At 59.2% G+C, this 110,247-nt stretch carries 118 protein-coding genes, 1 tRNA gene and 4 pseudogenes (2 of these 123 cut by a window edge); 63 read left to right on the plus strand and 60 right to left on the minus strand.

The window, feature by feature from the left end; all coding sequences use genetic code 11:
* Positions 1–669: the 5' portion of a tRNA1(Val) (adenine(37)-N6)-methyltransferase gene (locus tag ACJ5NV_RS10670; protein WP_411643842.1), read on the minus strand. It extends 99 nt beyond the left edge of the window; the window shows 669 of its 768 coding nt (coding positions 1–669); its start codon is at positions 667–669; its stop codon lies off the left edge, out of view.
* A complete protein-coding gene (locus ACJ5NV_RS10675) occupies positions 650–868 on the minus strand; it encodes a putative signal transducing protein (RefSeq protein WP_411643668.1) in 219 nt (72 codons plus the stop codon). Before ACJ5NV_RS10675 ends, ACJ5NV_RS10670 begins: the two co-directional genes overlap by 20 nt.
* Positions 869–923: 55 nt before the next feature.
* On the opposite strand from ACJ5NV_RS10675, the gene ACJ5NV_RS10680 reads away from it, so the two are divergent.
* Positions 924–1,922, plus strand: a complete 999-nt coding sequence (locus ACJ5NV_RS10680) for a polyprenyl synthetase family protein (RefSeq protein ID WP_411643669.1) — start codon at positions 924–926, stop codon at positions 1,920–1,922.
* A gap of 95 nt (positions 1,923–2,017) precedes the next feature.
* On the opposite strand, the gene ACJ5NV_RS10685 is transcribed toward ACJ5NV_RS10680, so the two are convergent.
* Positions 2,018–3,052 (minus strand): TRAP transporter substrate-binding protein, encoded by a 1,035-nt coding sequence (locus ACJ5NV_RS10685; RefSeq protein WP_411643670.1) that lies wholly within the window; start codon positions 3,050–3,052, stop codon positions 2,018–2,020.
* Positions 3,053–3,205: 153 nt separating this feature from the next.
* Positions 3,206–4,021, minus strand: a complete 816-nt coding sequence (map, locus tag ACJ5NV_RS10690) for a type I methionyl aminopeptidase (protein WP_411643671.1) — start codon at positions 4,019–4,021, stop codon at positions 3,206–3,208.
* Positions 4,022–4,238: 217 nt separating this feature from the next.
* Between map and ACJ5NV_RS10695 the strand changes: the two genes are divergently transcribed.
* The gene (locus ACJ5NV_RS10695; RefSeq protein ID WP_411643672.1) at positions 4,239–4,583 is read left to right on the plus strand and encodes a hypothetical protein; all 345 of its coding nucleotides are present in this window, start codon (positions 4,239–4,241) and stop codon (positions 4,581–4,583) included.
* Here ACJ5NV_RS10695 and sfsA read toward each other — a convergent pair.
* A complete protein-coding gene (sfsA, locus tag ACJ5NV_RS10700) occupies positions 4,580–5,284 on the minus strand; it encodes a DNA/RNA nuclease SfsA (RefSeq protein ID WP_411643673.1) in 705 nt (234 codons plus the stop codon). The genes ACJ5NV_RS10695 and sfsA overlap by 4 nt on opposite strands.
* 42 nt (positions 5,285–5,326) lie before the next feature.
* On the opposite strand from sfsA, the gene ACJ5NV_RS10705 reads away from it, so the two are divergent.
* The 4 genes from ACJ5NV_RS10705 to ACJ5NV_RS10720 are packed head-to-tail and all read left to right on the plus strand — an operon-like array spanning position 5,327 to position 8,274.
* Positions 5,327–6,049, plus strand: a complete 723-nt coding sequence (locus ACJ5NV_RS10705; RefSeq protein ID WP_411643674.1) for a competence/damage-inducible protein A — start codon at positions 5,327–5,329, stop codon at positions 6,047–6,049.
* The gene (locus tag ACJ5NV_RS10710) at positions 6,046–6,771 is read left to right on the plus strand and encodes a GNAT family N-acetyltransferase (protein ID WP_411643675.1); all 726 of its coding nucleotides are present in this window, start codon (positions 6,046–6,048) and stop codon (positions 6,769–6,771) included. Before ACJ5NV_RS10705 ends, ACJ5NV_RS10710 begins: the two co-directional genes overlap by 4 nt.
* Positions 6,772–6,775: 4 nt before the next feature.
* Positions 6,776–7,342, plus strand: coding sequence for a peroxidase-related enzyme (locus tag ACJ5NV_RS10715; protein WP_411643676.1), 567 nt, complete (start codon positions 6,776–6,778; stop codon positions 7,340–7,342).
* Positions 7,339–8,274, plus strand: coding sequence for an OmpA family protein (locus ACJ5NV_RS10720; protein WP_411643677.1), 936 nt, complete (start codon positions 7,339–7,341; stop codon positions 8,272–8,274). The genes ACJ5NV_RS10715 and ACJ5NV_RS10720 overlap by 4 nt, the downstream gene beginning before the upstream one ends.
* 3 nt (positions 8,275–8,277) lie before the next feature.
* On the opposite strand, the gene ACJ5NV_RS10725 is transcribed toward ACJ5NV_RS10720, so the two are convergent.
* The 8 genes from ACJ5NV_RS10725 to ilvD form a co-directional block, all read right to left on the minus strand.
* Positions 8,278–9,042 carry a GGDEF domain-containing protein gene (locus tag ACJ5NV_RS10725; protein WP_411643678.1) on the minus strand — a complete coding sequence of 255 codons (765 nt, stop codon included), beginning with the start codon at positions 9,040–9,042 and terminating at the stop codon, positions 8,278–8,280.
* 140 nt (positions 9,043–9,182) lie between these two features.
* Positions 9,183–10,088 (minus strand): LysR family transcriptional regulator, encoded by a 906-nt coding sequence (locus tag ACJ5NV_RS10730; RefSeq protein WP_411643679.1) that lies wholly within the window; start codon positions 10,086–10,088, stop codon positions 9,183–9,185.
* Positions 10,089–10,244: 156 nt separating this feature from the next.
* Entirely contained in the window at positions 10,245–12,269 is a 2,025-nt protein-coding gene (locus ACJ5NV_RS10735) for an FAD-dependent oxidoreductase (RefSeq protein ID WP_411643680.1), read from the minus strand.
* 310 nt (positions 12,270–12,579) lie between these two features.
* Complete coding sequence (locus ACJ5NV_RS10740; RefSeq protein ID WP_411643681.1) at positions 12,580–12,945, minus strand: hypothetical protein; 366 nt, start codon at positions 12,943–12,945, stop codon at positions 12,580–12,582.
* Between the two features lie 20 nt (positions 12,946–12,965).
* Positions 12,966–13,739 (minus strand): DUF6478 family protein, encoded by a 774-nt coding sequence (locus ACJ5NV_RS10745; RefSeq protein WP_411643682.1) that lies wholly within the window; start codon positions 13,737–13,739, stop codon positions 12,966–12,968.
* A gap of 86 nt (positions 13,740–13,825) precedes the next feature.
* Positions 13,826–14,923: a hypothetical protein gene (locus tag ACJ5NV_RS10750; RefSeq protein ID WP_411643683.1), complete on the minus strand. Its 1,098-nt coding sequence runs from the start codon at positions 14,921–14,923 to the stop codon at positions 13,826–13,828.
* A gap of 112 nt (positions 14,924–15,035) precedes the next feature.
* On the minus strand, positions 15,036–15,632 hold the full coding sequence (locus ACJ5NV_RS10755; RefSeq protein ID WP_411643684.1) for a dihydroxy-acid dehydratase: 597 nt from the start codon (positions 15,630–15,632) through the stop codon (positions 15,036–15,038).
* 4 nt (positions 15,633–15,636) lie between these two features.
* Positions 15,637–17,400, minus strand: coding sequence for a dihydroxy-acid dehydratase (gene ilvD / locus ACJ5NV_RS10760; protein WP_411643685.1), 1,764 nt, complete (start codon positions 17,398–17,400; stop codon positions 15,637–15,639).
* A gap of 106 nt (positions 17,401–17,506) precedes the next feature.
* Here ilvD and ACJ5NV_RS10765 point away from each other — a divergent pair, with 106 nt between their 5' ends.
* Genes ACJ5NV_RS10765 through ACJ5NV_RS10780 form a run of 4 tightly spaced genes read left to right on the plus strand, consistent with a single transcriptional unit; the run spans position 17,507 to position 21,201 of the window.
* Complete coding sequence (locus ACJ5NV_RS10765; protein WP_411643686.1) at positions 17,507–18,421, plus strand: CPBP family intramembrane glutamic endopeptidase; 915 nt, start codon at positions 17,507–17,509, stop codon at positions 18,419–18,421.
* 55 nt (positions 18,422–18,476) lie between these two features.
* Positions 18,477–19,427 (plus strand): acetyl-CoA carboxylase, carboxyltransferase subunit beta, encoded by a 951-nt coding sequence (gene accD / locus ACJ5NV_RS10770; protein WP_411643687.1) that lies wholly within the window; start codon positions 18,477–18,479, stop codon positions 19,425–19,427.
* A gap of 29 nt (positions 19,428–19,456) precedes the next feature.
* Positions 19,457–20,698 carry a bifunctional folylpolyglutamate synthase/dihydrofolate synthase gene (locus ACJ5NV_RS10775; RefSeq protein WP_411643844.1) on the plus strand — a complete coding sequence of 414 codons (1,242 nt, stop codon included), beginning with the start codon at positions 19,457–19,459 and terminating at the stop codon, positions 20,696–20,698.
* On the plus strand, positions 20,695–21,201 hold the full coding sequence (locus tag ACJ5NV_RS10780) for a hypothetical protein (protein ID WP_411643688.1): 507 nt from the start codon (positions 20,695–20,697) through the stop codon (positions 21,199–21,201). Before ACJ5NV_RS10775 ends, ACJ5NV_RS10780 begins: the two co-directional genes overlap by 4 nt.
* Before the next feature lie 230 nt (positions 21,202–21,431).
* Here the strand turns inward: ACJ5NV_RS10780 and ACJ5NV_RS10785 are convergent, their stop codons facing one another.
* Entirely contained in the window at positions 21,432–21,962 is a 531-nt protein-coding gene (locus tag ACJ5NV_RS10785; protein WP_411643689.1) for a hypothetical protein, read from the minus strand.
* Positions 21,963–22,418: 456 nt separating this feature from the next.
* On the opposite strand from ACJ5NV_RS10785, the gene ACJ5NV_RS10790 reads away from it, so the two are divergent.
* Together ACJ5NV_RS10790 and ACJ5NV_RS10795 are read left to right on the plus strand one after the other, a co-directional pair.
* The gene (locus ACJ5NV_RS10790; protein ID WP_411643690.1) at positions 22,419–24,053 is read left to right on the plus strand and encodes a tetratricopeptide repeat protein; all 1,635 of its coding nucleotides are present in this window, start codon (positions 22,419–22,421) and stop codon (positions 24,051–24,053) included.
* Positions 24,040–24,897 carry a 4-(cytidine 5'-diphospho)-2-C-methyl-D-erythritol kinase gene (locus ACJ5NV_RS10795; protein WP_411643691.1) on the plus strand — a complete coding sequence of 286 codons (858 nt, stop codon included), beginning with the start codon at positions 24,040–24,042 and terminating at the stop codon, positions 24,895–24,897. Before ACJ5NV_RS10790 ends, ACJ5NV_RS10795 begins: the two co-directional genes overlap by 14 nt.
* On the opposite strand, the gene ACJ5NV_RS10800 is transcribed toward ACJ5NV_RS10795, so the two are convergent.
* The 3 genes from ACJ5NV_RS10800 to ACJ5NV_RS10810 are packed head-to-tail and all read right to left on the minus strand — an operon-like array spanning position 24,892 to position 27,298.
* Positions 24,892–25,533, minus strand: coding sequence for an HAD family hydrolase (locus tag ACJ5NV_RS10800; protein ID WP_411643692.1), 642 nt, complete (start codon positions 25,531–25,533; stop codon positions 24,892–24,894). The two genes, ACJ5NV_RS10795 and ACJ5NV_RS10800, sit on opposite strands and share 6 nt — an antisense overlap.
* Positions 25,530–26,087 carry a 16S rRNA (guanine(966)-N(2))-methyltransferase RsmD gene (gene rsmD / locus ACJ5NV_RS10805; protein ID WP_411643693.1) on the minus strand — a complete coding sequence of 186 codons (558 nt, stop codon included), beginning with the start codon at positions 26,085–26,087 and terminating at the stop codon, positions 25,530–25,532. The genes ACJ5NV_RS10800 and rsmD overlap by 4 nt, the downstream gene beginning before the upstream one ends.
* Entirely contained in the window at positions 26,084–27,298 is a 1,215-nt protein-coding gene (locus tag ACJ5NV_RS10810; protein ID WP_411643694.1) for an NAD(P)/FAD-dependent oxidoreductase, read from the minus strand. Before ACJ5NV_RS10810 ends, rsmD begins: the two co-directional genes overlap by 4 nt.
* Before the next feature lie 89 nt (positions 27,299–27,387).
* Here ACJ5NV_RS10810 and ACJ5NV_RS10815 point away from each other — a divergent pair, with 89 nt between their 5' ends.
* Complete coding sequence (locus ACJ5NV_RS10815; protein WP_411643695.1) at positions 27,388–27,879, plus strand: peroxiredoxin; 492 nt, start codon at positions 27,388–27,390, stop codon at positions 27,877–27,879.
* A gap of 225 nt (positions 27,880–28,104) precedes the next feature.
* Here the strand turns inward: ACJ5NV_RS10815 and ACJ5NV_RS10820 are convergent, their stop codons facing one another.
* The 8 genes from ACJ5NV_RS10820 to ACJ5NV_RS10855 form a co-directional block, all read right to left on the minus strand.
* On the minus strand, positions 28,105–28,245 hold the full coding sequence (locus ACJ5NV_RS10820; protein ID WP_411643696.1) for a hypothetical protein: 141 nt from the start codon (positions 28,243–28,245) through the stop codon (positions 28,105–28,107).
* Between the two features lie 211 nt (positions 28,246–28,456).
* Positions 28,457–29,302 carry a mechanosensitive ion channel family protein gene (locus tag ACJ5NV_RS10825; protein WP_411643697.1) on the minus strand — a complete coding sequence of 282 codons (846 nt, stop codon included), beginning with the start codon at positions 29,300–29,302 and terminating at the stop codon, positions 28,457–28,459.
* A gap of 4 nt (positions 29,303–29,306) precedes the next feature.
* On the minus strand, positions 29,307–29,606 hold the full coding sequence (locus ACJ5NV_RS10830; RefSeq protein WP_411643698.1) for a 4a-hydroxytetrahydrobiopterin dehydratase: 300 nt from the start codon (positions 29,604–29,606) through the stop codon (positions 29,307–29,309).
* Positions 29,603–30,787 (minus strand): GNAT family N-acetyltransferase, encoded by a 1,185-nt coding sequence (locus ACJ5NV_RS10835; RefSeq protein WP_411643699.1) that lies wholly within the window; start codon positions 30,785–30,787, stop codon positions 29,603–29,605. The genes ACJ5NV_RS10830 and ACJ5NV_RS10835 overlap by 4 nt, the downstream gene beginning before the upstream one ends.
* Positions 30,788–30,818: 31 nt before the next feature.
* On the minus strand, positions 30,819–31,571 hold the full coding sequence (locus tag ACJ5NV_RS10840; protein ID WP_411643700.1) for a glycerophosphodiester phosphodiesterase family protein: 753 nt from the start codon (positions 31,569–31,571) through the stop codon (positions 30,819–30,821).
* Complete coding sequence (locus ACJ5NV_RS10845) at positions 31,568–32,038, minus strand: RidA family protein (protein WP_411643701.1); 471 nt, start codon at positions 32,036–32,038, stop codon at positions 31,568–31,570. Before ACJ5NV_RS10845 ends, ACJ5NV_RS10840 begins: the two co-directional genes overlap by 4 nt.
* Positions 32,039–32,089: 51 nt before the next feature.
* Positions 32,090–33,385 (minus strand): HlyD family type I secretion periplasmic adaptor subunit, encoded by a 1,296-nt coding sequence (locus tag ACJ5NV_RS10850; RefSeq protein WP_411643702.1) that lies wholly within the window; start codon positions 33,383–33,385, stop codon positions 32,090–32,092.
* Complete coding sequence (locus ACJ5NV_RS10855) at positions 33,382–35,121, minus strand: type I secretion system permease/ATPase (RefSeq protein WP_411643703.1); 1,740 nt, start codon at positions 35,119–35,121, stop codon at positions 33,382–33,384. The genes ACJ5NV_RS10850 and ACJ5NV_RS10855 overlap by 4 nt, the downstream gene beginning before the upstream one ends.
* A gap of 155 nt (positions 35,122–35,276) precedes the next feature.
* Here ACJ5NV_RS10855 and ACJ5NV_RS10860 point away from each other — a divergent pair, with 155 nt between their 5' ends.
* Positions 35,277–35,642 carry a hypothetical protein gene (locus ACJ5NV_RS10860; RefSeq protein ID WP_411643704.1) on the plus strand — a complete coding sequence of 122 codons (366 nt, stop codon included), beginning with the start codon at positions 35,277–35,279 and terminating at the stop codon, positions 35,640–35,642.
* Between the two features lie 20 nt (positions 35,643–35,662).
* Here ACJ5NV_RS10860 and ACJ5NV_RS10865 read toward each other — a convergent pair whose 3' ends face one another.
* Positions 35,663–37,822: a transglycosylase domain-containing protein gene (locus ACJ5NV_RS10865; RefSeq protein WP_411643705.1), complete on the minus strand. Its 2,160-nt coding sequence runs from the start codon at positions 37,820–37,822 to the stop codon at positions 35,663–35,665.
* A 145-nt stretch (positions 37,823–37,967) separates the two neighbouring features.
* Between ACJ5NV_RS10865 and ACJ5NV_RS10870 the strand changes: the two genes are divergently transcribed.
* The 6 genes from ACJ5NV_RS10870 (at position 37,968) to ACJ5NV_RS10895 (ending at position 43,453) form a co-directional block, all read left to right on the plus strand.
* Complete coding sequence (locus ACJ5NV_RS10870) at positions 37,968–38,489, plus strand: DUF4347 domain-containing protein (protein ID WP_411643706.1); 522 nt, start codon at positions 37,968–37,970, stop codon at positions 38,487–38,489.
* A 198-nt stretch (positions 38,490–38,687) separates the two neighbouring features.
* Positions 38,688–39,026, plus strand: a complete 339-nt coding sequence (locus tag ACJ5NV_RS10875; protein WP_411643707.1) for a P-II family nitrogen regulator — start codon at positions 38,688–38,690, stop codon at positions 39,024–39,026.
* A gap of 22 nt (positions 39,027–39,048) precedes the next feature.
* Entirely contained in the window at positions 39,049–40,365 is a 1,317-nt protein-coding gene (locus ACJ5NV_RS10880; RefSeq protein ID WP_411643708.1) for an ammonium transporter, read from the plus strand.
* 231 nt (positions 40,366–40,596) lie between these two features.
* Positions 40,597–41,598: an N-acetyltransferase DgcN gene (dgcN, locus tag ACJ5NV_RS10885; protein ID WP_411643709.1), complete on the plus strand. Its 1,002-nt coding sequence runs from the start codon at positions 40,597–40,599 to the stop codon at positions 41,596–41,598.
* 29 nt (positions 41,599–41,627) lie between these two features.
* Positions 41,628–42,590: an N-acetyl-D-Glu racemase DgcA gene (gene dgcA / locus ACJ5NV_RS10890; RefSeq protein ID WP_411643711.1), complete on the plus strand. Its 963-nt coding sequence runs from the start codon at positions 41,628–41,630 to the stop codon at positions 42,588–42,590.
* The gene (locus ACJ5NV_RS10895; RefSeq protein WP_411643712.1) at positions 42,587–43,453 is read left to right on the plus strand and encodes a D-amino-acid transaminase; all 867 of its coding nucleotides are present in this window, start codon (positions 42,587–42,589) and stop codon (positions 43,451–43,453) included. The genes dgcA and ACJ5NV_RS10895 overlap by 4 nt, the downstream gene beginning before the upstream one ends.
* 19 nt (positions 43,454–43,472) lie before the next feature.
* Here the strand turns inward: ACJ5NV_RS10895 and ACJ5NV_RS10900 are convergent, their stop codons facing one another.
* The 3 genes from ACJ5NV_RS10900 to ACJ5NV_RS10910 form a co-directional block, all read right to left on the minus strand.
* On the minus strand, positions 43,473–43,679 hold the full coding sequence (locus ACJ5NV_RS10900; protein WP_411643713.1) for a hypothetical protein: 207 nt from the start codon (positions 43,677–43,679) through the stop codon (positions 43,473–43,475).
* A gap of 199 nt (positions 43,680–43,878) precedes the next feature.
* Entirely contained in the window at positions 43,879–44,172 is a 294-nt protein-coding gene (locus tag ACJ5NV_RS10905) for a DUF1244 domain-containing protein (RefSeq protein WP_411643714.1), read from the minus strand.
* 10 nt (positions 44,173–44,182) lie between these two features.
* Positions 44,183–44,920: an N-formylglutamate amidohydrolase gene (locus tag ACJ5NV_RS10910; protein ID WP_411643715.1), complete on the minus strand. Its 738-nt coding sequence runs from the start codon at positions 44,918–44,920 to the stop codon at positions 44,183–44,185.
* A gap of 119 nt (positions 44,921–45,039) precedes the next feature.
* Here ACJ5NV_RS10910 and pyk point away from each other — a divergent pair, with 119 nt between their 5' ends.
* The 6 genes from pyk (at position 45,040) to ACJ5NV_RS10940 (ending at position 49,041) form a co-directional block, all read left to right on the plus strand.
* A complete protein-coding gene (gene pyk / locus ACJ5NV_RS10915; protein ID WP_411643716.1) occupies positions 45,040–46,485 on the plus strand; it encodes a pyruvate kinase in 1,446 nt (481 codons plus the stop codon).
* A 9-nt stretch (positions 46,486–46,494) separates the two neighbouring features.
* Positions 46,495–46,725, plus strand: a complete 231-nt coding sequence (locus ACJ5NV_RS10920) for a hypothetical protein (RefSeq protein WP_411643718.1) — start codon at positions 46,495–46,497, stop codon at positions 46,723–46,725.
* Positions 46,726–46,864: 139 nt separating this feature from the next.
* On the plus strand, positions 46,865–47,065 hold the full coding sequence (gene rpmI / locus ACJ5NV_RS10925; RefSeq protein ID WP_411643719.1) for a 50S ribosomal protein L35: 201 nt from the start codon (positions 46,865–46,867) through the stop codon (positions 47,063–47,065).
* 15 nt (positions 47,066–47,080) lie between these two features.
* Entirely contained in the window at positions 47,081–47,443 is a 363-nt protein-coding gene (gene rplT / locus ACJ5NV_RS10930; RefSeq protein ID WP_411643720.1) for a 50S ribosomal protein L20, read from the plus strand.
* Positions 47,444–47,578: 135 nt separating this feature from the next.
* Positions 47,579–48,652 (plus strand): phenylalanine--tRNA ligase subunit alpha, encoded by a 1,074-nt coding sequence (pheS, locus tag ACJ5NV_RS10935; protein WP_411643721.1) that lies wholly within the window; start codon positions 47,579–47,581, stop codon positions 48,650–48,652.
* Positions 48,653–48,675: 23 nt separating this feature from the next.
* Positions 48,676–49,041: a hypothetical protein gene (locus ACJ5NV_RS10940; RefSeq protein WP_411643722.1), complete on the plus strand. Its 366-nt coding sequence runs from the start codon at positions 48,676–48,678 to the stop codon at positions 49,039–49,041.
* Positions 49,042–49,330: 289 nt separating this feature from the next.
* Here the strand turns inward: ACJ5NV_RS10940 and ACJ5NV_RS10945 are convergent, their stop codons facing one another.
* The 5 genes from ACJ5NV_RS10945 to ACJ5NV_RS10965 all read right to left on the minus strand — a co-directional run bounded on the left by ACJ5NV_RS10945 (position 49,331) and on the right by ACJ5NV_RS10965 (position 53,457).
* Positions 49,331–50,311: a zinc-binding dehydrogenase gene (locus tag ACJ5NV_RS10945; RefSeq protein WP_411643723.1), complete on the minus strand. Its 981-nt coding sequence runs from the start codon at positions 50,309–50,311 to the stop codon at positions 49,331–49,333.
* Positions 50,312–50,315: 4 nt separating this feature from the next.
* Positions 50,316–50,933, minus strand: coding sequence for a TetR/AcrR family transcriptional regulator (locus ACJ5NV_RS10950; RefSeq protein ID WP_411643724.1), 618 nt, complete (start codon positions 50,931–50,933; stop codon positions 50,316–50,318).
* 845 nt (positions 50,934–51,778) lie between these two features.
* Entirely contained in the window at positions 51,779–52,969 is a 1,191-nt protein-coding gene (locus tag ACJ5NV_RS10955) for a PPC domain-containing protein (RefSeq protein WP_411643725.1), read from the minus strand.
* A 213-nt stretch (positions 52,970–53,182) separates the two neighbouring features.
* Positions 53,183–53,308, minus strand: a complete 126-nt coding sequence (gene ykgO / locus ACJ5NV_RS10960; RefSeq protein ID WP_008231708.1) for a type B 50S ribosomal protein L36 — start codon at positions 53,306–53,308, stop codon at positions 53,183–53,185.
* Between the two features lie 74 nt (positions 53,309–53,382).
* Positions 53,383–53,457, minus strand: a tRNA-Val gene (locus ACJ5NV_RS10965).
* A 153-nt stretch (positions 53,458–53,610) separates the two neighbouring features.
* Here ACJ5NV_RS10965 and ACJ5NV_RS10970 point away from each other — a divergent pair.
* From ACJ5NV_RS10970 to ACJ5NV_RS10995, 6 genes are all read left to right on the plus strand, one after another.
* The gene (locus ACJ5NV_RS10970) at positions 53,611–54,474 is read left to right on the plus strand and encodes an N-formylglutamate amidohydrolase (protein ID WP_411643726.1); all 864 of its coding nucleotides are present in this window, start codon (positions 53,611–53,613) and stop codon (positions 54,472–54,474) included.
* 118 nt (positions 54,475–54,592) lie between these two features.
* Positions 54,593–55,087: an RHS repeat-associated core domain-containing protein gene (locus ACJ5NV_RS10975; protein ID WP_411643846.1), complete on the plus strand. Its 495-nt coding sequence runs from the start codon at positions 54,593–54,595 to the stop codon at positions 55,085–55,087.
* A 178-nt stretch (positions 55,088–55,265) separates the two neighbouring features.
* The gene (locus ACJ5NV_RS10980) at positions 55,266–55,802 is read left to right on the plus strand and encodes a hypothetical protein (RefSeq protein WP_411643727.1); all 537 of its coding nucleotides are present in this window, start codon (positions 55,266–55,268) and stop codon (positions 55,800–55,802) included.
* A 620-nt stretch (positions 55,803–56,422) separates the two neighbouring features.
* Entirely contained in the window at positions 56,423–56,557 is a 135-nt protein-coding gene (locus tag ACJ5NV_RS10985) for a hypothetical protein (RefSeq protein ID WP_411643728.1), read from the plus strand.
* 334 nt (positions 56,558–56,891) lie between these two features.
* Positions 56,892–58,034, plus strand: a complete 1,143-nt coding sequence (nagA, locus tag ACJ5NV_RS10990) for an N-acetylglucosamine-6-phosphate deacetylase (RefSeq protein ID WP_411643729.1) — start codon at positions 56,892–56,894, stop codon at positions 58,032–58,034.
* Positions 58,031–58,954 carry an ROK family protein gene (locus tag ACJ5NV_RS10995; protein ID WP_411643730.1) on the plus strand — a complete coding sequence of 308 codons (924 nt, stop codon included), beginning with the start codon at positions 58,031–58,033 and terminating at the stop codon, positions 58,952–58,954. Before nagA ends, ACJ5NV_RS10995 begins: the two co-directional genes overlap by 4 nt.
* Positions 58,955–59,077: 123 nt before the next feature.
* Here ACJ5NV_RS10995 and ACJ5NV_RS11000 read toward each other — a convergent pair whose 3' ends face one another.
* The 4 genes from ACJ5NV_RS11000 to ACJ5NV_RS11015 all read right to left on the minus strand — a co-directional run bounded on the left by ACJ5NV_RS11000 (position 59,078) and on the right by ACJ5NV_RS11015 (position 63,979).
* Entirely contained in the window at positions 59,078–59,284 is a 207-nt protein-coding gene (locus tag ACJ5NV_RS11000; RefSeq protein ID WP_411643731.1) for a cold-shock protein, read from the minus strand.
* A gap of 167 nt (positions 59,285–59,451) precedes the next feature.
* Positions 59,452–60,693, minus strand: coding sequence for a YbfB/YjiJ family MFS transporter (locus ACJ5NV_RS11005; protein ID WP_411643732.1), 1,242 nt, complete (start codon positions 60,691–60,693; stop codon positions 59,452–59,454).
* Positions 60,694–60,948: 255 nt separating this feature from the next.
* On the minus strand, positions 60,949–62,463 hold the full coding sequence (locus ACJ5NV_RS11010) for an ABC-F family ATP-binding cassette domain-containing protein (RefSeq protein WP_411643733.1): 1,515 nt from the start codon (positions 62,461–62,463) through the stop codon (positions 60,949–60,951).
* A gap of 262 nt (positions 62,464–62,725) precedes the next feature.
* Complete coding sequence (locus ACJ5NV_RS11015) at positions 62,726–63,979, minus strand: DNA polymerase IV (protein WP_411643734.1); 1,254 nt, start codon at positions 63,977–63,979, stop codon at positions 62,726–62,728.
* A gap of 23 nt (positions 63,980–64,002) precedes the next feature.
* On the opposite strand from ACJ5NV_RS11015, the gene ACJ5NV_RS11020 reads away from it, so the two are divergent.
* From ACJ5NV_RS11020 to ACJ5NV_RS11045, 6 genes and pseudogenes are all read left to right on the plus strand, one after another.
* Positions 64,003–64,440: an NUDIX hydrolase gene (locus ACJ5NV_RS11020; RefSeq protein ID WP_411643735.1), complete on the plus strand. Its 438-nt coding sequence runs from the start codon at positions 64,003–64,005 to the stop codon at positions 64,438–64,440.
* A 127-nt stretch (positions 64,441–64,567) separates the two neighbouring features.
* The gene (locus ACJ5NV_RS11025; protein ID WP_411643848.1) at positions 64,568–65,746 is read left to right on the plus strand and encodes an aminotransferase class I/II-fold pyridoxal phosphate-dependent enzyme; all 1,179 of its coding nucleotides are present in this window, start codon (positions 64,568–64,570) and stop codon (positions 65,744–65,746) included.
* 11 nt (positions 65,747–65,757) lie between these two features.
* Positions 65,758–68,634 (plus strand): DNA translocase FtsK, encoded by a 2,877-nt coding sequence (locus ACJ5NV_RS11030; RefSeq protein ID WP_411643736.1) that lies wholly within the window; start codon positions 65,758–65,760, stop codon positions 68,632–68,634.
* Positions 68,635–68,846: 212 nt separating this feature from the next.
* Positions 68,847–69,471: pseudogene (locus tag ACJ5NV_RS11035) on the plus strand (transposase family protein).
* Between the two features lie 163 nt (positions 69,472–69,634).
* On the plus strand, positions 69,635–70,051 hold the full coding sequence (locus tag ACJ5NV_RS11040; protein ID WP_411643737.1) for a GlcG/HbpS family heme-binding protein: 417 nt from the start codon (positions 69,635–69,637) through the stop codon (positions 70,049–70,051).
* Positions 70,048–70,905 (plus strand): NAD(P)-dependent oxidoreductase, encoded by an 858-nt coding sequence (locus ACJ5NV_RS11045; protein ID WP_411643738.1) that lies wholly within the window; start codon positions 70,048–70,050, stop codon positions 70,903–70,905. Before ACJ5NV_RS11040 ends, ACJ5NV_RS11045 begins: the two co-directional genes overlap by 4 nt.
* On the opposite strand, the gene ACJ5NV_RS11050 is transcribed toward ACJ5NV_RS11045, so the two are convergent.
* Together ACJ5NV_RS11050 and ACJ5NV_RS11055 are read right to left on the minus strand one after the other, a co-directional pair.
* Positions 70,892–71,923 carry an L-idonate 5-dehydrogenase gene (locus ACJ5NV_RS11050; RefSeq protein WP_411643739.1) on the minus strand — a complete coding sequence of 344 codons (1,032 nt, stop codon included), beginning with the start codon at positions 71,921–71,923 and terminating at the stop codon, positions 70,892–70,894. The genes ACJ5NV_RS11045 and ACJ5NV_RS11050 overlap by 14 nt on opposite strands.
* A 1-nt stretch (position 71,924) precedes the next feature.
* A complete protein-coding gene (locus ACJ5NV_RS11055) occupies positions 71,925–72,872 on the minus strand; it encodes a 2-hydroxyacid dehydrogenase (RefSeq protein WP_411643740.1) in 948 nt (315 codons plus the stop codon).
* 165 nt (positions 72,873–73,037) lie between these two features.
* On the opposite strand from ACJ5NV_RS11055, the gene ACJ5NV_RS11060 reads away from it, so the two are divergent.
* From ACJ5NV_RS11060 to ACJ5NV_RS11090, 7 genes are all read left to right on the plus strand, one after another.
* Complete coding sequence (locus ACJ5NV_RS11060; protein ID WP_411643741.1) at positions 73,038–73,805, plus strand: SDR family oxidoreductase; 768 nt, start codon at positions 73,038–73,040, stop codon at positions 73,803–73,805.
* Positions 73,802–74,305: a gluconokinase gene (locus ACJ5NV_RS11065; protein WP_411643742.1), complete on the plus strand. Its 504-nt coding sequence runs from the start codon at positions 73,802–73,804 to the stop codon at positions 74,303–74,305. The genes ACJ5NV_RS11060 and ACJ5NV_RS11065 overlap by 4 nt, the downstream gene beginning before the upstream one ends.
* Entirely contained in the window at positions 74,302–75,186 is an 885-nt protein-coding gene (locus ACJ5NV_RS11070) for an NAD(P)-dependent oxidoreductase (protein WP_411643743.1), read from the plus strand. Before ACJ5NV_RS11065 ends, ACJ5NV_RS11070 begins: the two co-directional genes overlap by 4 nt.
* Positions 75,187–75,294: 108 nt before the next feature.
* Complete coding sequence (locus ACJ5NV_RS11075) at positions 75,295–76,302, plus strand: LacI family DNA-binding transcriptional regulator (RefSeq protein WP_411643744.1); 1,008 nt, start codon at positions 75,295–75,297, stop codon at positions 76,300–76,302.
* Between the two features lie 283 nt (positions 76,303–76,585).
* The gene (locus ACJ5NV_RS11080) at positions 76,586–77,068 is read left to right on the plus strand and encodes a TRAP transporter small permease (RefSeq protein ID WP_411643745.1); all 483 of its coding nucleotides are present in this window, start codon (positions 76,586–76,588) and stop codon (positions 77,066–77,068) included.
* The gene (locus ACJ5NV_RS11085; protein ID WP_411643746.1) at positions 77,068–78,348 is read left to right on the plus strand and encodes a TRAP transporter large permease subunit; all 1,281 of its coding nucleotides are present in this window, start codon (positions 77,068–77,070) and stop codon (positions 78,346–78,348) included. Before ACJ5NV_RS11080 ends, ACJ5NV_RS11085 begins: the two co-directional genes overlap by 1 nt.
* Before the next feature lie 24 nt (positions 78,349–78,372).
* A complete protein-coding gene (locus ACJ5NV_RS11090; RefSeq protein WP_411643747.1) occupies positions 78,373–79,350 on the plus strand; it encodes a TRAP transporter substrate-binding protein in 978 nt (325 codons plus the stop codon).
* Between the two features lie 204 nt (positions 79,351–79,554).
* On the opposite strand, the gene ACJ5NV_RS11095 is transcribed toward ACJ5NV_RS11090, so the two are convergent.
* Positions 79,555–80,457, minus strand: coding sequence for a LysR substrate-binding domain-containing protein (locus ACJ5NV_RS11095; RefSeq protein ID WP_411643748.1), 903 nt, complete (start codon positions 80,455–80,457; stop codon positions 79,555–79,557).
* Positions 80,458–80,687: 230 nt separating this feature from the next.
* Between ACJ5NV_RS11095 and ACJ5NV_RS11100 the strand changes: the two genes are divergently transcribed.
* Genes ACJ5NV_RS11100 through ACJ5NV_RS11110 form a run of 3 tightly spaced genes read left to right on the plus strand, consistent with a single transcriptional unit; the run spans position 80,688 to position 83,617 of the window.
* Entirely contained in the window at positions 80,688–81,677 is a 990-nt protein-coding gene (locus ACJ5NV_RS11100; protein WP_411643749.1) for a TRAP transporter substrate-binding protein, read from the plus strand.
* Positions 81,670–82,275: a TRAP transporter small permease subunit gene (locus ACJ5NV_RS11105; RefSeq protein WP_411643750.1), complete on the plus strand. Its 606-nt coding sequence runs from the start codon at positions 81,670–81,672 to the stop codon at positions 82,273–82,275. Before ACJ5NV_RS11100 ends, ACJ5NV_RS11105 begins: the two co-directional genes overlap by 8 nt.
* Positions 82,276–82,312: 37 nt before the next feature.
* Positions 82,313–83,617 (plus strand): TRAP transporter large permease, encoded by a 1,305-nt coding sequence (locus tag ACJ5NV_RS11110; protein ID WP_411643751.1) that lies wholly within the window; start codon positions 82,313–82,315, stop codon positions 83,615–83,617.
* Positions 83,618–83,732: 115 nt separating this feature from the next.
* Here ACJ5NV_RS11110 and ACJ5NV_RS11115 read toward each other — a convergent pair whose 3' ends face one another.
* Positions 83,733–84,407, minus strand: coding sequence for a 4-carboxy-4-hydroxy-2-oxoadipate aldolase/oxaloacetate decarboxylase (locus ACJ5NV_RS11115; RefSeq protein WP_411643752.1), 675 nt, complete (start codon positions 84,405–84,407; stop codon positions 83,733–83,735).
* Positions 84,408–84,629: 222 nt separating this feature from the next.
* Here ACJ5NV_RS11115 and ACJ5NV_RS11120 point away from each other — a divergent pair, with 222 nt between their 5' ends.
* The 8 genes from ACJ5NV_RS11120 to ACJ5NV_RS11155 all read left to right on the plus strand — a co-directional run bounded on the left by ACJ5NV_RS11120 (position 84,630) and on the right by ACJ5NV_RS11155 (position 91,339).
* The gene (locus ACJ5NV_RS11120; protein ID WP_411643753.1) at positions 84,630–85,064 is read left to right on the plus strand and encodes an acetyl-CoA carboxylase biotin carboxyl carrier protein; all 435 of its coding nucleotides are present in this window, start codon (positions 84,630–84,632) and stop codon (positions 85,062–85,064) included.
* Complete coding sequence (gene accC / locus ACJ5NV_RS11125) at positions 85,061–86,434, plus strand: acetyl-CoA carboxylase biotin carboxylase subunit (protein WP_411643754.1); 1,374 nt, start codon at positions 85,061–85,063, stop codon at positions 86,432–86,434. The genes ACJ5NV_RS11120 and accC overlap by 4 nt, the downstream gene beginning before the upstream one ends.
* Positions 86,427–87,080, plus strand: coding sequence for a 5-oxoprolinase subunit PxpB (gene pxpB / locus ACJ5NV_RS11130; RefSeq protein ID WP_411643755.1), 654 nt, complete (start codon positions 86,427–86,429; stop codon positions 87,078–87,080). The genes accC and pxpB overlap by 8 nt, the downstream gene beginning before the upstream one ends.
* Positions 87,077–88,045, plus strand: coding sequence for a 5-oxoprolinase subunit C family protein (locus ACJ5NV_RS11135; RefSeq protein WP_411643756.1), 969 nt, complete (start codon positions 87,077–87,079; stop codon positions 88,043–88,045). The genes pxpB and ACJ5NV_RS11135 overlap by 4 nt, the downstream gene beginning before the upstream one ends.
* A gap of 1 nt (position 88,046) precedes the next feature.
* The gene (locus tag ACJ5NV_RS11140) at positions 88,047–88,442 is read left to right on the plus strand and encodes an acetyl-CoA carboxylase biotin carboxyl carrier protein (protein WP_411643757.1); all 396 of its coding nucleotides are present in this window, start codon (positions 88,047–88,049) and stop codon (positions 88,440–88,442) included.
* Entirely contained in the window at positions 88,439–89,209 is a 771-nt protein-coding gene (locus ACJ5NV_RS11145) for a LamB/YcsF family protein (RefSeq protein WP_411643758.1), read from the plus strand. The genes ACJ5NV_RS11140 and ACJ5NV_RS11145 overlap by 4 nt, the downstream gene beginning before the upstream one ends.
* A gap of 61 nt (positions 89,210–89,270) precedes the next feature.
* A complete protein-coding gene (locus ACJ5NV_RS11150) occupies positions 89,271–90,047 on the plus strand; it encodes an SDR family oxidoreductase (RefSeq protein WP_411643759.1) in 777 nt (258 codons plus the stop codon).
* A gap of 83 nt (positions 90,048–90,130) precedes the next feature.
* Entirely contained in the window at positions 90,131–91,339 is a 1,209-nt protein-coding gene (locus tag ACJ5NV_RS11155) for an aspartate transaminase (protein WP_411643760.1), read from the plus strand.
* 155 nt (positions 91,340–91,494) lie between these two features.
* Here the strand turns inward: ACJ5NV_RS11155 and ACJ5NV_RS11160 are convergent, their stop codons facing one another.
* The 9 genes and pseudogenes from ACJ5NV_RS11160 to ACJ5NV_RS11200 all read right to left on the minus strand — a co-directional run bounded on the left by ACJ5NV_RS11160 (position 91,495) and on the right by ACJ5NV_RS11200 (position 99,659).
* Positions 91,495–92,469, minus strand: a complete 975-nt coding sequence (locus ACJ5NV_RS11160; protein ID WP_411643761.1) for an ABC transporter ATP-binding protein — start codon at positions 92,467–92,469, stop codon at positions 91,495–91,497.
* A complete protein-coding gene (locus ACJ5NV_RS11165; RefSeq protein WP_411643762.1) occupies positions 92,466–93,458 on the minus strand; it encodes an ABC transporter ATP-binding protein in 993 nt (330 codons plus the stop codon). The genes ACJ5NV_RS11160 and ACJ5NV_RS11165 overlap by 4 nt, the downstream gene beginning before the upstream one ends.
* Position 93,459: 1 nt before the next feature.
* On the minus strand, positions 93,460–94,335 hold the full coding sequence (locus ACJ5NV_RS11170; RefSeq protein ID WP_411643763.1) for an ABC transporter permease: 876 nt from the start codon (positions 94,333–94,335) through the stop codon (positions 93,460–93,462).
* Positions 94,328–95,248, minus strand: coding sequence for an ABC transporter permease (locus ACJ5NV_RS11175; protein WP_411643764.1), 921 nt, complete (start codon positions 95,246–95,248; stop codon positions 94,328–94,330). Before ACJ5NV_RS11175 ends, ACJ5NV_RS11170 begins: the two co-directional genes overlap by 8 nt.
* Before the next feature lie 84 nt (positions 95,249–95,332).
* A complete protein-coding gene (locus ACJ5NV_RS11180; protein WP_411643765.1) occupies positions 95,333–96,961 on the minus strand; it encodes an ABC transporter substrate-binding protein in 1,629 nt (542 codons plus the stop codon).
* Between the two features lie 425 nt (positions 96,962–97,386).
* Positions 97,387–98,193, minus strand: coding sequence for a sugar phosphate isomerase/epimerase family protein (locus ACJ5NV_RS11185; protein WP_411643766.1), 807 nt, complete (start codon positions 98,191–98,193; stop codon positions 97,387–97,389).
* A gap of 51 nt (positions 98,194–98,244) precedes the next feature.
* Complete coding sequence (locus ACJ5NV_RS11190) at positions 98,245–98,400, minus strand: hypothetical protein (protein ID WP_411643767.1); 156 nt, start codon at positions 98,398–98,400, stop codon at positions 98,245–98,247.
* 356 nt (positions 98,401–98,756) lie between these two features.
* Positions 98,757–99,221 (minus strand): annotated as a pseudogene (locus tag ACJ5NV_RS11195) (LysR substrate-binding domain-containing protein); the annotation flags it as partial.
* Positions 99,222–99,236: 15 nt separating this feature from the next.
* Positions 99,237–99,659: a LysR family transcriptional regulator gene (locus tag ACJ5NV_RS11200; protein ID WP_411643768.1), complete on the minus strand. Its 423-nt coding sequence runs from the start codon at positions 99,657–99,659 to the stop codon at positions 99,237–99,239.
* Positions 99,660–99,777: 118 nt separating this feature from the next.
* On the opposite strand from ACJ5NV_RS11200, the gene ACJ5NV_RS11205 reads away from it, so the two are divergent.
* The 5 genes and pseudogenes from ACJ5NV_RS11205 to ACJ5NV_RS11225 all read left to right on the plus strand — a co-directional run bounded on the left by ACJ5NV_RS11205 (position 99,778) and on the right by ACJ5NV_RS11225 (position 102,164).
* Entirely contained in the window at positions 99,778–99,921 is a 144-nt protein-coding gene (locus tag ACJ5NV_RS11205) for a hypothetical protein (RefSeq protein ID WP_411643769.1), read from the plus strand.
* An 8-nt stretch (positions 99,922–99,929) separates the two neighbouring features.
* A complete protein-coding gene (locus ACJ5NV_RS11210; RefSeq protein WP_411643770.1) occupies positions 99,930–100,271 on the plus strand; it encodes a DoxX family protein in 342 nt (113 codons plus the stop codon).
* A complete protein-coding gene (locus tag ACJ5NV_RS11215; RefSeq protein WP_411643771.1) occupies positions 100,258–100,446 on the plus strand; it encodes a glutathione S-transferase family protein in 189 nt (62 codons plus the stop codon). Before ACJ5NV_RS11210 ends, ACJ5NV_RS11215 begins: the two co-directional genes overlap by 14 nt.
* 318 nt (positions 100,447–100,764) lie before the next feature.
* Positions 100,765–101,496, plus strand: a complete 732-nt coding sequence (locus tag ACJ5NV_RS11220) for a DODA-type extradiol aromatic ring-opening family dioxygenase (protein ID WP_411643772.1) — start codon at positions 100,765–100,767, stop codon at positions 101,494–101,496.
* Between the two features lie 26 nt (positions 101,497–101,522).
* Positions 101,523–102,164, plus strand: a pseudogene (locus tag ACJ5NV_RS11225) (NAD(P)-dependent oxidoreductase).
* Positions 102,165–102,435: 271 nt separating this feature from the next.
* Here ACJ5NV_RS11225 and ACJ5NV_RS11230 read toward each other — a convergent pair.
* A pseudogene (locus ACJ5NV_RS11230) lies at positions 102,436–103,845 on the minus strand (transposase).
* 255 nt (positions 103,846–104,100) lie between these two features.
* Positions 104,101–104,307, minus strand: a complete 207-nt coding sequence (gene rpsU, locus ACJ5NV_RS11235) for a 30S ribosomal protein S21 (RefSeq protein ID WP_008231221.1) — start codon at positions 104,305–104,307, stop codon at positions 104,101–104,103.
* Positions 104,308–104,415: 108 nt separating this feature from the next.
* Between rpsU and ACJ5NV_RS11240 the strand changes: the two genes are divergently transcribed.
* Both ACJ5NV_RS11240 and ACJ5NV_RS11245 read left to right on the plus strand, forming a co-directional pair.
* Entirely contained in the window at positions 104,416–105,114 is a 699-nt protein-coding gene (locus ACJ5NV_RS11240) for a COQ9 family protein (protein ID WP_411643773.1), read from the plus strand.
* A 70-nt stretch (positions 105,115–105,184) separates the two neighbouring features.
* Positions 105,185–106,156, plus strand: a complete 972-nt coding sequence (locus ACJ5NV_RS11245; RefSeq protein ID WP_411643774.1) for an NAD(P)H-quinone oxidoreductase — start codon at positions 105,185–105,187, stop codon at positions 106,154–106,156.
* Positions 106,157–106,160: 4 nt separating this feature from the next.
* Here the strand turns inward: ACJ5NV_RS11245 and ACJ5NV_RS11250 are convergent, their stop codons facing one another.
* The 7 genes from ACJ5NV_RS11250 to ispH form a co-directional block, all read right to left on the minus strand.
* Positions 106,161–106,784, minus strand: coding sequence for a trimeric intracellular cation channel family protein (locus ACJ5NV_RS11250; protein ID WP_411643775.1), 624 nt, complete (start codon positions 106,782–106,784; stop codon positions 106,161–106,163).
* Positions 106,781–107,230 carry a ribonuclease HI gene (rnhA, locus tag ACJ5NV_RS11255; protein ID WP_411643776.1) on the minus strand — a complete coding sequence of 150 codons (450 nt, stop codon included), beginning with the start codon at positions 107,228–107,230 and terminating at the stop codon, positions 106,781–106,783. Before rnhA ends, ACJ5NV_RS11250 begins: the two co-directional genes overlap by 4 nt.
* 88 nt (positions 107,231–107,318) lie before the next feature.
* On the minus strand, positions 107,319–107,915 hold the full coding sequence (locus tag ACJ5NV_RS11260) for a class I SAM-dependent DNA methyltransferase (protein WP_411643777.1): 597 nt from the start codon (positions 107,913–107,915) through the stop codon (positions 107,319–107,321).
* Positions 107,915–108,364: a DUF3429 domain-containing protein gene (locus ACJ5NV_RS11265; protein WP_411643778.1), complete on the minus strand. Its 450-nt coding sequence runs from the start codon at positions 108,362–108,364 to the stop codon at positions 107,915–107,917. The genes ACJ5NV_RS11260 and ACJ5NV_RS11265 overlap by 1 nt, the downstream gene beginning before the upstream one ends.
* Positions 108,361–108,975 (minus strand): LysE family translocator, encoded by a 615-nt coding sequence (locus ACJ5NV_RS11270; RefSeq protein WP_411643779.1) that lies wholly within the window; start codon positions 108,973–108,975, stop codon positions 108,361–108,363. Before ACJ5NV_RS11270 ends, ACJ5NV_RS11265 begins: the two co-directional genes overlap by 4 nt.
* A 223-nt stretch (positions 108,976–109,198) precedes the next feature.
* Positions 109,199–109,588, minus strand: coding sequence for a Rid family hydrolase (locus ACJ5NV_RS11275; protein WP_411643780.1), 390 nt, complete (start codon positions 109,586–109,588; stop codon positions 109,199–109,201).
* On the minus strand, positions 109,585–110,247 hold the 3' portion of the coding sequence (gene ispH / locus ACJ5NV_RS11280; protein WP_411643781.1) for a 4-hydroxy-3-methylbut-2-enyl diphosphate reductase. The gene runs 288 nt beyond the window's last position; 663 of the gene's 951 nt are visible here — the last part of the coding sequence; its start codon lies beyond the right edge, outside the window; its stop codon occupies positions 109,585–109,587. Before ispH ends, ACJ5NV_RS11275 begins: the two co-directional genes overlap by 4 nt.

The following is a 110,247-nucleotide window of genomic DNA, read 5'->3' on the forward strand; positions in this document are numbered from 1 at the left end:
GATCAGCGTCGGGGCTATTTGGAACGCCGCGCGGCCCTCTTGCCGTGCGCATAGCAAGAATCGCTCGGGGCTGCGCCCGTCACGCCCGGCAATCGGGCGCACAACCACCGACCCAAGTCGCCCGTCGAGCAGCGCAAGGGTTTCCGGCAACCGTTCCATACGCTGGATCACCCAGATATATCCTTTGGGCGCAAGTCGGCGCGCACCGGTATCGACCCAATCAGCAAGCGGGGTGTCACCCCCCAGCGCCGTATCGCGCCCTATATCTTCGGATGCTGTTCCGGCTTGCCGGTTGAAATAGGGCGGATTCATCATCACATGACTGAAACGCTTTTGTCGCAAATCATGCGGCAGCTGGCGCAAATCGGATGCGACTACGGTCAGCGGCAGGTCATTTTCCAGCGCATTGCGCCGGGCCAGTTCAGCATAGTCGGCCTGCATCTCGACGCCCGTCAGGGTCAGCCCCGGCACCCGCGCTGCAAGACAAAGTGACGCCACGCCGACCCCGCAGCCCAGCTCCAGTACCGATTGGCCTGCGCTGGCTGTTACCGATGCAGCCAGTAGTACCGGATCGACCCCGGCCCGATACCCGCGCCTTGGTTGCCAGACGCGCAGACGCCCGCCCAAAAATTCGTCTTGGGTGAGTGGTTCAATATCTGCCAAGGTCAATCTCACCGTCGCGCATAACGGCCTCTGCCATGAACAAATCCCGGTCCAACACCATAAGACGGCGCGGCATTATGCCTATGCTGCCTTCGAGGACACTCATATTTACGTCGAAGGTGAACCAGTCTATACCCTCGGCGTCCAATAGGGCGGTTGCAAAGGCGATGACAGTCGGGTCGTTGGTGCGCAAAAGCTCTTTCATAATTCAGACGTAAGACGGCCCTTCGTCTTTGTCCATTCAGTTGACGGAACCGCTGATGAGCCTCGATATCGCTGCCACAAAACCCCACGAACAACTGGCCGAGGCATTGTCCGGCGATCTAGAGGCGGTGAACGCGATGATCCGCGCGCGCATGGCCTCAGAGCACGCGCCGCGCATCCCCGAAGTGACGGCGCATCTGGTCGAAGCAGGCGGCAAGCGCTTGCGTCCGATGTTGACCCTCGCTGCGGCGCGGATGTGTGGCTACGATGGCCCCTACCACATCCATTTGGCATCGACGGTCGAGTTTATTCACACCGCCACCCTGTTGCATGACGATGTGGTCGATGAAAGCAGCCAGCGCCGGGGGCGGCCCACAGCCAACCTGCTGTGGGACAATACATCCAGCGTGCTGGTCGGTGATTACCTCTTTGCCCGGTCGTTCCAACTGATGGTCGAAACCGGGTCCATGCGGGTGCTGGATATCCTTGCCAATGCATCGGCCACCATCGCCGAAGGCGAGGTGCTGCAACTGACCGCCGCCGCCGATTTAGCCACGACAGAAGAGATCTACCTCAAAGTCGTGCGCGGCAAAACGGCGGCGCTGTTTTCTGCAGCGATGAAAGTCGGCGGCGTGATCGCGGGGCAAGATGATGCGACAGTGCAAGCATTGTTCGATTATGGTGATGCGCTGGGCATCGCATTCCAGATCGTTGACGACTTGCTGGATTACGGCGGCACCGATGCCATCGGCAAGAACACCGGTGACGATTTCCGCGAACGCAAGCTGACGCTGCCAGTGATCCGGGCGGTCGCTGCGGCGGATGCCGAGGAACGGGAATTCTGGGTGCGCACGATCCAGAAAGGTCGTCAGGAAGAGGGCGACCTTGCCCATGCCATCGGCCTGCTGGCCAAGCATAGCGCGATGGAGCAGACCCGTGACGACGCGATTGCCTGGGCGGAGAAAGCCAAGGCGTCATTGTCCGCAATCCCGGATCACCCTCTGAAAACCATGCTGACCGATCTGGCGGATTATGTCGTCGCGCGGATCACATAGCTTCGGGCAGGCTTGACTTTGAAAAAGCGTAAAACGCTTTTCCGGTGAACAAGCTCGGCCTGTCGGCCGAGCTATTCTTTCCAAGATGGTAGGTCTTAGTCAGCCACGCCGGTATTTGCGGCAACCGCATCCTGCGCAGCCGCGACCAAGGCAGCGCCATCATAGCCTTTTGCGTCCATCTCAGCGATCCAATCCTGCCTGACCTCTTCACCCAGCGCCCGGATTCGGTCGGTTTCAGCCTCGGAGAATTGCGTGATCAGGTTCCCTTCTGCGGCGATCATATCGCGGCCAACGATATCGCCTGTGTCATGGCCACGCCCGGCCCACATGCTGGCCATCAGGCCTGAATTGGCATCAATCACGGCGCGCAGATCATCTGGCAGGCCTTCATAGACATTCTTGTTCATCGCCCAGATAAAATAGAGATTATACAGCGAATAATCCCCCGCGACGTCCGTGTGGCTATCGGTCAGCTCGCCCAGTTTCAGCGATGGGGCGATTTCCCAAGGGATGACGCCGCCGTCAACCACGCCTTTGGAAAGGGCTTCGGGGAATTGCGGGACGGGCATCCCGATGGGGGTCGCGCCAAGCCGTTCCAGCAGCATTGTTGTGGTGCGGGACGGACCGCGCAATTTCAGCCCTGAAAAATCGTCAAGCGTTGCGACCGGCGCGCCGATTTTATGTACGACCCCGCGCCCATGCATATGCGCGGCGATGACGTGCACATCGGCGAAATCATCCATCAGATAACGCTGGGTATAGTCCCATGCAGCGGCGGATGCCTCCTCCGCTGATTTGGTCGTCATGAATGGCAGCTCCAGCGCTTCGGCCTCGGGGAAGCGGTTGGGCTGATAACCGGGAATAACCCAGCCGCCGTCAATTGCGCCATCTCGGATCAGGTCATACTGGCTGGGGGCCGCACCGCCGAGCTGCATGAAGGGGTAGATCTCGACCTTGATCCGCCCGTTCGATTGTTCTTCAATCGCTTCGGCCCAAGGCTGCATGAAATAGGTGGGGTTGGCGCTGGCGGGTGACACGAAATGCTGAAAGCGCAGGGTCACCTCCTGTGCGAAGGCAGAAGTCGCGGTGAGGGTGAAAGCGGCCGCTGCCGCAAAATGCTTCAGACGCATGTTATGCATCCTTTCATCTGTGATTGCAGGGGGGTGTCACCGCTAGCGACGGGAGTGAGATAAGGTTTTCTGCCAGATGCTGCAAGGCAAACTCTGCAGGGGAATTTATTGCAACATTTCCCCGTCGTGCCGCTTTGCCGCTGAATATCGGGGTCAGCTTGCGGCCCAAGTGGGATGATAGAGATTGCCCGGTGACAGGGTGAAAATCTCGCACCCGTCTGCGGTGATCCCGATGGAATGTTCGAACTGGGCCGATAGGGATTTGTCCCGCGTGACGGCGGTCCAGTCATCGGCCAGCACCTTGGTTTCCGGGCGGCCCAGATTGATCATCGGTTCGATGGTAAAGAACATGCCTTCTTCCAGCACGGATCCGGTGCCGGGCCGACCGTAATGCAACACATTGGGCGGGGCGTGAAAAACCCGGCCCAGACCGTGGCCACAGAAATCGCGGACCACCGACATTCGGTTGCTTTCCGCATAAAGCTGGATTGCATGACCAATATCGCCAAAGGTGTTACCGGGTTTCGCGGCCTCGATCCCTTTCATCAGGGAATCATGGGTGACCTGGATCAGCCGTTCCGCCTTGCGCGACAGGTTGCCAGCCACATACATCCGGCTGGTGTCGCCAAACCAGCCTTCGACAATGACCGTCACGTCGATATTCAAAATATCGCCATCTTTCAGCTTTTTATCGCCGGGAATGCCGTGGCAAACTACGTGATTGACCGAAATGCAGCTGGCATGCTGATAGCCCTTGTAGCCGATCGTGGCCGAGGTCGCGCCAGCGTCATCAACCATTTGTGTGATCAGCCGGTCAAGCTCTGCCGTGGATTGGCCGGGGACAACATGTGCCGCAATATCATCCAGGATACGGGCGGCCAAAGCGCCAGCCGTTTTCATACCGTCAAAATCGACAGCTTCGTAGATGCGAATGCCGTCTTTGGTCACGCGGCCCTTGTTGGTTTTCAACAGTCATATCCTTCATAGCGCTAAGGCGGACATATGGGATTTTCGGTCAAAGTTCCAGACCTGCGCCGCCGTTGTTGGCCGGGCAAGTTCACAAAAGTGAAATGATCATGTGGCGCGGGGAGAGCGTGCATGATTTGTGTCGTTGACAGAACCAGCCATTGCACAGCCGTTTTGCCGCAGGGTAGCGTGGTGATGTCGCGCCTCAAAGGATGAGTAGATGCAGTTTAAACCTTGGCTGATCGCCGCTTCGTTTTGCCTTGTCAGTCAGGCGGCAGTGGCGGGGTGCTATGACTATACCGAAGGCGGGTCAGTCGCTGCCCCTGTGGTCGAGATTTGCTACAAGGATGTCTGCGATATCACCACGCTTGATGCGGTTTGCAGCAGCGCCGCCTACCATATTGAAACCTATGCCATCGGTTGGGTCAAGCATTGCGATTTCACAACAGGGCAGGGTGAAGCGACCTGCAATATCACGTGGGAGGGGCGGCCAGTGGCCGCAGATCGGGCGCAATTCCTAAGCTGCCGCACCATCAGCGGCGACATGGAATGCGGTCTGCCTTAATGCAATTCAAACGGCATCAGCGCGCCTAAATTGATGTGCTCCGGCGTAATCAAACAGCTTTGCGCCAAGACGGTGACCCCGGCGCTGCGCGCTGACATGAACGCCTGCGCATAGGTCGGATCAATGTCATCAGCCAGCGTCACTGCGGTGCAATCGGTGCGTTGCACCAGATAGAACATCACCGCGCGGTGCCCTTGTGCAACCATGTCAGACAGCTCTGCAAGATGTTTGGCCCCGCGGGCTGTGACGCTGTCGGGGAATTCGGCCAGCCCTTTTCGCCGGGACAGGGTGACGCTTTTGACCTCAACATAGGTGTCCGGCCCGTCACCGCTTAGTAAAAAATCAATCCGGCTGTTTTGGCCGTATTTCACCTCGGGCCGGACCAATGTGTAATCTGGCAGACCGGGAACCTCATGCGCCATCAAGGCGGCTTTCAGTGCTTTGTTCGGCACGCTTGTATCCACGCCGGTGAAATGCCCGTTTTCGTGATCGACCAACCGCCAGCCATAGTTCAGCTTTTTCTTGGGATCGTCATTCGGCTCCAGCCAGATTTTCATGCCGGGTTCGGCCAGTCCCATCATTGATCCGGGGTTGGCGCAATGGGCGGTGACCTCGCGCCCATCGTCCAATCTGACATCCGCCAAAAAGCGTTTATAGCGGCGGATCAGGCGGGCGGGGACAAGGGGTGTGGCAAACTTCATGGCGCAACCTATAACCTGTCAGGTAAGACAGGAGAACCGCCCATGCCAAACCCCACCGCCGCCATGCTTGTGATTGGTGATGAAATCCTGTCCGGCCGGACGCGGGATGCGAATATGCATTATCTGGCAGGACAGCTGACAGAGGCGGCGATTGATCTGAAAGAGGTACGGGTGATCAGCGATGACCGCGCTGCGATCATTGCCGCAGTGCAGGCGCTGTCCGGGGCTTATACCCATGTCTTTACCAGCGGTGGGATCGGGCCGACCCATGATGATATCACGGCAGAATGCATCGCCGCTGCCTTTGATACCCCGATTGACGTCCGCGACGACGCACGCGCGCTGTTGCAGGCGCATTATGACCGGTCCGGGCAGGAACTGAACGCGGCGCGGCTGCGCATGGCGCGCATTCCGGAGGGTGCCACCTTGATCGATAATCCCGTCAGCACCGCCCCCGGTTTCACCCTGCGCAACGTGCATGTGATGGCGGGGGTGCCGTCGATCTTTCAGGCGATGGTGGCCAGCATTCTGCCAAATCTGACCGGTGGTGCACCGCTTTTGTCCCGCACCCTGCGCGTTACCCGCGGTGAGGGCGATATTGCCGGTCCACTTGGCCAGTTCGCGGCCGATCACAGCGGGCTATCCGTCGGGTCGTATCCGTTTATCAAAGACGGGCTGCACGGGTCAAATGTAGTGTTGCGTGGCACGGATGCGGCAGAATTGGACTCTGCAATGGCAAAACTCTCGGCTATTCTGACCGCGTGACGTTACCGAATGTGCATAAGCTTTACGCCGTGATCGAAGGGACTTGGCCTGCTGCCGTCAAGCAGGCGCTGGGACCGTGGAGCATCCGTCTGGACGACAGCGGCAGCAGCCGGGTGGGGGCCGCGACGGCAGAGGCACCGGTGACCGAAGACGATCTGCCCATCGCAGAAGAGGCCATGCGCGATGGCGGGCAGGCCCCGCTCTTTATGATCCGCGCGGGCGAGGCTGATCTGGATGCGATGCTGGCCGCGCGCGGTTACGTCATCAAGGACCCGGTCAATCTTTATGCGGTGCCGGTAGCTGCACTGACGCAGGAGCGTCCGCCGCCCGTGACCACATTCGAGGTCTGGCCGCCGTTGGCCGTGCAGCGCGAAATCTGGCAAGATGGCGGGGTCGGGCCCGGTCGTATTGCGATCATGGATCGGGCGCGGCAACCCAAGACCACAATTCTAGGGCGGCTGAACGATCAACCAGCTGGGACGCTTTTCGTTGGCATCGCCGGGGATTGCGCGATGATTCATGCACTGGAGATCGCGGTGGCGCACCGTCGGCAAGGTTTGGCGCGACACATGAGCGTTGCGGCAGCGTTCTGGGCGCAGGCGCAAGGGGCGGACTATCTGACGCTGGTGACAACGCAGTCAAATGGGGCGGCAAACCCGCTCTACACTTCCCTCGGCATGACACTTGTGGGACAGTATCACTATCGCATTCTGAGGGAGTGAAAAATTGACCGACCAGCCGACCGCACTTGACCTGCCCATGGTTGATCCGCTGCCCGAGGCGACGCAGAAATATTTTGATATCTGTCAGGAAAAACTGGGAATGGTCCCGAATGTGTTGCGGTCCTATGCTTTTGATATCGACAAGCTGAACGCCTTTACTGCGCTTTATAATGACGTGATGTTGGCCGATAGCGGGCTGTCCAAACTGGAACGGGAAATGATCGCGGTCACAGTTTCTGCGATCAATAAATGCTACTATTGCCTGACCGCCCACGGCGCGGCGGTGCGGCAGCTTTCCGGTGATGCGCAATTGGGTGAAATGCTGGTGATGAACTGGCGGGTTGCCCCGCTGGACGCACGGCAAAAGGCGATGCTGGAATTCGCGGAACAGGTGACGGTCGCCAGTGCCAAAATTGGCGAAGAGGATCGCGAAGCGCTGCGCCAGGTCGGGTTTTCTGACCGGGATATCTGGGACATCGCCGCTGTGACCGGGTTCTACAATATGAGCAACCGCATGGCATCCGCCACCGATATGCGGCCCAACGAAGATTACCACACGCAAGCACGATGATCCGTCTGGCGATCTGTCTTTCTGTCCTGGCGGGGGGGCTCGCGGCGCAGACGCTGGAATTCCCCAGTAACGCAACGCTTCAGGCTGAGGTGACCAGCCCGCTTGACAGTTATGTCATGCCGATGGGGATCTGGGACCGGGGCGAAATGCCGACCGAGGTTGTCGAAGGCGCATTGACCCAACAAGCATGGCGCATTCGGGCCCAGCAGCTGACCACGCTGCAATTACTGCGGCCCCTGCGCGAGCAACTGCGCAATGATCGCTACCGCATCATCTTTGAATGCCAGACCGAAGCCTGCGGCGGTTTTGATTTCCGTTTTGGGACACAGACGCTGTCCCCGCCGGAAATGCAGATCAATCTGGGTGATTTTCGCTTTCTTGCCGCGCGGCGGATCGGGGCGGATGGCCCGGAATATATCAGCCTTTTCGTCAGCCGCACGGCGCAGGCGGGCTTTGTGCAGGTGACCCATGTGGGCCCCGTGCAGGCGGAAGCGCCACCGCTGGTCACGACAACCGCCCCGCCGCTGCGCGCGGCTGAGGCTGAAACGCCAGAGGATTTGGCTCAACAGATGAACGCGTTTGGCCATGCTGTTCTGCCAGACCTGACCTTTGAAACTGGATCCGCGCAGCTGGGCGATCAACCCTTTCCCTCACTTCAGGCGCTGGCGGATTATCTGCTGGAATTTCCGGAACGGACTGTCGCCCTTGTGGGGCATACCGATTCCGCCGGTGATTTGGAAACGAATGTTGCCTTGTCCCGACGGCGCGCAGGGTCCGTTTTGGAGCGGTTGGTGAGCGACTACGGCGCCAGCCGCCGCCAGTTAGAGGCCGAAGGCATGGGGTACCTGTCACCCGTCGCCAGCAATCTGACCGCAGAAGGGCGCGAGGCGAACCGCAGGGTGGAGGTCGTCATCACCTCCACCGCAGAGTGACGCTCAGCCCGCCCGTATCGCCGGTGTCTCATCTTCCGTGTTAGCTGGCATGATATCTTCCCACCGGACCATGCGGGCGCGCCCTGTCGCCTTGGCGTGATAAAGCGCCTGATCGGCATAATGCAGCCATCTGTCTAACGGTTCTGACCCGTCTGCCACGACGGCCCCGACAGATAGGGTGACGGTCAGATGGGGGTGCTGGGCGCTGGCGCGATAGGGAATTGGCGCTGTCAGGCGCTGCCCGATCACCCGCGCCTCGGCCAGGTTGGCGCCGCTGAGGAATATGGCAAATTCTTCACCCCCGACACGTGCGACGACATCCTGCGCCCGCATGTTGCGTTTCAGCATATAGGCGATTGATTTCAGACATGCATCGCCCGCTTTGTGCCCATAAGTGTCATTGACCTGTTTGAACCGATCCGCGTCGACCAGTAGCAGTACCCCGCCCGTCTGTTGGAGTCTGCGTTCTGCGATTTCGAAGAACGTGCGGCGGTTATAAAGCTTGGTCAGCCCGTCCGTGCGCGACAGGCGTGACAGCGTTCGTAGCAGCTTTAACTGCGACATAGTGATGAAATGAATAAACGCGACGAAGGGTCCGCCCACGAAAAAGGCATGCACAACATAATACTGCAAGCTGCGCGTCAGCGCCCCGTCGTAAGACAAGGCAAACAAGAGGTTGGCAACCACAATCAGCCCAACGAACAGGCAGAACCGTAGGACAAAGCCCAAGATGGTACGTGGACGAAGAAGGTTTAGTAGGGTTTGCATCCCGGTTCCCTGCTTTCTTGCACTGGGATACGCGGGGTAAATTTCTATTCCTTTAATAAGGCCTGTAAAAAAAGGCGCGACTTCGAAAAGTCGCGCCAAAGTTGAGGTGGTCCTAGCACCTTGGGAAAACTGTGTCTTTGCTACCAGCTATCGGGTCCTTTGGCGGCAAAAGCCTGCACGAGGAAGTCGATAAAGGCGCGCACCTTGGGCTGGGTGAAACGGCCGGGCGGATAGACGGCGTAGATACCTTGGGTTTCCTGTGGAAGATCGGGGATCGCTTCTTCGATCAGGCCTTTGCGCATTGCATCGGCGTAAAGAAAGCTGGGCAGATAAGCGATGCCCAGCCCGCCGACGCAGGCATTCAGCAGCGACTGACCGTCATTGACGGTCAGCCAGCCAGCAGTGCGGACCTGACGCTTTTCGCCCGAAGGCGCGGTCAGTTTCCACACGGCAGAGTTTGCCTGATTAGAATAGTGCAACAATTTATGCTCGTTAAGATCGTCGATCTTTTCAGGTCGACCGTACTGCTCAAAGTAAGCGGGGCTTGCGATCATTCGCTTCGTCGTCTCGGTCAGCTTGCGGGCGCGCAGGGTGCTGTCTTCCAGCTCTCCGATGCGCACGGCCATGTCGAACCCTTCCGAGATCAGTTCGACATAGCGGTTGTTCAGCACCATATTTACGGTGACATCGGGGAATTCTGACAGGAATTCACCCAGAACGGGTGACAGGTGGTTCACCCCGAAATCAGTTGCGACGCTGATCCGCAGCAGACCAGAGGGCGCGGATTGCATCGATGTGACCAGCGCATCGGCTTCGCCTGCATCATTCAGCACACGGCGTGCGCGGTCGTAATAGGCAAGCCCGATTTCGGTCGGGCTGACCCGGCGAGTGGTCCGGTTCAGCAGGCGCGCGCCCAGCCTGGCCTCAAGCGAGGACACATGTTTGGACACGGCAGATTTGGAAATCCCCATCTTTTTGGCGGCGTCGGTAAAGCCACCCTGATCCACAACCGTGGCGAAGGCCTCCATCTCTGTCAGACGATCCATTGACATCCCTCAATACCATTATCAGCGCCTCTTTGGTGCGATCAAATTCAGGCAGGAATGGGACGAATGCCTGACAATACCGGGGTATCGGCACCTTTTGGTGATAAGCGGGAAACAGCCGGTTTTGTCAACTATCTGATTTTAAGTGATATTTTTTTATAGACCGGCTGCGAGCCTTGTGCCCTGATCAATCGCCCGTTTCGCGTCCAGCTCTGCCGCGACATCAGCACCGCCGATGATATGCACGTTCCGCCCTGCGGCGATCAGCGTATCGGCAAGGCTGCGTTCCGGCAGCTGACCTGCGCAGAGAACGATCGTATCGGCAGCGATGACCTGCGGGTCTGCGCGCGCTTCGCCCTTAGTGATGTGTAGCCCATCGGCGTCGATCTTTTCGTAATTCACGCCGCCGATCATCTGCACATTTTTCATCTGCAACCCGGCGCGATGTATCCATCCGGTCGTTTTACCCAGTCGCTTGCCCAGTTTTTCCGATTTTCGTTGAAGAAGTGTTACCTTGCGGATCGCGGGATCCGGTTGCGGCCCTTCGGGGCGTAGACCACCGCGTGCATTTTCCGGATCACCGACGCCCCATTCCTCTAGCCATTCAGGCAGATCCTCGGTCGGGCTGTCCCCGGTGACAAGGAATTCAGCAACATCAAAGCCGATCCCGCCAGCCCCGATTACAGCAACGCTTTGGCCGACCGTCGCCTTGCCACGCAAAACATCAATATAGGATAACACGTTGGCCGCATCTTGTCCGGGGATCGCCGGATCGCGGGGCAGCACGCCGGTGGCGATGATGATCTCATCAAAATCCACAAGCAGCTCTGGCGTGGCCACTGTATCCAACTGGAGCGTGATCGCGGCTTTCGCAACCATGTTGCGGTAATAGTCGACAAGCCCCCAGAACTCCTCTTTGCCGGGCACTTGTTTGGCCATGTTCAGCTGGCCACCGATGTCGCTTGCCTTGTCAAAAAGCGTGACGGCATGGCCGCGCGCCGCAGCTGTCAGCGCGGCGGACAGACCTGCAGGCCCGGCACCGACAACCGCGATTTTCTTTGACGTTTCAGCAGGTTCAATAACCAGTTCGGTTTCATGGCAGGCGCGGGGGTTGACCAGACAAGAGGTCATCTTGCCGCTGAATGTGTGGTCTAAGCAGGCTTGATTGCAGGCGATGCAGGGGGCGATTTCATCGGCTTTGCCCGCCTGTGCCTTGGCCACAAAATCGGGGTCCGCCAGAAAGGGCCGCGCCATGCTGACCATATCAGCGCAGCCATCTGCCAGCACGTTTTCAGCCACATCGGGCATGTTAATCCGGTTGGAGGTGATGATCGGGATATTTACCGCGCCCATCAGTTTTTTGGTCACCCAGGTAAAGGCGCGGCGGGGGACAGAGGTGGCAATGGTGGGGATGCGCGCCTCGTGCCAGCCGATGCCGGTATTCAGGATCGTCGCACCAGCGTTTTCGATGGCTTTGGCAAGGGTGACGACTTCGTCCCAAGTGGACCCATTGGGTACAAGGTCAATCATGGACAACCGGTAAATCACAATGAAATCAGGGCCGACGGCATCGCGCACCCGGCGCACGATTTCGACCGGCAGGCGCATTCTGTTTTCATAGGACCCGCCCCAGCGGTCGGTCCGCTTGTTGGTGTGGGCCACAAGGAATTGGTTGATGAAATACCCTTCGGAGCCCATCACTTCCACCCCGTCATAACCGGCTTGGCGGGCGCGGGTGGCGGCGGTGACGATATCGCTGATCTGTTTTTCGATGCCGTCCTCGTCCAGTTCCTGCGGCCGAAACGGAGAGATCGGCGATTTCACCGGGCTGGGGGCTACGCAGTTCGGGCTATAGGCGTAGCGGCCTGCATGCAGGATTTGCATGGCGATTTTGCCGTCGGCGTCATGTACGCGGTCGGTGACGATGCGGTGGTTGGTGATGTCTTCATCGGTGTAAAGCCCTGCGGCACCGGGAAAAACGCCGCCTTCGGGGTTGGGCGCCATGCCGCCGGTGACCATCAGCCCAACACCGCCGCGCGCACGGGTGGCGTAGAATTCAGCGACGCGATTCCAGTCCTTCGTTTCTTCCAAGCCGGTGTGCATAGAGCCCATAAGCACGCGGTTTTTCAGCGTGGTGAAGCCCAGATCGAGCGGGGCCAGAAGATGCGGATATTCGGTCATTGATGTGCCTCCCGTTTGAAAATGAATGTGGCGGAGCTTGACGCGCAGGTCACCCCCAAACGCGGCGTCATGGCGCAACGTTCGGTGGGGGTGGTGGGGGCACATCCCTAAAACCGCTGCGAATCATTTATGAATGCCGGGGTTTCAGAGGGAATTGGGGGCTGAAAGGCTTTCGGACATGCATCGGAAAAACGTCGGACCCCACCGTGCGGTGGAGGGGATGAATGCACCGTGCGGGCCGAAGGTGAAGCCGTCGTTAAGGATTGCAGCCTTACCGCGCCGTAAGGTGGATCTTGATCCACCCTGCTTTTCAGCTTTCGCTGCAATGCCTGCGAAAGGCGGATTTGAGCAGGTCCAGCTCTGCCCGCAGCAGGTCCATCTCGGCGCGGATATCTTCGGCCAGCGCTTCGCCCACCATCAGGCTGAAGCTGGCCAGCAGCTGACCGGCGTCGTCGCTGATGACAAAGGTTTGCAACCCGTCGCTGATGCGATCAGCCGGGACATTGACGCGCACGCGCCATGTGTTTGCATCCGCGTCGCGCGACAGTTCGGGCGATGCCAAAACATCGCCGCCAAGCGTCACATGTAGCGCGGGTGCTTCGCTGCCTGCGCCGGTTAGCACCCCTTCCCATTGGCCTGCCTGCAATCCGGTCCCTGTCAGTGTCATCTGTGTCATGGCGTTTGCCTCCTCTTCGCCTAGAGCGCGGCGCGCGGGTGGCGGCAGAGCGTCAGGTCGCGCAGGTTGATCCGGTTCATCCACGGGCTTTCAAACATCAGGTCCAGCCACATCCGCTCGGCCCGTTTTTCATTGAGCTGGCTGTAGGCGAGATCGAATTCAACCTCTGTCTCGGGCCCCTCATCGGGCAGGGTCAGCAGCACCTGTTCGGTGTTTGGCCCGTGTTTGACGTTCAGCCGGGCCAGTATCTTAATCGGCTTTTCGCGATCAATCACAGCAGAAAGCCGGATCAAATGCCGTTTTTCCAGCCCGTTGCAAACATCCTGCGGCAGGTCGACGACCAGCGACAGGAAATTGCCCTGAAAGCTAAAGACCTCAAGCCCGACGCCATAGGCGGCCAGATCATCATCACGCTGGTTGCGGTGCTGGATCAGTGCGACCTCGTTCAGCGGACAATCATGAAAGACCGTCAGTTCGTCGCTGAGCTTGGCCTTGTTGTGCGCTGGTGTGATGCCCCGCGGGGAGAGCGCGCCCCGCCATGCCCGTGGTCGCCACGACCAATCGGTGCCGGGTGGGCGGGGAAAGGTTTGCGATCCGATCCGGGGCAGGGCAAGCCGGTTGTCACCGATATGGGTCACCTCATGCAGCAGGGGCCGCAATTGCCGCGCTTGCTGCCGCCAGATGCGCAGGCTGCTTGTGTCCGCATGAACCGCATTGCGCGCAGCGGTCTTCCATCGCGCAAGCACACGGTGATGGAGAAAACGACCCAGCAGCTCGTTGGGGTTCAATTTCATGAGTGTCGCGATCCTGTCCTGCTCTTGCGGTCTAATGTGTCAAAGACTTGCTGGAAATGGAACATGCGCACGCTGCGGCGCTGAGGTCATAGCGCAAAGTCGCAATATAACCGCGTGGCGTTGCGCAGCACCTGATCCGGTGCTGGCGGGTCAGCGCGATATGTGCTCGTGTTCACGTTCCACCCGGTCGGGTCCTGTGCAACCTGTCCAATCACGCCGATCCAATTGTGCGAACCGCCATCGCAATCCACCACCAGCAGCCCTTCGATCTGGGTATCATGTGCCGCACCGTAGTCTTGGTTTCCTGTGGCGGTGATTTCGATGATTGGGCCGGTGGGGATATCTTCGGGAATGCCGGTCCACCAATCCGCATAGACCCCAGCGTTTTCGATTGGCTCGTAAAGCAGTTCTTGCTGCGCTTCTGTCGCATCGGCGCAATAGATGTCATGCGCGCGCTGCTGGGCTTTGGCGGGCAAACGTGCGCCTGTGTCCCGAAATGCGCTGGGCGGGATGCCTGACAGGGCCATTTCGCCTGTTTCACAGTCAGAGATAAGCCGCCAGATCCCGGGCGCGCTGTAGCCGTCTTGGATGATGGTTGTGATCCGCCGGTCCGCGCCTTGATTGATTTCGATGAGCTGGCTGGTCCATCTGACGGCGGCGGCACCGGTGAATGCGCCGCTGTAGCCTTGCACATGCTGGGTATATAACGCTTGCACGCCGCTAGGTGCCGTCGCACCAAAAAAGCCTGCGTCTTTTGGAATGCCCTGATCGCCAGCGCAGTCGAGGTTCCATGCACGTATGCGGTCTGCCGGGGAATATGCCATCAGCCGCTCTGCCACGAGCGCCCAAGTCTGAAGCGAGAAACCGTCCAGCTGCATTTGTTCGATTTCTTGGGCGGTCATCCCGTCGCGTGGTTCGGTGATTGGCATTTCTTCCAGATGCTGGATATCACCTGCTCTGCCGACCATACGCCCAAGGATCGCACATCTGTGCCGGTCCTTATCCAGAAAAAGCAGGGCTTTGCCTACATCCTCTGCACCGCGATCTTGCGCAGCGCGTAACAGCTGGGTTGAGCGTGCTGCCACATCAGCGGCGACCTCTTCCCATGGTTTTGCGATTGCCGTGGTGCCGCATGTGGCGGCGGCAAGGCAGAGCGCCGCAGGTCGTGCAAATACTGGTGTCATTGACGTGCCCTTATTAAACGATGTGTTATCCAAGCTATCTTTGAAAAAGCGATGCGTGAACCGCCGTGGCGCGTGACGGGCGGGATGGTATGACCCGGATGCAATAACAGCTTTATGTTTCCACTATGGCGGCGGCTGTCAGCCCTTGGACCACAAGGCTTAGCAACCATGCCCCGGTGCCATCGTGCAGGGGGGCGGTGGCCAGCCCGCGCACAGCGACGGTAACCAGTCGCCCGTCGATGTCGGTAAAGGCGCGCCATTCTTCGCGTTGTAATCCGGGCAGCGGCGGCGGCCCTTCATCGGTGAAATGCACGGTGACCCGGTTGCGCAAGGCTTGCGATCCCAGAACGGTGACAGTGTCGGGCTGCCCGTCACTGCTGAGCAGGACGGCCCCGGCTTCGCTTTCCAGCATGTCGCGCAAGCTGGCTTCGGTGGCCGTCACGGTTTGGCTGTCGGGCGGGCCGACCTGCACCGTGGTGACCCCAAGCGCGCTGGGCGCAGGCATGTTGACACCCAAAGTGGCGCAAGGGGCCATCAGCGCAAAGCCTTCGCCGGGGCGGCTGGCCCGTGTGTCCACGCAATAGCCGGGCGGTGTGGTGGCGGTGACCGCCCCGCCCATCAGTGCGACGGATTGCACCGGTTCTGCCTGCATACAAGCCGTCAACCCCCAGAGGCTGGCGGCCGTCATCGCGCCTTTCCAGCGGATCATCCGGTCAGAGATCCATATAGATGTGTTTTTCCGCCTTCGCGCCGGGATGGGTGACCGCACCTTGCTGTGCGCCGCCCACAAGCTGGGCGTATTTCCACAGCGCGCCGGAGGCATAGATCGTTTCCCGCGGGCCTGCCCAATTCGCCTTGCGTTCGGTCAGCACATCTTCGGTCAAGTCGACCGACAATTCGCCGGTGATCGCATTGATGGTGATCACATCGCCGTTTTCCAGCAGCGCAATCGGGCCGCCATGAGCCGCTTCGGGGCCGACATGGCCGACGCAGAAGCCGCGTGTGGCCCCTGAAAAACGCCCGTCAGTGATCAGCGCGACCTTTTTACCCATGCCTTGCCCGGACAGCGCGGCGGTGGTGGCCAGCATTTCGCGCATGCCGGGGCCGCCTGCGGGCCCTTCGTTGCGGATGACGATGACTTCGCCTTCTTCATATTGCCGCGCCTTGACCGCCTCGAACGCGTCTTCTTCGCATTCGAACACGCGGGCGGGGCCAGAGAAGACCTGTTCGTCTTCGGACATGCCTGCGACTTTGACGATGGCCCCCTCGGGACAAACATTGCCCTTCAGCCCCACAACGCCGCCGGTTTTGGTGATCGGGTTACTGATGGGGTAGATGACCTTGCCGTCCGCCTCGCCTTTGATCTTGTCCAGCGCCTCGCCCATTGTTTCGCCGGATGCAGTCATGCAGTCCAGATGCAGCAGGCCAGCCTTGGCCAGTTCTTTCATCACGACGGGCACGCCGCCTGCTTCGAACAGGTCCTTGGCCACGAATTGGCCGCCGGGTTTCAGGTCGACGAAATAAGGTGTGTCGCGGAAGATTTCGCAGACGTCGAACAGGTCGAAATCGATGCCGGCTTCATGTGCGATGGCGGGCAGGTGCAGCCCCGCATTAGTGGACCCACCGGTGCAGGCTACAACCCGCGCCGCGTTTTCGAGGCTTTTGCGTGTCACAACGTCCCGCGCGCGGATATTCTTTTCAAGCAGCGCCATGACGGCCTGTCCCGAAGCCTCGCTATATTGGTCGCGGCTTTCATAGGGTGCGGGTGCGCCGGAAGAGTTCATCAGGGCAAGGCCAATCGCCTCGGACACGCAGGCCATGGTGTTGGCCGTGAACTGGCCACCGCAGGCGCCGGCAGAGGGGCAGGCGACCCGTTCAAGCACGGCCAAGGCTTCGTCTGAAAGTGTGCCGTTCTGGTTGCGGCCCACGGCCTCGAACATGTCTTGCACGGTCAGGTCGCGGGTGGCGAAATCTGCGGGCACGTTTGCACCGGCGGGCGCCCGGCCCGGCAAGATGGAGCCGCCATAGATAAAGACCGAAGGTGTGTTCAGCCGGACCATCGCCATCATCATCCCTGGCAGGGATTTGTCGCAGCCTGCAAGGCCGACAAGCGCATCATAGCAATGCCCGCGCATGGTCAGTTCGACCGTGTCGGCGATGGCTTCGCGTGAGGCGAGCGATGACCGCATGCCTTCGTGCCCCATGGCGATCCCGTCCGTCACGGTGATGGTGGTGAATTCGCGCGGCGTGCCGTGGGCAGCCTTGACGCCCAGCTTGACCGCCTGTGCCTGCCGGTTCAGCGAAATGTTGCAGGGTGCTGCCTCGTTCCAGCAGGTGGCGACACCGACGAAGGGCTGTGCGATGTCGGCCTCATCCAGCCCCATGGCATAGAAATAGGATCGGTGCGGGGCGCGCGATGGCCCCTCGGTCACGTGGCGGCTGGGTAGATTTGTTTTGTCGGCCTTGCCCTTGAGCATTGTTTGTCTCCCGAAAGCTTTCGGAACGGGTCTAAATAGTGGGCCGGATTGGCGCAAGGTCGAACTGATGGTTGCAGCCGGTTCAGTGGGCGGCATAGGGTCCCGCATGTTTGATCGCCCGACCGCCTACGCCGCACACGCGGATTTCATTCGTCCTGCCATGGCGCGGACAGAGATGTGGCGGCTGATCGTGATGATCATCTGCTTTGAGATTGCCTTTATCGTCACGCCCTGGCTGATGATGCTGGCTTTGCCGCCACGCGCCGAAGAAGCCTATATCGAAGGGGTCACAGCCTTTGGCACATTGGCGCAATTCGCCAGTTTCGGGATCATCACGGCGATTTTTGTCTGGACGTTGCGCCGGGTGCATGAGCGCGGGTTCTGGTCCTTGGTTGGCCAGGCGGATGCGGCTGTGGTCAATATGATCCGGGTGATGTGCATGGTCGGGCTGGTCCTGTTGGCCAAAGAAATATTTCCGCCGTGGTATGATCTTTCCGCTCTGGCAGAGACCCGCAATCTGTTGCGCTGGCTGGTGCTGTTGCCCTTTGGTTTTGTGGTGCTGCTGATTCAGGTCAGTACCGAAGAGCTGTATTTCCGGGGTTATTTGCAGCAGCAGTTTGCCTGCATGTCAGAATCGCGGCTGGTCTGGATGGGTCTGCCATCGTTCATGTTCGGCATGGCGCATTATTTTAACGGGATTGGCGAGGCTGACGGGATTCTCTGGGCGCTTTGGGCAATGGCGCTGGGACTGGCTTGTGCTGATTTGACCGCCCGCACCGGCAATATCGGCGCTGCAGTCGGGCTGCATCTGGCCAATAATGCCTTTGCCCTGTTGATTTACGGGATGATGGATTGGCCGACGAGCGGGCTTGCCTTGTTTCTTTTTCCATTTGACGACCCCTATCAATATGATCTGAGCATAGACGCGCTACGCTCTGCCGAATTGATCATGCCGTTTGTCGTGAATGTCACAGCGGTGTGGGTGATGTGGCTGGCGGCGCGGCTGGCGATCAGGCGTTGATTGCAATTCGCCCGGTCGCGGCATATTTGAGGCGTGTCAACGCAGAAGGTCGCACATGAACTGGATCACGAACTACGTCCGCCCCACGATCAACTCGCTTTTCTCGCGCCGTGAGGTGCCGGACAATCTGTGGACCAAATGTGATGAATGCGGCACCATGCTGTTTCACCGCGAATTGTCCGACAACCTGAATGTCTGCACGAATTGCGGTCATCATATGCCTATCGGGGCCCGTGATCGCCTGCGCACGATTTTTGACGGCGGCATTTTTGTCGAGGTCGCCGTGCCAGAGCCTGTGGCCGATCCGCTGCATTTCCGCGATCAGAAACGCTATACCGACCGGATCAAGGATGCCCGCAAGAAAACAGGTGAAAAAGACGCCATGCTGGTCGCCGAGGGCGAGGTGGGGCGCACGCCTGTTGTTGTTGCGGTGCAGGATTTCTCTTTCATGGGCGGGTCAATGTCCATGTATGTGGGCAACGCGATCGTTGCGGCCGCCGAGCGTGCCGTCGCCCTGAAGCGCCCGCTGATCCTGTTTTCTGCTGCAGGTGGTGCCCGGATGCAGGAAGGGATTCTGGGTCTGATGCAGATGCCCCGTACGACGATCGCGGTGCAAATGCTGAAAGATGCGGGCCTGCCGTATATCGTGGTGCTGACCCATCCGACCACCGGTGGGGTGACCGCATCCTATGCGATGCTGGGCGACGTGCAGATTGCAGAGCCCAACGCGCTGATCGGTTTTGCCGGGGCCCGCGTTATCGAACAGACGATTGGGGAAAAGCTGCCCGAAGGGTTCCAGCGCGCTGAATATCTGCTGGATCACGGGATGCTGGACCGGGTGACAAAGCGCACCGATCTGAAGGATGAGCTTGTCACCATCGTGCGCCTGCTGATGCAGCAAAGCGCCCCGGTCAAAGGTGATTTGCCTGCGCCGGTCACACCTGCTGAACCTGTTCCCGCCGAAAATGCACCTGCTGCCCCTGCGGATGTGGACGCGCCAAAGTGACCAGCGGCTCTGACATCATCCTAAACAGGATGATGGCCCTGCATCCCAAGGTCATGGATCTGGTGCTGGACCGGGTCTGGCGGTTGCTGGCGGCGTTGGATCATCCACAAGACCGCTTGCCTCCGGTGATCCATATCGCCGGGACCAATGGCAAAGGTTCCACTCAGGCAATGATCCGGGCCGGGCTGGAGGCGAGCGGTGCGACGGTGCATGCCTATACCTCGCCTCATTTGGCGCGGTTTCATGAACGGATCAGGCAGGCGGGTGAGCTGATCACCGAAGATGCGCTGAGTGCTGTGCTGGACCGCTGCTATCAGGCCAATGGCGGCGCGCAGATCACCTATTTCGAGATCACGACTGCGGCGGCCTTGTTGGCCTTTGCCGAGACCCCGGCGGACTACACATTGCTCGAGGTGGGGTTGGGCGGCAGGCTGGATGCGACGAATGTGGTCGCGGAGCCGGCGCTGACGATCATCACGCCGGTTGATCTGGATCACCAACAATATCTGGGCGAGACCCTGCCAGAAATCGCAGGCGAAAAGGCGGGGATTATCAAGCGCGGCGCGCCATGTGTCGTTGGTCCGCAGCATGATGACGCATTAGAGGTGATCGAACGGCAGGCCGCGCGCATGGGTGCCCCGCTGCTGGTGTACGGTCAGCACTGGCATGTGGGCACAGAGCGTGGGCGGCTGGTCTATCAGGATGACCACGGGTTGCTGGATTTGCCTTTGCCGAAGCTCGCCGGGCCACATCAGATCATGAATGCGGGGGCGGCCATTGCCGCCCTGCGCGCGCTGGGCAAGGATGAAGCGGCCTGTGAGGCGGCTGTCACCCAAGCCTATTGGCCCGCCCGGATGGAACGGCTGACACAAGGGGCGTTGGTGGAGCTGGCTTTCCCGGCAGAGCTCTGGCTGGATGGGGGCCACAACCCGGCGGCGGGCAAGATGCTGGCGGCGACCCTGCAAGAACAGCCAGAGCGGCCGACCCATCTGATCTGCGGGATGCTGAATACCAAGGATGTGGCCGGTTATATGCGCCCGCTTGCGGCGATTGCGCGCAGTTTGACCGCTGTGTCGATCCCCGGCGAAGCCGCGACGCTGAGCGCAGAAGCAACAGCCGCCGCAGCGCAAGCGGCCGGGTTGACCGCAACAACGGCCGACAGCGTGCGCGACGCAATTGTCGCAATCACAGAGAAAACGCCCCATGCGCGTGTTCTGATCTGCGGATCGCTATATCTTGCGGGTCATGTGATCCGGGAGAATGTAAAATGATTAAATGGTGCAGCACGGTATTGGCGCTGATGGCGGCACCTGTGCAGGCGGCGGATTATTATTTCTGCTGGGAGGGGGCGAACGGCTATACGATGACCGGGCAGATGACGGTCAATCCCAGCGCCTTGAATAAACCTGTCGTGACCGAGGGCGATGTGACCGAATTTCGCATTGCCGGGTATCAGGAAGGCACGCTTTTGGGCAAATGGGATATGGCGATCCGCGGGCCCACCACCAGTTGGGTGCTGTATTTTGATCCGGGCCGCAACGCTTTCCTGACGCCTGCTGATGCGGGCCTTGGGGTCAGTCAGGCGTGGAACGCCAATGGGGATGCCAATGATTGCGGCAATCCGGGGTTTGGATTTAACCTTGGGAACTATGCGCAGGATTTCTGCCTGAATGGCGTTTGGCTTGAAGAAAGCGGCATGCCGCCGGAAACGCCGTTCCTTGTCAGCCCGACCCCGGTGGACCCGCAGTGCCGGGTTTATGCGCCAGTCAGCTAAGGCACGGCCGAACAAGCGGCCACAGGATAACCCGATCTTCATCTTTTCGCCGATTCGCGAATCAGCGTATTGACTGCGAATCACTTCCCGGTTTAGGGTCGAATCAACCAAAAGCGCTTATAAAAAAGGCGTATAGAGCAGTCTTGGCAGGGCGAGTTGGCGGGCCTTTTGGCCTGTCTTCTTGTGCCCTTCGCGGGGATGAATATCCCCCAAAGTGCCTTCAAGTATACTTAGCTGCGGATCGGTTCGTCCAGCATGCGCCCGTTGTCTGACGGCTTGTCGCTCCGGGACTGCGCGGCGTTCAGGATTGCCAGCGTCTTGCGGTCCAGCGGTTCTTCGGGGCCGTAGTACCGTTTGTCCGTCTCATACTGATGCTGCCGGTCCACCTTCCATGATTTCCACAGCATCACCAGTGCGACGCCGGTCACGATCAAGCCAAAGCGCAACATGCCGCCTTCGAAACCGCTGCCGCTGAGCACTGCGATAGCAACGGCACCAAGCCCGACCGCCAGATAGGCGTGTTTATAGAGATAGAAGAAGACCGACAGCGGTTTGCTGATCAGCTTGTGCCGTTCGTGCAGTGTCCACAGGATCAGCGGCAGGCTGATATAACCGATGACAATGCGAATGACGCCTTGCGCGGGTTCCGGGGCTGCTGCGGCCAGTTGCCCTGCCAATGCAAAGGGCAGGATCATAGCAAATGCCACGATGGTCAGGGTGATAGCCCAGGCTTTTGCTGACATTGAAATACCGAGGAACATGCCGACTCCTTATTGCGACGTGCTGTTGATCATGGATGTTTCCCAATTTGGCACAGTGTGGCAAGTCTTGGCGGAATTTGGCCGCAAATGTGGTGGAGTTTCGCCGATGTGCGCGCGGGGCTATAGACCGGTCGCCACGGGCGGGGATGCCCGTGGCGCAGATGCAGGATGCTGCGTGCCCCATGTTTAACCATGTTTTCAATTTTTTACGCGATTGGGTCACCGTCCTGTTATCTGTCCGGCGCGCGGTCGAAAACAGGACCGGCGGGAAGATGCCGCAGAGCCTTGTTTTTTTGACTGTGCAACAATTTGCCGCCCAGAGAATGTCGCATTTGCATGTGAGGCTGATGCACACTAGGCTGATGGAAACCGGACCAAAGGGTTAATTTGACAGTGTTCAGACGTACCGCTTCCGCCGCTTTGATGGCGTGTATTCTCTTCCCCGCAAGTATGACAATGGCAGAGCCTGATGCAGGTGCATATCTTGCTGCGCGTCATGCGGGTGTCGCCAATGATTTCGCCGCTGGCGCGCGTTATTTCACCAAAGGTTTGTTGGCTGATCCCACAAATGGCTATTTGCTGGAAAACGCGCTGACCTCTTATATGGCGCTGGGGCAGGTGGATCGTGCACTGCCCATCGCGCAGGCGTTGATTGGTCAGGGACATCAAAGCCAGATGGCCAATCTGGCGCTGAGCCTTGCTGATGTGAAAGCGGGCAACTGGGATGGTGTGTTTACTGCGCTTGAGCAAGGCCGCAGCATCGGCCCGCTGGTCGATGGTCTGGCGCAGGCCTGGGCCCACTTGGGTCAGGGTGACATGCGCCGCGCGCTGGATCGCTTTGACCATGTGATCGCAAGCGAAGGCATGGAAGTTTATGGGCTGACCCACAAGGCGTATGCCCTTGCATCGGTTGGTGATTTCGAAGCCGCAGAGGCGGTGTTTGGCGCCTCTTCCACCAATGGAATGCGGTATAGCCGCCGCAGCGCCGTCGCACATGCGCAAATCCTGAGCCAGCTTGGCCGGAATGACGACGCGCTTGCCATCGTTGATGGTGTCTTTGGTCGCCAGTTGGACCCCAGCCTGCACGCCCTGCGCAGTGCTCTGGTGGCGGGCAATGCTGTTGCCTATGACGCTGTGTCTACCCCGGTCGAAGGCATGGCCGATATTTACCATGTGATCGCGGGCGCTGTCCGTGGTGAGGCACCGGATGCCTACACCCTGCTTTATGCGCGCGCGGCGACATATCTTTGGTCCGACAACACACCGGCGATCCTGCTGACGGCGGGTCTGCTGGAAGATATGGGCCAGTATGAACTGGCGAATACAGCCTTTTCGCGGGTGGATGTTGCGGATCCGTCTTATCACGCGGCAGAGCTTGGCCGTGCGGAAATGCTCCGCTCTGCGGGAATGAAAGAAGCGGCGATTGATGTGCTGGACAATCTGGCCCAAAGCCATCCGGAACTGCCCCAAGTGTTCGCCACCAAGGGCGATACGTTGCGTCAGATCCGGCGCTATGCTGAGGCCGCAGATGCCTATAGCAAGGCGCTGACCCTTTATGATGATGCAAGCCCGGTGAAATGGTTCGTGCATTATACCCGCGGGATCAGCAATCATCTGATCAACAACTGGCCTGCCGCCGAGGCGGATTTCCGTGCGGCGCTGGAATTGCAGCCCGATCACCCGCAGGTTCTGAACTATCTTGGGTATTCGCTGGTCGAACGCGGCGAAAAGCTGGATGAAGCCTTGCAGATGATCCAGACCGCAGCGGCGGCGCGCCCCGATAGTGGTGCGATTGTCGATAGTCTGGGCTGGGTGCTGTTCCAAATGGGGCAATACCAAGAGGCCGTGATCCATCTGGAACGCGCCGCAGCGCTGGAGCCGCTGGATGCCGTCATCAATGACCATCTGGGCGATGTCTACTGGGCCGTTGGCCGCGAGATTGAGGCGAATTTCCAATGGCAGCGCGCGCTGTCTTTCGGACCCACCCCTGATGACGCGCAACGCATTCGGGAAAAGCTGGACCGGGGTCTTGATATGGTCCTGCGGGATGAGGGGTTGACCCCCATCCATGTGGCCAGTGGCCACGATTAAGCGCCACGCCCCGGCCAAGGTCAATCTGACCTTGCATGTCACCGGTCAGCGCGATGACGGCTATCATTTGCTTGATAGCCTTGTCGTGTTTGCCGATGTGGCTGATCATCTGACGGTGACACCTGCGCCCGATTTGCGGATCAGTGTCAGCGGCCCGTTTTCGGCGGGTGTGCCCACCAATGACGATAACCTGATGATGCGCGCGGCTGCGGCCCTGCGCGATGCGCGCGGCGTCACCATGGGCGCGGCGCTGACGTTGGAAAAACATCTGCCCCATGCAGCCGGGATCGGCAGCGGGTCGTCGGACGCGGCGCTGACCCTGACCATGCTGGCCGAATTATGGGGTGTGGCCCCGCTGCCTGCCTCTGACCCGGCCGTGGCGCGGCTTGGGGCGGATGTTCCCGTTTGCCTGCGCGCACCTGCCCCCACCCGCATGTCGGGGATTGGGGATGTCCTGTCTTCGGTTCCTGACTTGCCCGCCTGTGCGCTGGTGCTGGTCCGTCCGCCGGTGGATGTGCCGACCCGCAATGTGTTCGACGCGCTGGACAGCAAGGATGGCACACCGATGGACCCGCTGCCAGACGGGTTGGACTACGATGGTTTCGTGACGTGGCTGCGCGCTCAGCGGAATGATTTGTGTGCACCTGCACAAGAAACCGCACCGCTGATTGCCGAGGTGCTGCATCAGCTATCATCACTGCCTGCTGTCGGCTTTGCGGGCATGTCCGGGTCAGGGGCTACATGTTTCGGGCTGGTGCCTGATATGGCCACCGCACGCAATGTGGCCCGCGTCATTCAGGTGTCACATATGGATTGGTGGGTCGCCCCGGCAGCGCTGCTATAGCTGTAGCGCTTGCGCGATCTGCGCCATGCTGGTCACCGGTTCTGCCCCCGTGTCACCAATCCGGGCCGGATCGCCATCCGCCACATAGCCAAAACAACGCACCCCGGCGGCCCGCGCTGCGTTGAAGCCTGCGGGCATGTCGTCGATCATCACAGTATGCTCCGGCGCGATGCCCATATCCGCCATGATCCGTTGCAACATGTCGGGGGCGGGTTTCGGGCGATGATCATGGCCTGAATAGATACGGTCCTGAAACAGCGTCAGCAGCCCGCTTGGGTTAAGGCTGATTTCCATCTTGGCGATGGGCCCGTTAGAGGCGATGGCCCGTTTGATCCCCGCCCGGTCCAGCGCGTGGATCAAATCAATCACGCCGGGGATAACCGGCACGCCCTTGCGCAGTTCGGCAAAGATTTCCGCATAAGTGGTATCCACCCAGTCCGGCGAAAGGTTTGCGCCGCGCCTTGTGGCCTCTTCCCCGACGCCATGGATCGTGCCGCCTGCGAACAGCGTGTGTATCTCGTGCGGTGAAATCGGCAGGCCGTGCCGGGTCAGGTTGGCGGCAAGGATTTGATCGCTGGTTGGTTCGCTATCCACCAACACCCCGTCGCAATCGAAAATGACCAGTTCAACCGTCATGCGTCTGCCCCAAGTAATGTGATCCATGAGTCGCCGTAGCGGCGTTGGTCCAGTGTTTGAAATCCCGGCGGTGCGATTTGCGCCTGGCTTTCTTCCCAGACGATGAGCGCGCCGGGGGAGACCCAGCCGCCTGCCTGTGCGGATGCCAGCGCCTTGCCCCCCAACCCCTGCCCATAAGGCGGATCAAGGAAGATCAGATCGCACTGGCTGCCGGGGGGCAGTCGCGTGCAATCCGCCCCAATCAGCGCGGTGTCCGCCTGCCTGCGCAGCTTGGCAATATTGGCGCGCAGCAGTTTCTGCGCAGCCCGCCCGTTATCGGCGAATGTGACATGGGATGCCCCGCGCGATAATGCCTCAAGCCCCAGCGCGCCGGTGCCTGCGAAGAGGTCGAGCACGCGGGCACCATTGATCGGATCGCCGAAACGCCCGCCCTGCAATACGTTGAACAGGCTTTCGCGGACCCGGTCGGTGGTGGGGCGCAGATGCGCGCCCGCATCGCCCTTGCCCACAGCCGCAAGGGCCGTGCCCCGATGGGTGCCGCCGATGATCCTCACGCTTTGAGCAGGGCCTTCATATCGGTGGCGGGATCGGTGATCAGCGCGGCGGCGGGGCTTTTGCCCGCCTCGATCAGTCGTTTGCCGACCATGTAGTTGCGCGGATCATTCATCGCGTCCACGGCGATCAGCTCTTCCCCTTTGTAGTACCAGTGAGACTGCACGCCCTCTGCGTCGCCTTTGCGGATATGAACATCCGTGTAGCCATGGTTCAGCCCGGCGATCTGGAGCTTGCAGTCATATTGATCCGACCAGAACCACGGCTTGGGCGTATAGACCTGTTCCCGGCCCATGATATTGAGCGCGACCGTTTCGGCCTGATCAATGGCGTTGCCGACACTTTCCAACCGAAGCCGCGTGCCCCGGTACAACAGCGAGGCGCAATCGCCCGCCGCCCAGATGTGCGGGTCAGAGGTGCGGCCATATTCATCTGTCGTGATCCCGTTATCCACCTCCACCCCAGCGCTTTCTGCAAGGATCGTGGCGGGGGTGATCCCTACGCCAACCACGGCGAAATCAAGCTGCACGATACTGCCGTCAGTTAGCACGGCCCCGGTGACATGGTCATCGCCCAGCAGCCGATCCAGCCCGACACCTTCGCGGATATCAACCCCATGCGACTGGTGCAGGGCGCGGAAATAATCCGAGGTTTCGGGGGCGGCGACCCGCTGCAGGATACGGTCGGCCATTTCGACAAGGGTGACCTTCAAACCCAGTTTAGACGCCACGGCTGCGGCCTCCAGCCCGATATAACCACCGCCGATGATCAGCACGCGGCGGTCCTTTTGAAAGGCGGGGGCCATCGCATCAGCATCGGCTAGATCGCGCACAAGGTAGAGCCCGTCGAGCATTCCCCCAACCGCAGCGGGTAAAGTGCGCGGAAACGCGCCGACCGTCAGGACCAGTTCATCATAGTGCAAACGCTCTTCGCCGGACAGGACAACGGCATGGGCGGCGCTGTCAATATCAACCACGCGGGTATCGAGACGTAGCGTAATGTTGTGTTCCTGATAAAAGTCGGCAGGGCGCAAATAAAGCCGCTCTTCGGCCATTTCCCCAAGTAAATAAGCCTTTGACAGCGGTGGCCGCTGATAGGGGGGGACTTTTTCGGCGCAAATCAGGGTGATATCGCCGCTGAACCCTTCGGCGCGTAATTTCGCAACAACGGAGGCACCAGCCTGTCCGCCGCCAACTACAACAACATGTGTCATGGCAAATTCACCTTTTATGCTAGGTCTTGTTCTGGGGGACTCTATATGTGAAGCCTCAGCAGACACAATTGAGAACAGGGGCAAATCAAATGACAATAAAGGTAGGCGATAAATTACCTGATGCGACATTGCTGGTCATGGGCGATGGCGGACCAGAGCAGGTGACCATGGCCGATAAAACCCAGGACCGTAAGGTTGTGATCTTTGGGCTGCCGGGCGCGTATACTGGAACCTGTTCCACAGCCCATGTGCCAAGCTTCATGATCACCCATGAGGATTTCAAAGCCAGGGGCGTGGATGAAATCATCTGTGTGTCGGTCAATGATCCCTTTGTGATGAAGGCATGGGGTGAATTGACCCGCGCGTCGGATGAAGGCATCACGATGCTGGCCGATGCTGAAAGTAATTTCACCAAGGCCATCGGCATGGATTTTTCCGCCCCTCCGGTTGGTTTCGTCAACCGCTCTAAGCGCTATTCGATGCTGGTCGAAAACGGGGAGGTGAAGATCCTGAACGCTGAAGAAAACCCCGGCGAATGTGACATCTCGGCGGGTGAGACCCTGCTGGAGCAGATGGGCTGAACATGCGGTTGCAAGCAACTGACGCCGCCCGCTGGTGCAGGCGTCAGTTGCTGTTCCGTCCGGGCCATTAGGGCGGGCGCGTTGTTGTGAAGGGTTACCAGTGCGTTTCGATTTACACCTGATGAACCAACCGCTGCCTTTCGCTTATGGCGCAAACGCAATTGGTGATATGTGATGTCGCACGCTCAAATCGGAACGCTTTGATATGGTGTTATGCGGTATCACCTATGCTGCGGTGCCGCCTCTCTGGCCGCCGATCGTCGTCGCCAGCATTCTATATTTATTGGTCTTCATCCCGTGGCGCCCGGTTGCCATTGCGGTATTTGTTTGCGGGATCATTTTTGCGCTGATGATGGTGGCATCCATGGTGTTGTGGCCGCGCATGGATATTTGCGATCCGCCCTATTTTTACGGTCTTATACTTAGGACAACAATCGCCGGCATGTGGGCTGTCGCAGTTGTGGGATATGTGTTGTTTGCCACGCAGGAGAAGCGCGGGGCTGCGATCCGGTTTTACCCGGTCGCGATTGCCCCGGCGCTATTGTTGAGCGTCCTATCGTTTTTATCGCGCTGACAGCTATTCCGCTGCGTTGACGATGGTCCGCGTGGGGAACGGGATGTCAACTCCGGCGGCATCCAGCGCCTCTTTCACTTTGCGCTTCATGTCGGCCTGATACTGGAAGTAATCAGCGCTGTCGCACCAGACGCGCACCAGAAAATCAACCGAGCTGCTGTTCAGGTTGTTGACCTGAATGAAGGGCTCCGGATCGGATTTTGACCGTTCATCCGCCATGATCGTGTCCCGAATGACCTCTTCCGCCTTTTTCAGGTTCGCCCCATAACCAACGCCAAAGGTCCATTCGGCCCGGCGCAGGGGATAGCTTGAATAGTTGACAATCGTGTTTCCCCAGACTTCGGAATTGGGGATGATGATCTGAACATTCCCAAGCGATGCGACCTCTGTATAGTTCAGGGTGATATCTTTGACGGTCCCCATCTGGTCGTTGACCTCGACGAAATCACCGATCTTGATCGGGCGGAAAAAGACGATCATCACACCGCCTGCGATATTCGACAGCGTGCCTTGCAGCGCAAGGCCGATGGCCAGACCTGCGGCACCGATAACGGCGATGATAGATGTGGTTTGCACCCCGAAAGTGTTGAGAACGAACAGGAAGGCAAAGCCGATGATGACATATCGCGCCACATTGCCCAGAAAGTTGAATAGGGTGATGTCCAAATGTGCGTGTTTTTGGCCCAAGCCGATCAGGCGTCTTTTGACCCAGCCCGCAAGGATCGACCCGATGACAAGGATCAGAATGGCCGCAACCACATTGCCCAACATGGAGGCCAGAAATTCGAGCGTCAGCAGATCAGTTAGCGTGCGCCCGTCCCAGATTTCGGTGTTCAGTAAATCTTCCAACTTGTTACTCTCCTGCCAGCGCGTTCAGTTTCGCGCCTAATTTTGCATCCAGTGCCGACAGTCCGTCGGCGTCATGGGTGGTCAGCGTGACCTCGACCGTTTTGTAAACGTTCGACCATTCAGGATGGTGGTTCCATTTTTCGGCCCAGAGCGCCGCCTTGGTCATAAACCCAAAAGCCTCGACGAAGTTCCGGAATGTGAATGTTTTGTGGATCGCGTCGCGCCCATCAACCATGGCCCAGCCTGCGGCCAGCAGGGGTGCGATTTGTTCTGCGCGCTCGGCTTCGGTCAGTTTGTCGGTCATTCGTGATCCTCCTGATGGGTTTTTCGGAAGGGGCCATAGCTGGTCAGCACCTCAATCTCGTGATCGACCGCATTGCGTTCTGCGTCAAGGTAGCGGGCGACCGCGTCGCGGAAACCTGCGTCTGAGAACCAATGCAGCGAATGGGTGGTGGTCGGCAGATAGCCCCGTGCCAGTTTATGTTCCCCTTGCGCGCCTGCCTCGACCTTGCTTAGCCCGTTGCGGATCGCAAAATCGATGGCCCGATAATAGCAGAGTTCGAAATGCAGGCAGGGGTGATGTTCGATGCATCCCCAGTAGCGCCCGAACAGCGTATCACGCCCGATAAAGTTTAGCGCCCCGGCGACCGGCTGCCCGTTCCGATAGGCCAGCACCAGCAGCATGTCATCGCGCAGCGTCTCTTGTGCGTGATCGAAGAACTGCCGCGTCAGGTAGGGGGTGCCCCATTTCCGGCTTCCGGTGTCCTGATAGAATTGCCAAAAAGCGTCCCAATGTGCGGGGCGGATGTCATCGCCTGTCAGTTCGACAATTTCGCCGCCAAATGCGTTGGCCTGTTGCCGTTCCTTGCGGATCGTTTTGCGTTTGCGGCTGGACAGGTTACCAAGGAAATCATCAAAACTGTCATAACCGTCATTCAGCCAGTGAAACTGTTGCCCGGTCCGGTGGAGCAGACCCATTTCCGCACCGGCAATCGCCTCTGCTTCGGTGCAGAAGGTGGCGTGCACGGAGGAAAGTTCATTATCTGCCGCAATCTGAACCGCCCCTTGGATCAGGGCGGACATGCCCACGACCTCATACCCTGGTCGCGTCAGGAACCGCCGTCCGGAGGCTGGGGTGAAGGGCACGGCGATCTGGAGTTTTGGATAATACCGCCCGCCTGCCTCTTCATAGGCATGGGCCCAATTGTGGTCGAAGATATATTCGCCCTGACTGTGCCCTTTGGCGTAAAGCGGGGCGACGGCAGCGATTTGCCCATCGATCAGCGCGGACAGGTAGCGCGGCTGCCACCCAGAACCCCGCCCGACCGATCCGCTGTCTTCCAACGCTTTGAGGAACCTGTGGGTGGTAAAGGGATCATCAGGTCGTCCCTCTGCCGCCTCGGGGCAGGCGCAGGCGTCCCAGTCGGCGGCATCAATGCCCGACAGGTCGGGATGGGCGGCGATTTCAATGGCTGTATCATCCATGGGCAATTACTTGGGCGCGCGGGGGCTGCCGTCAAGCCATGTAGCCTTCAAAGGTCACGTTATCTGCAATCTGGCGCGCCTGTGCCTCTGCTTTGGCGCTGCGGACGGTCCAGCACAGAATCGAAGCGCCGTGTTGTTTCAGTTCCGCCACGCGGTGCCGGTCCAGATCAGGGGCTTCATGGCTGATGAAACAGGCCCCGGTGCGGGCGTAGTCAGGAATATCGCGCAGCCTGTCGCAGACCTGTGCAGAAAGATCGGGCCAAAAGCGCGGGTCATAGCTGGATGTGGTCAGCCCGCGTGGGATGTGGGGAGAAAGATCGGCCATGGCGGCGACACTATGCGGGTTAAACGACATGAGGGCGACATCGCCCTGATAGCCTTGCAGTGCGTTGGCCACGGCCTGTTCCAGCGGGCCGTTATCCGGGCCCATATTGCCGTCCTGATCTTTGATTTCGATCAGCAGGGGGACCTGTCCGGCGACCAGTACCAGCACATCGTCAAGCGCGGGGATTGCGCCGCTGTCACCTGACAGCGTGATCGCAGCGAGCTCTGCCCGTGACCGCGCACGTACAGGGCCGGTTTCGGCGGTCAGCCGGTCAAGCAGATCATCATGAAAGACCATAGCATGCCCGTCGCTGGTCAGCTGCACGTCCATCTCGATCCCATAGCCGGCGTCGATGGCCGCCCGGATAGATGCCATGCTGTTTTCCACCCGCCCCGCCTTGCGGTCATGCAAGGCGCGATGGGCGAATGGCCGATCCAGAAACGCTGGTGGCAGGCTCATTTGATCTGAAAGATCGCTTCGATTTCGACCGCAACACCCAGCGGCAGGCTGGCAGCGCTGACCGCAGCGCGGGCATGACGGCCTGCGTCGCCCAAAGCCATAACAAGGAAATCAGAGGCGCCGTTGATCACTTTGGGCTGATCTGTGAAATTCGGGGTCGAATTGACGAAACCGGTCAGCTTGACCACCCGCACCAGCCGTTCCAAGTCGCCGTCGCAGGCAAGCTTGGCTTGGGTCAGCAGCGAAATCGCACAGAGCTTGGCCGCTTTGGCACCGTCTTCCACCGAAAAATCATCCCCCAGCACACCCTTCACCGGGCCATTGTCGTCCTGCGAAATCTGGCCAGAGACATAGACCATATCGCCGACGACCACATAGGGCAGATAGTTACCCGCCGCCTTGGGGGCATGACCCATATCGGGCAGGGTGACGCCCAGTTCGGCCAGTTTGCTTTCAATCGTGTTCATCGCATCCTCCATTGTTGCGGGGACGCTAGCGGCACCGCGCGGCAGGCGCAATCACGACTCGCGGAATGCCTTTGCAAAATAATCCGCCAGCGGTTTGATGAAATAATCCATCGGGCTGCGTTCCGCGGTGCGCACAAAGGCTTCGACCGGCATGCCGGGGATCAGCGTCATATCGGCGGGCAGCTTTTCGATCTCACCCTCGTCAAGCTCCACCTCGGCCCGGTAATAGGACGCGCCGGAGTTTTCATTCTGAAAGGCATCCGCCGAAATCAGGGTGACCTTGCCGCGCAGTTCTGGCGTGCGGCGTTGGTCAAACGCCGAGAACCGCAATGTGACCTCTTGCCCGACAAAGATCTGATCCACGTCGATGACCTGCACCTGTGTGGCAATCACCAGCGGGCGGTCCTGCGGGATCAGGAACAGTACCGGGTCGGCGGGCCGGATCACCGATTGTTCGGCGAAGACCTGCAAACTATAGACGATGCCCGACACAGGCGCGCGAATGTCGAGTCGGTCCAACTGGCGGCGCAGTGTGCGGCGGCGTTCGGACAGTTCCAATTCGTTATATTGCAGATCACGCAACTGGGTAATCGCGTCTTCCCGGCGGGAGGTGCTGAGCCCGAGGATCTGGATTTCAATCTCTGTCATCCGTTCAGCGGCCTGTGCGGCCTGCGCCGTCAGCTCACCTGCGCTGCCCAGCAGGCTGGCTTGTTCACGCTGCAAGGCCAGCACGCGGCTGGCCTGTGCCAAGCCCCGGTCCAGCAAGCTTTGCTGATCTGCCAGTTCTTTTTCGATCAGACCGCGCTGGGTCTCCAGCGCCGCCTGCTGAGAGCTGATACCCGTTAGCTGGCTGGCAATCTGGGCGCGCTGCTGTGTCAGCTGCTCTTCTGCGCGGAGTTTGGATTCCAGCCGTGCATCAAAGAGGCGGCCTTGGCCTGCGGTCAGGCTTGCGGCCTCTTCCGGGCCTGCCTCGGACAGAAGCGGATCAAAGGTAATGACGCCAGTGCCGTCGCGCTCTGCCTCTAGCCGTCCGCGGCGGGCGAGGATTTCGAACAACTGTCCTTCGACCACGGCCAGTTCGGATTGCAAGATCGACGGGTCCAGCCGGATCAGCAGTTCGCCTGCCTGTACCGCGTCGCCTTCATCGACGAGGATTTCTTCGACCACGCCACCGTCGGGGTGTTGGACGACCTGGCGGTTACGCTCGACCTCGATCTGTCCGGATGTGATCACCGCGCCTGAAATCTGGGCCAGCAGGGACCATGTGCCAAAGCCGCCCACAAGGATCAGCAGTGTTAAAAGGCCGACTGATGTGTGCCGGCTGGCGGACCAGCGATCACCGCTCATGATACACCCCCTGCCTTGCCGGCGTTGCGTTTGATCTGATCATGGTTCTTGACCATTTCCGCCATCACCTCATCCTTGGGACCAAAGGCGCGCCGGGCACCTGCCTCGATCACCAGCAGCATGTCACATTCCTGAATGGCAGCCGGACGGTGCGCCATGATGAACACGATCTTGCCTTCATGTTTAAGGCTTTTGATTGCTTTGTTCAGCGCCATAGAACCATCATTGTCGAGGTTCGAGTTCGGTTCATCCAGCACAAGCACGACCGGGTCACTATACATTGCGCGCGCCAGTCCGATCCGTTGGATCTGCCCACCTGAAAGCTTGCCAGTGGTGGCCGAAACGCGGGTATCGTAGCCATCTGGTAGTTTCAGGATCATTTCGTGTGCCGCCGCCTTTTGGGCGGCTTTGACAACCTTGGCATCGTCCGGTTCCATCGACATACGGGCGATGTTTTCCTTGATTGTCCCATCAAAAAGCTGCACCCGCTGCGGCAGGTAGCCAATGTGCTGGCCCAGCACATCAGGATCATATTGATCCAGCGCGGCCCCATCGAGCCGGATTTTACCGCCCGCTGGCTGCCAGACCCCTGTCAAAACCCGTGCCAGCGTTGATTTCCCAGCGCCGGATGTTCCGATGACGCCAACGGCCTGTCCCGGCTTGACCTCAAAACTGATCAGCCGCAGCGAGGCTTGCTTTTCACCCGGCGGTACGACCGTGACCTGATCGGCCAAAAGTCGGGCGCGTGGTTTTGGCAATTGGGTACGGGGCTGTTCCTGCGGGATTTCACCCAGCAAGATGGACAGCCGCCGCCAGCCCTCGCGTCCTTTTTGAAACACGGCCCACTGGCCGACGATCATTTCGATCGGCGCAAGCCCGCGACCCAAAAGGATCGACCCTGCGATCATCGCACCGGGGGACAGTTCGCCGATCAGCACAAGATATGCCCCAAGCCCCAACATTGCCGATTGCAGGAACAGCCGGAATGCCTTGGTGCCTGCGGTAAAGGTGCCCGCCGCATCGGCGGCCCCGATGGTGGCCTCAAGCGATTGGCCCCGCGCTATCTGCCAGCGATCGAATGCGGCCTCGCGCATGCCAAGCGATTGCACCATCTCGCTTTCGCTGCGGATCTGGCTGCCTAGCTGTTCGGATGCGAAACTGGCCGCATTTGCCGTTTCCAGCGGGCGCCGGGTGGTGGTCTGGTTCAGGATCGCAACGCAGATCAGGACGGCCGCACCGGACAGGGCCAGCCAGCCCATTAGCGGGTGAAAGATGAAGATGCCCCAAAAGAACAGGGGCGCCCAAGGCAGATCGAACATGGCCATCAGCGCGGGCGAGGTGATCAGCCGCTGAATCGATTCCAGATCGCGCAGCCCGGTCGCAGCCTGACGCGGGGCGCGGGACATGGATGTCGCCTGTAGAACAGCGCCAAAGACCCGCCGGTCAAGCTCTGCCTGAAAACGCGCGCCGACCCGCCCCATGACCCGTCCCCGGACGAAATCGAGGATTGCCATCATTCCATATAGGAACGCGACCAGCACGGTCAGCGCGATCAGCGTCTCGAAAGAGCGCGAGCTGAGCACCCGGTCATAGACGTTCAGCATGTAAAGCGGACCGGTCAGCATCAGCAAATTCACAAAGAAGCTGAAAATCGCCACCATCCAGTACAGGGGGCGGCTTTTGCGCCGCGCCTCTAACAGTTCCGCATGGCCGCGGGCAGTTGTTTCATCAGACATATATGTTCACTCGTCCTTTGATTATGCGGCTGCTTTGCGCCAAGCTACAGAAAATCAATAAAAAGTTAATGACTGATCTTCAGGATTTTGTCTAATCTCAGTTCAATGAGATAAGAAATTGAACCAAAGACAGAATCGCAGCAAGTAGCAAGACTATGAATTCAATAAGACTATACAGCACTGCCTTTGCTGCCACACTCCCCCTTGCATTGACTGCCGGCCCTTATGACGGTGTCTACAAGCAGACCGCAAATGCGGAATGCGCGCTTGTTGGGGCCGATGGGGGGGCGGTTCGCATCGCCGAGAACATCTTTCATGGGGTCGAGATGGAATGCCGCATGACGCGCCCCATTGATGTCAATGACATGTCAGCCACGATTTTTCAGATGGAATGTTCCGGCGAAGGCCAGACATGGACAGAGCGCGCCATTCTGATGACCGATGCGGACCAAAGCGGGCTTTACATGATCTGGGATGGCTACGCCTTTCGGTATGACCGCTGCACCGACGCGGAGTCCTGAGACCCCGCGCGCGCCGCGTTTCAGTTCGAGGGGCTGTTCAGGATATTGTCCAGCAGGTTCATAACCTCTGTATCCAGAACCTCACCGCCCGGATTGGTCAGCACACCGGTGGTTTCGGGGGGCTGTGGAATTGTCATCGGCAGGGGCGTTGGTGATTTGTCACGTAGGACCTCTACCATGGTTTCACGCCAGATAGTGGCGGGCAACCCGCCGCCGGTGACGCCAGAAAGCTGGCGGTTGTCATCATAGCCCATCCAGACACCGGTCACGTAATCACCGGTGAAGCCGATAAACCATGCATCGCGCGAACCTTGTGTCGTGCCGGATTTGCCCGCGATTTCCCAGCCGTCGATCCGGGCGCGGCGGCCTGTGCCTTCTTCCACGACTTTGGTCATCATCCACGTCAGTTGGCGCGCGGCCTCTTCCCGGATGATCCGTTCGCGGATCCCGCTGTTGGTGGCGTCCATCAAGGGTGCATCGTCGCCTTGGATGCGCAGATCGGTTAACCCATAGGGTGTCACCGCAGACCCGCCGTTCAGGATGCCCGCATAGGCACCTGTCATATCAAGCAATGTGCTTTCCGACACGCCCAGCGCCAAGGCGGGACCGGCGGCCAGATCACCGTCAAGGCCGAACCCGTTGGCGACGTTGCGCACCAGTTCACGGCCCACATCCTCGGACACAAGAATGGCCGGGATGTTCCGGCTTTCCGCCAGTGCCTGCACCATGCTGACCGGCCCCTTGAAGGTGCGGTCATAGTTTTCCGGGCACCAGTCGGGAGAACCGGGGCGTTTCCAGCATGTGGGCGCATCGTCGATCATCGCGTAGGGCGACATGCCCAGATCAAGCGCTGTGGCGAAAATGAACGGTTTGAAGGCCGATCCGGTCTGGCGCAGTGCCTGCGTCGCCCGGTTGAACGCCCCGGTCGCGCTGATGTTGCGCCCGCCGACCATGGCCCGGACTGCACCGTCTGCGGACATGACCACGATGGCGGCCTGTGCCTCTGACCCTTCGCGGACCTCTTCTTCGAACACGCGGATCAGCGCCTGTTCGGCTGCGGCCTGAATGTCCTGATCAAGCGTTGTCCGGATTGTCACGTCTTCGGTGGTGTTGCGGGTAAAGAATTCTGGCCCGCTTTCCATCACCCAATCCGCAAAGAAGCCGCCGGATTGCTGGCGAGCGGATTCGGACAGGGTCGCAGGCGTAGCGCGCGCGGCCTGTGCTTGTTGGGCGGTTAGGTAGCCTTGATCCTGCATCAGGCCAAGCACGGTGCTGGCGCGGTTCTGGGCGCGTTGCAGGTCGCGGGTTGGCGCATTGGTCGACGGGGCAGTCAGCAGACCAGCCAGCATTGCGGCTTGGGCCGGGTTCACCTCGGCGGCGGAAACACCGAAATAGCGCTGGGCTGCGGCCTCAAACCCGCGGCTGCCTGCGCCAAGGTAGGACCGGTTCAGATAGATGCTGAGGATTTCCTGTTTGGTGTAGGCGATCTCCATTCCCATGGCGAAGACGGCTTCACGTGCCTTGCGCCACAGCGATGAGCGGCGGCAGTCGGCCTCATACGCGGCTTCGGTGTCCCATTTCGCCGGGTCAAAGGGCACGCCTAGGCAAAGCAGCTTGGCCGTCTGCTGGGTGATGGTCGAACCACCATGACCCGAAAGCGGCCCGCGTCCTTCGCGCAGGTTGATCCGGACGGCAGAGGCGATGCCGCGCGGCGACAGGCCGAAATGCCGGTAAAACCGTTTATCCTCGGTCGCGACGACAGCGTTATGCAGATGGGGCGAAACAGTCTCGGCTTGTACCATCCCGCCAAACTGATCGCCGCGCCATGCAAAGACCTCGCCGGTGTAGTCGGTCATTGTGACCGATCCGCGGGTGCGTCCGTCGATCAATTCATCCATCGGGGGCAGCTGCGCGGCAAAGTAGAAAGAGAAGCCCGCGATAATCAGCGCGGTGACCAACCCAACGCGCCAGCTAAAGGCCCAAAGGATACGGACCGCCCAGCGGAATGGCAGCAAAATCCAGCCCAGCGTGCTTTTGGGTTTCTGCCGCTTTGGCGCAGCCTTGCGGCGTGCGGGTGCCGCAGCTTTCCGGGCCGTCGGTTTTTTCTTTTTACCTGCACCATTTGCCGGATAGCGACGTTCGGCCACCAAAGGGGGCCGCTTTTTGCCATTTCCACTCATATTCCGCTCGACTGTCTATTTTTGTTTATTACGTTCACCCTAACCGCAATCCGCCCCTGCGACCAGACGCTTTGCAGTCAGGGAAACCTGACTGTGTCATGTGCAGAATTCGGCGCAGCATATGCGTGTTTTCAGGAGAGATTTCATGCGGATTGATGTTGTTGATACCGATGTGGGCGACGCCGGACTATTGGAGCCAATGGCGAGTTTCGCCCTGACCCATCTGGCCCGCGAACGGCGCGCGGTTGTGATGTATCTGGCGACCGATACCTGGCAGTCGATGATAGGGCATATCATTCGAACCGCCGGGCGGCGGGGCGTGATTGATGTTCTGCAAATTCATTCGCATGGCACACCGGGCACGATGTTCAGCGGGCGGCTGAATGCCCAAACCGCACAGACGCTGATCGGGGTGTTTCGACAATTGACCCCGTATTTTGCGCCAGATGGGCAAGTATTCCTGAAAGGCTGCGAAACCGGGCAGGCACCGGCATTGCTGCGTCCGCTCGCGCAGGGCTTTGGTGTCCCGGTTACGGCGGGTTTTCAAGTTCAGTTTGTCGGGGGGGCAAGCCATGATGTCTTTATCGGCGGCACGGCGACGGCGCTGCCGGGTGATTCAAGTATTTACCTTAATCGGGCGGGTATCCCGCGCCGCGCGACCCCTTAAGTAGACGTTAACCCTTACATCAACCGCCCAATAAATGGGCGGAAACGCATAAATGTGCAAAAATTGTGCAAATATGCGTGTTTTTTGGGCGTCCAGAGGGTGCCCTGACCTTGTTTGCGCCCCCTGCACAGGCTTTCCCTGTCGGTCAAGCGGGCGCTGCTAGGGCATGCCTGCGGGGAAACTTGCAAGGGGAATAACGTGAAACTCATCATTGCAACGATCAAGCCGTTTAAGCTCGAGGAGGTGCGCGAAGCGCTTACCACCGTCGGCGTGCGCGGCATGATGGTGTCGGAAATCAAGGGCTTTGGTTCGCAGTCGGGCCACACAGAAATCTATCGCGGTGCGGAATACGCCGTGAATTTCGTGCCCAAGGTAAAGCTGGAAATCGTGGTGCCGAACGGCATGGCCGAACAGGTCGTGTCCACAATCGCAGCCACAGCCAAGACCGAGAAAATCGGCGACGGCAAGATTTTCGTTCTCGACGTGGAAAGCGCCATGCGGGTGCGGACCGGCGAGATCAATGACGACGCGCTTTGACCGCGTAACGAGGAACAGAGACATGAAACTATTAAAAACACTTTCTGTTGGCGCGGGTCTTGCCCTGTTGCCGACCCTAGCGCTGGCGCAGGATGCCCCGGCCCCGACCTTTGACGAAATCGGCCCCTATATCATGACCACCCTGCTGTTCCTTGTGGGCGGCTTTCTGGTGTTCTGGATGGCGGCAGGTTTCGCTATGCTTGAGGCCGGTCTGGTGCGTTCCAAGAACGTGGCGATGCAGCTGACCAAGAACATCGCACTGTTTTCGATTGCGTCGATCATGTATTGGCTGGTTGGCTTCAACCTGATGTATCCGGGTGATTTCAACGGCTATTTCGCGCTGAACTTTGTGCCGACCGTGCTGGAACCTGTTGGGCTGTCCGCTACTGAAGCAGCGCTGGACTATGCCTCTGTCGGTTCTGACTTCTTCTTTCAGCTGATGTTTGTTGCCGCGACCGCGTCGATCGTGTCGGGCGCATTGGCTGAGCGGATCAAGCTTTGGCCCTTCCTGATCTTTGTCGTTGTTCTGACCGGTATCATGTATCCGATCTCTGGCTCCTGGCAGTGGGGCGGCGGCTGGTTGTCCGAGGCTGGTTTCTCTGACTTTGCCGGTTCGACCATCGTGCACTCTGTTGGTGGCTGGGCTGCTTTGGCTGGTGCGATTGTACTGGGTCCGCGTCTGGGCAAATACAAGGATGGCCGGGTTAACCCGTTCCCCGGTTCCAATCTGGCGCTGGCCACTTTGGGTACGTTTATCCTGTGGCTGGGTTGGTTCGGCTTTAACGGTGGGTCGCAACTGGCGGCTGGCACCGTGGGCGATATCACCGATGTATCGCGCATCTTTGCCAACACCAATATGGCTGCCGCTGCCGGTGCGATCACCGCGCTGATCCTGACGCAGATCATGTACAAGAAGGTTGACCTGACAATGGTGCTGAACGGCGCGCTGGCGGGTCTGGTGTCGATCACCGCAGAACCGCTCGCCCCAACCTTGTTCGGTGCGCTGTGGATCGGTGCTGTTGGCGGTGTGATCGTGGTCTTCACCGTGCCACTGCTGGACAAGTTCAAAATTGACGATGTTGTCGGTGCGATCCCTGTTCACCTGATTGCAGGTATCTGGGGCACAATCGCGGTTGTCTTCTATAACGCCGACGCCAGCATCGTCACACAGTTGACCGGTATCGTGGCTTATGGCGTGTTCACCTTTGTCATCAGCTTGGTCCTTTGGATTATCCTGAAAGGCGTGATGGGCATTCGGGTCAGCGAAGAGGCCGAGATCAACGGGCTCGACATGGCTGAACTGGGCATGGAAGCCTATCCTGACTTCTCGAAAGGCTGATATCCTCCTGTCAGCTTTCGAGACCAGCCCGGGCGTCAGCGCCCGGGTTTTTTTGTAAAAGCAGGGTGGATCAAGATCCACCTTACGGTTTGCACGCAAAGCTCTTCGACTGAGTTGTCAATTTATGCAAAAAATGCCCGTAATTATCGGGAAATTTGGATGAAATCACGATGACATTGCGGTGCTTTCGCGTAAATCTTGCGTAAATCAACCGCAAAACGGAGCCATCCCATGATCCAGACCCCTTATCTTCTGTTCCTCGGCGACGCCCCCGATCAACTGGCCGCAAAGGTGGCGCAGGGTATCAAGGACTGGCGTCCAGAAAATGCGGTGGGTCAGTTGAGGCTGAAAGGTTGCGGTGCCGATTTGGGCTTGAATGATTTGACCCTGGAAGAGGCCAAGGCTGCCGGTGCCCAGACCCTTGTCATCGGTGTGGCCAATCGCGGGGGGGTGATTTCACAGGCGTGGAAAGACGTATTGGTCGAGGCGCTGCGCATGGGGTTCGATGTGGCAGCCGGTTTGCACAACCTGCTGCGCGACGAAAAGGAGCTGATGTCAGCCGCGCGGGTGAATGGCCGCACACTGTTTGATGTGCGTATTCCTTCGGTCGCCTATCCTATCGCCAATGGTCAGAAACGCGCGGGCAAACGCTGCCTTGCTGTGGGCACGGATTGTTCGGTGGGCAAAATGTATACCGGCCTTGCCATGGATGCAGAGATGCAGAAACGGGGCATGAAATCCACCTTTCGCCCCACCGGCCAAACCGGCATCCTGATCACCGGCGGTGGTGTGCCGCTGGATGCGGTGATCGCGGATTTCATGGCCGGTGCGGTGGAATATCTGACGCCTGACAATGATCCCGATCACTGGGACCATATTGAAGGGCAGGGCAGCCTGTTTCATGTCTCTTATTCGGGCGTGACCATGGCCCTGATCCATGGCGGCCAGCCGGACGCGCTGATCCTGGCCCATGAGCCGACCCGTACCCATATGCGCGGATTGCCGGATTACGACCTGCCCAGCCTTGAGACCTTGCGCGATACCGCGCTGCCGTTGGCACGTGTGGCGAACCCGGCGTGCCAAGTGGCCGGGATATCCATCAATACCCAGCACATGCAGGAAGATCAGGCGCTGGAGTATATGGCAGAGGTTGAAAAGCGCATGGGCCTGCCGACAGTCGATACCTATCGCCAAGGTGCCGCCCGGCTGGTGGATGCGCTGGCAGCCCTATAAGACAGGTCGACCAAAGAGAGAGACGGAAGATGCAGATCAACGTGACGCGGGATGTCTTCCCGCTGGCGCAGGCCTTTACGATCAGCCGCGGATCACGGACAGAGGCGCAGGTGCTGACCGTGACGCTGCGCGAAGGTCAGACAGGGTGGGGCGAATGCGTGCCCTATGCCCGCTATGGCGAAACGCTGGACAGTGTGACGGCAGAGATCGCAAGCCTGCCGTCTGATGTGACCCGCGACAGCTTGCAAGGGTTGCTGCCGCCGGGTGCCGCACGGAATGCCGTTGATTGCGCACTCTGGGACCTTGCGGCAAAGCAAATGGGAAAACGGGTCTGGGATCTGTTGGATCTGCCCGCGCCGGGGGCGGAGGTTACGGCCTATACCCTATCGCTCGATACGCCCTTGGCGATGCAGCAGCAGGCGGCAGCGCATGCCCATCGCCCGTTGCTCAAGATCAAACTGGGCACGCCTGACGATATGGCCCGACTCGAGGCGGTGCGCCGGGGCGCGCCTGACGCCCGGATCATCGTGGACGCGAATGAAGGCTGGACGGCAGAGATCTATGCAGAGCTTGCTCCGCATCTGATCCGGCTAGGGGTGCAGATGGTGGAACAGCCCTTGCCCGCCGATGCCGATGATATTCTGGGCGAAATCGCCCGCCCGCTGCCTGTCTGCGCTGACGAAAGCTGTCATGACCGTGCCAGCCTGCCGGGGCTGAAGGGGAAATATGACATGGTCAATATCAAGCTGGACAAGACTGGCGGGCTGACAGAAGCGCTCGCCCTGAAAGAGGTGGCGCAACAGCAGGGATACGGGATCATGGTGGGCTGCATGGTCGGGTCCTCACTGGCGATGGCACCGGCGACGATCCTTGCGCAAGGCGTTGCCTTCACCGACCTTGACGGGCCGCTCTTATTGGCCGAAGACCGTGCAGAGCCTTTGCAATTCGATGAGCGCGGCGTGCATCCGCCCGCTGCCAACCTATGGGGATGACCATGCGCACAGTTTACGTCAACGGTGACTACCTGCCCGAAAACGAAGCGAAAGTTTCGATCTTTGATCGCGGGTTTCTGATGGCGGATGGCGTGTATGAGGTGACATCTGTTCTGGGCGCCAAGCTGATTGATTTTGACGGGCATTTCGCACGGTTGCAGCGTTCCCTTGATGAGCTGGAGATGCCGCACCCGGCCGCGCTGGACAGCCTGCTGGAAGTACATCGCGAATTGGTTCGGCTGAACGAAATCGAAGACGGGATGATCTATCTACAGATCACCCGTGGTGCGCCGGACGACCGCGATTTTGCCTTTCCCGACCCGGGCACCACAGCCCCGACGGTGGTGCTGTTCACCCAGAACAAGCCCGGTATGGCGGACAGCCCTGCGGCGAAAACCGGGATCAAGGTGATCTCTATTGCGGACCAACGCTGGGGGCGGCGCGATATCAAGACGGTGCAGCTGCTGTATCCGTCCATGGGCAAGATGATGGCCAAGGCGGCAGGCGCGGATGATGCCTGGATGGTCGAGGACGGGGTCGTCACCGAAGGCACATCCAACAACGCATATATCGTCAAGGGCGGCACCATCATTACCCGGCATCTGGGCAATGAGATCCTGCATGGAATCACCCGCGCCGCTGTTCTGCGCTTTGCCCGCGAGGCACAGATGAAGGTGGAAGAACGCGCCTTTAGCATCGCCGAAGCGCAGGGTGCGGATGAGGCGTTTATCACCTCGGCCAGCACATTCGTAATGCCAGTGGTCGAGATTGACGGGACAAAGATTGGGTCAGGTGTCCCCGGCACAGTCGCGGCGCGACTGCGTGATATCTATCTGGACGAAAGCCGAAAGGCAGCGCAATAGCGCTGCCAATACGCTGATCCTAAATATAAAAACCGGTGTTCACACCGCTTTTCATCCAGGCCCAGGCTGCAACACAGACACTCAATATGACCATTTGCAAAATGCGGCGGTATTGGCGCCGTGCGGTAATCTCGGCAGTGGTCAGGCTGGGAAGCTGAACTTTTGTTCCGTGGCAAAGTCCGGATGTGTTCGGCAGGAAAATATTGTTCTCAACATGGTCATTCATAAGAAACCCCAAAAGATTTTTAATAATCAGGCGGTGCAAAAGTTCGTTTAGTCGCAGTGTGAATAAGCACCAAGAATGAGCGGGAACTTGCCCGAAATAAGGGGATTTGCCAAGTATGGTTTATAAGACTTTATATCGTTTTTCATCAAATCTTTGAAACATAACCTCTATTAGTTGTTTCGCTGCTGTCAATACAATGTCAGCCGTGGCTTTCTTTGAAGGCTTTTTGTGCTTCAACGCTGGCTTCGGTCTGGTGTTTCACTTTCCATTCGGAAAATGGCATGCCGTAGAAGGCTTCGCGCCCTTCATCCTTGCTCATTTCGATTCCGCGCGCGTTGGCGGCTTCCTGATACCAGCGGCTCAGGCAGTTGCGGCAGAAGCCAGCAAGATTCATCATGTCGATATTCTGCACATCGGTCCGGTCTTCCAGCAAGTGCTGCTGCAAACGGCGAAAGGCGGCGGCTTCGATTTCGATACGGGTTTGGTCGTCCATTGTGTCCTCCTTACAGGCCGGATTCGGTCAGTACTTTATTTAATATAGGGGCAAGACGCGCCGCCCAAAGGGCCTGTCCCGCATCATCTGCAATCAGATCATGCCGCAGTTCGATCAGCACATTGGGGCGGCCGTGCTGCAAGGCGTGCCGGTCAACCGCATCGCCGGGCAGGTGGCCCGCATAGGGTTGGTTGTCGCCGGTACACCAGCCCGCTGCGCGGCAGGCTTGCAGAAACGGCAGCGCAAACCGTGTGTCATCAGCATAAAGCACGCCGACTTCCCAAGGACGGGGCGTGCGCCCGCGCAGACGCGGCGTGAAACTGTGGATGGCGCAGATGACAGGGTCGGCAATCTTATTGGCCAAATCCGCGTAGGCGGCGTGATAGGGGCGGTAAAGCTGCCGGATACGCGCGTCTTTCTCTGCCTGATCTGCGTTTCGGTTGCCGGGGATGATTGTCCCGTCATAAAGGCGCATCATCAGTGTCGGATCATCTTCGCCCCGGTTGGGGTCAATCACAAGGCGCGAAAAGTGCGAAAGGATCGCGGGGCTATCAAGCAGCTTTGACAGATGGCGGGTCACGCCTGCGGCCCCGATATCATATGCAATGTGGCGGTTCATATCTTCGGGGGGCAGCCCCAGATCGCCGTCATTCACCCAATGCGGCACGTGGTTCGACGCATGATCACAACTCACCAGCCAGCGGCCCGGACGGTCCGGGCCTAAGATCTCAAACGGTTCTTCGTTCATCTTGCCTGTCATTCCTTTGTCACCGCGTTTAGGCTAGTTGTTGCTGGAAGTGAATTGCGCAATAAGGGCGCGACGCAGACCGTTATCGCTAACGGTGCGACTTTGATGAAGGATAGGATATGAAACGCCACCGCAACGTAAAGATCGTCGCAACACTTGGTCCCGCCTCGAATGATTACGAAATGATCCGCGCATTGCATGAAGCTGGCGCAGATGTATTTCGTCTGAACATGTCGCATGGTGACCATTCCGAAATTAAGGTCCGGCACGACATTATCCGGCAGGTGGAAAAGGATCTCGACAGCCCGATCAGTATTCTGGCCGACCTTCAGGGGCCAAAGCTGCGTGTGGGCGTTTTCAAGAACGGATCAGAAGAATTGGTCGAAGGCGCATCCTTCCGGCTTGATCTGGATGATGCCGAAGGCGACGTGAACCGGGTCAAGCTGCCGCACAAGGAAATCTTTGACGCGCTGGAACCCGGCGCGCATCTTTTGGTCAATGACGGCAAGATCAAACTGCGGGTTAAGGATTGCGCCGCGAATTTCGCCGATTGCGAGGTTATCGTGGGTGGAACTATTTCCAACCGCAAGGGCGTGAACGTGCCCGATGTGACCCTGCCGCTGGCCGCTTTGTCCGACAAAGACCGCAAGGATCTGGAATTCGTTTGTGATCTGGGCGTTGACTGGCTGGCATTGTCATTCGTGCAGCGTCGCGCAGACGTGGACGAAGCGCGCGCATTGGTCAAAGGGCGCGCTGCGATCCTGTCAAAGATCGAAAAACCCAATGCGGTGAAATCGTTTGATGACATTCTTGACGCCAGCGACGGCATCATGGTGGCGCGTGGCGATCTGGGCGTGGAACTGCCCGTGCAAAACGTGCCCCCGATCCAAAAGCAGTTGGTGCGCAAATGCCGTGCCGCCGCAAAGCCCGTGATCGTTGCAACGCAGATGCTGGAATCGATGATCGACTCGCCGATGCCGACCCGTGCCGAAGTCTCTGACGTGGCGACCGCAATCTACGAAGGCGCGGATGCGATCATGCTGTCTGCGGAATCCGCCGCCGGATCCTATCCGATCGAGGCCGTGAATACGATGAGCAATGTCGCGTGGGAGGTCGAATCCGACCCGACCTATACGGACATCATCGAAGCGTCGCGCCGGTCCGGTGGCAAGACAGTTGCCGACGGGATCGTTTCTGCCGCGCGGGAAATCGCAGAAACAACGGACGTCAAGGCGATCTGCTGCTTCTCGCAATCGGGCACAACGGCACTGCTGGTGTCACGCGAACGGCCACGGGTGCCGATCATCGCGCTGACCAGCCATATCACCACCGCGCGCAGGCTCTGCCTGTCTTGGGGAACAAACTGCGTCGTGACCGGCGAGGTCAACCGGTTCAAAGACGCGGTGATCAACGCGGTACGTGCGACACTGGCGCAAAATCTGGCGACAGAGGATGACATGATCGTCGTCACCGCCGGTGTGCCGTTCAATACGCCAGGATCAACCAACATCCTGCGCGTGGCCCCCTGCGCGGAACGTTTGATCTATGCGGCGGATCACGAATAGGCGCGGCGCATGGAACTTGATTTTGATCTGATCTTCGTCATCGGGCTGGTCATCGCCGCCTTTGCGATCCCGTCGCTTGTCAGCGCCTTTTCTGACAGGCGCTGGCCAAAGCTGGCCGTGCTGATGTTGCTGATCGGGGGTGGGCTGATCGGATATGCGGTCAGCCAGAACCCAGACACCTATAGTGTCGCCGTGATCCCGGATGTCTTTGTCCGGGTGGTGGGCAGCTACATCAACTAAGACAGCGTGATCGGTTATGCCGGTCACAATCCGCTTGCGCCAATAGGGAATGCACCCTATACGGCGGCTCTCAACCCGCGTGGCCGGCCGGTATGGCATGCCGAGTCGCGCGTCCGACCGAACCCAAGAGGAGACGGAAATGCCGAAGATGAAGACGAAATCGAGCTGCAAAAAGCGGTTCAAGGTGACGGCCTCTGGCCGGATCAAAGCAGGTCAGGCCGGCAAGCGCCATGGCATGATCAAGCGCAGCACCAAATTCATTCGTGATGCCCGTGGCACCACGGTCCTGTCGAAGGCTGATGAGCAGATCATCAAGCCAATGATGCCCTACGCACGTTAACAGGAGGATTTTGATATGCGCGTTAAAGGTGGAACCGTCACGCACCGTCGTCACAAGAAAGTTCTCGACGCTGCCAAAGGCTATTACGATCGCCGCTCGAAGACCTTCAAGGTTGCCAAGCAGGCCGTCGACAAAGCCAACCAATATGCGACCCGCGACCGTCATAACCGCAAGCGCAATTTCCGCGCGCTGTGGATTCAACGGATCAACGCAGGTGTGCGTTCCGTGGATGAAAACCTGAACTACTCCAAGTTCATCAACGGCCTGACACTGGCTGGCATCGAAGTGGACCGCAAAGTTCTGGCCGATCTGGCCGTGAACGAACCCGAAGCTTTTGCCACAATCGTGGGCAAAGCCAAGGATGCGCTTCCTGCGTAAGGGAGCAAAAACCAGATTTTAAAAGGCGCGTAGCGAAAGCTACGCGCCTTTTTCATTTGCGCAGGGTGGCCCGTGAACCTTGCAACGGGCACCCCATTTCGCTAGCACCGCCGGGACAAACCCAAGAGGCGCGCCATGGACGATCTGAAATCCAAATACCTGACCCTGATTGCCGATGCCGCTGACGAGGCCGCGATAGAAGACTTGCGCGTGCAGGCCGTTGGCAAAAAAGGCGAGATTAGCCTACAAATGCGCGCGCTGGGAAAGATGACGCCAGAGGAACGGCAGGTCGCTGGCCCCGCGCTGAACGCCCTGAAGGATGAAATCAACAGTGCCCTTGCCGGTCGCAAGGCCGCGCTGGCCGATGCCGCGCTGGATGCCCGCCTGCGCGACGAATGGCTGGATGTGACCTTGCCTGCGCGTGACCGCCGCCAGGGCAGCATCCACCCGATCAGTCAGGTCACTGAAGAGGTCACCGCGATCTTTGCCGACATGGGCTTTGCCGTCGCCGAGGGTCCGCAGATCGAGTCTGACTGGTACAATTTCGACGCGCTGAACATCCCCGGCCATCACCCGGCACGGGCCGAAATGGACACATTTTACACCCACCGGCGCGACGGTGATAACCGCCCGCCGCATGTGCTGCGCACCCATACCAGCCCGGTGCAGATCCGTTCAATGGAAGCCACCGGCGCACCCCTGCGCATCATCTGCCCCGGCCGGGTCTATCGGGCCGACTATGACCAGACCCATACGCCGATGTTCCATCAGGTCGAAGGGCTGGCCATTGATAAAGACATCTCGATGGCCAACCTGAAATGGGTGCTCGAAGAATTCGTGAAATCCTATTTCGAGGTGGATAACGTCGACATCCGCTTCCGCGCATCGCATTTCCCCTTCACAGAACCATCGGCAGAGGTCGACATCCGCTGCTCTTGGGCAGGGGGCACGTTGAAAGTGGGCGAGGGCGACGACTGGCTGGAAATCCTCGGCTCCGGCATGGTGCACCCCAAGGTGCTGCAAGCCGCCGGGATCGACCCTGCGCAGTGGCAAGGCTTTGCCTTTGGCATGGGGATCGACCGCATTGCGATGCTGAAATACGGGATTCCCGATCTGCGGGCGTTCTTTGATTCAGACCTGCGCTGGCTGCGGCATTATGGTTTCAGCGCGCTGGATCAGCCGACGGTGCACGGTGGTTTGAGTCGGTGACATTGCCATCCAGAAGGCGCCGATTGGCGATTTTGAAAGCGGCAATTGCAAGCAACGAGCGGCCTATATCTGCTCGTTCACTATCTCCAAACGACCCGATATCTAGAGAAAAAGTGGACGCCTGCAAACTATTGGTGGATGATGGACTCTTGTTAGAAATTGACCATCGGAATTTTCTCAAAACCGGCCATCCCTTGCCAACCACGGATGATGGTAGAACGATTACGCAAGAGTGGCTATATCGGGTAACTGCGGCTGGACAAGATGTAGCACTGCATCCGGTCCGCAGATGGGTTCAGAATGTGCTTGCGAACATACCGTCTATTGTTGTGGCTATTATCTCGGCTGTCATGATAGCTGTTATATTGGATAGCCTTGGTTTAAGTTGATCCGCTGCAACTGAAATCTTTTGCCGCCCGGCATCGCAGGGCAGCGCCCGGACCTCCCCCACGGGGAGGGCGCTTTTGCGACGCCGCAATCGGCATTGCCGTTAAGGATGATGCGACCACATCACATAGAATTGGGGAAGCAGCGCCCACCCCGAGGTCCGGGCGCTGCCCTATTGTTTTAAGCTAGACTAATGTTGGGTTACGCCATCTCTTCGAAATGCCGGGGCTGCCCTTCGTTTCAATAGGAAAGCCAACTGTCCCACGACACACCCCGACGCATATTCCTTCTTCAAGGGTGCAGCATGATCTTTCCGCCGCGCCCCGATGTCAGCGCCGCTTTCATCGCATCAGCGCTTTGTGTCAGCGGGTATCGGCCTCCGGTTTCAAGCGGCAGGTTCCCCTGAACCGCAAGACTGACCAATTCACCGATCAGACGCCGACGGTTTTCGGGTGCCATTTCCTTGCTGACCCGCGATCCCCAAAACCCCTTGACCGAGATGTGTTTCATAATCAACGCGCCCGACGACAGGCCCAGCGGCGCACCGGTCGCGGTGCCAAAGACCACCAGCTCACCATCAACACCCAGCAGATCGACCAGCTGCGCGCCCATCTCGCCACCGACTGAATCGATTGCCGACACCGCACCCGCATCGCCGACCAACGCGCGGGCCTGTGTCATCCAATCTGGATCATCGGTCGAAAGGACATTCTCAATTCCGGCCTGCTGCAATTCTTTGGCCGCACCTTCGCGGCGCACAAGATTGAGCAGATGAATCCCGCGCGCTTTTGCGAGACCAGCCATGATCTTGCCCACAGCGCCATTTGCCGCGGTCTGAATCAGCCACTGCCCCTCGCGGACTTTGAGCGTCTCAAGCAGTGAAATTGCGCTGAACGGCATCGCAACCAACTGCGCGCCAGCATCGTCGGGGATCGCATCAGGCAACGGCAGCAGCGTTGCGGCAGGGGCGGTGAAATAGGTGGCCCAGGTGCCATGCACACCCGAGGCAACGACCCGTTTGCCCAGCAGATCAGCATCGACGCCTTCGCCAAGCGCCTCAACAATGCCAAGCGCCTCGGACCCGCCAATGGCGCCGGGCAATTTGGGCTTATAGCCATAGTTCCCACGGACCGTCCAAAGGTCGTGATTGTGGATCGGCGACAGCACCATCCGGATCAGCGCCTCGCCTGCGGCTGGCTCCGGACTGTCAATTTCGCGCGGTGTGATAACGTCGGCGGGCTCGCCAAAGGTGTCGTGGGTAGCAGCATACATGATGTCAGTCCTTTTCGTGGGTCGCATCCCCGGTGGGGGAAATCTGTGTTAAAGTTTCAGCCAAAGCCATGCGCAAAGGCGCATCGCTATGGGCAAGTTTGGCAAGCACGGCGGCCCCAAGCCATTTGGCGTAGAGCATCCGCGCTGTCATTTCGGGATCATCGAAAGGGCGCACACTGCCATCGCGGGCGCCATCGCGCAAAAGATCGGCAATGCGCCCGACCAAAGCAGTGATCCCTTGATCAAGGATCACGCGCATCGGATCAGACAGATCAGCGACTTCCGCGCCAAGCTTGACCACAAGGCATTCACTCGCAATCCCGGCGTCACCGGATTTGGCCAACCAAGCCTCCCAGAAACGGGTTAGTTTGTCGCCTGCCGGGTCAGCGCCAGCAATCAAAGCGTCGATACGTGCAAGGTAGCCTGTGACATAGTCCTCAAGTAGGGCCGCGCCAAAGGCTTCTTTGGAGGAGAAGTAATAATAGAACGAGCCCTTCGGGACGCCACTTTCGGCCAGAATGCGTGACAGTCCGACGCCGGAAAAACCATGGCGCAAAAACAGCGCGCGCCCCGCCGCGATGATGCGCTGTCGTGTAAGATCTGATTTCTTTGGCTCTGTCATGAGGGTCAGTTAAGAAATATTAGACCGGTCGTCTAGTGTGCTCTCATATTCGTGATGTGGGGGCGTTCTGCGGAACAGTGTGGGCTGACGGCCAAACACTCACGGCCGCCCGTAGTTGAAATCATTGACGACTTTGCAGGAATACAAAGGACGAAATGGGTTTTGGCGCTCTCATAAGCTCAAGGTCAGGAAAAGAGCTAATCCACCGTGGCCTGTGCAAAGCTGTCCAGCAAGTCGGGTACCTGCGTAAGCAAAGCGGATATATCGCGTTGTATATCATTCGGTTTCTCCGAGGGAATATAGACGAAATCCCCCTGTAGCCATTTACAACTCAGATGTGATCCTTGTTTCTGACATGTTTCTTGAGGCGTGGAACCGCCACGTCCATAGTCGAAATCAACGGGTTTGCCGATGATGACAGCGTTTCGCTGATCAAGATAAGCCGGCGCAAGATCAGGCAGTACAACTCTGACCAGAAAATATTTTCCACCCGGTTCCTCAGCACCATTGTAGGGGTGGTACTGTCAGGGAATTTCGTGCGGGGTGCAAGCGGCCTGCGCCACAGCCACAATCCCAAAACCAGCAGCATCGTCAGGAATGGAACAAGCCCCATGAACAGCCGAACTGGATAAAGCAGATCGCCTTTTGCAAGCATCGGATGGTAATGGGCATGTACAACAATGGACAGAAATACATTGCCACCCCACAGAGTTGCCAGCAACGCTGTAAGTCAAAAAAGAAAGTGTGACGCAGGCATGCGCTCACAGTAGGGCCCCTGTACTGTCACGCAATAAAAAAGCCCCGCCAGCGAACCGGCAGGGCTTCTTAATCATGGTTGCGCCTGATTACTGCGCGCGCACATAGCGTTCGGCCAGCAGCCGGATAAATCCGGTACCACTGCTGAATTCCTTCACGCCTATAATATAGGTGCCGCGATCAACGCGGGCCATGACAAGGCTGTCGAGCCCGTCGCCGTAATCATCGTTCTGACCAATTTCGCGGCCCAGATCATCATAGATCACCAACCAGGGATCACTGTTTGCACTGGCGATGGCCTCGACCACCAGCAGGCTGCCTTCCTCAATATCAATGCTGTACCACGCCGTATCCGACGATGATTGCACATCTTGCCGCACACGCGATTGCAGCACGCCCAGATCAGTGACCGGGATGCTCCCATCCAGCGGCGGGGCCGCGTCGCCCCGTGCATAAAGGTCCAGCAGGGCCGTGGCGGCATCATATTCACTGACAGTCACTGTGATCGGTGCCGTGTCATCGCTTAGCGCCTCCATGCCGATGCAATAGGTGCCCGCCGCCAGCGGCTCTGTCATGTTGATACGGGAATTCAGCCCGTCCCAATCATCGTTTTCATCCAGATAAATCTCACCCGGACCATAAAGGGTGATCACCGGATCAGCGTTTTCATTCTCGGCGGTGATGCTGACGGGGGTCGGGGCATCCAGCGTAAAGCTCCAATAGGGGGTCTCGTTCACGGAGGCCGCGACGGGTGAACCCAGTGCGCCAATCGGGGTGGCCTCATCACAGCTGCCATTTGGCGCGCCGCCAGACGTGTCTGACACACCCTCGGTCAGTGGCTCATGCTCTTGGCGGCCGACACGCACAAAGGCCGTCATCGGGCCACCATCGTAAGAGCGGACGGACAGACAGTACGTCCCGGCGTCCAACCCGGTTTCGCCACGCGATGCGGCATTCCCGCCGGAATCATCATCTGACAGCACCACACCACCAGAGGCATTCAGCAGGTCAATCACCGGATCGCCCGCACCACGGCCCGCGGCCTCTACCCGGATATCGGCAGGGTCGCTCAGGGTGAACAGGGACATATATTCATTGCCGCCCAGCACCAGCGCCATCTGTTCCTGATAAGTGTCGGTCGTGGTGATATCGGAGCCCGCTTCATCGCCGCCGATCCAAATCCCGTCATTGCCCATGCCACCGCAATAGTCCTGGGCAAAAGCAGGCGCGGCCAGCCCGAATGCGGCCGCTGCCAGTGTTGTCGTACGCCAAATCGTCATGGGCAAAATCCCTTTATAATTTTTATCCACCACCGGGGCAGAACCTAACCGGATTGGGAAACGGATGGCCAGCGTGAAGATCAGACAATGGGGGTATTCATGACCTGCGCGCGGGTTTTCGCAAGTGTGGGGTAGGGCGCCCATCATACGGCGCGCAATAAAAAAGGCCGGACCAGCGGTCCGACCTTTTTTAATCTGCTCTGTAGCGCAGGTTCAGCCCTGACGGGCTTTGAACCGACGTTGCGTCTTGTTGATCACATAGACGCGGCCCTTGCGGCGCACGATGCGGCAATCGCGGTGGCGCTGCTTGAGCGAGCGGAGGGAGTTCCGTACCTTCATAGGTCCGTTCCTTCATGTCGCGGCGCGCGGATTGCGCCTTGGGTTACAATGCGGCCCGAAGGCCTGTGAATTCATGGTGGACGATACTGGGATCGAACCAGTGACCCCTTCGATGTCAACGAAGTGCTCTACCGCTGAGCTAATCATCCATGTCTGCCGCGACGCCGCCCGCCCTATAAAGAAATAGGACGCGAGCAAAGCCCACGTCAGGTGAGCGGTCTATAAAAGGAGTCGGAACGGGGATCAAGGGCTTTTGGCAAATTAGAAAAAAGGGCTATGTTAGGACGATGGAGGAGCGATTTTTGCTGGAACACCCGTATCACCTTGCCCGGCCACAGGCCCGCACGACAAGCATCGTTTTCGCGTCGCCGCACAGCGGGCGGGATTACCCTGCGTCTTTCCTGCACCGTGCACAGCTTGACGCCAATGAAATCCGGTCGTCCGAAGATGCCTTCGTGGATCAGCTTTATGCCAGCGCCCCCGATCATGGCGCGCCGTTGCTGACAGCCTGTGCGCCGCGTGCCTATCTGGATCTGAATCGGGGACCGGATGAATTGGACCCGGCGCTGATTGCCGGAGTTCGCCGCGCCCCCCATAATCCGCGCATCGCCAGCGGGTTGGGGGTGGTGCCCCGCGTCGTGGCCAATGGGCGCGCGATCTATCACGGCAAGCTGACCCTGGAAGAGGCGCATTACCGCATCGCCAGCTGCTGGCGCCCCTATCATGACAAGCTGCAAACGCTGCTGGACGAGGCGGCCAACAGCTTTGGCGAGGCGATCCTGGTCGACTGCCACTCCATGCCGCATGAGGCGCTTGAAAACCTCGGCCCCTCCGGCACCCCGCGCCCGGATGTCGTTCTGGGCGACCGTTTCGGCGCCACCGCCGCGCCCGCGATTGTCGAGGCGATCGAGACCGCCTTCATCCGCGCCGGCCTGCGTGTGGCACGTAACATGCCCTTCGCTGGGGCCTTCATCACGCAACACTACGGACGGCCAGCAAAGCGGCAACACGCCGTGCAGGTCGAAATCGACCGGGCGCTCTACATGGATGAAAAGCGGCTGAAGCCAAACGATAATTTCGACGCCTTCAAAAGCCTGCTCAACGGCGTCATCGCCGAGATCACAGACATCGGACGCCCGATGGAAAGGCAGGTCGCAGCAGAGTAGCGGACAAGCGCAACAGGAATAATCTCGTAATCGCCAACACGCGTAGGCTGGGTAATCTCACCAAACATAACCTGCGCTTCCCGTTCTGCGGGCAAACCGTCCCCCGGACCGGTTCCTGATCCGCCTCGACAAATGGTTCCAGTCCGAGACCGGGCTGCACCAGAACTGGATGCGCGACTATGATCCGACGCTGGGCCGCTACCTCCAGGCCGACCCGCTGGGACTGGTCGATGGGGCGAGCGTGTATGGGTATGCGTTGCAGAACCCGGGGCGGTATGTGGATCCGAAGGGAGAGGCTATTTGGCTGCCCGCCATTGCAGGTGCAGCCTTGTTTGGAGGGGCAAATCTAAGCTACCAACTGTATATGAATGGTGGAGATTTTCGCTGCGTGAATTGGATGGAAGTTGGTCTGTGGGCTGCAGCTGGGGCTTTCACAGGTGGACTTATTGGGCACGCTGCGAAAGGCTTACCGGTATTTAGGCAAATGACGGATGCGGCTGCACGCAGTAAGTTTAGAAAGGCATATGGTTTGAGAGGCCTCAATGTAGAGGTAGGTCATGCACTTGTGCCAGCGAGAAATCTGAGTGGGTTTCGGGTTAGGGGGCTATCATAGCGACATCACCCGATGAACCTTCGAGCAACGCCCAGATCAATAAATCGTCGTTTTGAGGGAAGATGGGGAAGATCAGAAAAATTTACAGGCATACAACGAATCGACTATAGCATTCGTTATGCACCGGAATGGTCTATTGTTGCTGGCGGTAGTTTGACGGCGGGAGGGATCGCAGAAATTGTCGATTGAAATATCTGAAATCAGACAGTTGCGCTACCCGATACTGGCCATCAGCCAAACTGGAGTGGAACGCATAAAAAGCAGCCATCGCTTCGACTTTGCGGCTCGGGAATTTTATGCAAATGGAGAAGGCGATGACGATGTCTTGTTTGACGCTGCGGGTAAACGCTATTCCATCGTAGCAACACGATTATTCGACCTTCCACCAATGCATCGTTTTCTACAACGATCGGGCGATTTCTTTATCGGAAATGAATGGAAAATGGTGGTCCGGTGTGAGATGGATTGCAAGTTAGAGGAAAAGCTGTCTTTCGAGCAATTCTGTGCGCGGGTTTTAGATATCCTTCTGGCACACAAAGAATGGTGGTACGATCTTAGTGAACATGAGCTTCGGACGATTTTCGATGGATGCCGAGATATTAAGGATGCGATGGCGGCTGTTGAAATTGTAGGGGAAGATTACCATCCAAAGCCTGACCAAAAGTCCAAGATATGTCAGGATTTGACCGTACTTCAGAAGCTGTTATTGGTGTAAGAGATTGCACTTATCGGGCGCTCGGATTGCAAACGCCCCAGATTCTTGCTCGCGCTATTTGCGAATGTAATCAGCAAGCCAGCAAGCGTAGAGTGCGCGTTCATGCGCACCACTTTAGCAGCCCAATATGCTGTCGAAGTTTTTCCAGTGATGACTGCATGAACCACAACAATCAATACGGCCCGCTTACCAACCCGTAAGTACGCACGGTACACGGGTTCTGTATGCAATACATACGCGGTATTTCTGCCTTTCCGCCGATAAACCACGGCCCGCACGGGACGAGCGCGACGACGGCGCCGACAACCGCAACGGGCCGGGCTATGGCTATAACTACGATGCCGCCGGGCGCATGTCCTCCTTTGCGATCAACGGGGTCATCCAGTCCGAATACGAATACAACGCCCTTGGCCGGCAGGGTGAAGCGCGCCTCTGAGGCGGGTCCAGTGGACCTGGCTCAGCGCTGAACGGGCGGAGCCCCGGCGAAGCGGCGGCTCACACAAGAGCAGCAGACAATCCACTCGCTGCATGACGCGGCGGGGAACCGGATTGCCGAGTACCTCTATGACGAAAGCACCCTAACCAGCACGCTGATCCGCGAATATATCTGGGCGGACGGGATGATCGTCGCCGTGGTCGAAAACGGCGCGCTCTACTATGTGCGGACCGACCATATCGGGCGGCCTGTCTTTGCGACCAATGACGCAGGGGTCAAGGTGTGGGAGGCGACCGGGGCTCCGCCCGTTCGGGGCTAAAACCGTCCCCCGGACTGTTTCCGAGCCGCCCCTCACCCGTTCGGCGGCGTACATACGTCGTCAGGCCCCAATATCGAGTTGCGCTTCCCGTTCTGCGGGCAAACGGTCCCCCGGACCGTTTCCTGACCCGCCTCACGAATGCCTCCAATCCGAAACCGGGCTGCACCAGAGCTCGTACGCTGCCGATCCGCCCCCGTGGTTGCGCGGCAAACTGTCTGCTAAAGCGTTTCGGTTTTAACCTGAGACATCACGGATCACCAATTGCGTTTGAGCCGCAGGCGAAAGGCAGCGATTGGTGATTCAGGTATAAATCGAAATGCTCTAAGGTCGCGCCATGATGGATAAAACAGCATTTCGCGCCGCGCGGATTTTCGACGGTACAGACTGGCATGACGATGCGGTCTTGCTGGTGCAAGGCGGGCGCGTGGCCGCTATCGTGCCCGCCGCCAAAGCGCCGGATGCGCGCCCCTTGCCGGAGGCCATCGTGCCGGGCCTGATTGATTTGCAAGTGAATGGCGGCGGCGGGGTGCTGTGGAACAACGACCCCAGCGCCGCAGCCATCGGCACGATTTGCAAGGCGCATGCCGCATTCGGCACCACATCGGTCATGATCACGCTGATTACCGACACGCCCGACACCACCGCCCGCGCGATCGCCTCCGCGCAGGCGGCTGTCGGTACACCCGGCATGCTTGGCATCCACCTCGAAGGGCCGCACCTGTCGCTGGCGCGCAAAGGCACCCACGACCCGGCCCTGATCCGAAAGATGACGCATGCAGATCAGGCGAACCTGATCGCCGCGAAAACCCATTTCGACCATATGATCTGCACCGTGGGGGCAGAAACCGTCAGCACCGATCAGGTGCAAGCGCTCGCCGCCGCCGGGATCACCGTCAGCCTTGGGCACACCGATTGCAGCTATGACACAGCGCTTGCCTATGCGGATGCCGGGGCGACGATGGTCACCCATCTGTTCAACGCCATGGGACAAATGCAGCACCGCGCGCCGGGGTTGGTCGGGGCGGCGCTGGATGACGGACGGCTGTGGGCCGGGCTGATCGCCGATGGGTATCACGTGGCCGACGCGGCCTTGCGCGTGGCGCTGCGGGGCAAGGCGGGGCCGGGGGGGATCTTTCTTGTCTCTGATGCCATGTCCACGATTGGCAGTGACCTCACCGAATTCACCCTGAACGGACGCCAGATTTTCCGGGCAGAGGGGCGGCTGACCCTGGCCGACGGCACGCTTGCCGGGGCCGATATCGTGCTAATCGACGCGCTGCGCTATGTGCACCAGTCGCTTGGGCTGCCGCTGGAAACCGCACTGCAACTGGCCAGCACCGCCCCCGCACAGGCGCTGGGCATCAGCGACCGGGGGCATTTGCACCCCGGCGCACATGCGGATTTCTTCTGCCTGACCCCTGACATCAGGGCGGCAGGCACATGGATCGGCGGACAACAGATCACAGGTGGCGCATGATCCTGTGCTTTGACATCGGCGGCACCGCCATCAAGATGGCCGAGGCATCTAGCGCCGATCAGGTCACCCCCAAAGGGCGGATCAACACCCCTACGGATGATTTTGACGCTTTCGTCGGCGTGATGCGCGACCAGATCACCGCCGCCAGCACGCCACCCGCCGCCATCGCTGTGTCGCTGGCCGGCGTGCTGGACCCGGACACTGGGGTCGGCACTATGGCCAACATCCCCTGTCTGACCGGGCGCAAATTGCAATCGGAACTCGCCGCGCGTCTTGGGCTGCCGGTCGTGCTCGGCAATGACGCCGATTGCTTTGCACTGGCCGAGGCGACGGTGGGCGTCGGGCGCGGCCATGACGTGGTGTTCGGGCTGATCCTTGGGACCGGCGTCGGCGGCGGCGTGGTGGTGCGCGGCGAACTGATCAACCGGGACGGTGGCTTTGCGGGGGAAATCGGGCACGGGCCGATTGCGCAACGCATTCTGACAGAGCCCAGCATCAGCTTGCCCGCCTTCCCCTGCGGGTGCGGTCTGTCCGGTTGCCTTGATGCGGTTTGCTCTGCGCGGGGAATGGAACGGCTGCATACGCATCTGCACGGGGTGCCGCGCGACAGCCGCGGCATCGTGGCGGATTGGATGGCCGGGGATAAAAACGCCACGCGCACTATCGACATCTGGATCGGGCTTCTGGCAGGGCCGCTGGCGGTGATGGAAAACATGCTGGGTGCGGGGATCATCGCCGTGGGCGGCGGGTTGTCAAACGCGCCCGGCTTGATCACGGCGCTGGATCGGGCCGTGCGGGCGCAATGTCTGCGGCGCTTTGATCGGCCACTGATCGTACAGGCTGGGTGCCCGGTAGAGCCCGGTTTGGTCGGGGCTGCGATCCTTGGGCTGCAATATGTGAACAGCATCAATGCAGAATAAAAACCCCGCATGCAAACGCAGCAGGGTGGGCAAGCGATAAAATGTTAGGGGATGCGGCGCGCTCTGATCTCAGACGACGCAGGCCGGGGGGTGGGACGCCCAGAAAGGGCGCCCGCAGGCAGCTCAGGCGAGCGCCACATTCGTTGCGCTTTCACGCCCGTCGCGACCGGACTCAACGTCGAAAGTCACTTTTTGATCGTCTGCAACAGTGCTCAGACCGGAACGCTCCAGTGCAGAGATGTGCAGAAAGACGTCTTTGCCGCCGCTCTCAGGAGCGATAAAGCCGAAACCTTTGGTTGCGTTGAACCATTTCACTGTGCCGTTGGCCATGTGAATTTTCCTTTTGTGAATGCTGCCCACAACATGTGGCAGCCCGGCCAGTCACAACTTCAGTCGAGTGCTGTGAGCCAGTAAAGGAAAACAGAAAGTCGGAAGATCGCTAGTAGCACGGCTACCTCTGCCACAAACGTGCCACGATTGCAAGAGGTGATGCCGAGTCACGCGCGCTGTCGTGAAAGGACAGGCGAAGCAACAAGCTCCTTCTGCCGCCAGGCAAGCAACGCGCCAATGAACAACGTGGCCGCCGACAGCGCTAGCCCCAGCTCCAATCCCGCAGGCGTATCCGCGATGCCGCCCACAGCCGCCGGGCCGATGATCTGCCCCAAGGCAAACGCACCGGTAAAAGCGCTGATCGCAGCGGACCACGCCGATTGCGGCAGGTTGTGGCGGACCAGCGCGGTGGTGGATGTGACCACAGACAAAAACACCCCGCCAAACACCAGACCCGACACAAAGATCAATATCAGATTGGTGGTCACGACAGGCAGAATGCAAGCGCATCCCAGGATCGCGTTCAGCACCGCCAGCGGTTGCCCGCCCTTGTAGCGGTCAAGCAAGCCCGCCCAGATCCGGGAGGACACGAGCACCGCAGTCCCCAGCATGAAATAGAACGCATTGACCGTGACATCCGACAGGCCTTGTTCTTTCAACAAGGCGGCGACAAAGGTCATATAGCCAATGTAGCCGACCCCGAACATCAGGTATCCCGCCAGCCCAAAGGTAAAATCGCGCAGCGCGAATTTGCCATCTTCTTCTGTTGCGATATCCGGCTCACCGATGCGGCGGCTGGGCAAGGCGGCGATCACTGCCGCGATCAGGCAGGCCAGCGCCAAAACCCACCATGCGATCTGCCAGCTATGCATGTGGCCCTGCGCATCTGCCCAGCCCATCGCCAGTGGGATCAGCAGGGCAGAAAGCATAATGCCGATCCCCGTCCCGCCATAATAAATACCCAAGATCAGACCGGAGTTCTTGCCGTGCAATGACGCAAGCCGCGCGGCCAGAATGCCACCTGCAATAAAAACAAAAGCGCTCGCGATGCCGGACAGCAATCGCAGCACCAGCAACACATGCGGGTGCACCGTGATGCCGGGCAGGAACATGAACAGGCACGACAAGGCCGCGCCCCAGATCAGCAGCCCCCGTGTGCCGACAGCGCGCAGGGTGCGCGGGGTCAAAAGCACGCCCAGCAGATAGCCCACCGCATTGGCCGTGTTCAGCCCGCCCGCCAGCAGATAGGACCACTCCAGATCCGCGCGCATCGGCGGCAGCAGCAACCCATAGGAAAAGCGCGACAGCCCCAGCGCTATCGCCGCGCCGAATGACAGGGCGATAGCCATCTGAAACGGGTGCTGAATAGCGGCGATGGGCAGTGGCGCCGCCCCATTTTGATCTCGCATCTTGCGCCTTCCGCGTGGTGTCCTGCGTCTCTTTGCCATCGGCGCGGGCGAGACGCCAGCAGGCAGGATTGGCAAAACCTTAACGCCGCAGTTACCTTTTTATCGTGCGCAGGATTAACCACGCGATTTCGGTGCCAAAGTCCGACGCTTGTCCGATGCAATTCCGATCGCAGATTTGGCCGGAAAAGCGGTCATTAACATGACGATTCGCAGTGACCGCACGGTGGGTGGCAGATACCCCCACCGCGCGTTGCCTCAGCCCGCGATTTCGGTCGCAAGAAATGCCTCCGGATCATCAACCTCGACCAGACGCTTGCCGCGAATTTCCCAGAACCGGTTGCCCACATTACGCAGAAAGCTGCGATCATGGCTGACGAGCAAACAGGCGATCTGATCCGCGATCAGCTCAGCCTCCAGCGCCTCTTGCCCTTCGATATCCAGATGGTTCGTAGGCTCGTCCAGCAAGTAAAAATTCGGCTGCTGCAGACGCAGGATCAGCATGGCCAGCCGGGCTTTCTGACCACCGGAAAGCGCCGCTATTTTCGTCTGCTGCATCTGGATATTGACCCCAGCCCCCGCCAGCAATCCCCGCGCGCGTTGGTCGCCCACGTCGAAATTTCCGGTGACAGCGCCCATCGGCGTATCATCATCCATCAATTGGCTAAGATGTTGATCGGAATAGCCTTCTGACAGGGTCGGGGCGGCTCTGATCCCCGGCATATCACCGTTGATGGCCTGATCGATCAACCGGACCAGCCGTGTCTTGCCGGTGCCATTGGACCCAAGCAGAACCACGCGATCGCCGGGGCTGATCCACTTTTTGCCGGTCGTATAGAGGACCCGCCCGTCAGGCGTTGTGACCGGGATATCTTCGAGCGTGATCAGCGCCTTGGCATGAGTGCCGCCATGGCTCAGCCGGATATCACCCGCGCCACGTTCCTGATGGGCAGGCTTCGCCGCCGCCTCGATCTTTGCCGCGCGCTCGGTCAGTTGTTTGGTCTTGTTGACCAGCAGGTCAGAGCCAGAGTTGATCCCGATATTCTTCAGCTTGGCCGCCTGTCGTCGCAGCTGGCTGGCCTTGTTCAGATCATTGGCAAAACGGCGTTCATCGGCGGCGTCCGCCTCTTCCATTGCGGCACGGGCGGCCGTAAAGGGCAATGCGAAGTGACGGCTATTTTCTTGTCGCAAAAACAATGTTTTATTCGTCACTGCATCCAAAAATGCACGGTCATGGCTGATCACGATCACTGGCAAATCACGGGGCAGGGCGGCCAGCCAATCTTGCAGCAAACCGATCCGGTGCAGGTCCAGATGGTTCGTCGGCTCGTCCAGCAGCAAGAGGTCAGGTTCGGTGATCCAGGTCGCCGCCAGCAATGCCGTGCGCTGCCAGCCGCCGCTGAGGTCGCGCAGCGGTTTTTGTCGCAAATCATAAGGGACGCTCAGTTCGTCGAGCAGCACATCCACACGCCAGCTTTCATAATCTGCCTGTTCCGGCGGAAGCGCGGCAAGCACATAATCGTAAAGCGTTTTATCCCTCGCATCGTCGGGCACATATTGCGCCACATGACCCATGCGCAACCCGCGCGCGCGGGTGATTTCGCCTGTGGTTGGCTCATAGGTGCCAGCAATGCAGCCCATCAGCGTGGATTTCCCGCGCCCGTTCGCAGCCACCAACCCGATGCGGTCGCCCTTGGAAATCGTCAGGTTCAGGTCGGAAAACAGTGTTTCGCCCACGGTCACGCCCAGAGCATTGAGGTTAAGAATTGTCATAAGGGTCTCTGATCAATAGAAAATGTCGCCGCAGCGCGGCTTGAGGCAGACCCTTGGGTGACAGCGTTAGCTTGTTCAGGTTTTTCGCTTAACGCATTCGTATTCCCGGATCAGCCCTGCAAACGGATTTGCAGGGCGTGGCGGGGACCATGCTGAAGTCGGCGAATAATCCGCATGTTCAGCGCGTGCCCTCCGTTGTTTGCGTGACCATTGATGAGAACGGTATTTTTAAAAGGGGCGGTGGGTCAAGACCCACCTTACATCATCGCAACGCCCGCCCTTTGATGATGGCATCCGCGCCGAACTTCTGTCGGATCAAATCCGCCGCTTTTTCCGCCTGCGCCCGTTTGCCCGCATCCGGGTCGAGCAGGTCGCCTTCACGATCCGCATCATCGGCGCTGGTGATTTCGGACAGCCCCACGCCGAGCAGCCGATATGGTCCCGTATGTCCCACCTGATCGAACAAGCCGCGCGCTGTGCGATAGATCGTGTCGGCGATCTGGGTCGGGTGGCGCAGGCTGATCCGGCGCGTGATCCCCTTGAAATCATGGGTTTTCAGCTTCAGCGTGACGACCCGACCCGCCTTATCCTTGGCCTTGGCCCGCGCGCTGACCTTTTCCGCCATGCGCCAGATATGTCCGTCAAGGATATCCGCGTCGCTGGTATCTTCATTAAATGTGGTTTCGTTTGAGATTGATTTGACCGGATTGCGCGCGCTGATCCGGCGACCATCTTCACCACGCGCCAGACCATATAGCCGCTCGCCCATGCCGCCGAAACGGTCATGCAGATCGCGGCGGTCCCAGCGCAAAAGATCGTCGAATGTCCGAATGCCCGCCCGTTCAAGGCTCGCCTGCGCCGCGGGGCCAATCCCCCAGATCAGCCGCACCGGTTTGGGGCGCAGGAACGCCGTCGTCTCTTCCTTCCCGATGATCGAAAATCCGCGTGGCTTGTCCAGATCGGACGCAACTTTGGCCAGAAACTTGTTGTGCGACAGACCGATAGAGCCGGTCAGCCCCAGTTCGTCCTTCATTCGTTTGACCAGCTGAGCCAGCATCACCGCAGGGGGCGCACCATGCAGGCGGGCGGTGCCGGTCATATCCAGAAACGCCTCATCCAGTGACAGCGGTTCAACCACCGGGGTCAGCGCGTCCATCATCGCGCGGATCGCGCGCGAGGCTTCGACATAGGCGTCAAACCGGGGCCGGACGACCACCGCTTCGGGGCAAAGTTTGAGCGCCTGAAACATCGGCATGGCAGAGCGCACGCCCTTGATCCGCGCCACATAGCAGGCGGTGGACACTACCCCGCGTTTGCCGCCGCCGATGATCACTGGCTTGTCCGCAAGTTCAGGATTGTCACGCTTTTCGACGCTGGCGTAAAAGGCATCGCAATCCATATGGGCGATGGTCAAATCGCACAGTTCCGGGTGCCGCGTAACCCGTGGGCTGCGGCATTGCGGGCAGCGGGTTTCGCTGTCAAATGTACTCAGGCAATCGCGGCAAAGGGCGGGCATGGCCCTATGATAGAGGGTCTGTCATGAGAACAACAGGGCAACATGATGGGGCGAAGGTGGCCTTGTTTCTGGGCGACTGTTTAATCAGCATCCTGCGCGATGACCGGCCTGATATTCCCTATCCGAACCTGTGGGACTTGCCCGGCGGCGGGCGCGAAGGCGATGAAACCCCGTTCGAAACCATGGCGCGGGAATTGAACGAAGAACTTGGCCTGCATCTGCCGCAAGAGGCGGTGCTGTGGCAAAACCCGTTTCCTGGCTACAGCGATCCACAAAAATGGGTGGGTTTCTTCGTGGCGCGCCTGCCTGTCGCGGCCAGCAATGACATCGTGTTCGGGGATGAAGGCCAGCGTTGGGACTTGTTCGCCCTGAATGATTTCATGGCCCTGCCCAACCGGATGCCATCCTATGGCGGCAGGCTTGACCGCTGGGTGGCCGAGACGGGTGGGATCACATGGTAGTCGCATCCATTTGCGAAAAAGCAACATTATGTTGCCTGCGGGCACCTTGATTCTGGACAGGCTGGCCGCCTTCAGGGTAGCTTAGGCTCAAAGCGGGGCGAAAATGATCCCGCATATTGAGGCAGTTATGGACTTTCCCGAGCGGTTTTCGAACCTCCCGGTTGCGACGTGGCCACGTTTGCGCGCGTTACTTGACGTGCCAAGCCGGGCGAATGACGTGATCAACATGACGATCGGCGAGCCACGCCATGCGTTTCCTGCTTTTGTGGGCGACCTTCTTGCGGCCAATGTGCAGGGCTTTGCAAAATACCCTGATAACAATGGGGTCGCCGATCTGATGGGCGCGATTGGCGGCTTTCTGAACCGCCGCTATGGGCTGGATGTGTCGCCTGAACAGATCCTGACGCTGAACGGCACACGCGAAGGGCTGTATAACGCGGCCATGGCGCTTTGCCCCGAAACCAAACACGGCAAGACGCCGGTGATCCTGACGCCCAACCCTTTCTATCAGGTCTATGCCGTCGCGGCGCTGTCGGTCGGGGCAGAGCCTGTCTACGTACCCGCCACGGCTGAAACCGGGCATCTGCCTGATTTTCAGGGGCTGCCTGCCGATGTGCTGGACCGCACCGCCATCGCCTATATCTGCTCGCCCGCCAATCCGCAGGGTGCTGTGGCTGACGAAGATTACTGGCGCGACCTGATCACGCTGGCTGAAAAGCATGATTTCATCATCTTCGCGGATGAGTGCTATTCCGAGATTTATCGCGACACACCGCCCCCCGGCGCGTTGCAGATCGCTACTGAAATGGGGGCGCATCCTGAACGGGTTGTGATTTTCCATTCCCTGTCGAAACGGTCGAACCTGCCGGGGTTGCGATCCGGTTTCTGCGCAGGCGGGCCAGAGAGTATGCGGCGTATCCGTGCCCTGCGCGCCTTTGCCGGTGCGCCGCTGCCAGAGCCGCTGCAGGCCGTGGCCGCAGCCGTCTGGAATGACGAAGAGCACGTGGTCGCAAACCGCGCGCTCTATCACCGGAAATACAAGATCGCCGATGAAATACTGGACCATATCCCCGGCTACCAGTCACCGCAGGCCGGGTTTTTCCTGTGGCTGCCCGTCGCAGACGGCGAAGCGGCGGCGGTGAAGCTTTGGCAGGAAACCGGCGTGCGGGTCCTGCCCGGCGCGTATCTAAGCCGAGACACGGCAGCCGGGAACCCCGGCAAAACCTATATTCGGGTCGCCATGGTGGCCCCAGAAGAAGAAATGCAGCGCGGGATCACCTTGATCCGCGACTGTCTGTACGGTTGAGGAAAGTAAAAATGGCATCATATCAGACACGGCAGCGCGATCCGCTTCTGGACAGTGCGACACAGGCGATGGTCGAAAAACGCGGCAAGGAATTGCTGGGGCTGGGTCTGATTATCGTGGGTCTGGCCGTGGCCGCGATGACGATCAGCTATACGCCCGATGATCCCAGTTGGATTTCCGCAACCGATGCGCCGGTGCAAAACTGGCTGGGCCATTTCGGGGCGTCGGTTGCCGCGCCGGTGATGATGGTGATCGGGCTGGGCATTTGGGCGCTGCCTGTCGTTTTGATCACCTGGGGACTGCGTTTCGTGCTGCATAACGGGCAGGACCGGGCGATTGAGCGATTGATCTTTGCACCGTTTTCCATCGCTGTGGGATCGCTCTACGCCGCGACTTTGACGCCGGGGGCAGACTGGCCTGCGAATTTTGGCGCGGGCGGGATTTTTGGGGATACGATCCTTGCGATTTTCCTGACGATACTGCCGTTTGGGACGATTTTCGGGATTAAGTTCGCCTCGCTTCTTTCAGGCGTCGCGCTTCTGGCGTTGATGGCGTTTGTGCTGGGCTTCACCCGGCCCGAATTGCGCACCGGCGGGCGTTTTCTGTTTCTGGGAACGGTGTTGCTTTATGCAGGTTTGCTGCGGGTGATCGGCAAGGGGGCAGCCCTGTCCGCGGGTGCCGCACAAGGCATGTCCAGTACACTGGCCGAACGCCGGGCGCGTGTGGCAGAGACCCGCGCGCTGCGTGATGACATGGACGTGTTTGAAGACACGGCCCCGCGCCGGACCGCCCCTGTTGCCGCGCCCCGCACCGCTGTTGTGCGCTCAACACCGGCAGAACCACCACTGACAGCGCGTAAGATGCCACCAGCCCCAACGCTCAGCGCACCCGCCCGCGCGCCGGAAGCGCAGCAAGGTGGCGGCTTTCTGTCAGGTCTTCTCAAGCGCAATGATCCGATGCCGGAACCGGAACTGGTGACCCGCGAACCCACAGCTGCAGAGGCCCCGGCACAGGACACAGATCGTGTGAACGCGCGGATCGCCGACGCGATCAAAAATCGCGCCGTGCCACCCGCGCCCCCCGCAGGCATCCGAATTGAACCCGCGTTGACCGCCGGTCGCGGCCCGAAACCACTGGTTTTCGAGCCGGTGGAAGATGTGGTGTTGGACGATCACGGCATTGCCGATGATCAGGACACAATGGCCGATACAGGCCCGATGATCATACCGCGCGCCCCCGAAGTGCCCACATCCCTGCCGCCGCTGGTCGCAGAGCCGAGCAATGTGGTGCAGCACGCGCCGAAAAAGGCGCCGCAGCCTTCACGCCAGGCGCGGGCAGAGGCGCAGCCCGCGTTGAAGTTCGAAGACAAGCACGCCGATTATGAACATCCGCCACTGGCGCTGCTGACCAACCCGGTCGAAATCCAGCGGCACCATCTGAGCGATGACGCCTTAAGCGAAAACGCCCGGATGCTGGAAAGCGTGCTGGATGATTACGGCGTGAAAGGCGAAATCGTCAGCGTGCGCCCCGGTCCTGTGGTCACGATGTACGAACTTGAACCCGCGCCGGGGCTAAAGGCGTCCCGCGTGATCGGACTGGCCGACGATATCGCCCGGTCGATGTCCGCTTTGTCTGCCCGTGTCTCGACCGTGCCGGGGCGCAGCGTGATCGGGATCGAATTGCCGAATGAAAATCGCGAAAAGGTGGTTTTGCGCGAAATCCTTTCGCACCGTGATTTCGGCGACGGCAACCAGAAACTGCCGCTTGCGCTGGGCAAGGATATTGGCGGCGAACCCATCGTGGCGAACCTCGCCAAGATGCCGCACCTGCTGATCGCAGGGACCACAGGGTCGGGTAAATCCGTGGCGATCAACACGATGATTCTGTCGTTGCTGTACAAGCTGACCCCAGCGGAATGCCGGATGATCATGATCGACCCGAAAATGCTGGAACTCTCCGTCTATGACGGTATTCCGCATCTGCTGTCCCCGGTTGTGACCGACCCGAAAAAGGCGGTTGTGGCCTTGAAATGGGTCGTGGGCGAAATGGAAGAGCGGTATCGCAAGATGTCCAAAATGGGCGTGCGGAACATTGATGGCTATAACGGCCGGGTCAAAGACGCGCTTGCCAAGGGCGAAATGTTCAGCCGTACCGTTCAGACCGGCTTTGACGAAGAAACCGGCGATCCAATCTTCGAGACAGAGGAATTCGCGCCCGAAGCGATGCCCTATATCGTTGTCGTCGTGGACGAGATGGCCGATCTGATGATGGTCGCAGGCAAAGAGATCGAGGCTTGCATTCAGCGTCTGGCGCAGATGGCGCGGGCGTCAGGGATTCACCTGATCATGGCCACGCAGCGGCCTTCGGTCGATGTGATCACCGGCACGATCAAAGCGAACTTCCCCACACGGATTTCCTTTCAGGTGACCTCAAAAATCGACAGCCGCACGATCCTTGGCGAAATGGGGGCCGAACAGCTGCTGGGCATGGGCGATATGCTTTATATGGCGGGCGGCAGCCGGATCACCCGTGTGCATGGGCCATTTGTCAGCGACGAGGAAGTTGAGGAAATCGTCAACCATCTCAAGAGCTTCGGCCCGCCCGCTTATATGTCCGGCGTGGTCGAAGGGCCCGATGACGAAAAATCCAGTGACATCGACATGGTGCTGGGGCTTGGCGGGAATTCCGATGGGGAAGACGCGCTTTACGATACGGCAGTGGCGATTGTGATCAAGGACCGCAAATGCTCCACCTCCTATATCCAGCGCAAACTGGCGATCGGCTATAACAAGGCCGCGCGTCTGGTGGAGCAGATGGAAGAAGAAGGCGTGGTGAGCGCAGCCAACCACGTTGGCAAACGCGAAATTCTGGTGCCGGAGCAGCATTAAGGGAGCCACGCGAAAGCGCGTGGTTCTGTACTGGCAGGAGTGGTGGTGCGCAGGTAAAGGCGTTTGCCAAGTTGGCATAAAACGAGGCATCAACTGCCACGATCAGCCCTTACCGGGCATTCAATACCTTCAATATGGGAGCGCGGCGTACTGTTACCCGGCAGTGGTTTACGCGCAAACCATGAGAGGGCACGCACGCCGTCAGAACGGCAATACAGCGATCGCAATCTTCGATCGCTGAGCTGAGCCGAGAACTGGGGATCAATCCCAAGACGGTTGTGAAGTGGCGTAAGCGCAAGGCTGTTGAAGATCAAAAGACCCGCCCGAAGGAACCGCGCTCAACCGGTCTCAGCGAAGACGAGGAAGCTATGGCCATCGCGTTCCGGCGGCGTACCCTACTGCCGCTGGACGACTGTCTTTATACGTTGCAGCCGTCCATCCCGCACCTGACGCGCTCTTTCTTGCATCGATGCCTGCAGTGGCATGGAATATCCCGACTGCCCGATGTCGCAGGCGACAAACCGAAGCGGCAGAAGTTCAAACGATATCCAATCGGCTATTTCCACATTGATATCGCCGAGGTCAGGACCGAGGAACGGTCAAGTCAAGCGGATGAACCGCACCATCAAGGATGCGACAGTCACAAGGTATCACTACGACAGCCACGAACAGTTCCGCAGCCATCTCAGCGGCGTCCTGGACGCCTATAACTTCGCTCGTCGGCTCAAGACGCTTAGCGGTCTCACGCCTTACGAATACACATGCAAAATCTGGACTTCAGAGCCAGAGCGATTCATCCTAAATCCGATCCACAAGATGCCGGGACCGAACACCTGATCCTGTCATACCCTGCAAAACGCAGGCGACGTGTTGCGGCACGCAGGCTGCAACACGATATGGATAGTACGATGTCGTCGAAGAAGGGCATTTGATCTAGCTCTCCTATTGCGGGAGATGTTATCGATAACTATTGGTGACGTCAAACCGGAAGGACACCTAAATGGACGCGACTATCCAGACCACAGCCCTGACCCACCACGGCGCGAAGCGCATGTTGCAGGCTGCGGTTGAGGCGGCCGAGAAAAGCGGACAGCCGCAGTGCATCGTCATCGTCGAGGCAAGCGGCCAGTTGATCGCGGAAATCCGCATGACCGGTGCCAAGTTCTTAAGCCGCAAGTCGGCCAAGTCCAAGGCGCTGACGGCGGCGTCACTTGGGGTGCCGTCGGCAGATGCTCCCGACGCCGTGCGCCCTGCCATTGGGGCGGCGACCGGCGGTGCTGTCACCGTTTTGCCGGGTGGGTTGCCGATTATTGTAGACGGTGTGCTTGTCGGGGGCATCGGCGTGGGTTCGGGCACAGGTGCGCAGGATATCGACGTGGCGCAGGCGGCATTGGCCGCAATCGGAGCACCGCTATGAAAATCACAGTTCTTGGAACAGGCCTGATGGGCGGGCCCATGGCGCGGCGTATGGCGCAAAGCCACGATGTTACGGTCTGGAACCGCACTGCAGAGAAGGCAGAGGCCTTGGCGGATGTCTGCACCGTTGCCGCCACACCGCAGCAGGCCGTGGCGGGCGCGCAGGTCGTTGTCCTGATGCTGATGGACGGTGCCGCTGTGCGCGCGGTTCTGACGGAGGCACTGTTTGCCGCCGTGGGGCAGGGTGGATTGATCATCAACATGGGGTCCATCGAACCCGAAGTTGACCGCGCCATGGCCGATCACGCGGGCCGCCACGGGCTGTCCTATCTGGATGCCCCGGTGTCGGGCGGTGTTGCGGGCGCGCAGGCGGGCACATTGGCCATTCTGGTGGGCGGGGCGCAGGCCGATTTTGACCATGCAGCGCCGGTGTTTGCCCCCGTGGGGCGGGCCACGCTGCTGGGCACTGCCGGGGCTGGGCAGGTGGCGAAACTGGCGAACCAGCTGATTGTCGCTACCACCATTGGCGCTGTCGCCGAAGCCTTTCGGTTGGCGCAATCGGGGGGCTGCGATCCAGCAGCCTTGCGACAGGCGCTGATGGGGGGCTTTGCCGACAGCCGCATCCTTGATCTGCACGGCGCGCGAATGGTCGAGGGGAACTTCACCCCCGGCGGGCGGTCTGTGGCGCAACTGAAAGATCTGGATAATGCGATGGCATTGGCCAAAGGGGCCGGATTGTCCCTGCCGTTGTCGGAAACGGTCACAGCGGGCTTTCGCGATTTTGTAGAGGTGCATAAAGGCGGCGAGAAGGATCACGCCGCCTATTATGAATGGCTTGCCCTTAAGAAAACGTAATCTGGGCTTTCATGGCTTTGGTGCGATCCAGTGCCAGTTCGAACCCTGACACGGCATCGTCAATCGACACGGTATGCGTGATCAGGGGTTTCACGTCGATCAGGCCTTTTTGCATCAGGCTGACGCCAGTATGGAACTCGTCGTGGAACCGGAACGAGCCCTTCAGCGACAGCTCTTTCGCGGTGATCGCCATCATAGGCAGGGACATGTCGCCGCCAAGGCCAAGCTGCATGATCGTCCCGCCGGGCCGCATGGCATGGATGCCAGCGGTCAGGGCAGGCACGGCACCAGTGCATTCGTAAAGCACATCAAAGGTGCCTTTGTCGGGGGTGAACTTGTCCAACCCGTCGGGCGTCGTTGCCATGTTGATGACCTCATCCGCGCCAGCATTGCGTGCCATTTCGAGGGTGAAGTCTGACAGGTCCGTCGCCACAATCAAATCAGCCCCCGCGCGCCGCGCGCACATGATCGACAGGATGCCAATGGGGCCACAGCCTGTCACCAGAACGGATCTGCCCACAAGGTTGCCTGCCCGCCGTGTCGCGTGAAGCGTCACGGCCAGTGGCTCGGCAATCGCGGCCTCGCCCGATGTGATCCCGTCGGCCACCGCACATTGGCTGGCGTTGACGTTCAACATTTGGCGAAACGCGCCCTGAATATGGGGCATTGGCATCGCAGAGCCATAGAACCGCATGTTCAGACATTGGTTCTGCTTGCCTTCAAGACAGAACTTGCAGCTGTTACACGGGCGCGAGGGCGACACGGCCACCAGCTGTCCGACCGTCAGGCTATCAACGCCGTCACCCAATGCGGTGACGTGGCCTGCCACCTCATGGCCCAAGATCATCGGCTCGCGCAGCTTGATCGCGCCAAAGCCGCCGTGGTTGTAGTAGTGCAAGTCGGTGCCGCAAATGCCGCCCGTGGCCATGGTGATCTGGACCTCACCCGCCTGCGGCGGAGTCACGTCACGGTCTTCGATCCGCAGGTCTTTGGGGGCATGAATAACAAGGGCCTTCATTCTAGTTCACCTTCGTCAAAAGCGGTTTGCCCGCGAATTGGGCGACAAGGTTGTCGTAGACCTGTTTGCCCATCGCTTTGCGTGTCTCATAGGTGCCCGACGCGTGGTGCGGCTGCACCATCACGTTGTCCAGCGCCAGAAAACGCGGGTTCAGCGCCGGTTCGCCCTCGAACACGTCCAGTGCCGCAGCGCCGACGGTTTTCGCCTCAAGCGCATCGAGCAGGGCGGCCTCGTCGATGTTGCTGGCACGCGAGATATTGATGACCATGCCGTCAGGGCCAAGGGCATCGAGCACGTCTTTGTTTACGATATGACGGGTCTCGGCAGAGGCGGCGAGGGTGACGAACAAGAAGTCTGCATGCTCCGCCAGTGCGACCGGATCTTTGATAAAGGTCCAGTCAGGCGCGTAGTCTTTGGCGCTGACATCGCTATAGGCGATATCCAGATCGAACCCTGCCAAACGCTTGGCAACCTCGAACCCGATCCGTCCCAGCCCGAGAACACCGACCTTTTTGCCCCAAACGCGCGATTGCAGTGGGTAAAGGCCCTTGGCCTCCCACGATCCGTCACGGACCCATTGCGACGCACCAATCATGCCGCGCGACTGCGCCAGCATCATCGCCACGCCAAGGTCGGCCACATCGTTTGTCAGAACGTCCGGCGTATTGGTGACAGCAATGCCGCGAGCCGTGCAGGCCGCAACATCCACCGCATCGTAGCCAACGCCGTAAACAGAGACGACTTCGAGGTTCGGGCAGGCATCCAGCATCGCCTGTGTCGTGCCAAGTTCGCCGCGCGTGGCGATTCCCTTGATGCTGGGGCCGACCTGCGCCAGAAATGCGTCTTTGTCCTCGGCCTTGAAAAACTTGTGCATATTAAAGGCTGCATCCAGTGGTTCCTGGTCCCATTCGGGGTAATATCCGACCTGTAGAATGTCCGGCTTTGTCATCGTAGGCTCCTGCAACTTGGGTAATTTGTTATCGATAACATATGTGAACACCTTGGGGCCGTCCAGCCGTATCTTGCAAATTCACCTCTTGCATTGACATGTTTTGTTATCGATAACATAAGGCGGGAAATCTTTTGAAATTCCACCAACCGAGGAGCCCGCGTTATGAGCCTGAATTTATTTGATCTTACAGGAAAACGTGCCCTGATAACCGGATCGTCTCAAGGCATCGGCTTTGCGCTGGCGCGTGGTCTGGCTGCTGCGGGGGCGTTGGTGATCATCAACGGACGCGACGAAGCCAAGGCGCAGGCGGCGGCGAAAACCCTCACCGATGAAGGCGCCGACGTTGAGGTTTTGTGCTTTGATGCGACCGACCACGCGGGCGTCCGTGCCGCCGTCGATGGGTTCGAAGAGGCGAGGGGCCCGATCGATATTCTTGTGAACAACGCAGGCATGCAGCACCGCATGCCGTTGGAAGATTTCCCCGCGGACGCGTTCGAGCGTTTGTTGCAGACCAACGTCGCCTCTGTCTTCCACGTGGGCCAAGCCTGCGCGCGCCACATGATCGGGCGCGGCAAAGGCAAGATTGTCAACATCGCCAGCGTCCAGACCGCCTTGGCCCGTCCGGGCATTGCGCCCTACACGGCCACCAAGGGCGCGGTTGCGAACCTGACGAAAGGGATGGCGACAGATTGGGCGCAGCATGGGTTGCAGTGTAACGCACTGGCGCCGGGTTATTTCGATACGCCTTTGAACGAGGCATTGGTCAATGATCCGGACTTCTCGGCATGGCTGGCCAATCGCACCCCTGCGGGACGCTGGGGCAATGTCGAAGAGCTGGTCGGGACCTGTATTTTCCTCAGCTCGGATGCGTCGTCCTTCGTGAACGGCACGACGATCTTTGTAGATGGCGGCATCACCGCGTCGCTATGATGGATTGCTTTGTGGTCATGGGCGTGTCGGGCTGTGGAAAATCATCTATCGGCGCGGCGTTTGCGGCGCAAACGGGTGCGCGCTTTGTGGATGCCGATGATCTGCATCCGCAAAGCAACATCGACAAGATGGCCGCAGGCATCCCGCTGACAGATGAAGATCGCAAGCCGTGGCTTGAGATTGTCGGGCGCAGCTTTGCGCAATCTGACGGGCCTTTGGTCATTGCTTGTTCCGCGCTTAAACGCAGCTACCGCGACATCATTCGCAAAACGGCGGCGGCTCCGGTTGCGCATTTGCATCTGGACGGGGCGCAGGCTGTTATCGCGCGGCGCATGGCCTCGCGGCAGGACCACTTTATGCCAACGACTTTGCTGGACAGCCAGTTCGCTACGCTGGAACCGCTTGGCGCGGACGAGGTCGGCACACGCGTTGATATCGATCAGGCCCCAGAGGCGATTGTGGCCGAACTGATCGCACATTTTAGGGAGGAGACGATATGACGCAGAAGGTTGCATTGATTGGCGCGGGCGCAATGGGCGGGGCGATTGGTCAGCGGCTGGCGAAGACGGGAAACCAGTTGATGGTGTTCGATCTTGACGCTGGAAAAGTCGCCGAACTGGTAGGGCACGGCGCGATTGCGGCCAGTTCTGCCGCCGAGGCCGCAGCGGCGAGCGATTATGTCATCACCAGCCTGAACGCCCCGCGGATTGTCGATCTGGCGGTGTTCGGTGAGGGCGGCGTGGCCGAAGGCGCAAAGCCTGGCACGTTGATCATTGATATGTCGTCTATCGATCCCGAGGCGACGAAAGATCTGGCCGCGCGCGCGGCTGAAAAGGATCTGCGCTGGGTCGACAGCCCGCTTTCCGGTGGCGCGCCCAAGGCCCTGATCGGCGAGTTGACCTTGATGGCAGGCGGTACAGCCGAAGATGTCGCCGATGCCCATAACGTCTTGCAGCACGTCGCCACCAACTACACCCATATGGGGTCGGTCGGCGCGGGCCAGACGACCAAACTGATCAATCAGGTTCTATGCGGTTTGAATTTCCTTGCCGTGGCCGAAGCCACGCAACTGGCGCTGGATGCCGGTGTGGATGCTGCGAAGATCCCAACGGCGCTGAAGGGCGGACGTGCTGACAGCGCGATCTTGCAGGAATACATGCCGCGCTATGTCGAAAAGGATTACCGCCGCACGGGTCGCATCGACAACATGGTGAAGGATTTGAACGGCGCGCAGGATCTAGCACGGCGCACCGATACGGCCATGCCAATGACAGCGATCTGCGCCGAGGTTCACCGCCTGCTCACCGCCGCAGGCTTGGGCGGTGAGGATCAGGCCGCGTTGATGGAGTATTTTGCGGGCCCCGCGGCGCTGCCGGAATAGCCGCCCGATGTGGCCTGTCCGGTCACGCGCGGGACATTGGTTAATGTGCAGTTGCGCGTGCCGGTTTAAATCTGCAACAGTGATAACGATCACAACTAAGGACGAAGAATGAAGCGCGGCCCCACGATGAAAGACGTTGCTCGGGCAGCGGGAGTTTCTGTTATGACCGTCAGTCGCGCCTTCAAGGAAGACGCGTCTGTCGGCAAGGATACGCGGGAAAATATCCAGCGCACGGCCGAGAAACTGGGCTACGTCTTCGATTCAACCGCCGCCAACCTGCGCACCCAGCGCAGCGACTTTATCGCCGTGACCATTCCATCCCTTAACAATGCGAACTTTGCGGCCACCGTTGTGGCGTTGACCAACAAGCTGAGCCAAGAGGGCTATCAGGTGCTGCTGGGCCACTCCAACTACGACATGGAACGCGAAGAGCAGTTGATCGCGCAATTTCTGCGCCGCCGCCCCGAGGCGATTATCGTCACAGGCGGACGCCACACCGACCGCGCCCGCGCGATGTTGTCGGGGGCAGGGGTTCCGGTGATTGAAACATGGGACAACCCGCCAGACCCGATCGGTCATGTGGTCGGCTTTTCCAACGCCGATACCATGCAATTGCTGGTCGATCATCTTGTCGCGCAAGGGCGCAAACGCATTGCCTTTATGGGCGGTGATTCCGAAAGCGACAGTCGGGGCCAAGACCGCCGCAGCGGGTTCCTTGCGGCAATGCAGGGTCACAGACTGCAGGCCAACCGCTTGGTTGGATCGGGCGCTCCGCAGGATCCCATGGGCAAGGGCGTCGTCGCTATGGGCACATTGCTGGAACAGTTTCCCGACACAGACGCGGTGATTTGCGTGTCGGATCTGGTGGGCTTCGGTGCCTTGTCGGAATGTCAGCGGCGCGGCATCAAAGTGCCCGATCAGATCGCGCTTGCAGGGTTCGGGGCCTACGACATCTCGGAGGTCTGCGTGCCCGCGATGACAACGATTGACCCCAAACCGCTAGAGATCGGCGAAGGCACCGCAGATTTGGTGCTTGAGTTGCTGAAGTCGCCAGACACCGCGCGCAACCGGATGATCACGCCCGTCTTGAAGCCGGCTCAATCCACATTGTCCTAAAGGCTGCCGCTCGCGGCAGACCTAAGACGAGCCGTTTGGGCGGGTCCGGCCGCGCGAAGCAATCTGCTTTCCCCAACGTCATAAACGGCCTGTCAGAACGCCGTAAATTTGGGCGTCAAAAAGCGGCAAAAAGTGTTGCCACTCGAAACCTTAATTGTTATCGATAACATTATTCGAGTTGCCGCATGCGGAGGATGTCGTCCGGTGCTTGGAGAACAGACAGGGTAGGGGGCGTGCACCATCGCCACACTGTCCGCACCGTGACTGGCTTTGGGAGGAGCGCATGAAGGGACTTGCTGAAAAACTGTGGAATTCCATCGAGGCCATTGTCGCGCTTTTGATGGTGGTCATGATCGGGCTGGTCTTTACCAATGTGGTCCTGCGCTATGGGTTCTCGTCGAGTCTGCGCCCGTCCGTTGAACTGTCGCGTATGGGGCTGGTCTGGGTCGTGATGCTGGGGGCCGTGGTGGTTTTGCGCCGCGAAGAACACCTTGCAGTCACTGAAATTTCCGACGCTCTGTTTCCCCGCGCCGTGCCTATACTGCGCCGAATCGGCTACATGGTAATCCTGTTCGCGGTTGGCATGCTGTTCTGGGGCGCGTTCCGGCAGATGATGTCGAACTGGAACAACATCTCGCAGCTGACAGGCCTGCCGTCGGGACTGTTCTACCTCGCAGGGGTGATTTCCGGAGCCTTGATGGCCTTTGTCGCCGCCGTGCGGATCATCAACGCCGATGCGTTTCATCCCGACAATAAGGATTCCTGATGACCCTCGCTATTTTTCTGGGTGTATTGCTGATCGCAATCATGTTGCGCCTGCCGGTGGCCTTTGCCCTGTTGCTGTCGTCGATTGCCTTGATGCTTTATATGGACAGCTTCAGTGTTGATATTCTGGCGCAATCGTTGATCAACGGCGTGAACAGTTTCCCCCTGTTGGCGATCCCGTTCTTTCTGATCGCGGGCGAGGTCATGTCGGTGGGCGGCTTGTCGAGCCGTATCGTCCGCATGGCGACCACCTTTGTCGGGCACCGCAAAGGCGGGCTGGGCTATGTCGCGATTTTCACATCTGTCTTGTTGGCCGGTCTGTCAGGATCTGCTGTGGCCGATGCTGCGGCTTTGGTCAGTATTCTTTACCCGATGATGAAACAGGCAAACTACCCCGAAGGCCGTTCCATGGGGCTGTTGGCGTCTGGCGGCATTATTGCGCCGGTCATTCCGCCGTCATTGCCCTTGATCCTGGTCGGCGTCGCGGGCGGCATTTCGATCAAAGACCTGTTCTTGGGCGGCATCGTTCCCGGCCTTTTGATGGGGATTACCCTGATCGTTGTCTGGTCCATGCTGATCCGAAACGAAGACCTGCCGGTGGCCCCGAAGGCGAGTGCCGTCGCCAAAATCTCGGCGCTGCGCGAAGGGTTCTGGGCGCTGATGCTGCCGGTCATTATCATTGGGGGTATCCGCTTTGGCGTGTTCACCCCTACCGAGGCCGCCGTCGTGGCGGCTGTGTATGCGCTGCTCGTTTCAACCTTCATTTACCGTGAACTGACATGGGCCAAACTCTACGCCGTGTTGACGAACGCGGGGCGCGCCACGGCGATGGTCATGTTCCTTGTGGGCTGCGCCATGGTGGCCGCATGGCTTATCACCATTGCCCAACTGCCACAGCAACTGGCCGGACTGCTGGAACCGCTGATCGACAGCCCGCGCACCTTGATGCTGGTCATCATGCTGCTGGTGCTGGCTGTGGGCATGGTCATGGATCTGGCGCCGACGGTTCTGATCCTCGTGCCGCTACTGATGCCTGTGGTGAAACTGGCCGGCATTGATCCGGTCTATTTCGGCCTGATGTTTGTAATCAACTGTTCCATCGGTCTGATCACGCCGCCCGTCGGCAATGTTTTGAACGTCGTTTGTGGCGTTGGCCGCGTGCCAATGTCCAAGGCTGTGCGAGGGGTGTTCCCCTTCATACTGGCCTATCTGGTGCTCTTGGGGCTCTTCATCGCCTTCCCGGACATCATCATCGTCCCAATGAACATCATCATTGGCTAATCACTAAACTGGAGGAGAAACCGAATGAAATCTTACATGAAACCAATGGCACTTGCGGGTGCGATGATCCTTGGCGCGACCTTTGCCTCGGCTGAGACAACGCTGAAACTGGCACATGCCGCGCCGGAATCCGATCTGCAGCAGACCATGTCCCTGTTCTTCAAAGAACAGGTCGAGGCCCGCACAGACGGCAATGTTACGGTAAACCTGTTTCCCTCGGGCCAGTTGGGCAACGACGCGCAGATGATCGACGGCGCGCGCTCGGGCATCATCGACATCGCTATGGTCGGCCTGAACAACTACTCCGGCCTGATGCCGGAATCCGCCGCCTTCACCCTGCCGTTCATGTTCCCGACACGCGAAGCGGCCTATCAGGTTCTTGATGGTCCTGTGGGGCAGGGCGTTTTGGACCAGATGGGCGAATTCGGCCTCAAAGGTCTCGGTTTTCCTGAAAACGGCTACCGCAACATGACCAACAACCGTGGCCCGATCCGTGTGCCTGCGGATGTCGAAGGTCTGCAAATGCGGGTGAACAACTCCATCGCGCTGAACAACATGTTCGCAGCCCTTGGCGCCAACCCGCAGCAGATCCCCGTGGCCGAGCTGTACACCGCGCTGGAAACAGGAGTGGTCGACGCGCAGGATCACCCGATCGGCGTCACCCTGTCGTTCAAGTTCTACGAAGTGCAGGACTACCTGAGCATCACCCAGCACGCCTACGCGCCTCTGGCGCTGGCGATGAACAGCGACACATTCGAAGGCCTGAGCGAAGACGAACAGGCGATCATCCTCGAAGTTGCTGCCGAAGCTGTCGCCATGCAGCGTGAGCTGAGCATCGAAAAAGAAGACGAGATGATCGCAGCGCTTGAAGCCGACGGCATGACCGTCAACCGCGATGTCGACGGCGCGGCCTTTCAAGAAGCGGTAAAGCCTGTCTGGGAAGCTTTCATCGAAGCAAACGGCGACGAACTTGTGAACGCGATCCTCGAAGCGTCCAAGTAATACCGTCAAATCCTTGAAGGGCCCCGACCAGATGGTTAGGGGTCCTTTTCCTTTGAATGGCTCCATTCTGGGACCACCGCGCGTTTCTTAATTCGGCGGTACAGGCCCAAGTCCGCCCACACCAATCATCTCAGGTTTGCGCGAAGGGAAACTATGTCGTCTTAGGAAACGGCGCTGCAAAGCGATGTGCAGCAAAGCCCCGGTTCACTGTGTCATTTGCCGGGACAGGTCGATCAGGCATTTTTGCACCGCCAGAGTCGCCTCGCTCAGCGGGAGCTGCGCGGACCAGCAGACAGCCATATTGCTGCGCATGTTGGGTTGCCGGATCGGGGAAATCTTCGCCTCTGGCACGCGTCGCTGCACAGCTTTTGCCGCCGATAGCGGCAAAATCGTGTCGGCCAAACCTTCACTCAATGCGCTGGATAGGACCGAAATGGATTCAGTCTGGGCAACGATATGGGCCGTTGTTCCTGTGCGCGCCAATGATGTGTCGATGACTTGCCGCAACGTGTGAATCTTGCTCGGTAAGATCAAGCGACGGGCGACTGCGTCAGCAAACACAATTGCGTCGGTTTGGTCGAAGTCTTCCGATGTGGTGACAAGGTGCAACTCTTCTGTCGAAATCTTCTCGAATGCGAGGCTAGGGATTGCACCGGGATAGAAGATGAGCGCGACGTCCATTTTGCCGGTCATGATCAGCTCGCTCATCGCGCCGCCACCAACGTTTTCGTTAATATAAAGCATGATCCCCGGATAATCCGCGCGCAACTTTTCGATCAACTGTGCAGCAAGCAAGGACCCAAGCCCTAGCGGGGCAAGTCCGACACGCACAGTCCCGCGGATGTCCTCGGAGGCGGTCTGAATATCCAGTTCGACCTCTTCCATCTGACGCAGGATCATCTGGGCATGACGATACAGCACCTTGCCGGCTTCGGTCGGCACTACGCCGCGTTTTGACCGCACCAGCAGCGGCTTGCCGTAGTGCGATTCAAGCCCTGCAACCTGCTGGCTCAGCGCAGGTTGAGCAATGTGCAAGATGGCAGAGGCGCGGGTGATGCTTCCGATGTCGATAATCTTGACGAAGGAATGTAGCTTTCGAATGTCCATCCGGCTTTATTAAACCCTCTATAGAGGATAAGCCACGCCCCAAATCCAAACTGAACCCAACGTAGTGGATGTCGGCTGAAGCATAGGATTCTGCGATCACGTCAGAACGAACCTGTGTTTCCGCAAATTCGGCAATCACCCTAGCATGTCAGACGCAAGCACAAGAAATAACGGGTCTCACTGATAGCCGGCCTTCGGCGCCTAGGGGCCAACCACATCGGGAGAATAGCATGTCTGTCTTTAAAGCGTTCATTCTGGGAACGGCTACAGCCGTGGCCTCTGTCGGGGCTGTTGCCGCTGAAACTAATCTGCGTCTGTCAGACGTTCTGCCTGAAGGGAACTTCATGGTCGAAAACGCCCGCACCTTTGCGGATGCCGTCGCCGAGGCGACGGACGACGAAGTGACCATCACTGTGAGCGCCGCAGGGTCGCTGGGTTTCAAAGGCCCTGATCAGCTGGGTGCAGTCCGTGACGGTCTGGTCGATATGGCAGACATCAACATCAGCCAGCAGGTTGGCAGCAACCCGCTTTTCGGTGCCGAAGGCGTCCCGTTCCTCGTAAACTCTATGGACGATCTGAAGGCCTACCACGCTTTCCTGCGCCCCGAGATCGAGGCTCTGTTCGAGCAGCACAACCAGAAACTGCTCTATATGGTGCCATCCCCCGCGCAGTATGTGTACTTGAACGAAATGGTCGACAGCATTGACGACTTCGAAGGCATTCCGGTGCGCGGTGCAGACAAGAACACCGTCGACATCATCAGCAGCATCGGCATGGACGGCGTTGTGATGCCATGGGGTGAATTGCTGCCGGCTCTGGCGTCTGGCCGTGTCGAAGGTGTTGCAACCTCTGCAACATCCGGTGTTGACGGTCGGTTCTGGGAATTCCTCGATTACATTTACGCGACGAACCACACATGGGGTTCCAACGCCGTGACGATCAACATGGATGTCTGGAACAGCATCTCTGAAGAGGATCGCGCCGCGATCGAAGAGGTTGCCGCCGATCTGGAGCCTGATTTCTGGGAGGTCTCCCGCGCCGCAGATGTGGCAAGTGTGACCACAATGGAAGCCGAGGGCATGACCCTCGTGCCCCTGTCCGACGAGCTGATGGCAGAGATCGGCGAACGCGCGACAGCCGTGCAGGACGAGTTCTTTGAACGCGTGCCAGCCGCCTTGCCGATTGCCGAGGCTTATCTTCAGTCCCGCGCCAATGACTAAGGTGCAGGACACCACGCAGGACACAGCGACGGCCCACGGGCCGTCGTTTCGCGGACCGGTTGCGGCCTTTCAACGGGCCGCCGACGTCGTTTCGTTGCTCGGGGCATGGATCGCGGGCCTATGCATCGTGGCGCTGACGCTTCTTGTTCTGACCGACATTCTGCTCGCCTTCTTCAGCGGCTTCTTTCATTTCGTGCCCTCGGGCACGGGTGTGGGTTGGGAATACAGTGCCTACCTGATGGGGGCGGCTTTTCTACTCGGGGCGGGGATGACCCTGCGGGCCGGTTTGCAGTTGCGGGTTGAACTTGTGATGTCGTCGCAGCGTCGCATTCTGGTGCGCGTGCTCGAAATCTTCTCGGCCTCGCTGGGATCGGCAGTCAGTGTTGCTATGGCCGTCTGGCTGTTCAACTTTACCCTGCGGACCTATGGCTATGGCGAGGTGTCGCAAGAAAGCTTTACGCCTTTGTGGATACCGCAAGCCGTCTTGACGCTGGGCGCGGCCGTTCTTGCCTTCCAGATGGTGGCGCGCCTTGTCAGCGCTTTGGCCGGACACACTCTTGATAATCCAACGCTTGGTGCTGCCAGCGCCATCGAATAATGCGCCTCAACCGGCCAAAACAATAAGGACACCTTTCATGGGAGCGATCGTTTCCAGCCTGTTCGGGCTGCTTTTCGGAACTCTGGCGGCTGGCGCTTGGATCGGCATTGCACTGCTGACAACGGCTATCGGTCTGACGGTGATGTTCACGCATATCCCGATCGACAAGCTGTTCCCGCAATATGTCTTCAATATCCTGACCACGCCTGATCTGGTCGCTTTGCCGCTGTTCATCCTGATGGGTGAATTCCTGTTCCGCACCAAGATTTCGCAAGCGTTGTTCACCGGACTTGCCCCTTGGGCGGGTCTGCTTCCGGGTCGTTTGCTGCACGTCAACATCGTCGGCTGTTCGATCTTTGCGGCGATTTCAGGGTCTTCGGCGGCGACCACGCAGGTGGTTGGACGTATGACGTTAAAGGAATTGCTGTCGCGTGGCTACTCGCCCGAGCTTGCGATTGGCGGTCTTGCCGGGGCAGGCACGTTGGGCTTTCTGATCCCGCCCTCGACCGTGATGATCATGTATGGTGTGTTGGCCAATGAGTCCGTGCTGCGCCTGTTCACCGCAGGGTTCCTGCCCGGTTTGCTGCTGGCCGCCAGCTTTGGCACCTACATCATGATCCGCAGCGCGATGAAGCCTGACCTGATCCCAGAAAGCGAACGGGCCCTGCGCCATATGCCCCTGCGCGAACGGTTTGCGGCCCTGCGCGATCTGGCACCGGCGTTGTTCCTGATCCTGTGTGTTCTGGGGTCGATGTATGGTGGTCTTGCCACCCCGTCAGAGGCCGCGGCCCTTGGTGTGCTTGGGGCGTTTCTGGTCTCTTTGCATCAGCGGTGTCTGTCGCTGAAAGTTTTGCGCGATGTGGTGCTGGGCGCGGTGCAGACCTGTTCGGTGATGGGGATCATCATTCTGGGCGCGTCGGTTCTGGGCAATGTCACGACAACCCTTGGCATCCCTGCTGCTGTCGCCGATTTTGTGACCTCTCTGGACCTTGCGCCAATTGTGCTGATCCTTGCGTTGATCGGCCTGTATCTTGTGCTTGGCACAGCATTGGAAGGCTTTTCCATGATCGCAACGACGTTGCCCGTGGTCCTACCATTGGTCGAGGCGGCGGGCTTTGACAAAGTCTGGTTCGGTATCTTCATGGTGCTGGTCGTTGAAATGGCGCAGATCACACCGCCTGTGGCATTCAACTTTGCGGTGATCCAAAACATTACCGGACGCAGCACCGGCTATATCGCACGGGTGACGTTCCCGTTCCTGCTGATCATGATCATGTTTGTGATCCTGCTCGCCGTCTTCCCGCAGATCGTGACTATCATGCCTGACCTGTTGTTGGGTTAGGGGAGGTGGGCAACCCCCTTCCACCGCAAGACGTTAAGAAGCCCGAACCGGATGGACCGGTTCGGGCTTCTTTTATTGCGTATCCGCCCCACGCGAAACGTGGGGCGTTTGTCTTTTACAGGTCGGTGGTCAGGCCTTTGGCTTTCAGCACAGGCTCCAGCCCGCAAAGGTCGATGACCGTGCGACCGGCTTTGTATTTCGCAATCAGGTCCGTCTCGATATCTTCGCGCTCTTGCGACAGGCGCGCCACCTCGGCGGCGTCCTCTTTGCGCACAACAACCAGGCCGTCCGCATCGCCGCACAGCACATCGCCGGGGTGGATCACTTCGCCGCCGATCACGATATCAACGCCGGTCTGTCCCAGCGTTTCCTTGACCGTGCCCTTAATGCAAACGCTCAGCGAGAACACGGGCAGCCCCAGTTCGATCAGCATTTCAGTGTCGCGCACGCCTGTGTCCACGATCACACCGGCGATCCCCTTGGCGACGCAGGCATTGCCCAGCACGTCACCGAAACATCCGGCATCCTCATATTCGCCTGCGGACATGATGATAACGTCACCCTCTTGGGCATATTCAATGGCCAACTGCAACATCAGGTTGTCGCGCGGGGCGCCCAGAACTGTAAAGGCGGGGCCGCACAATTTCATGCTCCGGTCGATCGGTTTCAGGCGGGGGCTAAGCGCACCCAGACGCCCTTGGGCTTCGTGCACGGTCGCGCTGCCGAATTTGGCGAGGGCGGCGACGTCTTCAGGCTTGGCCCGTTCGAACTTGGTGATGATATTAGGCAATTTCTCTATGCTCCTTTGGCATCTCTGGCAGGGCCGAGGCCCGGATGCGCGCAGGATAACAAGGTGGTCAGACGGCGGATAACATCGGTTGGGTCTGACATGATTGCAGATTGATATGCACCTGAGGGCGGGTCATTTGAAACCGCTCTGACATCATTAATGCGGACCGATGCTAACCTCGACCCAACACAGTCGATCTCAGCAAAAGGAACCGGTTCGCAGATGTCGATAACAGTCGAATCCCTGATGTCCTGCATGGAGTGGGCGGCGCGTAACGCGTTGACGGAATACACTTATGTCGAAAACGGGCACCGCATCACATTGCAGCGTGGCACGGCCGCCGTGCAGGGCGCTGTCGCCGCGATTGATGCGGTTGCGCCGATTGCGCCAGCTGCCGCCAAACCGACCGAAGCGACAGATTTTTCGACGATTACAGCCCCTCTTTCCGGTCTTTGCCATCTGGCGGAATCGCCCGATGCCGCACCCTTCGTTTCTGTGGGGGTGCAGGTCACCAAAGGTCAGACAGTCTGCGTGATCGAGGCGATGAAGGTCGTGACCGCCATCGTCGCCGATCAGGACGGTACAGTGACTGAAATCTGTGTCGAAGACGGCGCCTCGGTCGAGGCTGATGCAATACTTGTTAAGGTGCGCACATGAGCGATCAACACCCTGTACAAACTGTTTTTATCGCCAACCGTGGTGAAATCGCACTGCGGATCATTCGCGCCAGTCGCAGGTTGGGCTTGCGCGTGGTCTGCGGTTTTTCCGAAGCGGATCGTGGCGCGCCCTATCTGGATCTGGCGGATGACGCGATCTGCATTGGCCCTGCGGCGGCAGCGAAAAGCTATCTCAATATCCCTGCGGTCATTCAGGCCGCACAGCTGTTAGGCGCCGATCTTGTGCATCCCGGGTACGGGTTCCTGTCCGAAAATGCCGCCTTCGCAGAGGCCGTGGCCAATGCGGGCATGGTTTTGATCGGACCGAACGCCGACGTCATGCGCCGCATGGGCGACAAGGTAGAAGCCAAGGCGGCCATGATCGCCGCCGGTGTGCCCTGTGTGCCTGGCCCTGACAGCACCCTTCCCAAAGACCCCGAGGCCGTCAAAGCTATCGCCGAAGATATCGGGTATCCCGTGATCCTGAAGGCCGCCGGTGGCGGTGGCGGGCGCGGTATGCGGATTGTGCGCGCCCCAGAGGATCTGGCTGAGGCCAGTATGCTGACCGCGCAAGAGGCCGCGCGCTTCTTCGGCAACCCCGACATTTATATGGAAAAGTTCCTGCAAAAACCGCGCCATGTGGAAATCCAGATTATCGCCGACGCCCATGGGCAGGCGATCTGGCTGGGGGATCGTGATTGCTCGATGCAGCGGCGGCACCAGAAGCTGATCGAAGAGGCTCCGGCTCCAAGCATCGATCGTGCGCTGATCGCTGAAGTCGGTGAACGCTGTGCCGCATCTTGCCGCGAAATCGGCTATGTGGGCGCAGGCACGTTCGAGTTTCTGTATGAGGACGGCCAGTTTTATTTCATCGAAATGAACACCCGTATTCAGGTGGAACATCCTGTGACCGAACTGGTGACAGGGCTGGATATTGTCGCCCTTCAGATCGATATGGCACGTGGTGCGAAACTGCCCGTGACGCAGGACCAGATCACCACCACCGGCCATGCGATTGAATGCCGGATCAACGCCGAAGACCCTGACACTTTCGCCCCCAGCCCCGGACGTGTGACAGCACTTCATATGCCTGGCGGTCCGGGCGTGCGCGTCGATACGCATATGGTCGCGGGCGCCGAAGTCTCTGCGCATTACGATTCCATGATTGCCAAGGTCATCACCTATGGCGCAACCCGTGACGAGGCTTTAGCACGGGCACAAACCGCGCTGGCGGAACTGCGGATCGAGGGCGTGAAATCCAACGCGCCGTTGCACAGCGCCTTGCTGGACGATCCGGGCTTTGTCGCAGGTGGCATTTCCATTCACCACTTCGAACAATGGCTTTCCAAAAAGGAGGCTGCAGATGCCTGAAGCAGGTCTTTTCCCCATCGGCAGCCGGTCTTTCATCTATCAGGCCGATTGCCCCTTCGATCTGGATAACCAGCGGCGCTTCTGGGCGTTGGCCGAGGCCGCAAACCAACGCGATGACGTGGCCGAAGCCGTGCCCGGCATGACAAATCTGACCTTGCGGTTCGACCGTGTGCCAACCGATCTCGACGATTTAACGCGCCAGCTGGACGCCCTGTGGGCGGAAGGCCGTCAAAAGGACCTGACCGGCAAAATCCTTGAGATTGATATTGTCTATGGCGGGGCAGGCGGGCCGCATCTGCATGAGGTCTGCGAGCTGACGGGCCTGAGTGTGGACGAAGTCGTTCGCCTGCACACAGCCCCCGATTACACCGTTTTCGCCGTCGGCAGCCATGCCGGATATTGCTACCTTGGCGGCCTTGATCCACGGCTCGAAACCCCGCGCCGCAAGGTGCCTTTGCAAAGCCTGCCCGGCGGATCGCTGTCGGTTGCGGGGCTGCAGACGGGGATATCGGCCTCGGCGGGGCCAAGCGGATGGAACACCGTGGCCTGCGCGGATGTCAGCTTTTTCGACCCCTTCAAAGAGCCAGCGGCCCTGCTGGAACCGGGTGATGCCATCCGGTTTGTCCCGACGGAGGTGATCGCATGATCGAGGTTGTGTCGATACCGCCGCTGGCGACGGTGCAGGATCTGGGTCGTGTTGGCCATTGGCGGCAGGGTCTTGGCCGTGCCGGTGCGATGGACCCGCTGGCGTTGCGAGTGGCAAACTTGCTGCTTGGGAACATTGAAGGCGCCGCCGCGCTTGAAATCCCGCTAACGCCTGCAGGTTTTGTCTTTGCACAAGATACGGTGTTTTCACTGGCCGGCGCGGCCTGCGGTGCGACGCTGGACGGCGTGGCGCTGCCGCGCTGTTGGGCGGGGTCGGCCAAGGCCGGACAAGACTTGTCCCTTGGTGCCATGCGGGACGGATCGCGGGTCTATCTTGGCCTGCCCGGCGGCATTGATGTGCCCGAGATGTTGGGATCGCGCAGCACGCAGTTGCGCGAAGGCTTCGGCGGATACCAAGGCCGCGTGCTTGCGGCAGGTGATACCCTGTCAGGCGCTGCGCCATGCGCGCGCATGGCCTCGATCAGCTACGCATTGCCTGCGCTGCGCGAAGAAGGGGCCGCAGATATCACGCTGCGGGTTCTGCCCTCAAGCGAAACAGGTGAGTTTTCCGAGGCGTCGATCAAGGCCTTCTTTGACCAGCCTTACACGGTCACACCGGCCAGCAACCGTCAGGGGTTCCGGCTTGAGGGGCCAGAGTTGCAGCGCAAAGAGACGGGCGAATTACGCTCGCACGGGATTGCGCCGGGCATCGTTCAGGTTCCCGGCGGCGGCCAGCCTATTATTCAGCTTGCTGATTCCGCGACCATGGGCGGCTATCCCAAGATCGCCTGTGTGATCGAGCCGGACCTGTGGCGCATCGCGCAGGCGCGGCCGGGCGATACTTTGCGGTTTGTCCGCGTGGATATGAAACAGGCCCGCGACGCCGAAACTGCAGAAATCGCGATGCTGGACGAGGCGCGCCGCGCCATCGCCCAATCCCGCCACCTTCAACAAACGTGGAGTTGAGATGTTTAGCGACACAGATAGATCGCGCCTGATCGAGGCGATGCGCCGCACAGGCACAACGCGGCTCGACGTGGAATGTGGCGCGGATGTTATGACACTTGGCGTAGCACTCGCTGCGCAATCCGTGACCGCCGCACCTGTCCAAAAGGCCGCTTCGATCATTGTCAAAAGTCCGGCGTTAGGTCGCTTTGCGGCCTGCGGTGCAGATGACGGGCTGGCTGCTGTGTCGGAGGGTGACCACATCAGCGCGGGCCAAGTGCTGGGCTACGTCGAACTCGACGGTGCCCGTGTTCAGGTATCCGCGCCCAAGGGCGGCGTTTTGATCGGGGGCGGGCCGCAGCAGGGCCAGATTGTCGGTTATGGCGACCCGCTGTTCAAACTGGAGGCGGACGCATGAAAATCGATATCAATTCCGACATGGGCGAGGGGTTCGGCCCCTATACGCTAGCCGATGACGAGGCGCTAATGGCGCAGATCTCTTCGGCCAATGTGGCCTGCGGGTATCACGCAGGCGATCCGCTTATCATGGATCGCACTGTCGGCTTGGCCAAGGATCACGGTGTTGATCTTGGCGCCCATGTCAGCTTTCCGGACCGCATGGGATTTGGCCGTCGCAAGATGGACATTCCGCTGCCCGAACTGGAAGCCCATGTGCTGTATCAGATCGGCGCGCTGGCGGCCTTTGCCAGCCGCGCAGGCCATCGCATCACCCATATGAACCCCCACGGCGCACTGGGAAATCTGGCAAGCGCCGACCCCGCCATTGCCGAGGCCGTGGCCAAAGCGACGATGGCGTTTGACCCCGAGATTGCGTTCCTCGTGCTGCCTGGCAGTGCGCTGGAAACCGCAGCGCTGGAGCGTGGCGGCAAGGTGGTACGGTTGTTTCTGGCAGACCGCGGATATCTGCCCAACGGCCAACTGGCCCCGCGCGGCGAGCCGGGTGCCGTGATCAAGGACGAAGCCGAAGTCGTCGCGCGGGTTATGGGCGTGCTGCGCGACCAGAAACTGACCTGCGTTACAGGCGAGGTTATCGCGATGCCGGTGCAATCGGTTCTGGTGCATTCGGACACGCCCGGTGCTGTGGCGCTGGCACAGCGCCTCCGCCACGACATTACAGCAAACGGCGGGCACATCACTCCGCTGACTGCGCAACACACTTCTTAACAAGAACAATGGTCCCGGCACGTCCGTCGGGCTGGAACGACAAAAGGACAGGAACAAAAGAATGCCTTTCTCAGACTACAAAACAGCCCTCGTAACCGGTGCCTCTGGCGGTATGGGGCGCGGCATTGCCGAACGCCTTGCGCAAAAGGGCCTGACGGTTCACGCCTTCGCCCGCAGCGCTGAAAAGCTGGATGAGCTGGCCGCGCAATATGACAACATCGTGCCGCATGCCGTTGACGTGACCGATCTGGACGCCGTCACCAAAGAGCTGGAAACGCTTGAGATCGACGTTCTGGTAAACTGCGCTGGCGTATCCCGTCCGGGCAGCCTGTTGCAGTCAAACGCCTTTGACATCGATGAACAGATCGACGTGAACCTGCGCGCCTGTCTGCATCTGGCACGCCTGTTGTTGCCCGGCATGATGGAACGCGACAACGGCCACATCCTCAACATCACGTCGATGGCGGCGCACTACGAATTTGGTGGCCACATCGCCTATCACGCGACCAAAGCGGCGATGCACACCGTATCGCGCCAGCTGCGCGTCGATGCCTTTGGCCGCCGCGTCCGCGTGACTGAAATCAGCCCCGGTCGGGTCGAAACCGATATCTTCGCACATGTCGAAAAGATTAGCCCCGAAGAGGCCAAGGCGAAATACTTCGAAGGCTTCGAGATGCCACAGGTGTCCGACATTGCCGATGCCGTGGATTACGCCATCGGCACGCCGAAATACGTCAACATCGGCATGATCGAACTGCTGCCGATCCTGCAGGTGCCAGGCGGTCTGCGCACGGCCAAGCGCGTCGGAGACGACGTCATTCTGACCGGAAACAAATAAGCGCCTGCGCGCGCTTGGCCCTGTCCGCATCGGCGGGCGGGGCCACCTAAAACACTAATACTGACGTCTCAGGAGAGATAACCGTGACAACCCAGAAACTAGCCAACCGCGTAACCTCGATCCGCGTGTCCCCGAGCGTCGCCGCCGCACAGAAGGTGCGCGACCTCAAGGCGCAGGGCCGCGAGATCCTGAACCTGACCGTGGGCGAGCCTGATTTCGACACCCCCGAGGATATCAAACAGGCCGGCATCCAAGCGATCACCGAAGGTGATACCAAATATACCGCCGTCAACGGCACCGAAGAGCTGCGCAAGGGCGTCCAGCACGACTTTTCCACCCGTCTGGGGATCGACTGCGGGCTTGACCAGATTTGCGTGGGCGGCGGCGCCAAGCAGATCCTGTTTGTCGCGATGATGGCCACGGTCGAAGAAGACACCGAAGTCATCGTGCCTGCGCCCTATTGGGTCTCCTACCCCGATATGGTCATCGCCAATGGCGGCACACCCGTGATTGTCGAGTGCGGCGAAGATGTAGGCTTCAAACTGACACCAGAAGCGCTTGAGGCCGCGATCACGCCCAAAACCCGCTGGGTAATCCTGAACTCTCCGTCCAATCCGACGGGCACGGCCTATAACGGCGACGAATTGCGCGCCTTGGCCGCGGTGGTGAAACGCCACCCCCATGTGCTGGTGATGTGCGACGAAATCTATGACCGGATCTGGTACGCAAACTTCAAAACCGAAAGCATTCTGGGCGTCGCTCCAGACCTGGCCGAACAGGCGCTTGTGGTGAACGGCGTGTCCAAATCCTATGCGATGACAGGCTGGCGGATCGGCTATGCGGTCGGGCCGAAGTTCCTGATCGACGCGATCAACAAGCTGCAATCGCAGATGTCGTCCTGCCCGTCGTCCATCAGTCAGGCCGCCGCTGCCGCCGCGCTGTTGGGGCCGCAAAAGGCTGTTGGCAAAACGGTCGAGGTCTATAAAGAGCGCCGCGACCGCGCCTATGCGTTGATCAACGAGATTGACGGCCTCAGCTGCACGTTGCCCGATGGCGCGTTCTACCTCTACCCCAGCTGCGCGGGCGTCATTGGCAAAACCACACCAGAGGGTGACACAATCGAGAACGACCTCGATTTCGTTCTCTATCTGCTGGAACAGGCTGGCGTGGCCTCCGTCCACGGGGGCGCCTATGGGCTAGAGCCGTATTTCCGTATCTCCACCGCAACTTCGATGGAGGTGATCGAGGCCGCTTGTGCGAAAATCGCCGAGGCGGTCGCGAACCTGTCGTAAACTCTCCCCCTACGACATCAACCTGAGGCGTCCGAAATTGCTTTGCAGTTTTGGGCGCTTTTTTGTGCGCGCATTGCGTGGTCAGACATTGGAAGAGACAAAAAAAAGGCGGGCCTGACAGGCCCGCCTTCTGATGTTCTATGTGCAAAGCCCTGTCAGCTATACAGGTGGCACCCGACACAGCGGCCGTCTGGTTGCACCGCCAGCTTGGGCGCTTCGGTCTGGCAAATCTCACCGATCTTGCGGTGGCAGCGCGGGTGGAAGGTACAGCCGTCGGGGGGCGACATGGGCGAGGGCACTTCGCCGCCCAGGATGATCTCGTCCCGTCGTGTGCCAGGTGTGCTGGGCAGGGCCGCAGACAAAAGCGCCTCTGTATAGGGGTGGTTCGGGGTGTCGAACACGGCGTCGGTGTCGCCCATCTCAACGATTGATCCCAGATACATCACCGCGACCCGATCTGCGAGGTATCGCGTTGTCGCCAGATCATGCGCCACCAGCAGAAAGCTGACGCCGTATTCGGCCTGCATGTCTTTCAACAGGTTGATGATCTGCGAGCGGATCGACACATCCAACCCCGACACAGGTTCATCCAGCACCACCAGATCAGGGCGCGACACCATCGCGCTGGCGATGGCGATCCGCTGACGTTGGCCACCAGAAAACTCGTGCGGATATTTGCGCGCGTGGGCAGGGCCCATGCCGACCGCATCAAGCGCTTCGTGCACGCGGCGGTCCACCTCTCCGGCGGTCAGCTTTTCGTTCACGATCAGCGGTTCGGCAACGAAATCGCGGATACGGACCCGCGGGTTGATCGAGGACCAGGGATCCTGAAACACCGCCTGCACCTTCGAGCGGTAGTGGCGCAATCCGCCTGCCGACAGTGTGCTGATATCATCGCCGTTGAACCGGACGGCGCCGTTTGTCGGGTCTTGCAGGCGCAACAACAGGCGTGTGGTCGTGGTTTTGCCGCACCCGGATTCCCCGACCAACGCAAGGGTCTCGCCCTTGGCGATCTGGAAATTCAGGTTGTCGACAGCCCGCACGGTGCGGGTTTCGGTGGTGAACATACCGGCGCTGACGGCGTAGTGCTTTGACAGGTCGCGCGCCTCAAGAATGGGTGTATCGGTCATGCGGGCACGGCTCTCCAGCAGCTTGTTGTGTGATCGCCGACGGAATCTGCGGCGACGGTGGGCGGCGCTTCTGCGCGGCATTTGTCATCGGCATAGGCGCAACGCGGGGCGAAAGGGCAGCCGGTGATCTTGTCGGTCGGGGCAGGGGGCTGACCGGGAATGGTGGTCAGACGTCCTTGATGGCCGTGCAAACTGGGCACGGCAGCAATCAGCGCTTCGGTATAGGGGTGCGCCGGATTGGCAAAGATTTTCGCCACCGGACCGGATTCAACAATGCGGCCCGCATACATCACGATGACGTTGTGACACAGGTTCGCGACAATGCCGAAGTCATGGGTGATGAACAGGATCGCCATACCGGTGTCATCCTGCAACTGCTTAAGCAGCCGTAGGTATTGCGCCTGCACCGTCACATCCAACGAGGTCGTCGGCTCATCCGCGATGATGACCTTGGGGCGGCAGGAAATAGCGATGGCGCCGACAACACGTTGCCGCATTCCGCCGCTCATTTCGCCGGGATAATTGTCGACCCGATGTTCGGGTGCGGCAACCTTGACCCGTCGCAGCGCGTCGATGGTGCGTTCGCGCAGGGTCTTGCGGGGGGCGTCGCTGTGCAGCTTCAAGGCTTCGCCGATCTGGCTGCCAACGGTGAACGCCGGATTGAGCGAGGTTTGCGGGTCTTGCAGTATCATGGAGATATCCGCCCCGCGCACCTGACGCATTTCCTTTTCGTTCAGGGTCATCAGCTCGCGCCCGTCCAGTTTAACGCTGCCGCCGCGGATTTTCGCCGCATGCTTGGGCAGCAGCCGCATCAGCGACATGGCCGTCATCGATTTGCCAGAGCCGGATTCTCCGACAATGCCCAGCGTCTCTCCGGCCTGAACCGAAAAGCTGTGATCGTTAACCGGAAAGAAGCTTCCGGCCTTGGTGGTAAGCTCAACCTTTAGGTTCCTGACGTTTAGCAGGGGGCCTGTGTCTTGGGTGTTCATATCAAACCTGCTTTAGTCTTGGGTCGAGGATGTCACGAAGCCAGTCACCGATCATGTTGACCGAAAGCACGGTCAGCATGATGGCAAAGCCGGGGAAGAAGGCGATCCACCAGTCGGTGGCGATGAAGTCGCGCCCGTCAGAAACGAGCAGCCCCCAAGTCGGTGTCGGACGCGGGATACCAATGCCCAGAAAGCTGAGCGATGCGTCTAGCATGATCGCGATGCCGACCTGCAATGTAGCAAGCACCACGATGGTGTTGGTGACATTTGGCAGGATGTGGCGGAACAGGATACGGGCGTGCGATGACCCCGCAACGCGCGACCGTGCTACGAAATCCGCATCGCGCAGCAACAGCACCTCGGCCCGCACTTGCCGTGCGAAATAGGCCCAGAGTGCGAAACCGACCACGATCACCACGGACAAGAAGCTTGCACCGATGGCTGCGGCCAACGCCAGCGCCAGAAGCATCGCGGGCAGCGCTAGCGAAATATCGACCAGACGCATGACCAGCCCGTCAAACCAGCCGCGCACATATCCGGCGATCAGACCTAGTGTCGTGCCGATAACCACGCCGACCGCAATCCCGATCATCGAAACCGCGAGCACATACCATGCGCCATGCACGATCCGGCTGTAGATATCGCGGCCCAGACGGTCGGTGCCGAACGGGTAGTCCCATGTGCCCCCGAAGCCGACAGGCGGTTGCAAACGCCGATGCAAGTTGGGGATGTAGGGGTCGTGCAAGGCGATAAAATCGGCAAAGAAGGCCGGAATGATGAACACTGTCAGCAATACAATGATTGGCAGCAGTGGAAGCTCACGCAACTGCCGCCAGATGCTGGGGCCTGTGCGCGTTGGTGTTGTAACCTCAACCATGTCGGATCCTCGGGTTGACGACGACGTAGAGCAAGTCGACGAGAAGGTTGGAGAGCATATAAATAACGGCGTAGGCGATGATCACGGCCTGCACGACGGGGAAGTCGCGGCCACGGATCGCCTCGATCGCGACCCAGCCCATGCCGGGGTAGGAATAGACTGATTCAATGACGACCGAACCCGTCAGGATCGATGCGGCAAGGATGCCGAAGTAGGTCAGCGGCACTACAGCCGCATTGCGCAGCGCGTGCTTGAACACGACCGCCCATTCGGAGGCCCCTTTGACGCGGGCCAGTTTGATATATTCGGCGTCCAGCACCTCGAGCATGGCAGAGCGGGTCAACCGTGCCAGCGCTGAAATCTGGAACCACGCAATAGCAATCGCCGGAAGCACCAGATGTGCGAACGTCCCGATACCAGAGGTCGGCAACCAGCCGAGCCAGACTGAAAAAACCCAGATCAGCACGATGCCGAGCCAGAAGTTCGGCATGGATTGCCCCATCAGCGCAAAGCCCTGCGCGAATTTGTCGATCAGCGATCCTTTGTAGACTGCGGCGGCAATGCCCAACGGCAGGGCAATGACGAGCGTAATCAGGATCGACAGCCCGCCCAGCTTTAGGGTCGCGGGCATACGGTCCATCACAAAACCCATAGCGTTTTCACCGGGCCATTTGAGGGAGACCCCGAAATCGCCCTGAACGGCGTTGCCAAGGAATGTGACGTATTGTTTCCACAACGGCTGATCCAGACCCCATTCGCTGATGAATAGGTCGATCTGTTCCTGTGTGGCGTCATCCGGCAAAAGCGCATCCACCGGACTGCCCGAAAGCTGTGAAAGAGAGAAGACGATCATCGTAATGATCAAAAGTGCAAAGAGGCTCGAAGAGACCCTGAGCAGGACATAGCGCAGCATTATGTGTTTCCTTACGTGCAATCAGGACGGGGCCGGGAGGATCCGCCCCGTCCTGATGCGCCGACGAGAGTTACGTCAGGTCGATCAATCCGAAAGGTCGATCAATTCGAAATGGCTCAGGCCTGAGGATGTCGAACCCGGGAAGGTCCAGCTTTCGACAAGGTCGCTGTTCACCGCCACAGAGGCAGGCACCGTCGCCATCGGCAGGTGGGCGTAGCTGTCAAAGATGCGTGTGAACATCTCGTTCAGGGTCGCGTCACGCTGTTCGGGATCGGTTTCTTCGACCAGTGCGGCACCCATGGCGTTCAGTTCAGGATCGCCGACATCAAGGTGCGGGCTGGCCTGCGAGGTGAAGAAAATCTGAACCCCAAGCGCGCTTGGACGGACCGGTGCGTTGCGCATTGGCGTCACGAAATCAGCCGAGAAGCCGCGGATCGCAGTGTTGCCCGTCGCCCAGTCCTGTTCGCGCATCTCGGTCTGGATACCGGCGATGTCGAAATAGGCCTGCACAAGTTCGGCCATCTGCGCGAACTCGGGGTTGCCTGCAAGGCTGGTCACCACAAGCGGGATCTTCGGATTGTCGAAGGCGTCGGGGTAGCCTGCTTCTTCCAGCAATTCCGCCACTCGTTCAGGATCGTAGCCATAGGCGTCGTCGAAGCGTGCTTCGAGGTCTTCTGAGTATCCTTCAAAACGCGGGTCCATGGTGTAGACCGGCAGTTTGCGCACTTCGGGGCCATAAAGCGCCTCGAGGATGGCATCACGGTCCAGCGCGCGGTTCATCGCTTCGCGAACCCGCACGTCGGCCCAAGCATAGGTGCGGGCGTCGCGGTTTTCTTCGGCTTCGGGGTTCAGGAACTGGCCGGTGAACAGCATCGTTGTCTGCATCGCGCCTTCGCTGGACGCCAGAATGGTCTGGCCGGCCTCGGCTGCATCGTCTTGCAGATCGCGGGGCAGGGTGACGGCGTGCGCCTCACCGGCAGAGAGCATGGCAAGACGTGTGGACGGCTCGCTCACCCAGCGGAATTCGATCGCGTCATAGTCGGCGCTGACACCGCTCCAGTGGTCCTGAATAGTGCTGAATGTGATCGATTGACCGGTTTCGCGGCCTTCGTATTGGAACGGACCAGAGCCTGCGGGGGCGGTCTCGTATCCTTCGATGCCCTCGGCGTCGAACTGGGCCGTGCTGTAAATCGCCAGCGAGCCGCGACCGGCGTGGGAGAAGAGAAAGTTCGGCTCAGGCGATGGCAGGTCAAACCGGACGGTCTGATCGTCAACAGCAGTCACTTCGATCTCGCGGAAGGCGCTGATGCCGCTGAGCTTGGCATCGTCGCCGATGTGCAGGTTGAAGCTGTGAACCACATCTGCAGATGTTACAGGGCCCCAGTCGCCATTGAACTTGGCTTCGGGGTGCAGGCGGAATGTCCACGAGGTGAAGTCTTCGTTGTGCTCCCAGCTTTCGGCCAGCTGGCTGTTGTCATACTTGCCCGTTTCAGGGTCCTGCCCGACCAGCGTTTGCAGCGACGGCAGGATGAAAGCGCCTGTCGTGGTCCAATAGAGGTTCGAGTCCGCGCCAAGCGGGCTGACGGCGACAACGACAGTTTCTTGGGCCTGCGCCGCACCTGTCATGGTGGAGCTGAGGATCGTGCCGGCCAGCATTGCGGCTGTCACAGACTTGCCAGTGCGGCGGGTTAAAGTTTTGAAAGTGTAGGTCATAAGTGTTCCCTGTTTTGTGGTCGTTTTTCTTCGGAACCAGTCGATGCCGGGGTGCGAATTATTGTGCGATCACTGTGCAGGGCGGCGGATGGATTTGTATAATAGCAAAGCCAACTGACGACATAGTCAAAGGCAATGTGCAAATTTTGAATGCCGTACGTGGCCTTGGCGAAGGGCTGCATTAGGTAACGTTTTCAATTGCCTAACTGCGTTTGGCATTTTGTAGTCGCGATCTAGGCGGTGCTATGATGGGGGCCACCGTCGCTGAAAATCTAGGCGCTATGCGAAAACCCTCGGGCCATTTCGCCGTGCTGTGGCGCTGCGTTTTTGACAGAATCCGCATCGGGCAACAAAAAAGTGGCAGGCAGGATCCCCTGCCACTTTGATTGGTTCCAGACCCCTCGGAGCGGGGCTGTCATTCCGCGTTAGAGGATCGTGCGCAGATAGCCCAAAGAGGCCTCGAAGTCGCCTTCGATGTGCGGAATTCGTGCGGCTTCCAAGGCCAGCGTGCCGTCGTATCCGATGGTCTTCAACGCTTCGATCTGGCCCTTCACATTGGTCACGCCTGTCCCGTAGTGCTGCCATGTCATATTGCCGTCGATGAACTGGCCGTCTTTCAGGTGCACGTTGCGGATGAAGGGTTTGAGCTTTTCAAAACCGGCTTCAAAGGTCTCTTTTTCGGCCTCATACAGGTTGCCCGTATCCCAAACATAGCCAAAGCTGTCGCGGTTCACGGCCTCAAGCAGGGCAAGGCAGGCATCGCTTGTGTCAGCCCAAGTGCCTGGCAGGTTTTCCAGCTGGACGTTGATACCGCGGGCCGCTGCGCTGTCGACGACCTCACCCAACAGGTCAACAACTTGGTCAAATTCGGCTTTATCAGCGGTGGCGCTGCGTTGGGGCGCGAAAGTGATCAGCGTGTTGGTCCCCAGCTTTTCAGCCATGTCCATGCTCATGGTCCACAGACCCCCCTTGTGCAGCTCAACCATGTCACTGCCGACCTCCATGCCGATGAAGTTACCAGCAGAGGCAGCCGAGTAGGTGATGCCATATTTGTCCCGCGCGCCTTTCAGCACGTCCCACGCCTGACCAGTTAGCAGGGGAAAGCGCTTGGCCTCGACGGTGCGGGCCTCAAAAATGGTGATACCGTGATCAACGGCGGTTTTCAGGATCGTATCAAGTGTTCCCGGGGCGGTCAGCGGTGCGACTTCATTGGTGACTGCAGCTAGTTTCATGGGGCGAATAGGCTTTCTGTTTTGAGGCCGCGATGGTTGCGCGGCAAGGGTTCACACCACGCCTTCGCGCAGCGGTTCAGGTTTAAAGATGAAGAGCATCCCGATCGACAAGAGGGCCAAACGGGCCGTCCGGCGGCGCGCACAACAGATGCGCGCCGTGCTAACCGGATCATGATCGGTGGCAGCGGACTTGGAAAATACAATCACGGCATGTCGCCATAGCTAACCTGTATGGCGGATGCGCGCCTGCCCAAAATCAGATGACATTTAAGGTCTGCTGGAAGCCCATTCGGCAGCGTTGGCGTTGCATTACGTCCCTATCTCAGAGTGCGCTTTCGTATGTACTGCTAAATCATCGAGACCCCAGATGTAATGACCGAACAGTTGCATGACTTCGCTAAAGAAGGCAGTGAGCTGGAGCTATCGGAGGCAGCCTTAGGTGCAGTTGCAATGGGTGTTAATCAGGTGTCGAGTGTCACGAGGTGCGGGTTAAGCCTTAGGGATGTGGTGCGGATATTGGCCGCTGTCGCGCGGAATATCTGGCGATATCGCTCTCTCAGGACCTAGGTCCTATCGCCGTGTGCAATCAACTGCATGAGGAAAGCGCCAGCTGGTCCCAATGACCTATCTTTGTACGTTGTCACAACAGTTTTGAAACGCGGCATCGTGTTGGACGACCCCCATTGCATGGACCTTAATTCCACGAGGTCGCCGCGGGTCAGATCATCTTGCACCAACGGTCGCGGCATGGAGCCCCAGCCGATCCCGTCCTTGACCAGATCATAGCGCAACCGAACGTCGCTAACGCGCCATTGATTAACAGCCACCACACCGAAAACGGCGCCGTCGCCTACAGCTTTGGGGTCTGAGACAACGACTTGAAGATGATCGCGCATCGCCTCATTCGGGAAATGAGGCGGGAGTTTCGCGAGCGGATGGTCCGACGTGGCGACGGCTACAAAATCCATCTCTGCGACGTGCAGTCTTTCCAAATTAGGCTCGGGCTTTGGTGATTGCAGGAACAAGCCAAAATCGGCGTCATGCTACAAAAGCTGGCGGGCTGCATCCATCGGGGGCACCGCGTTGATCCTGAGCTGCACCATGGGATATCTTTCCTGGAATTTTTGCAGCGCTGTTGCGATCAACGAAAGCGGTAAGAACGTCTCGACCACCAGCGCCAACTCCGCCTCGACGCCCTGCGCCATGCTTTGCGCCTGCACACGAAATTCGCCTACGTCATCCAATACTCGGCGCACACGTGGGAGCAAGGCACGGCCCTGTTCCGTGAGCGTGGGCCGATAGGCTTGCCGGTCAAACAGCAAAACACCGGTTTGGTCCTCTAGTTTTTGAATAGCATAGGTGATGGCCGATTGCGCGCGCCCGAGCTTTCGCGCGGCGGCGGCAAAGCTGCCTTCCTCGACAATGCTCAGGAAGACGGTGCACTGGTCCAGAGTGATCGCATCCATAAAATTCAGATTATCTGAACGTGTTTTTCTAAAATATCCCTATTTTTTAGTTTTCGCGATGTCCGTATCTCTGGCTCAGGCGGGGAATGCCCCGTCCGGATCTGAAAGGAATACAAAAATGATCAGCACAACATTAAACGTGGCACCCGTATCCAAGGACACCAATATCGGACTCTGGGCAGCCCAAGTGATTGGTGCGGCCCTGTTCTTCATGTCCGGCGCGATGAAGCTTTTCACGCCGTTCCCGACCTTGCTGCGATGATGCCTTGGGTGGACGAGTATTCTGAAACCTTCGTGCGCTTCATCGGCGTAGTCGATATTGCTGGTGGTCTTGGGCTGTTGCTGCCCTCGCTGACACGGACCATGCCACGCCTGACTGTTCTTGCCGCCGCGGCCTGTGTGCTGCTGCAGGTTCTTGCTATCGGGTTTCACGCGATGCGCGGTGAATTCGACGTGCTGCCCTTGAACGCTGTCTACATCGCGTTGGCCTTGATCGTGTTGTGGGGCCGTGGCCGCAAAGCCCCCAATCGCCACGCGCGGATAGTTTTGATGCCTCGACATCAAGCCAGGCCCAACACGTCAAAAAGAAAGCCCGATCATGAAAATCTATAATGGAAGCTTCTCAGCCAATACCCTGCGTGTTTGGGCCGTTGCTTTGGAGCTTGGCCTTGATGCAGAGACCGTTGAAATCAATGTCATGGGCGGTGAAAACAAGTCCGATGACTATCGTACGATCAATCCGAACTGGAAAGTCCCTGCACTTGGAGACGACGGTGTGATCATTTGAGAAAGCCGCGCCATCACGGTCTATTTGGCAGGCAGAAAGCCTGAAGCGGCCCTGTATTCGGACGATATTGCCACACGTGCACAGGTAGATCAGTGGTCCTATTGGCAGGCGCTCTAGCCTGCCCCAGCCAATTCCAAAGTCTCTATAGAACGCTTCATCAAATTCAAATTTGGATGGGGCATCTTGCGACGAATGCCCCTTCTGACCGTCCGAAAACCGCAGTTTGAATCCTAAAAAATCGAGTGAGAATAGCGTGTCCAATCCACTCCCCACCTACTTTATCTCCCATGGCGGTGCCCGTGCTCTTGGGTCCCCCCGATGCGAGACTTCTTCGCCCCGCTTGAAGCCTCTCTCAAGCAGATGATCGCAGACCACGGCGAACGACCCAAAGCGATCCTGATGATCTCGGGTCATTGGGAAGAGGACGAGGTGGCGATCATGGGTGCCGCCAAGCCGCCGATCATCTACGACTATTCGGGCTTCCTGCCGCATACTTATGAAATCACCTATGATGCCCCCGGCGCGCCAGACGTCGCCGCCCGCGCGCTCGAACTGTTGCAGCTGGCAGGGATTGCGGCACATATCGACCCCGATCGTAGGTTCGACCACGGGCTTTTTGCCCCGATGGAGGTCATGTACCCGAACGCGGACATGCCGATCTTTCAGGTGTCGATGCTGAAATCCTATGATCCCGCAGATCACTTTGCGATTGGTCGGGCGCTGAAGCCCTTGCGCGACGAGGGCATCGTGATCGTCGGATCGGGCCTGAACTTTCACAACCAGCGCCTGACCCGCGGCGACAGCAAAGGGCCTTCGGCAGAGTTCGACGCATGGCTGTTTGAGGCAATGATGGCGGCACCCGACAAAAGACGGCGAACCATGCTTGACTGGGAAAGCGCCCCCGCTGCGCGCATCTGCCACGAAGAAGAGGACCACCTTGTGCCGATCTTTGTCGCGCTCGGGGCCGCAGAAGATGAACCGGCCGAGCGCATTTATCACCACACCAGCGAAATGACCGGCATCACCGTGTCAAATTACAAATTTGGCTAATCCCGACCACTTGAATGGAACTCAACATGAAACTTCTCGTACTCGGCGCCAGCGGGCGCACCGGCCAACATATCGTCGACCAAGCCCTGTCGCGAGGCCACCAAGTCACTGCCTTGGTCCGTAATCCTGACAGCATTGCAGCGCAGGATGGCCTGAAACTGTTCAAAGGCACGCGCACCAATGCCGCTGACCTTGCGAGCGCAGATCAAGGAACTGACGCCATTCTGGTGGCACTCAACAATCCGCGCGCCTCTGACGCGCCGTGGTTAAAGCCGATCACCACCGAAATGATACTATCCAAGGTCGCAGAAAATATCATCGCGCTTGGCAAAAAGCGCGTCGTCTTCCTGTCGGCCGCAGGTGACTGAGACAGTTTTGAAACTGCCCCATGGTTCATGCGATTCATGATCAAGCGCACTAAGCTGAGCTACGCATACGCCGATCACGATAGCGTAGAACAGGCATTTCGTGTCTCTGATGCGTCCTGGACGCTGGTGCGCGCCATGGGTCTGTCCAACAGCGACAAGGAAAAAAGCCTGATCGTTGGAACCGCAACCACACCAAAGCCAAGTATGATGATTCGCCGTAGCGCCGTCGCTCGCTTTATGCTGGATGCTGCTGAAAAGGGCATTCACATTGGGGGAGCTCCTGTAGTCTCCGAAGAATAGACCGGACGGTCAGTTCGGCTTGATTGGGCTCGCGGAAACTGAAAAAGACGAGCGCTTCTCGGCTTCGGGGAAGCGCTCTCAGAGCCCAAAGGCGATATTTTCGTATCGTTTATTGCCGCGCAACCTACCGTTGGGCCTGCCCATGTAGCCAAGTGTTAAAGGCGGCCGTTCGACTTACCTGACATCAATGACCGCTCAGTCCAGATAGTGTTGAAGAAGTCGGGGTTTGAGTCTCCGATGGGCGAAGCCCAAAACAGCTGGGCCGTTCCTCTCAGCCTGTTGGTTCTGTTTGCGGGACCAGCTTGGCGAGTTTTCTGAGGTTCTGTGCCGTGGCCGCGAGCTGGAACTGTTCGTATGCGCCTTTGGGTCCTCCAAGTCGCATCATCGGTACGCCGATGTATCGCTTCAGATGGGCAAACAGCATCTCGACTTTCCGCCTCTGAATGAACGAGGTCATGTAGGCATCGGTTTTGCTGATATCGCGAGCGACGGTCCGGCATTGGGCCGCCATCGGTCCGAGGCCTATGCCGGACGACTGCTTCGTGGACGGATCGCATCACGCGTCGACCAGGGTCGCCAGGACAACACTGCGGTTTGAGCGGGCAGGCATCGCAGTCGTGCTTTGAGGCGCGGTATCGGATGAAGCCGTCTTTGCCGCCGTTTGCCTTTCGCGGCTTGGAGAAGTGCCGGCGATATGTTCGCAACTCTTTGTTGCCTGGGCATGTGTAGCTGTCGGTCGCGGGGTCGTAGACGAAGTCTTCGCGCGAGAACGTGCCGTCCGTTCGTTTGGATTTATCCCAGACCGGAATGTGTGGAGCGATACCGCGCTCTTCCACCAACCAGCCCAACATCTCCGCTGATCTATAGCCTGTATCGCCGACCATCTTGTCGGGTGTCATGTCAAAGCGATCGGTAATCCGGTCGATCATTCGGCGTGCCGCAAAGGCCTCGGCAGTTCTGATTGGAACCAACGGTTCAATGTCGACGATCACCGCATTGTCCAAATCCACCATATAGTTGGTGGAATATGCGAAGAAGGTTGCCCCGCCATCTGCTCCTGTCCAGCGTGCGTCGGGATCGACTGGTGAGATGTATCTGGGCACAACTTTAGTAGACGCGCCAAAGGCCGCATCATCCAGCGTTTCGAGATATTCAGCGACCACGCGAGTGGTCAGTTCGGGGGGCAGACCTTCCTTGCTTTCAATCCCGCGTGTTTGGTTCGCATTCGCTGGGATCAGACTTGCATCGACGCCAAAGCTTTCGCCACCGACCAGGCCCTCATCGATGCATCGCTGTCGCACCGTTTCAAACAGGTGGTGGAACAAGCCACTCTGCCGGAAACGGCCGTGCCGGTTCTTCGAAAAGGTCGAATGGTCAGGCACCGGATCGGTTAAGTCGAGCTTGCAAAACCACCTGTACGCCAGGTTGACGTGCACCTCTTCACAGAGCCGCCGTTCAGACCTGATGCCTTGGCAATAGCCATGCAGCAGCATCCGGATCATCACTCAGGGTCAACCGAAGGACGTCCATGAGAGTTATAGGATGAAGCCAGCAGTGGGCGGACGTCAGATAAATCGAGAAACCGATCTATGCCGCGCAAGGGATGATCAGCAGGCACAAACTCCTCAATCGAGAACGCATAAAACAGCGCGCCTTGCGCTACCTGCCTTGGTCCCATCATCGCCGTACCTCCACTCTCAAACAGAGTGAATCAGCGGCAGACCAACCAAGCAACGGACTTTTTCAACACTATCCGCAAAGCAGAACTTGGAGTAACTGGCAGCGAAAGACCGCTCCCTGCCCATTGTTCCAGCGGCTGGCTGAAGCGACGTTAGCTATGAACTGTGACCCGCCAAGACCCTATACATCGGCAATTTCATAAAAAACCCCGCCTGATTGCTCAGACGGGGTTCGCGTTGTCACGTCGGGGTTTGCTTTACAGCAGACCTTCGCGTTGCAGCTTCTTGCGCGCCAGCTTACGCTGACGGCGGATGGCTTCGGCTTTTTCGCGTGCTTTGCGCACGGACGGTTTTTCGAAATGCTGCTTGAGCTTCATTTCACGGAACACGCCCTCGCGCTGAAGCTTTTTCTTCAGGGCACGCAACGCCTGATCGACGTTGTTATCACGAACACTAACCTGCATGTGGTTTTCACCACCTCTCTAAGTTGGATTTGCAAAAATTGCAGGAAGTGGGCAGATAGCAAAGGCGGGCTAGTTTGTCTAGTACCTGCGCAAAGAAGGAGAGCCTCTATGATGACCGCCCCTGTCGACCCTGCAAAAGATCAACTGCTGGATGCCATATTGCCCCACGTCGCATTCGAGGGCTGGGCCCCATCCGCCTTTAACGCCGCCGTGGCCGAGGTGGATATCGACCCGGCCCATGCCCGCACCCTATGCCCCCGTGGCGCGATCGACCTTGCCGTCGCTTATCATGAACGGGGCGATGCAGCGATGGTGACCGCCCTCAAGCAGGCTGACCTGTCCGAAATGCGGTTCCGCGACAAGGTTGCCCATGCGATCCGCCTGCGTGTCCGCGCCATTGATGATAAAGAGGCCGTCCGCCGTGGCACCGCCCTGTTCGCCCTGCCACATATGGCCCCTGAAGGGTCAAAACTCATCTGGGGCACCGCCGACAAGATCTGGGATGCGCTTGGCGATACCTCGCGCGATGTGAACTGGTACACAAAGCGGCTGACATTGTCGGGTGTCTATGCATCTGTCGTGCTTTACTGGCTGGGTGATGACAGTCTGGACGCGCAGGCCACCGATGCCTTTATCGACCGGCGGATCGACGACGTGATGCAGTTTGAACAGGTCAAGGCGCAGGTCCGCAACAATCAACTGCTGAAACCTGTCACTGGCCCGCTGTCGCGCCTGCTGTCCGGGATCAAGGCCCCCAATCGGGTCCCAGAGGTCGATCTGCCCGGCGTGTGGCGCGATCCAAACTAGCGCCCAAGGGGTTTGTCAAACCGGCCCGCCTGTTCCATAGCTGTGTAAACAGCATCCGAAGGGGGCCGACATGCAAGCAATCGAGATTTCCAAGCCGGGCGGGCCAGAGGTTCTGACCCTGACCCAGCGCCCGATGCCCGAACCTGCCTATGATCAGGTGGTAATCAAAGTGGCCTATGCCGGGGTGAACCGGCCTGACGCGCTGCAACGGGCCGGGCTTTATAACCCGCCCCCCGGTGCCAGCGATTTGCCGGGGCTGGAAGCGGCCGGGGAGGTCGTATCGGTCGGTGCCGGTGTCACATGGCCACAACCGGGCGATCAGGTCTGCGCGCTACTGCCCGGCGGCGGCTATGCGGAATATGTGGCGACCCCTGCCGCCCATTGCTTGCCAGTCCCCGACGGTCTGAGCTTGAAACAGGCAGCCTGCCTGCCCGAAACCTTTTTCACCGTCTGGTCGAATGTATTCATGCGTGGCGGTCTGCAAGCGGGAGAGCGGTTCCTTGTCCATGGTGGCAGTTCCGGGATCGGCACAACGGCGATCCAACTGGCGCGGGTCATGGGCGCACGGGTTTTTGCGACGGCGGGGTCGGATGATAAATGCACCGCCTGCAGTGATTTGGGCGCGGATCTGGCAATCAATTACAAAACCGATGATTTCGTCGCGAAAGTGCAAGCCGAAGGTGGCGCGGATGTGATCCTCGATATGGTTGGCGGGTCCTATATTCAGCGGAACCTCAAGGCGCTGGCGGATGATGGGCGGCTGGTGCAGATCGCTTTCCTGCAAGGACCCAAGGCAGAGCTGAGCTTGGTCCAACTGATGACCCGGCGTCTGACAATGACCGGATCAACCCTGCGCCCGCAATCTGATCTGGCCAAAGCGCGGATCGCCGATGCGCTGCGCAGTCATGTCTGGCCGCTGCTTGATGCCGGACGGGTTGCGCCGGTGATGGATCAGGAATTTGCCCTGACCGATGCCGCCGCCGCCCATGCCCGTATGGAGAGCAGCGAACATATCGGAAAGATCGTGCTGCGCGTCAGCTGACGGGCTATTGGCGCGGCGGAAAGGCCTTGTAGACGGGCAACCGCCAGCCAAAGCGCAGACTGCCCGCGCGTAGGGCGAATGTGGTGGCCGCGCAGCCCAGCAGCGCCACGGACATGGGCAAACCGGTATAAAGGACCAACAGCGTGACAGAGGCCCCGGCCAGCGCGCAGGTCACATAAAGCTCGCCTTGGCGCAGGACCAGCGGCACCTCGTTACAGACCACATCCCGCATCAGACCGCCGAAACATCCGGTGACAATACCCATGATGATAACGATGGCCGGTGGCTGCCCCATCGCCAGTGCGACGGCCACACCTGCCGGAACCGCGACGGCCAGCGCGCAGGCATCCAGCCACAAGATCGCGCGATAGCGGCTTTCCAACAGATGCGCCGTGAAGAAGGTCAAAAATGCTGCAAGGGCGGCAAGCCCGATATAGCCGGGATTGGCGACCCAAAACACGGTGTCCCGGTTCAGGATGATATCGCGCAGCGTGCCGCCGCCGACGGCCGTCAGGCTCGCGATGAAGATAAAACCAAAGATATCCAGCTGCGCCCGGCTGGCCACCAATGCCCCCGACAAAGCAAAAACAAAGACCGAGGCGTAATCAAGCAGGCTGAGCAGTGTCATTTTTTGAACGGCGCCATGCCCGCGCGCGCCAGTGCGTCAGCGCGTTCGTTTTCTGGGTGTCCCGCATGGCCTTTGACCCATTCCCAAGTCACATCATGGCGCGCGTTGGCCGCATCCAGCCGCTGCCAGAGTTCAAGGTTTTTGATCGGTCCACCGCTTTTCTTCCAGCCTTTTTTCTTCCAGCCGTGAATCCATTTGGTGATCCCGTCTTTCACATAAGAGCTGTCAGTCACAACGGTCAGCTTGGTTGATTTTGAAAGCGTCTCTAGCGCGTTGATCGCGGCCAGCAATTCCATGCGGTTGTTGGTGGTCTGCGGCTCACCGCCTTTCAGCTCGCGCTCTTTAACGACGGTATCCCCGTCGCGGGCGATCAGCAGCGCACCCCAGCCGCCGGGGCCGGGATTGCCCGAACAGGCCCCATCGGTATAGGCAAAAAGTGCAGCCATTTTCGTTTCCCCATGTCACATAAGTTGCGGAGGGTTTCCACGGCTGGGCACCGAAACGCAAGCGCGAATAGCGCGCCGTGGGGGACGCTCAGCTTTGTTTTTTGGCGCGGATAATCACAATCGGGTCCATCGTGCCAGCGGCACCGCGCTCTTCGCTTTCCTCCGTCGCAAGAACCTTGAAGCCCGCGTCATGCAGTAACTGCTCAAGCTCGTTGACGCTGACATAGGTGTAATTGCGGTCCAAGCTATCACGTTCTTCGCCTGTGCCGGTTTTCATCCCGATATGAAACACACCCTCGGAACGCAGGGCGGTGGCAATAGCGCGCAGATGCCGGGGCAGGTCGGCATGTGGGGCGTGCAGCAGGCTGAAATTGGCCCAGACGCCGTCATAGGCGGCGGTCGCATCCAGATCGTCAAAGGTCATATAGCGCGCACCGATGTCATGGGCGTTATTCGCCAGATCAATAAGCCCCTGTGATGCATCAACCGGGTCAGGCCGAAACCCTGCCGCGCGCATGTGCACGGATGCCCGCGCCGGGCCACAGCCAAGATCCAGCACCTCTGCCCCGGCAGGTAGCAGCGCCATAAAGGCGCGCAGGTTCGCGCCTGGCGCGCCTGTGCGGGTCAGTTGGTCATATTTTTCCGCAGCGGCATTATACCACGCGATTGTTTTTTCATCAGGCATCAGAGCACCACAGGAAGAAATGTAAGAACGACGATTGTGGTCAGCAGCACCCGCAGGTGCATCCACCACGGCGGGGCCAAAGCCAACCGCCAGAAATGCCAGTCCAGCAGAAGCAGCGCAAGGAAACCCACGATCAGGTTCATCGCTGCCGTGACCGGGCCACCGCCGGTCATCAGGAACGCCCAAAGGGCAGGGATGACCGACAGAATATACCCCGCAGTGGCCGCCCGTCCGGTCGCCTTGGTCCCAAACCCCCACAGCACACCCGACATAAACGACAGGATCACCGCGCCATAGAAAAGTTGCACATGGGGGCCGACAAAGCGACCGCCCATCCGCAATTGCCCCCACAGGCCCAACTCTGGCCAAAGCACGGTCATCGCGCCCCAAAGAAACGGGATCAGCCCGGCAAGGCCAAGGATCAGGGCAGAGCGGGGAATCGGGGTCATGTTTTCTCCAGTGCCAGACGCAGGCCAAGGGCCGCAAAAATACCGGCGAATGCGCGACCCAGCCAGCGCATGATCGCCGCGCTTTGCAGGACCCAATCGCGGGCAAAGGCGGCAAAAACGCCGTAGATGACAAAGATCACAAACGTCATCGCCATAAAGATCACGCCAAGCCCGACCATTTCGGCCGTCGCGGTTGCCGGATTGCCGGACAGAAATGGCGGTAGCAGTGCGAGGAAAAAGATCGACAGCTTGGGGTTCAAAATATTGATCAGCGCCCCACGCCGGGCAATGGCAAAGCTGGATTGTCCTGCGTTATCGGCCCGCACTGCCAGCGCGCCGTCGGATTGCAGCGCCTGCCACGCAAGGTACAGCAGATAGGCGACCCCGGCGAATTTTATGACCTGAAACAGCAGGGCGCTGGTATGCAGCAGAGCCGCCAGACCCAGCGTGGCCGCTGCAAGATGTGGCACGATCCCGAAGGTACAGCCGACAGCCGCTGCAATTGCGGCCCGGCGACCCTGTCCCAACCCAAGCGCCAGCGTGTAGATCACCCCCGTGCCGGGCGCGATGCAAACCACCAATGCGGTGAAGATAAATTGCAGACTGATCATATGTGCGGCTCCACCATGCGGCAAACACCGGGATAATCGGTGACCCGTCCCGCGCTGTCCACCGTCAACTGGGCCTGAAAACCGCTGTTGAGGTTTAAATACACATATTGATCACCGCGACGATGATAGCGCAGCGCTTTGGTGATGCGATCTCCGCAATATCTCTACTGCCTCCAGTCCATTTCCAGCAGAGCTTTTTGACCTAGATCGCATGCATATCGGGTCAGGCGGCCCTGGCAATCACGCGGATTTCTACCAATGCGCCGGCCCGACGCAGCCCTGCCACCTCGACGGCGGTCCAGGCCGGGTAGGGCTGTTGCACGTATGCAGCATGCACTGCTTCAAAGGTTTCAAAATGGGCTGCGATGTCGATGTGATAGCTTGTCATTTCGACGACCGCCCCAAAATCGCTATCTGCAGCCGCGAGCGATGCTGCAATCTTATCAAAAGCGGCGCGAAACTGCATTTCCGGATCGGCGGGCATGGTGCCATCAGGCGCGCTGCCGGTCATCCCGGTCAGAAACAGATGCCCGTTTGATATTATACTGTGTGAAAGTCTCAGCGGTATATTGCGCGCGTCGTGGCCGGGTGGATAGATTGCCCTTTGGCTCACGCTGGTTCGCGCAGCACGCGGGGCACTTTGAATTCCACGTTTTCCTCAGCGGTCACGACCATTTCGACGGTGACATCATAGCGGTCGCGGAAGGCGTCAACGACCTCGTTGATCAGCACTTCTGGGGCTGATGCACCAGCGGTGATCCCCATGGATGCGATCCCTTCCAGCGCGCGCCAGTCGATATCGGTGGCACGCTGGACCAGTTGGGCATAGGCGCAGCCCGCCCGCGCGCCGACCTCGACCAGCCGTTTGGAGTTGCTTGAATTAGGCGCCCCTACGACCAGCATCGCATCGCATTGCGGGGCCATTGCCTTGACTGCCTCTTGCCGGTTGGTGGTGGCGTAGCAAATGTCTTCTTTATGTGGGCCAACGATGGCGGGAAACCGGTCTTTCAGGGCGGCGACAATATCAATTGTGTCATCGACTGACAGTGTGGTCTGGGTAACAAAGGCAAGCTTTGACGGATCGCGAACCTGCACCCTCGCGACATCGGCGGGGGTTTCTACCAAAAGCACTTCGCCTGCGGGCAACTGACCCATGGTGCCGATGGTTTCAGGGTGGCCTGCATGGCCAATCATGATCATCTGCAACCCATTCTCGGCATGGCGTTGCGCCTCGATATGGACCTTACTGACCAGCGGGCAGGTGGCATCAAC

This window comes from Loktanella agnita, from assembly GCF_046640325.1.
GTDB lineage: Bacteria > Pseudomonadota > Alphaproteobacteria > Rhodobacterales > Rhodobacteraceae > Yoonia > Yoonia agnita.

Bases quoted from the DNA above. Each gene is read 5' to 3' on its own strand.
- ACJ5NV_RS11140 (WP_411643757.1), top strand. From the start codon at position 88,047: ATGTTTAGCGACACAGATAGATCGCGCCTGATCGAGGCGATGCGCCGC.
- ACJ5NV_RS11100 (WP_411643749.1), top strand. From the start codon at position 80,688: ATGTCTGTCTTTAAAGCGTTCATTCTGGGAACGGCTACAGCCGTGGCC.
- ACJ5NV_RS10765 (WP_411643686.1), top strand. From the start codon at position 17,507: ATGTTTGATCGCCCGACCGCCTACGCCGCACACGCGGATTTCATTCGT.
- pyk (WP_411643716.1), top strand. From the start codon at position 45,040: ATGAAACGCCACCGCAACGTAAAGATCGTCGCAACACTTGGTCCCGCC.
- ACJ5NV_RS11075 (WP_411643744.1), top strand. From the start codon at position 75,295: ATGAAGCGCGGCCCCACGATGAAAGACGTTGCTCGGGCAGCGGGAGTT.
- ACJ5NV_RS11085 (WP_411643746.1), top strand. From the start codon at position 77,068: ATGACCCTCGCTATTTTTCTGGGTGTATTGCTGATCGCAATCATGTTG.
- ACJ5NV_RS10830 (WP_411643698.1), bottom strand. From the start codon at position 29,606: ATGACCGACAAACTGACCGAAGCCGAGCGCGCAGAACAAATCGCACCC.
- ACJ5NV_RS10905 (WP_411643714.1), bottom strand. From the start codon at position 44,172: ATGGACGACCAAACCCGTATCGAAATCGAAGCCGCCGCCTTTCGCCGT.
- ACJ5NV_RS10870 (WP_411643706.1), top strand. From the start codon at position 37,968: ATGCGGATTGATGTTGTTGATACCGATGTGGGCGACGCCGGACTATTG.
- ACJ5NV_RS11010 (WP_411643733.1), bottom strand. From the start codon at position 62,463: ATGACAATTCTTAACCTCAATGCTCTGGGCGTGACCGTGGGCGAAACA.
- ACJ5NV_RS11105 (WP_411643750.1), top strand. From the start codon at position 81,670: ATGACTAAGGTGCAGGACACCACGCAGGACACAGCGACGGCCCACGGG.
- ACJ5NV_RS10835 (WP_411643699.1), bottom strand. From the start codon at position 30,787: ATGGATGATACAGCCATTGAAATCGCCGCCCATCCCGACCTGTCGGGC.
- ACJ5NV_RS11245 (WP_411643774.1), top strand. From the start codon at position 105,185: ATGCAAGCAATCGAGATTTCCAAGCCGGGCGGGCCAGAGGTTCTGACC.
- ACJ5NV_RS11065 (WP_411643742.1), top strand. From the start codon at position 73,802: ATGATGGATTGCTTTGTGGTCATGGGCGTGTCGGGCTGTGGAAAATCA.
- ACJ5NV_RS11180 (WP_411643765.1), bottom strand. From the start codon at position 96,961: ATGACCTACACTTTCAAAACTTTAACCCGCCGCACTGGCAAGTCTGTG.
- ACJ5NV_RS11170 (WP_411643763.1), bottom strand. From the start codon at position 94,335: ATGGTTGAGGTTACAACACCAACGCGCACAGGCCCCAGCATCTGGCGG.
- ACJ5NV_RS11185 (WP_411643766.1), bottom strand. From the start codon at position 98,193: ATGAAACTAGCTGCAGTCACCAATGAAGTCGCACCGCTGACCGCCCCG.
- ACJ5NV_RS11270 (WP_411643779.1), bottom strand. From the start codon at position 108,975: ATGATCAGTCTGCAATTTATCTTCACCGCATTGGTGGTTTGCATCGCG.
- pheS (WP_411643721.1), top strand. From the start codon at position 47,579: ATGGACGATCTGAAATCCAAATACCTGACCCTGATTGCCGATGCCGCT.
- ACJ5NV_RS11150 (WP_411643759.1), top strand. From the start codon at position 89,271: ATGCCTTTCTCAGACTACAAAACAGCCCTCGTAACCGGTGCCTCTGGC.
- ACJ5NV_RS10880 (WP_411643708.1), top strand. From the start codon at position 39,049: ATGAAACTATTAAAAACACTTTCTGTTGGCGCGGGTCTTGCCCTGTTG.
- ACJ5NV_RS10730 (WP_411643679.1), bottom strand. From the start codon at position 10,088: ATGGATCGTCTGACAGAGATGGAGGCCTTCGCCACGGTTGTGGATCAG.
- ACJ5NV_RS10745 (WP_411643682.1), bottom strand. From the start codon at position 13,739: ATGAAATTGAACCCCAACGAGCTGCTGGGTCGTTTTCTCCATCACCGT.
- ACJ5NV_RS11080 (WP_411643745.1), top strand. From the start codon at position 76,586: ATGAAGGGACTTGCTGAAAAACTGTGGAATTCCATCGAGGCCATTGTC.
- ACJ5NV_RS11030 (WP_411643736.1), top strand. From the start codon at position 65,758: ATGGCATCATATCAGACACGGCAGCGCGATCCGCTTCTGGACAGTGCG.
- ACJ5NV_RS11205 (WP_411643769.1), top strand. From the start codon at position 99,778: ATGATCAGCACAACATTAAACGTGGCACCCGTATCCAAGGACACCAAT.
- ACJ5NV_RS11000 (WP_411643731.1), bottom strand. From the start codon at position 59,284: ATGGCCAACGGCACAGTGAAATGGTTCAACGCAACCAAAGGTTTCGGC.
- ACJ5NV_RS11060 (WP_411643741.1), top strand. From the start codon at position 73,038: ATGAGCCTGAATTTATTTGATCTTACAGGAAAACGTGCCCTGATAACC.
- ACJ5NV_RS10995 (WP_411643730.1), top strand. From the start codon at position 58,031: ATGATCCTGTGCTTTGACATCGGCGGCACCGCCATCAAGATGGCCGAG.
- ACJ5NV_RS11045 (WP_411643738.1), top strand. From the start codon at position 70,048: ATGAAAATCACAGTTCTTGGAACAGGCCTGATGGGCGGGCCCATGGCG.
- rnhA (WP_411643776.1), bottom strand. From the start codon at position 107,230: ATGGCTGCACTTTTTGCCTATACCGATGGGGCCTGTTCGGGCAATCCC.
- ACJ5NV_RS11070 (WP_411643743.1), top strand. From the start codon at position 74,302: ATGACGCAGAAGGTTGCATTGATTGGCGCGGGCGCAATGGGCGGGGCG.
- accD (WP_411643687.1), top strand. From the start codon at position 18,477: ATGAACTGGATCACGAACTACGTCCGCCCCACGATCAACTCGCTTTTC.
- sfsA (WP_411643673.1), bottom strand. From the start codon at position 5,284: ATGAAGTTTGCCACACCCCTTGTCCCCGCCCGCCTGATCCGCCGCTAT.
- ACJ5NV_RS11110 (WP_411643751.1), top strand. From the start codon at position 82,313: ATGGGAGCGATCGTTTCCAGCCTGTTCGGGCTGCTTTTCGGAACTCTG.
- ACJ5NV_RS10790 (WP_411643690.1), top strand. From the start codon at position 22,419: ATGGCAGAGCCTGATGCAGGTGCATATCTTGCTGCGCGTCATGCGGGT.
- ACJ5NV_RS11175 (WP_411643764.1), bottom strand. From the start codon at position 95,248: ATGCTGCGCTATGTCCTGCTCAGGGTCTCTTCGAGCCTCTTTGCACTT.
- ACJ5NV_RS10735 (WP_411643680.1), bottom strand. From the start codon at position 12,269: ATGACCGAATATCCGCATCTTCTGGCCCCGCTCGATCTGGGCTTCACC.
- ACJ5NV_RS10755 (WP_411643684.1), bottom strand. From the start codon at position 15,632: ATGATCCGCTGGAAAGGCGCGATGACGGCCGCCAGCCTCTGGGGGTTG.
- ACJ5NV_RS11090 (WP_411643747.1), top strand. From the start codon at position 78,373: ATGAAATCTTACATGAAACCAATGGCACTTGCGGGTGCGATGATCCTT.
- ACJ5NV_RS11120 (WP_411643753.1), top strand. From the start codon at position 84,630: ATGTCGATAACAGTCGAATCCCTGATGTCCTGCATGGAGTGGGCGGCG.
- ACJ5NV_RS10945 (WP_411643723.1), bottom strand. From the start codon at position 50,311: ATGTATGCTGCTACCCACGACACCTTTGGCGAGCCCGCCGACGTTATC.
- ACJ5NV_RS10810 (WP_411643694.1), bottom strand. From the start codon at position 27,298: ATGACACATGTTGTTGTAGTTGGCGGCGGACAGGCTGGTGCCTCCGTT.
- ACJ5NV_RS10675 (WP_411643668.1), bottom strand. From the start codon at position 868: ATGAAAGAGCTTTTGCGCACCAACGACCCGACTGTCATCGCCTTTGCA.
- ykgO (WP_008231708.1), bottom strand. From the start codon at position 53,308: ATGAAGGTACGGAACTCCCTCCGCTCGCTCAAGCAGCGCCACCGCGAT.
- ACJ5NV_RS10860 (WP_411643704.1), top strand. From the start codon at position 35,277: ATGAATTCAATAAGACTATACAGCACTGCCTTTGCTGCCACACTCCCC.
- ACJ5NV_RS11040 (WP_411643737.1), top strand. From the start codon at position 69,635: ATGGACGCGACTATCCAGACCACAGCCCTGACCCACCACGGCGCGAAG.
- ACJ5NV_RS11050 (WP_411643739.1), bottom strand. From the start codon at position 71,923: ATGAAGGCCCTTGTTATTCATGCCCCCAAAGACCTGCGGATCGAAGAC.
- ACJ5NV_RS11215 (WP_411643771.1), top strand. From the start codon at position 100,258: ATGAAAATCTATAATGGAAGCTTCTCAGCCAATACCCTGCGTGTTTGG.
- ACJ5NV_RS10895 (WP_411643712.1), top strand. From the start codon at position 42,587: ATGACCATGCGCACAGTTTACGTCAACGGTGACTACCTGCCCGAAAAC.
- ACJ5NV_RS10680 (WP_411643669.1), top strand. From the start codon at position 924: ATGAGCCTCGATATCGCTGCCACAAAACCCCACGAACAACTGGCCGAG.
- rplT (WP_411643720.1), top strand. From the start codon at position 47,081: ATGCGCGTTAAAGGTGGAACCGTCACGCACCGTCGTCACAAGAAAGTT.
- ACJ5NV_RS11015 (WP_411643734.1), bottom strand. From the start codon at position 63,979: ATGCCCGCCCTTTGCCGCGATTGCCTGAGTACATTTGACAGCGAAACC.
- ACJ5NV_RS10800 (WP_411643692.1), bottom strand. From the start codon at position 25,533: ATGACGGTTGAACTGGTCATTTTCGATTGCGACGGGGTGTTGGTGGAT.
- accC (WP_411643754.1), top strand. From the start codon at position 85,061: ATGAGCGATCAACACCCTGTACAAACTGTTTTTATCGCCAACCGTGGT.
- ACJ5NV_RS10720 (WP_411643677.1), top strand. From the start codon at position 7,339: ATGATCCGTCTGGCGATCTGTCTTTCTGTCCTGGCGGGGGGGCTCGCG.
- rpmI (WP_411643719.1), top strand. From the start codon at position 46,865: ATGCCGAAGATGAAGACGAAATCGAGCTGCAAAAAGCGGTTCAAGGTG.
- rpsU (WP_008231221.1), bottom strand. From the start codon at position 104,307: ATGCAGGTTAGTGTTCGTGATAACAACGTCGATCAGGCGTTGCGTGCC.
- dgcA (WP_411643711.1), top strand. From the start codon at position 41,628: ATGCAGATCAACGTGACGCGGGATGTCTTCCCGCTGGCGCAGGCCTTT.
- ACJ5NV_RS10955 (WP_411643725.1), bottom strand. From the start codon at position 52,969: ATGACGATTTGGCGTACGACAACACTGGCAGCGGCCGCATTCGGGCTG.
- ACJ5NV_RS11160 (WP_411643761.1), bottom strand. From the start codon at position 92,469: ATGACCGATACACCCATTCTTGAGGCGCGCGACCTGTCAAAGCACTAC.
- ACJ5NV_RS11200 (WP_411643768.1), bottom strand. From the start codon at position 99,659: ATGGATGCGATCACTCTGGACCAGTGCACCGTCTTCCTGAGCATTGTC.
- ACJ5NV_RS10855 (WP_411643703.1), bottom strand. From the start codon at position 35,121: ATGTCTGATGAAACAACTGCCCGCGGCCATGCGGAACTGTTAGAGGCG.
- ACJ5NV_RS11020 (WP_411643735.1), top strand. From the start codon at position 64,003: ATGAGAACAACAGGGCAACATGATGGGGCGAAGGTGGCCTTGTTTCTG.
- ACJ5NV_RS10950 (WP_411643724.1), bottom strand. From the start codon at position 50,933: ATGACAGAGCCAAAGAAATCAGATCTTACACGACAGCGCATCATCGCG.
- ACJ5NV_RS10985 (WP_411643728.1), top strand. From the start codon at position 56,423: ATGATCGTCGCCGTGGTCGAAAACGGCGCGCTCTACTATGTGCGGACC.
- ACJ5NV_RS10725 (WP_411643678.1), bottom strand. From the start codon at position 9,042: ATGCAAACCCTACTAAACCTTCTTCGTCCACGTACCATCTTGGGCTTT.
- ACJ5NV_RS11135 (WP_411643756.1), top strand. From the start codon at position 87,077: ATGATCGAGGTTGTGTCGATACCGCCGCTGGCGACGGTGCAGGATCTG.
- ACJ5NV_RS10780 (WP_411643688.1), top strand. From the start codon at position 20,695: ATGATTAAATGGTGCAGCACGGTATTGGCGCTGATGGCGGCACCTGTG.
- ACJ5NV_RS10840 (WP_411643700.1), bottom strand. From the start codon at position 31,571: ATGAGCCTGCCACCAGCGTTTCTGGATCGGCCATTCGCCCATCGCGCC.
- ACJ5NV_RS10695 (WP_411643672.1), top strand. From the start codon at position 4,239: ATGCAGTTTAAACCTTGGCTGATCGCCGCTTCGTTTTGCCTTGTCAGT.
- ACJ5NV_RS10850 (WP_411643702.1), bottom strand. From the start codon at position 33,385: ATGAGCGGTGATCGCTGGTCCGCCAGCCGGCACACATCAGTCGGCCTT.
- ACJ5NV_RS11025 (WP_411643848.1), top strand. From the start codon at position 64,568: ATGGACTTTCCCGAGCGGTTTTCGAACCTCCCGGTTGCGACGTGGCCA.
- ACJ5NV_RS10865 (WP_411643705.1), bottom strand. From the start codon at position 37,822: ATGAGTGGAAATGGCAAAAAGCGGCCCCCTTTGGTGGCCGAACGTCGC.
- ACJ5NV_RS10705 (WP_411643674.1), top strand. From the start codon at position 5,327: ATGCCAAACCCCACCGCCGCCATGCTTGTGATTGGTGATGAAATCCTG.
- ACJ5NV_RS10785 (WP_411643689.1), bottom strand. From the start codon at position 21,962: ATGTTCCTCGGTATTTCAATGTCAGCAAAAGCCTGGGCTATCACCCTG.
- ACJ5NV_RS11055 (WP_411643740.1), bottom strand. From the start codon at position 72,872: ATGACAAAGCCGGACATTCTACAGGTCGGATATTACCCCGAATGGGAC.
- nagA (WP_411643729.1), top strand. From the start codon at position 56,892: ATGATGGATAAAACAGCATTTCGCGCCGCGCGGATTTTCGACGGTACA.
- ACJ5NV_RS11005 (WP_411643732.1), bottom strand. From the start codon at position 60,693: ATGCGAGATCAAAATGGGGCGGCGCCACTGCCCATCGCCGCTATTCAG.
- ACJ5NV_RS11250 (WP_411643775.1), bottom strand. From the start codon at position 106,784: ATGACACTGCTCAGCCTGCTTGATTACGCCTCGGTCTTTGTTTTTGCT.
- ACJ5NV_RS10815 (WP_411643695.1), top strand. From the start codon at position 27,388: ATGACAATAAAGGTAGGCGATAAATTACCTGATGCGACATTGCTGGTC.
- pxpB (WP_411643755.1), top strand. From the start codon at position 86,427: ATGCCTGAAGCAGGTCTTTTCCCCATCGGCAGCCGGTCTTTCATCTAT.
- ilvD (WP_411643685.1), bottom strand. From the start codon at position 17,400: ATGCTCAAGGGCAAGGCCGACAAAACAAATCTACCCAGCCGCCACGTG.
- ACJ5NV_RS10750 (WP_411643683.1), bottom strand. From the start codon at position 14,923: ATGACACCAGTATTTGCACGACCTGCGGCGCTCTGCCTTGCCGCCGCC.
- ACJ5NV_RS10910 (WP_411643715.1), bottom strand. From the start codon at position 44,920: ATGAACGAAGAACCGTTTGAGATCTTAGGCCCGGACCGTCCGGGCCGC.
- ACJ5NV_RS10740 (WP_411643681.1), bottom strand. From the start codon at position 12,945: ATGACACAGATGACACTGACAGGGACCGGATTGCAGGCAGGCCAATGG.
- ACJ5NV_RS10775 (WP_411643844.1), top strand. From the start codon at position 19,457: ATGATGGCCCTGCATCCCAAGGTCATGGATCTGGTGCTGGACCGGGTC.
- ACJ5NV_RS11265 (WP_411643778.1), bottom strand. From the start codon at position 108,364: ATGACCCCGATTCCCCGCTCTGCCCTGATCCTTGGCCTTGCCGGGCTG.
- ACJ5NV_RS10900 (WP_411643713.1), bottom strand. From the start codon at position 43,679: ATGAATGACCATGTTGAGAACAATATTTTCCTGCCGAACACATCCGGA.
- ACJ5NV_RS11260 (WP_411643777.1), bottom strand. From the start codon at position 107,915: ATGCCTGATGAAAAAACAATCGCGTGGTATAATGCCGCTGCGGAAAAA.
- ACJ5NV_RS10845 (WP_411643701.1), bottom strand. From the start codon at position 32,038: ATGAACACGATTGAAAGCAAACTGGCCGAACTGGGCGTCACCCTGCCC.
- ACJ5NV_RS11240 (WP_411643773.1), top strand. From the start codon at position 104,416: ATGATGACCGCCCCTGTCGACCCTGCAAAAGATCAACTGCTGGATGCC.
- dgcN (WP_411643709.1), top strand. From the start codon at position 40,597: ATGATCCAGACCCCTTATCTTCTGTTCCTCGGCGACGCCCCCGATCAA.
- ACJ5NV_RS11095 (WP_411643748.1), bottom strand. From the start codon at position 80,457: ATGGACATTCGAAAGCTACATTCCTTCGTCAAGATTATCGACATCGGA.
- ACJ5NV_RS10685 (WP_411643670.1), bottom strand. From the start codon at position 3,052: ATGCGTCTGAAGCATTTTGCGGCAGCGGCCGCTTTCACCCTCACCGCG.
- ACJ5NV_RS10820 (WP_411643696.1), bottom strand. From the start codon at position 28,245: ATGGATGCCACCATCATCAGCGCAAAAATGATCCCGCAAACAAATACC.
- ACJ5NV_RS11220 (WP_411643772.1), top strand. From the start codon at position 100,765: ATGCGAGACTTCTTCGCCCCGCTTGAAGCCTCTCTCAAGCAGATGATC.
- ACJ5NV_RS11145 (WP_411643758.1), top strand. From the start codon at position 88,439: ATGAAAATCGATATCAATTCCGACATGGGCGAGGGGTTCGGCCCCTAT.
- ACJ5NV_RS10920 (WP_411643718.1), top strand. From the start codon at position 46,495: ATGGAACTTGATTTTGATCTGATCTTCGTCATCGGGCTGGTCATCGCC.
- ACJ5NV_RS11165 (WP_411643762.1), bottom strand. From the start codon at position 93,458: ATGAACACCCAAGACACAGGCCCCCTGCTAAACGTCAGGAACCTAAAG.